Genomic DNA, 112,375 nt, shown 5'->3' on the forward strand with positions numbered 1-112,375 from the left:
GAGACCTCCAGCAGGCTCTTGGTCTCCGCCGCCATAGGGGTGCCCGAGCTGTCGTCGATCTGGCCGCCCGCGCGCTGGGCCATCCAGTCGCAGAACTCGAGCACATTGGTCCAGCGCGCGGCGGCCACGGTCTCGCTGTCCTCGCCGTCGTACAGGTGCTGCTCGTAGCCGATCTCCTTGAGCCACTCGCCCAGGAAGGCGCGCGCGGCCTCGGCGCCGTGCGTGTGGCGGGCGCGGTACTCCAGGTCGTTGATGTAGCGGCCGAACTCGTGCAGGCTTTCGAGCGCGCGCTTGGGTACCGTCGCCGGCAGCATGTTGTTGAACAGCGCGGCGAACATGCTCTGCTTGTGCTGGGTGGCAAACGCACCCAGGGCGCCCAGCGTGGTGTGGCCGATGCCCCGCTTGGGGCTGGTGATGCAGCGCAGGAAGGCCGGGTCGTCGTCGTTGTTGATCCACAGGCGGAACCAGGCGCACAGGTCCTTGATTTCGGCGCGGTCGAAGAAGCTCGTGCCGCCCGACACCTTGTACGGAATGTTCACCTTGCGCAGCGCCTTCTCGAAGGGCTTGGCCTGGTGGTTGGCGCGGTAGAGGATGGCGAAGTTCTTCCAGTCCGGCTGCGGGTTGGCGGCCGCACGCAGGCTCAGGATGCGCGCCACTGCGCGCTCGGCCTCATGCTCCTCGCTGTCGGCGTCGATCACGCGCACCGGCTCGCCCTCGCCCAGCTCGCTGAACAGCGTCTTGGGAAACAGCTTGGGATTGGGGCCGATCACGTTGTTGGCCGCGCGCAGGATGGCGCTGGTGGAGCGGTAGTTCTGCTCCAGCTTGATGACCTGCAGGCTCGGGAAGTCCAGGGGCAGCTTGCGCAGGTTGTCCAGCGTGGCGCCGCGCCAGCCGTAGATGGACTGGTCGTCGTCCCCCACCGCGGTGAAGCGGGCACGCTCGCCCACCAGCAGCTTGAGCAGTTCGTACTGCGTGGCGTTGGTGTCCTGGTATTCGTCGACCAGCACATGGCCGAGCAGGGCCTGCCACTTGGCGCGCACCTCGGGAAAGTCGCGCAAGAGGCGCAGCGGCATGCCGATCAGGTCGTCGAAGTCCACGCTCTGGTAGGCCGCCAGGCGCTCCTCGTAGCGGGCCATGAGCACGGCGATGCTGCGCTCGTTGTCGTCCGCCGCCTCGGCCAACGCCTGTTCGGAGGTCAGCCCCTTGTTCTTCCAGGCGCTGATGGTCCACTGCCACTGGCGCGCCGTGGCCATGTCGACCGTGCCGCCCGCGGCGTCCTTGAGGATGCCGGTCACATCGTCCGAGTCGAGGATGCTGAACTGGGGCTTGAGGCCCAGTACCGACCCGTCCTCGCGCACCATGCGCACCCCCAGGGCATGGAAGGTGCAGATCAGCACGTCCTTGGCACGCCGCCCGATGAGGCTCTTGGCGCGCTCGCGCATTTCGGAGGCCGCCTTGTTGGTGAAGGTGATGGCCGCGATGCGCTTGGGATCCAGCCCGCGCTCGATCATGTGCGCGATCTTCTGCGTGATCACCCGCGTCTTGCCCGAGCCGGCGCCCGCCAGCACGAGGCAGGGCCCCTCGGTGTAGTGGACAGCCTGGAGCTGGGCGAGATTGAGACCGAAAGACATGGGGGAGGCAGCGACCGGGGGAGGGGTGACGCGCATGCGCCGAAGGCGCGCGGCGTGGTTTTCAGCACGGGGGTGGCAGATCATACCTTGGGCACCTGTCGGGGCCCGTTGTGAACAATTGGCCACAGAAAGGTCAACTAGTGTCACAAAACCTGACTGATACGGTTTTGTACTGGTTGCGAATGGAGTGCTCACTTAAACTGACCGGTTGCACCCTGCACTGCGGAGTATTTTGCGTGAAGACCAATCTGAAGGGCGACCTGGCGACCGGCTTGCTGGCCCCTGCATTGCGCGCCCGGTTCTCCGAGCTGTTCGGTGTGGCGGCCCGCAAATCCGTCTTTGCGTGGCGCGAATCGCCACTGGAGCAAGCCCAGGTGGCGGTGCTCGACGTGTCGTCGAACCTGGTGCGCCTGCAGCCCTTGCCGCCCTGCGTGATCTGGGTCGGGCGCGAGCAGCCAGGGGCACACTTTGCAGGCGCTTGGGTGGGGCGCCTGCCGCAGGACTACACCGTGGCCGACCTGATCGACATCCTGGACCGGGCGGCCGTCTTCCTGCTGGACTGGAAAGCCCGCCAGCCTGCTGCGCCAACGGCGGTTGCCGTGGCGGCGCAGCCGCCGGCCGTTCCTCCCGTGGTCCCTGTGTCCACACCGTCGCGCGCATTCGCCCACAGCACCATCCAGCCAACACCGCCTGCGGCGGCGGGCTCGGCCGCCATGGCCGCAGCCCAGGGCAGCCGCTACCGGCTGGGGGCCTGGGTGTTCCTGGGGCCGCCCTTCGACAGCTCCGGCTGCATCAGTGCGCTGGCCCTGTTGGCGCGCCAGCCCGTGACCGCACAGCAACTGCACACCCACAGTGGCCTTGCGCCGTCAGAGCTGGCAGAGCTGCTCAAGGAACTGGCGCGCCGCAAGGTGCTGCAGGTGATCGCGCCCGCGCAGCCGGTGGCGCCCTCGTCGACCGCCGCCGAATCCCGCCGTCCGGCACCCGTGAACAAAGGCCTTGTGCGCCGCCTGTCCCACTGGATCAGTGGGGCCAGCAGGTCATGAAGCACCCCCTGAGTCGCTTCGCGCCTTCACCCCTCTCTCGACTCGCTGCGCGAGTCGGGAGGGGGACGCCCCCAGTGCACGCAAGCGAAGCGCCGCCCACGCGGCTTGGCGGCCCTTGCACTGGGGCACTGGCGTTGGGCGTGCCAGTTGCAGAGATTGCGGCAACACATAGAACCATGGAATACTGAAATGTCCTATTCCGCCGTTTCCCCGATGCCGCGCATCGCCTTCATGGGGCCCATGGGCGTGGGCAAGACCACGGCCATCCGCGCGCTGTGCGGCGACGACATGGTGGCCTCCGACGTGCCCAACCTGGACCGCCAGTCCCACGCCAAGGAGTTCACCACCGTGGGCGCCGAGTTCGGCCAGATCGACCTGGGCGATGGCGAGTTCGTGCAGGTCTGCGGCTGCCCCGGGCAGGACCGCTTCGACTTTCTGCGGCAATGGGTGGTGTCCGCCTCGGTGGGCGTGTTCGTGATGGTCGACGTGAACGCCGCCGATGCCGTGCACGCAGCCGGTGCGCTGCTGGCCGAGGCCGCAGCCGCCGAAACCCCGCCCCTGGCCCTGGTGCTGAGCGCCCGCCCGGCCTCGACCGCAGCCACCCAGGCCTTCGCCGATGGCCTGCAGGCCGCCGGCCATGGCGTGGTGCCCGTGCTCCAGGTCGATGTGCGCAAGCGTGCCGATGTGCTGCAGGCTCTGAGCGTGCTGGTGTCGATGTTGTCCCTTCGCAGCGAATCCCCATGAAAAGCAGTGCCCCCCTGATTTCCGATGCCCTGGCCGAGACGGCCCTGCGTGCCCTCCAGACCCATGCGGCCCCCATCAGCGGCCTGCAACTGGCCTTGCTGGCCACGCCCGACGGATTCGAGATCGCCTGCCTGCGCAACCGCAGCGAGCTGCAGGCCAACCGCCTGTCGGCCATGGCCAGCTCGCTCATGGCCATGGCCCGCGCCGTGGGCCGCGAGATCCAGAGCCCCCAGTGCTAGCGCCTGACCTTCGAGGCCGAGGGCAGCACCGTGGTCTTCCAGTCCATCGATGCGCCCGTGCCCTGCATCCTGTGCCTGGTGCTGGGCAGCGATGCCTTGCTCGGCCGCGCCCTGTGGGCTGCGGGCGAAGTGATGCAAGAGATGTCCCGGGCCTGACGGACGCTCTTGCGGCCGATTTCCGGGGGCGGGCGTTTCATTGGCAGCCTGCGCCCACTCTCCCTTCCAGCCAGTGCGAATGAACCCCAAGGAAACCCAAAAAATGGCGACTCTCAATGAATCCCTGAACCAACTGCAAAGCGTGGAAGGTGCGCTGTGCGCTGCCATCGTCGACAGCAGCAGCGGCATGCTGCTGGGCAGCATCGGCACGGGGGTGGACATGGAACTGGCCGCCGCCGGCAACACCGAGGTGGTGCGTGCCAAGAACAAGACCATGCAGGCGCTGGGCCTGCAGGACACCATCGACGACATCCTGATCACGCTGGGCAAGCAGTACCACATCATCCGTCCCATGGCGTCCAAGGAAGGCATCTTCATCTATGTGGTGCTCGACAAGGCGCGCGCCAACCTCGCCCTGGCCCGCCGCAAGGTGCAGGACGTCGAGAAGCTGATCGAATTCTGACGGCGCACGCCGGCACGCGCCTTCCTGCGGGAAATCCCGCTGTCCCGGGTCTGTTCGCACTTTGATACTGCACGGACCAACGAGACAAGCCCGAAAGGCCGTGCCATGCCGACCAAGAGCCTCGCGCCACCGCGCTCCACCGCAGCCGCGCCGCAACGCGCCGCCTGGGGTGGGGCGCTTTTCCTTTGGTGCACGCTGGCGGCAATGGCCCTGGCCGCGCTGCCGGCCCGCGCGCAGATCGGTGGCACTGCTCCCGTGCGCATCGGCGTGGTGGGGCCGTTCACCGGGGCCTCGGCGGACTTCGGCGTGCCCATGCTCAACGGCATCCGCATGGCGGTGGACGAGATCAATGCCGGCGGTGGCTACCTGGGCCGGCCGCTGGAGCTGGTGGTCAAGGACGATGCCGCCAACCCCGACCAGGGGCGCAAGGTCTCGCAGGACCTGCTGGCCGAGAAGGTCGTCGCCACCATCGGCTTTTGCAACACCGGCGTGGCCATGAAGGCCATCGACCTGTTCCAGGACGCCAGGTCGCCGCTCATCGTGCCCTGCTCGTCGGGCACGGCCGTCACGGCCAAGTACCCGCCGGCCGACAGCTACATCTTCCGCGTGCAGGGGCGCGACGCGCTGCAGGCCCCGTTCATGGTGGAAGACATCGTCAAGCGCGGCTGGGACAAGGTGGCCATCTTCGCCGACAAGACCGGCTACGGCGAAGGCGGCTACAACGACGTGGTGGCGGCGCTGGCCGCCAAGAACCTGAAACCCGTGCACGTGGCGCGCTTCGACCTCGGGGTGAAGGACCTCAGCGCCGAGCTGGCGGCCGCGCGCACGGCGGGTGCCAACGTGGTCTTCAGCTACACCGTGGGGCAGGAGAATGCCGTCATCGCCAATGGCAAGAAGACCCTGGGCTGGAAGGTGCCCCAGGTCGGGCCGTGGACCCTGTCGTTCCCGTACTTCCTCGATGGCGCGCGCGACGCGGCCGAAGGCGCGCTGATGGTGCAGACCTTCATCGCCGAGCCCAGCAACGAGCGCCGCGCCGCATTCCTGTCGAGCTACACGCGCAAGTTCCAGCGCAAGCTGGCCGTGCCCATGGCAGCGGCCAATGCCTACGATGCGACCTATTTGCTGATGTATGCCTTCCTCGGCATCCGCGACGGTAACCTCAACGGCCCGGCGCTCAAGGCGTCGCTGGAGGGCAAGATGAAGACCTACTACGGCGTGGTTGCCACCTACGACAAGCCATTCAGCACAACCGACAAGGACGCCATCACGCGCAACATGCTCGTCATCGGCGCGGTGAAGAACGGTGCCATCACATTCGCCTATCCCGAAGATGCCAAGCGCAACCTGATCATCCAGCGCAAGCAATAACAAATACACAAGCCGCCCTGGGCGCGACCTCGCCACCGGCGATGGCTGCCGCCTGACTCTGCGCTGACGCTGCGGTTCTGCAAGCCCCGGGCCGCCCGACAATAACCCCCGTGCTGTCCGTCCTGCTCGTCACCTTCCCCTTCTTCGCGCTGGTGCTGTGCGGCTATCTGGCCGCCCGGCGGGGCGTGCTGCCGCAACCGGCCATTCCGGGGCTCAACGCCTTCGTGCTGTACTTTGCGCTGCCCTGCATGCTGTACCGCTTTGGCGCCAGCACGCCCATCGCGCAACTGCTCGATCCGGCTGTGGCCGGTGTCTACGCGCTGTGCGCGCTGGTCATGGTGGTGGGCACCGTGGCGTTCACGCGCCGTGGGCGCATCGGCTGGAACGATGCGGCCTTCGGCGCGCTGGTGGCCGCGTTTCCCAACACCGGCTTCATGGGCGTGCCGCTGCTCGTGGCGCTGCTCGGCGCGCAGGCTGCTGGGCCCGCCATCGTGACCATCGCGGTGGACATGCTGGTCACCAGCTCGCTGTGCATCGCCCTGTCGCGCATGGACGGCGCGGGCACGCACGGCGTGGGCGTGGCGCTGCGCAATGCCTTCAAGGGCATGGCCACCAACCCCATGCCCTGGTCCATCGCGCTCGGTGCACTGGCCTCGGCGCTGAGTTTCCAGCTCCCCGGCCCGGTGGACCGCACCGTGGCCATGCTGGCCGATGCCGCCTCGCCCGTCGCGCTGTTCACCATCGGCGCGGTGCTGGCACGCTCGCAGATGAACCAGCACGAACAGGTGCCCACCCGTGAGTACGTGCCGGTGGCACTGGCCAAGCTGCTGGTGCACCCGGTGCTGGTGTGGGCGGCAGGCACGGCGGCCATGGCCGCCGGGGTGCCGCTCACGCCGTTTGCGCTCACCGTACTGGTGCTGGTGGCGGCATTGCCCAGCGCCAGCAATGTCTCGCTGCTGGCCGAGCGCTTCGGCGCCAACAACGGGCGCGTGGCGCGCATCATCCTGGTGTCGACGGCGCTGGCGTTTGTGAGTTTTTCAGGGGCGGTGGCCTTGTTGACCTGAGGTGACCGCAAAGCAAAACAGCCCACCGAAGTGGGCTGTTTTGTTTTGGGTACCAGCGGGATCAGTTGACGAAGGCTTCGCTGTTGTAGATCTGCGGGGCTGGCAGGGCAGCAGGTTTTTGCTGGCTGCGTACGGGGGCATCGCGGCCGAGATTGGGTGCCTGGCTTTCTTTGTTTTCTTGCATCATCACGCGCAACTTTTGCAGGCTTTCCTGGAAAGAACCAGCAAGACGGTCTGCCTCTTCGCGGTTGTTGATTATGTAAGGCGTGATCGTGATGAGCAATTCCGTCTTTTTCTTTGTCGTGCTGGTGCTGCCGAAGAGTCCTCCCAGGATAGGGATGTCCTTCAGCACAGGCACGCCATAGACATCACCGGTATTCTTTTGCTCGATCAAGCCTGCAATCATGATGGTCTTCCCATCTTCAATGGTGGCGTCCGTGGTGACCTTTCGCTTCTGGAAGCTGGGGTAGTCGGCTCCACCGGCCGAGATGTTGCCTCCGATGCTGCTCACCTCTTGAGAAATGCTCAGGCTGATTCGGCCAGTTGACGTGATACTGGGCTTGACTTCCAGCAGGATGCCGGTGGGCCGGTATTGCACCGAATTGGACGTAGAGAATTGGCTGCTGTTGAGCAGGGTGCTGCTCGGCGTGGAAACCGTCTGCGTGACGACGGGAATTTCATCACCGACTTCGATCTTTGCCACCTTGCCATCGCTGGCCAGCACGTGGGGGGTCGAAAGCACATTGACTGTGGTGTCCTGACCCAGCAGGTTCAGCAGTCCGATGACCTGGCCGGCGCTCCCAAAGACAGCGTAGTTCAGGCCGGAGTTTGTCCCTGTGACTGCGGGGGTGATGGCTGTCGCTGCCGCGGTTCTGATAGCGGCCGAAGGTGCGACAGTGCTGTCCAATCCTATGAAGCCCGGCCAGCTTTTGCCACCAGTGCTCAGGGCGGACTTGATCCACCATTCCACGCCATACTTGAGTCCGTCGGTGAGCGCCACCTCTGCCACCATGACCTGCACCATGACCTGACGCGGAGAGGCATCCAGACGTTCCAGCACCTTGCGCACTTGCTGGTAGTCCTGCGGCGATGCGCGAACGATCAGCGTGTTGGTTTCGGTGTCTGCAATCACCTGCACCGAACCACCCAAGCCAGGGGCGGTGCCCGTTGTGCCTTGCGAAGGCGTGTTGCCCCGTTCGATGGTTCGCGCTGCGGAGCTGTTGTTCTGGTTGCTGGCGCCACCAGCGGCAGCACCAGTAAGCCCGGTGCCACTGCCTGTTGCGCCTGAGGCCCCCCCAAAAGCGGTACTGGAGGCTGACGGCAGTCCAGAAGCCCCTGCATTCGCATTGTTCTGCGTCGGTGCCGCCCCTCCAAAGATCTGCGTCACCAGGCTCGCCAGATTGGCCGCATTCCCATTGGCCACCGGGTACACATGCACGAACGAACCCAGCCCATTGCGTGGTTCTGCATCCAGCGTCTTGATCCACTGCTCCGCCGTCTGCAGCAGGGCCGGGTTGGCGGCAGCCACCATCACCGCATTCATGCGCGCCACAGGCAGGAAGTAGGTCTTGTTCGCGTCGGTGCCGGGCCGGTTGAGGATGCCTGAGGTCTTGAAGATGGCGTCCAGTTCCTTGGCCACGTCGGCCGCTTCGCTGTGGGCGAGCGGGAACAGCTTGATCTGCACCTGGCTCACGTAGTCCGAGTCCAGGGTCTTGACCATCTCGACGATCTTCTCGACGTTGGCGGCCTTGTCCACCACGATCAGGTAGCGGTTGGAGGGGTCGTTGGTGATGGCCGCCTGCGCGCCGACAAAACCGCGCAGCGTGTTGGCCAGCTGGTTGGCCTGCACGAACTGCAGCGGAATGATCTGCATCACCGACGAGGCCGGGCCCACGCCCGGGCCGATGCCGCTGTCGCGCACCGCATTGGTGTCGCGCAGCACCTTGTAGATCTTGCCCTGGCGCACGATGGAGATGTTGCTCGCCGCGAGCGCCGTCTCCAGCGTGCTGTAGATGTCGGCCATGCTGATGGCGCCGGTGCTCTTGAGCGTGACGCGGCCCTGCACGGTGGGGTCGATCACATAGTCGAGCTTGAGCACCTCGCCGAGCACGACCTGGATCACCTCGTAGATGTCGGCATTGTCGAACTTGAGCGTCACACCCGGGTTGGGCGTGTTGGACAGCACCGCACCGGGGTTGTTGCCGCCTGCGGACGTGCTTGCTGCCGCAGTGCCGGGCGCCGGCATGGCCATGGGGGCGGGCATGGTGGGCGCCTGTGCTGCACCGGGTGCGGTGGGCGGCGCCTGCGGTGTTGCGGGCGGCGCCACCACCGCGCCACCTGCCTGCGGCGGCTGCATGGTGATGCCGGGCAGGCTGAAGCCGCCGGGCACGGGGGTGCCGCCGCCGCTGGGCACTGCGGGCATGGGCTGGCCCGTGAAGGGGTTGATCGGTGGCTGCTGGGCCATCACCAGGTGCGTTGCCGTCAGCGTGGGCAGGAGCGCAATGCTCACAGCGGTCAGTTTGCGCAGCATGGGAGGAATGGATTTGTTCATTGCAGTCTTCTGAAATTCAGCAGTTCGGCTGGGTTTCGATTTATTTTCGGGCGGCTGCGGCGGGCGCAGCAGGTGCGGCAGCCTCGGGCAGCGGCTTCATGTGCAGGCCGGAGAAGCGGGCCACGATGTGCAGTTGCTGCCCGCCGCGCTGGGTGTCGTCCACCACCTTGATCTCGACCTTGTCCATGACCAGGAGCTTGGGCGATTGCGCCAGGGCGATCTGCAGGCGCGGCAGCTGCTGGGGCACGCCGTTGAAGCGCGCCGTGAGCGACATGCGCGAGACGCTGCCCTTGGGCGCATCCGAGAACTCCGACAGGTCGATGTTGTCGAAGTACAGCCCCTGCAGCAGCTTGGTCACCTGCTGCTGCATGGCGTTGACGGACTCGGTGATGTCGTTGGCCACGAACAGCTGCGCCTCGATGGGGGCGTAGCTGCTGCCCACCTGCTCGCTGTTGGCCTGCACCTTCTTGTCCAGGTCCAGGGTGGTCTGGTTGCTTTCCAGCAGGGTCTGCAGGTCGCTGGCCTGCTCGCGGTGCTCCAGGTAGCCGGTGAGGCGCTGGTCCACCAGGGCGGCAATCAGCAGCAGCACGACGACGGGAAAGGCAAAGTACTTGATGCCGTGGGCGGCATGCACCCGCTTGAGATCGCGCTTCATCATGGTTGGGAGGCTCCCGATGCTGGGGCCTTGGCCGCAGCTGGAACAATGGGTTGGGGCGCTTCCTTGCGCGCCTGCAGGTGGATCTGCGGGGTGCTGGCGGCCAGGTACTCCGGTACGGGAAAGTCGGTCCAGGCGCCAAAGCCTGCCAGCGGCCGCTCCTGCAGCCATTTCACGCTGCCTTCGTTGCCCTGGCCTGCCAGCGCGACGACCCCATTGTCGGAGCTGAAGTACTGCAAGGTGGCGGGTGGCGGCGGGAAATACGCAACCAATTGCGAGAACGGGCCCAGCGCGGACGGTGCCTCGCGGGCCGTATTGACCGCCTGCACGGCGTCGGCCATGCGCAGGGTGCGGTTCTTGAGCAGCTTGGCGGCCTCCACCTTGGGCAGGTCCTTGCGCACGCGGTCGCGGCCCTCCTCGATCTGGCGCTCCAGCCGGCCATCGTGCCAGACCATGAGCGCCAGGCCCGCCAGGCCCACGGCACCCAGCCCCAGGCTGAGCACCTTGAGTGCCTGCACCATGTCGTTGTGCGTGTGGCGCACGATGATGCCGCCCTGGTCCGAGCGCCAGAGCTTTTCGAGCAGGTCGCTGTGCGACGCCGCCGGCAGCACGTGGTGCTGGTAGTCGGCCCAGGTCTGCGGCTCGGCCGGGTAGCCCTTGGGCGTGGTCAGCTGTACCGCGCGGCCAGGGGCCGCATCGGCGGGCGCGCCCAGTGCGGCCAGCTCCACCTGCAGGGTCTGCGCCAGGTGTTCATGGGTATCGGCCGCATCGAGCACGCGGGTGCGCAGCATGGTGCCGTTGGCTGCGTACACATGCAGGTACTGGTCGGAGGCGTCGGCCTCGACCACGGCGCGCAGCGAGGCGGGTTGTTTGGCCGCGATGCGCTGGAACAGCTGTGCGCGGGCGTACAGCTCCACCAGGGCCAGGCGGCAGGCGCTGCTGATGCGCTCGATCTCGGTCACCCAGTCCTTGTGCATCCACATCAGCGAGGCGCCCTCGGCACCGCCGAAGGTGTCTGCCTGCGTGCGCGTGTCGCTGGCCGGGAAGGGCAGCGAAGGCGGGGCACCGGCCCCCTGGGTGTTGGGCGGCACGATGCCCAGGATGTCGCCGGCCAGCACCCAGTGCGCGCGCGTGCCTGGCGGGATCTTCCAGCGCGTCACGCTGTCGGCCAGCTGCTGCTGCAATTGCGATGCGAAGCCGTCTCCCTCGGGCAGGGGCACCACGAGCTCATGCGCGCGCTTCCAGCCCAGCAGCCCGCGGTAGAAATGCAGGATGCACAGGCTGTGCGGTGAGAGGGACAGCACCAACTGGTGCCGCCAGCTGGCTGAGGGGGAGAAATTGCGCATCGGTTGGGTTTTCAATCTGATCGGGATGTTCTTTTCGCGGCAGCCTTCGGGTGTTCGGTCACAAGGGGTTGGTGGTCAGCGGGCACTTACATCGACCACGGAGTCCACCACGCTGAACTTTCCACCCTGCTGCACCAGGGTTGTCACCAGGGCTGCACCGGTGGGCCGGGTGCTGCCCAGGCGCAACCGCGCCGTGACGGCCGTGGGTGGCCCCGCCATGTCGGCCGCGATCAGCCCCGTGCCGGCGGTCCATTGCTGGGCCAGCACTGCCGTGATGGGCGTGCCCGAACGGCGCATGGCGGCCAGGCGCTGCAGATGCTCGTCCGTGGGGTTGCCCAGGGTCCGTAGCAGCACGATGGGGGTGGTGTCCAGCCGCACCTTGCGGTTTCGGGTGCCTACCACCAGCAGGTCCTGCAAACCCAGGGGAACCTGGGTGGTGCCACCCCGCACCAGGGCGCGCGGTATCTCGTTCCAATCGAGCAATTCTCGCATGCTTGAAAATCCGGCCGTTCCGCGCGCGTCCATCACGCGGCTCTTGAACTCCATGGTCAGCAGCGCCAGCTCGCGCGCACGCGCCGGGGCCGTGCCGAGCAGCGCAAACAGCCGCTCCCACTCCTGGGCGGTCAGGTCGTTGGCGTCGGGCAGGCCACTGGCATCCTGCAGCTCGGCCGTGAACGGCTGGCGGCCCAGCGTGGCCTCGTAGCGTGCCGTGGGCGTGGTGCCGGCGGCGGCCGCTGCGGCCACTCCTCGGGCAGAGGGGGCGGTGCCGGGGGCGGTCGCGGGCGGTGCCCCAGGCTCGGGCAGGCGCCACAGCGGCCAGTTGCGGCGCACCTCTTCGGGCAAGGGCGGGTTGGCGCCTGCGACGGCCGAGGCAATGCCCAGCTGCAGCGCGGTGTAGGCCGCGGCAGACTGCAGCACATAGCCTTCCTGCAGTGCCTCCTTCTCGCGGGCCAGCAGCTGTGCATCCAGGCGCAGCGAGACCGAGACGCCCAGCACCACCGTGGTCACCACGGCCATCAGGCCCAGTGCAAACAGCAGGATGTAGCCACGCTCGTGGCCTGCGCCGCGAGGGGGTCGGCGCGGCAATGGGTTGCGGCGGCTCATGGTGCACCCGCCTCGCTGCGGGCCTTGTACACCAGGGCCGGCATGTCGTCGCGCACGCCCGACAGGCCCATGCGCAGCAGGTCGGGCGGCTGGCGCGGCTGCTCCCACTTGGCCAGCCAGGTGGGGATGGGCTTGCCTTCGCGGTTGGGCATGCGCGTCAGGTACGAGAAGGCACACATGCGCAGGCCCGTGGCCAGCACGCTGGTGTCCAGCAGTGTCGGGGCCTGTTGCCGGCTGTTGTTGCTGGCGGCTGCGGCGATGGTCTTGACCCGGTGCACCAGCACCATGGTGTTGCTGCCTTCAGCGGCTTCGCAGGCATATTCCACGCGCGCGATGGCCGGTGCGGCCCCGGGCGTGCCCATCACCGGGTGCAGGGTGTCGAACTCCAGCGTGGTGGCACTGCCCTTGACGGCGATGCCACGGGTGGTCCATTCGTGGCGCAGGACGCGCTCGGCGCCGCGCACTTCTTCGCGCGAGCGGGCGCGGTCGTTGTTGCGGCCATAGAAGTCGAGCGCCGTGGACATGGCCGAGGCGCCGATCACCGCCACCACGGCCGAGATGGCGAGCGCCACCATCAGCTCCAGCAGCGTAAAGCCGGTCTGGGTGCCTGGACGGGAATGGCTGTGCTGGCTTCTCATGGCGCGGGCCGCACGGGGTTCTGAGGCGTTGACGAGGTGGGCGCTGCCGAGCCGCCTGCTGTGCGCTCGCCCGGCGGGGGCGGTGCCAGGCGGTAGCTGTTCAGACGGTAGACCTGCTGGTTGCCCTTGGGGCCCCAGAAGACCTCGACCTCCACCTCTTCGAGCTTTTGCCGGAATGCGGGAATCCGCTCTTGCTGGGCGCGGGTCAACGCCTCGAAGGGGCGCAGGTGGATGCGGTAGCCGAAATCGGTACCGGCGTAGCCCTGGTCCACGGCGTCGTCGGCCACGGCGAAGGTGGGGCTTGCAAGGGCCTCGTCGAGCTTGGCCTGGGCCAGCGCCATGGCGGCGGTGTGGCCGTTGATCTTGTCGTCCAGGCGCGCCGTGCCCGAGATCGCGGTGAACGCGATTGCCAGGCCAAAGCCGATCAGCACCATGGCCACCAGCACCTCCAGCAGCGTGAAACCGTGCTGCTGCAGCAGGGGGCGCGGCCGGGCCGGTAGCGGCTCACTGCTCGGTCGGCGCGGCATCATTTCTTTCAATGCGCCCGCTGATGCGGGCCATGCGGAACTGCTGCTGCACGCCCGAAGGGGTGCGCACAAGGAAGGCGGCCTCCTGTGCCGTGCCATCGGGGTAGAAGAGCAGCTGCAGGGTTTCGTCTTCGGCACGGGTGGCCGTGGACATCGTGCTGGGCCGGGTGCCGGGGCTGGCGACGAAGCGGTAGCTGCCGGGCAGCTCCAGCACATTGCCGGCTGCCGTGGCGATGCGCCCCGAGTCAAAGTACAGCGTGGCCTCGACCGATGCGCCACTGAGCACGGCCCGGTTGCGCAGGCGCTTGAGCTCCTGCTGCGTGCGGTCGAGCCAGCGGCGCTCCTCGGCACGGCCGGCCAGCTGGTCCACCGAGACCATGGCCAGGCCCGTGCCGATGCCTACCAGCACCAGCACCAAGAGCAATTCCAGCAGAGTGAACCCGGCGGTTTTTTTCATGCGCAACCGCACGGAGCCCCAAAGGCTTTATTCCCAGCTGCGGATATCGGCGTCGTCGCCCGTGCCGCCTTCCTTGCCGTCGGCGCCCAGGGACGAGATCTCGTAGTCGCTCTTTTCGCCAGGCGAACGGTAGACATAGCTGTTGCCCCAGGGGTCCTTGTCCACCTTCTTCTTGAGGTAGGGGCCACGCCAGCGGGCGGCCTCGGCCGCGTCGGCCGGCTTTTCCGACAGGGCGGCGATGCCCTGGTCGGTGCCCGGGTAGCGCGACATGTCGAGGCGGTAGGTGTCCATGGCGGCGCCCAGCATCTCGATCTGGGTGCGTGCAGCCTTGACCTTGGAGGCATCGAGCTGGCCGAACAGGCGCGGGCCCACCAGCGAGGCCAGCAGGCCCAGGATGACCATGACGATCAGCAGTTCGATCAGCGTGAAGCCGCCTGCGCGGCGCAGCGCGGGCTTGCGGGAGGGGAGCTTGAAGGGCATATGCATGGGGAAAAACCTACTTACTTACTTGCGTCACTTGTCCATTTACAGGGGCATGTCGTTGATCGAGAAGATGGCGGTCAGCATCGACACCACGATGGTGCCGATCAGCCCGCCCATCAGCAGGATCATCATGGGCTCGAACAGGGCCACCAGGTTGCGCGTGGCTTTCTGGATGTCTTTCTCATACTGGTCGGCCACCTTCACGAGCATGGCATCGAGCGCGCCCGATTCCTCTCCCACCGCAGCCAGTTGGCCCAGCAGGCGGGGAAAGAACGGGTCGGCGCGCACCGGGCCCGACACGCCCTTGCCTTCCTGCACGGCGCGCACCAGCCGGTCCAGCGCCTTGCGCAAGGGGATGTGCTCGGTCAGCTCGCGCACGATGCGCATGCCGGTGAGTATCGGAACCCCGCTGGCCAATAGAGTTCCCCAGGTGCGGCAGACATGCGCCAGCTGGATCTTGAGCAGCAGGGGGCCGAGCACGGGCATGCGCAGCAGCAGCAGTTGCCAGCGCTCGCGCCATTTGTCGTCGCGCAGGGCCATCACGAAGCCGGTGAGGGCCATGGCGATCACCCCCAGGATGTACAGGCCATAGGTCTTGAGGAACTCGCCGGTGCCGATCAGCACGGCCGCCGCCGTGGGCAGCTCCTGGTTCATGTCGGTGAAGATCTGGCCGAACTTGGGCAGCACGAACACCGTGAGCCCGAGCAGCGCGCTGACGCCGAAGAAGAACAGCAGCACCGGGTAAATGGACGAGGTGACCAGGAACGAGCGGAACTCGATGCTGCGCGTGTAGAACTCCACCAGCCGCTGCATCACCACGGGCAGCACGCCGCCTTCCTCGCCGGCGCGCACCATGTTCACGTACAGGCGCGGGAACACCGAGGGGTGGCGCATGAAGGCATCGCCCAGCGAATTGCCCTTTTCCACATCGACCACCACGGCCTGCATCACGCCGCGAAAGAACGGCTGCTCGATGCTGCTCTGGCAGATGTGCAGCGCCCGGTCGAGCGGCAGGCCGGCGTCGAGCAACGTGAGCAACTGCTCGGTCATGGCCAGCACATGCTTGATGCCCACGCGCTTGCTGCCGCCGCCGAGCGAGGCGGTCCAGTTGATGCCGGGCGCTGCGGGCTTCTGGTCGGACGCAGGCGGCAGGTACGGCGCAGGATCCGCAGGCAGTGGGCTGCCGGTGTCGACCGGATTCCCCTGGCTGGCAGTACCTGCAGACCCTGGGCGCGGCCTCACGTCATCTCCTGGCGCGTCACCCGCGCCAACTCTTCGAGCGTGGTCACCCCCGCCAGCACCTTGCTGATGCCGTCGGCGCGCATGGTGCGCACACCCTGCTCGATGGCCTTGCGGCGCACGCCTTCGGCCGGCATCTTCTGGATGATGGCTTCCTTGATCGCCGTGGTCATGGGCAGCATTTCATAGATGCCCGTGCGGCCGATGTAGCCCGACTGGCCGCAGTGGTGGCAGCCCTTGCCGTGGAACAGCTCGGTCACCTGGTGGGCCTCGACGCCCTCTTCGGCCAGGAACAGCAGGTCGGCCGAGGTGGGTGTGGTGCTCTCCTTGCAGTGCGGGCAGATCACGCGCACCAGGCGCTGGGCCACGATGAGCACCACCGAGGAGGCGATCAGGTAGCTCTCCACCCCCATCTCCATGAGCCGGTGCGGGGCGCCGAACGAGTCGTTGGTGTGCAGGGTCGAGAACACCAGGTGGCCCGTGAGGGCGGACTGGATGGAGATCTCGGCCGTCTCGCGGTCGCGGATTTCGCCGACCATGATGATGTCCGGGTCCTGCCGCACGATGGAGCGCAGCGCGCTCGCGAAGGTCAGGTCGATCTGCGACTTGACCTGGATCTGGTTGATGCCGTCGATCTGGTACTCGACCGGGTCTTCCACGGTGATGATCTTGTTGCCCGGCAGGTTCACCTGGCCCAGCGAGGCGTACAGCGTGCTGGTCTTGCCGCTGCCGGTGGGGCCGGTCACGAGGATCATGCCGTGTGGCTGCACGATGGCAGCTTCCAGCATGGCCAGTGCCTCGGCGTTCAGGCCGAGCGAGTCCATGCCCATCATGCCGGGGCCCTGGTCCAGCAGGCGGATGACCATGCTCTCGCCGTACACCGTGGGCACGGTGGAGACGCGCATGTCGATCTGGCGGCCGCCGACTTCCATCTTCATGCGGCCGTCCTGGGGCAGGCGGCGCTCGGCGATGTTCATCTTGGCGCGCAGCTTCAGGTGCGAGATGGACGCCATGTACATGCGCCGGGGCGGCGATTCGGCGTCGAACAGCACGCCGTCGATGCGGTAGCGCACGCGGAACTTCTGCTGGCTGACCTCCAGGTGCAGGTCGGACGCGCGGCTGTCCACCGCGCGCAGCAGCAGCGACTGCACCAGGCGCACCACGGGGGCGTCTTCGGCCAGGGCCTTCAGGGTTTCGAGGTCGTCGTCCTGGTTGTCCGAGCCACCGGCGTTCTCGTCGTCGAAGGCGGCCAGGCTGGCGTTCTCGGGCCGGTAGACCTGGTCCAGGCCCGAATGGATCCACATGCGTGGCGCCAGGTGCAGGCGCGTGGGCACCGAGAAGAACTGCTTCAAGGCATCGAGCGCGGCCAACTGCACAGGCACGCCGGAGGCGATGTGCACCACCTCGTCCGACACCGAGAAGGGCAGCAGCGAGTTCGTGCGCAAAAAGGCCGGCGACAGGCCCTCGATGGGCGCCACGTCCTGCAGCGCATGCGTCATGGTGTTGAGCAGCGGCACCTTCAGGTTGCGCGCGAACTGGGCCAGAAGCTCGGCTTCCTGGTTGCCGGCGTCATCGGTGCCGATGGGGAGACTGCTCATAGTTGCGGTGGGAATGGCCGGTTCGGCGCTGGGGGACTCGGGGGTGGATCGGGATCTGCCAGCGGCCCAAGGCATGTGGCATGGGCGCTGCACGACCCGTCAAACCACTGGCTGGGGGGCGTTCTGGCACCACCCGGCATTGTAGTTTGTTCGCCTTTCCCGGAGCACCCCCCATCCAGGGGGGCTATGCCGGGCCGCGTAACAAAGACGAGTTCTTGTTAATGGGCCGGGTCAGATCGTCAGTGGATCCACATCCACCAGCCAGCGGATCAGCCCCTTGTGGGCCGGATCGCTGCGCGTGGCTTGCAGCACCGGCTGCCAGGTGGCCAGAAAGCGCTGCAGGGCCGCGCGGTTCTCGCTCTCCAGCAGCATCTGGGCGCGCTCCACGTTGGCGATGCGCTGGATGGCCAGGGGCACGGGCGGGTACAGGGTGACATGGTCCACGCCCGGCAGGCCGTGCGCGCGGGCGGCGGCGCTGGCCGCAGTCAGGAAGGCCTGGGCCACTTCCTGGGTGCGGGCGTCGGCCCGCACCAGGGCCTGGTAGGCGAAGGGGGGCATGCCCGCCTCCTGGCGCTCCTGGAGTTGCTGGGCGGCAAAGGCGGGATAGTCATGCGTGCGCAGTGCCTCGAACACGGCATGCGTGGGGTGGAAACTCTGCACCCACATCTCGCAGGGCGCGCCGCCCTGGGCCGCCATGTAGGCCGCGTCTCGCCCCGCCCGCCCGCCGGCCTGCATCAGCAGGGCAAACAGCCGCTCGGCCGAGCGGAAGTCACTGGAGAACAGCGCGCCGTCAGGCTGCACGGCGGCCACCAGGGTGATGCGGCGAAAGTCGTGGCCCTTGGCGATCATCTGCGTGCCCACCAGCACGTCGACCTCGCCCGAATGCACCTGGGCCAGTTGGCTCTCGAGCGCACCCTTGGCCTTGGTGGTGTCGGCGTCGATGCGGGCGATGCGCGCGGGCGATCCATCGGGCCGCAATACCTCGGACAGAAGGTCCGCGAGCTGCTCCTCAAGCTGCTCCGTGCCCCGGCCCATGGACAGGATGTCGGGGCTGCCGCAGGTGGGGCAGTGGCGCGGCACGCGCACGGTGTAGCCGCAGTGGTGGCAGCGCAGGGTGCGGTCGGTCTTGTGGAACACCTGGTGGGCGCTGCAGTGGGGGCAGTCGCTCTTCCAGCCGCAGTCGGCGCAGTGCAGCACGGGGGCGTACCCACGGCGGTTGAGCAGCACCATGCATTGCTCGCCGCGCTGCACGCGCTCGGTGATGGCCGCCAGCAGCGGCGCTGTGAACACGGTGCGCTTGGGCTGCTGGTTCATGTCCACCCGGCGCACGCGCGGCAGTTGCCCGGCGCCGATGCGGCTGGGCATGTGCAGGCGCAGGTAGCGGCCGCCCTCGGGGTCTTCGGGGGTGGGCGGGCGGCTCGCGTGCCAGCTCTCCAGCGAGGGCGTGGCCGAACCCAGCAGCACCTTGGCACCCTGCTCGCGGCCGCGCCACACGGCCAGGTCGCGTGCCGAGTAGCGGGCACCCTCCTGCTGCTTGTAGCTCGGGTCGTGCTCCTCGTCCACCACGATCAGGCGCAGGCCCGGCATGCTGGCGAACACCGCCATGCGCGTGCCCAGCACGATGCGCGCCGCGCCACTGTGCGCGGCCAGCCAGCTCTTGAGGCGCTGCGGGTTGGTCATGCCGCTGTGCAGCGAGACCACGGCCTGGGCACCGAAGCGGGCGGTGAAGCGTTCTTCGAGTTGGGGCGTGAGGTTGATCTCGGGCACCATCACCAGGGCCTGGGCGTTCGGGTCGGCGTCCAGCACTTCCTGCACGCAGCGCAGGTAGACCTCGGTCTTGCCGCTGCCGGTGCTGCCGAACAGCACGAACGGGCCTTTTTCGGCCGCGATCTGCGCGCGCGCGCTTTCCTGCTCGGGCGTCAAGGCCACTGTGGGCAAGGTCTGGCCAGCGTCGCCAGCAGGCGCGGCCGGGCGGCGCAGGCGCCGGGCCAGTTGTTCAGGGCCCAGGTCGCGCAGTTGCGGTGGCAGGGCGGCCAGCGCCACCTCGCCCAGCGCGCGCTGGTAATAGCGTGCAGCGAACCCCACCAGCCGGCGCCAGGACGCATCGAGCGGCGCCACGCCGGCCAGCACCCCGGCGATGGGGCGCATGGTCGCGCCTTCGGGCAGTTCGCCGGTGGCTTCGTCTGCGTCCCAGACCACGCCCAGCACCTCGCGGGTGCCAAAGGGCACCCGCACCAGCGTCCCGGCGGGCAAGGGCTCGGGGCTGGCGTAGCTCAGCAGATCGCCCACGCCGCTGTGCGAGGGAGCATGCAGGGCCACATGGACGATGGTGGTGGGTGGAAGCGGCAAGGTCGGTGGTTCAGGGACAGCCGGGAATCGTACGCCAATCCTCCGGGTGGCTTGCGCGTGCTACTTCATGTGCAGTGGCGGTTTCACCGCTAAGTGGCTGATCGCGCTGCGTTTTTCAAGTCATCCCACAAATCTGTGGATAACTTTGTTGACATCCTGTCCTCACTGCGGCCCAGGCCGCATGGATACTGGGCCTGAACACAATGCCTGTAAATCCAGCAGGGGCAAAAAATCCATATGAATCAACCATCTGAAGTTTTCTGGCGGGTGTTTTTGTGCTAGCCGCAGGTGCCGGATTTTTGCTGCGCCGCATCACGTTCTGTGTGCATAAGTGCAGTGGGCCCGGTTCGTCAAGAGGACATTGGGCGTGCTTTCTGTGCTAGCCGGAAAGAGGGGATATGCACTGATTTCTGCGATGTCGCGCGCAAGTGCTTGATTCGCCACGGGTTTTCCGAGAAGTTCAGAAATTCTGTGGATAACTTTGTTGATATCCCGTGCGCGCAGGCCGCCAGCCCTTGAAAAACCGTGCTTTCGCTAGGTTGCCCGCCAAAAGTGCAATCGCCAGATGCCCATACAAATCAAGCACTTGCGAGGCGGCGAAAAATAAGTGCCTCCGTGGGAGGCGCACGATTGAATTTTTCAAGGAGGCGCTGCCGGTGTGCACAACCCAGGCTATTCCTCGCCTTCGGGCAGCATTTTTGGGGCCTTTTTTCACCCAGATCAGAAGGCCTGCGAAGTACCTGTGGGATTTTTAGGTCCGCGCACCCCGGTGTGCGTGTCGGGACGGGCAGGATCATCCGGGCCGCCGATTCCGCCAGGTGCTGCCAAGTCATCCCAGGATTTTGTGGATAACTTTGTTGACATCCTGTCTCTGGTGCGCCGCAAGCCGCATGGATGCTGGGGTCCAACAGAATGCCTGTCAAAGTGGCAGGGGCAAAAAATCCATATGAATCAATCACCTGAAGATTTTTGTGGGGCTTTCTTGTGCTAGGGCTACGCCAGCGATCTTTGCTGCACCGCATCAAATGTCATGTGCATAAGTACAATTTTCGTGGCCCGTCAAGAGGGGCGCCGACCTGCGCGACCTTGCCGCCGGCGTGGGCCGCATCCACCGATTTCTGTGATTTGTTCCGCAAGTGATTGATCTGTCACGGTTTTTTCATGAAATCCAGAATTTCTGTGGATAACTTTGTTGATATCCCCGGTATGCGGTCTGGCAGCCCCTGAGAAACCGTGCTTTGGGTAGATTGCCCGGCAAAAGAGCAATCGGTGAACCTCCATACAAATCAGGGACTTGCACGCGCACGAAAAAAAAGGCCGTCGCATGGACGGCCCGATGGGTCTATCTTCAAGATGCACCGCTTGTGTGCACAACTGGGTTCCCCCCGGCGCCCAGAGCCGGGGTTCAGCCGCCGGTGCGTTGACTGCGGGAGTATTGGTGCACGGTCTCCACCAGCGCCGCCACATGCTCGGGCGGGGTGAACTGGCTGATGCCATGGCCCAGGTTGAAGATGTGCGTGGGCCCGGTGGTGCTGCGGTCGCTGTGCGGCGTGCCGAAGCTGTCCAGCACCCGGCGCGCCTGGATGGCGATCTGCTCGGGCGGGGCAAACAGCACGTTGGGGTCGATGTTGCCCTGCAAGGCCTTGCCCGGGCCGCCCACGGCACCGCCCACCAGGGTACGCGCGCGCGCCAGGTTCGCGGTCCAGTCCAGGCCCAGCACCTCGCAATCCAGGGGCTTCATGTCCTCCAGCCACAGGGCGCCGCCTTTGGTGAAGACCAGGCGGGGCACGTCGGTATCGTCCACGCCGGTGCGCTTGAGTTGCGCCAGTACGCGTGCCGTATAGGCCAGGCTGAATTCCTGAAAGGCGCCGTCGGCCAGTACGCCGCCCCAGCTGTCGAAGACCATCACCGCCTGGGCGCCCGCGTCGATCTGGGCGTTCAGGTAGGCGGCCACGGCGTCGGCATTGGTGGCCAGGATGCGGTGCATCAGGTCGGGGCGGGCGTACATCAGGCTTTTCACCATGCGGTAGTCGTCGCTGCCCTTGCCTTCGACCATGTAGCAGGCCAGGGTCCAGGGGCTGCCCGAAAAACCGATCAGTGGCACGCGGCCGTTCAGTGCCTTGCGGATGCTGGTGACGGCGTCGAACACATAGCGCAGCTTGTCCATGTCGGGCACGGCCAGCTCGGCCACGGCGGCCTCGTCGCGCACCTGCCTGGCAAAGCGGGGGCCCTCGCCTTCGGCGAACGACAGACCCAGGCCCATGGCGTCGGGCACCGTGAGGATGTCGCTGAACAGGATGGCCGCGTCGAGCGGGAAGCGCTCCAAAGGCTGCAGCGTCACCTCGGTCGCATAGTCCACGTTGGTGGCCAGGCCCATGAAGCTGCCGGCCTTGGCGCGCGTGGCCTTGTACTCGGGCAGGTAGCGGCCGGCCTGGCGCATCAGCCACAGGGGCGTGTAGTCGGTGGCCTGGCGGCGGCAGGCGCGCAGGAAGGTGTCGTTGGAAAGGGGGGCGAAGCTCATGCCCCGATTGTCGCAGGGCGCGGCGCGCAGGGCCCGGGGGCGCCGGTTCTTACTCTTTCGTCAGGATCAACAGGTCCTGGTAGTAGTCGGGCCCCTCGACCGCCCGGCCAGACCAGCCACCCATCTTCATCCAGTCCGTGCGAAAGCCCTGCTGCGCCAGGATCGACTGGATTTCCCCGAGGTCGAACGCGACGGCTTTCTCCGGCACGTCCGCATCGATGACCACGCACCGATCGAGCGCATGGACGAAGTTCAGCGTCGACTGCGCCTGCGCTATGTGCTGGCGCGCGGCTCCATCCAGCAGGAAGAAGGTGGCGAGCGCCTTGCCACCGGGCCTGAGGACGCGGTGCATCTCCTGGACGTAGTTGCGCATTTCCCCATAGGGCAGATGGGTGAACACCGAGGTTGCGATGGCAATGTCGAACACGCCTTCGCCATACGGGAACACATAGTCCTGCGGCTTCAGCCGACCGCCGGGGTTGTAGGAGCTGTTGAACACATCCGACAGCACGAACTGGAACTGGGGGTGCCTCGGGCTGATCTCCCGTGCGCACCACGCGATGGCATCGGGAGTGATGTCGAATCCGCGGTACGCCCCCTGGCTGGACAGGGTGTCGGTCAGGGCAATCGCGATCCTGCCGATGCCGCAGCCGATGTCCAGAACCGAACTCTCCGGTCCCAGGCCACAGTGGGCCGTCAGAAGCCCGTTGACGATGCGGCCGACCTGCTTGAATTGCTCCAGGTCTTCGTGGAGTCCGACCGTGTTCAAAGACTCTTTCGGCAAGGCGTCGTAGAGGTCCATTGCAAGCTGTCTCGCTGGTAAGGTTGAAAAATGGGGTCTTGCACCTCTCCTGTCGGGCCCGCTTGCCGGGTCAGCGTTCGGCAATGTAGTGCGACATGCGGACCACTTCGCCGGGTGCCAGAAAGGTGCGCACCTCGGTCTCCAGCGTCTGGTCGGCCATGGTGGCGCGGGCGCGCTGGTGCAGGTAGTCGGCCCAGGATTCGACGATGAAGCGCTCCACATAGCGCGAAGGGTCGCCCAGGTCCTTGTAGACACGCCAGAAGGTGGCACCGTCGCGCCGGCGCGGGGCCTTCATGCGGCTGATGGTGTCCAGGAAGGCCGTGTCCGAGCCCTCGGCGATGCGGTAGCTCACCTCCACGGCCACCGGTCCGGCCTCGGGCAGGGGCTCGGCCTCGATGAACAGCTCGTCCCAGGGCGTGGCCTGGGTCACCTCGTGCAGGGCGCCCATGCGCAGCGGCATGGGGCGCGCCAGCAACAGGCCGACCCCCATGACGGCGGCTGCGGCAACCAGGGTGGGTGCCAGGCCCACGATGTCCGAGGATGCGCCCCAGAAGGCCGAGCCCATGGCGAAGGCGCCCAGGGCCGCCACCATGTGCATGGCCACCGCGCGCGAGCGCACCCAGGGCGGGGCGCTGGCCTGGGTGGCGGTGTTGAAGGTGGACATGGCCGACATCCAGGCCGCGCCACCGAGCATCATCGCCAGGTAGACCACGATGGCGGTGTGCGAGAACGCGGCCACCAGCATGGCCGCCGCGAACACCACGCAGGCGGCATTGACGATGGCCTCCAGCCCGAAACGCGCCCGCAGCTTGCCGATGACCAGGCCCACGGCCACGGCGCCCGTGCCCAGGCAGCCCATGAGCAGGCCGAAGCCCTGGGCACCTGCGCCCAGCTGGCGCTGGGCGATCACGGGCAAAAGGGCCCACAGGGCCGAACCGGCGGCGCTGAAGGCCATCACGCGCACCAGCTGGGCCAGGATCATGCGCGAATGCCAGGCAAAGCGCAGGCCGCTCAGGGTGCCGCCCCACAGGCGCTCGGCCGGCAGCCGTGTCGGGGCGTGCGGGCGCGGCGGCCAGCGGCGGATGGACTCCCACATCACCACCGTGGTGAGCGCCGCCACGGCGAACACCCAGCCCGCGCCCAACTGGGCGAACACCAGGCCGGCAAGGGTGGGGCCCACGGCGCGCGCCGCGTTGTAGGCGATGCTCACTGCGGTGATGGCCTGCGGCCATTCGTCGCGCGGCACGGGGTCGATGACCGAGGAGTTCCAGGCCGGGGTGAGCACCGCCGTGCAACAGCCGCAGACGAACACCAGGAACAGCACCGAGGCCGGCCCGCCCTTGCCCGCCAGCACCAGCAGGGCCAGCAGGCTGCAGGCGGCGATCTGCGCAATCAGGGCCCCGGAGATCAGCCGGCGCCGGTCCGTGGTGTCGGCCAGCACACCGGCCGGCAGGGCCAGCAGGAACATGGGCATGAACACGGCCGTCTGCACCAGCGCGGCCAGGAAGGACGAGCCCGACAGCTCCACCATCAGCCAGGCGGCCGCCATGGTCTGCATGCCGCTGCCCACGAAGAACACCCCCCCGCAGATCCACAGACCCCGGAATGCAGGTTGGCGCAGCGGACTCCAGAGCGAGGTGGATGAGGACATGGATGGCGCGTGGGAGGGAGGTATCTGTTCAGGAAAGGCGAGGAGCGCCATGCGCCCCGTCGCCACAGGATAGCGGTACTGGCGGCGTTCCGGTACGCCAAAGCCCGTTTTTCCTGTACGGCGGCCAATAAAATGCCGGGCGGGCGACCCGCCAGTGGGGCCGCCGCTATTCGGGACTGCGCCCGCCGCGCAGCCGATAGGTGCGCGGCACGTCGGTGCGGGTGGCCACCAGGGCCTCGGCCTGGCGCTGCATGTGGGCCAGCGTGGCATCGAGCGCCTCGACCGCGCCCGCATCCAGCCCGGCCAGCAGGCCCTGGTTGAGCGCCTTGATCTGCGGGAACAGCGCGTCGTGCACCGCCTGGCCCGCCGGGGTGAGCGAGAGCACGGCCTGGCGCCGGTCGCCCGGCATGGCGTCGCGCGTGATGAGTTTCTTGGCCAGCAGCGAGGTGATGGCGCGCGAGGTGCGCGCACGGTCCAGCCCCAGGCGCAGGGCCAGCTCGGCCGGGGGCATGCCCGGGTGCTCGGCCAGCCACATCAACAGGCCCCACTCGCGCCGCGTGATGCCATAGCCGCCCTCGCACAGGCGCACCACCAGGCTGCCGGCCACGGCCAGCAGGCGGTTCAGGCGGTACATCAGCAGGTGCTGGGCCGCCTCGGGGTCGGCCAGCCGGGGCGGGGTGGCGGGTTCGGGCATCAGGGTATGTCCGGGCATCGGTTGTTTAGATCAATCGATTGTGGGCCTTCTACAGTGCTCCTATCTTCTATTGGAGCATCGCCATGTGGAAACCCCTTGCCTCCGTGTTCACCGCCGTACTGGCGCTGTCCGCCACCCTGGCCCAGGCCCAGGAGGCGCCGCTGCGCATCATCGTCGGCTATGCCCCGGGCGGCTCCAGCGACCGCGTGGCCCGCATCGTGGCCGACAAGCTGCAGGCCAAGCTCGGCTCGCCGGTGATCGTGGAGAACCGCACCGGTGCCGGCGGCCGCCTCTCGGCCCAGGCCGTGAAGAGCGCGCCGGCCAACCAGCCCGCGCTGCTGCTGGCCAACCCGGCGGTGATGCTGGTGGCGCCGCTGGTCTTCCCCGACGCGGGTTATGACGCCGAGCGCGACTTCCGCCCCGTGAGCCATGTCAACAGCTACGAGTTCGGCGTGGCCGTCTCCAGCGCCGTGCCCGTGCGCGAACTGCCCCACCTGATCGCTTGGCTGCGCGCCAACCCCGACAAAGCCAACTTCGGCGTGCCGGCCACCGGCAGCCTGCCACACTTCTTCGGCCTCATGGTGGGCGATGCCGCCAAGGTCAGCGCCGAAGTCATCGGCTACCGCGGCTCGGCCCCCTTGCTCAACGACCTGATCGGCGGCCAGGTGCCCGTGGCCTTCGACACCTTCGACACCCTGCTGCCGCAGCACGAGGCCGGCAAGGTCCGCATCCTGGCCGTCTCCAGCGCCAAGCGCAGCCCGCTCGATGCCAAGATCCCGACCTTCAAGGAAGGCGGCCTGGACCTGGCCGCCACGGGCTGGAACACCTTCTTCGCGCCGATGAGCATGCCCAAGGCCCAGGCCGAGCGCCTGGCCGGTCTGATCCACGAGGTAATGAAGGACCCCGACACGCGCCGCAAGTTCGAAGCCGCCAAGATGGAGCCCGTGGCCAGCAGCATGGCGCAGACCGAGGCCATGCTCAAGGCCTACCGCGCGCAGTGGGCGCCCGTGGTGCAACGCTCCGGCTTCAAGCCCTGATGGCCATGCAGCAGCAACGTCCCAACATCCTCTTCATCGTCGCCGACGACCTGGGCTATGCCGACCTGGGTTGCTACGGTGGGCGCGAAGCCGCGTTTGGCCCGGTCTCGCCCGTGCTCGACGGCCTGGCCGCGCAGGGCCTCAAGCTCACGCAGGGCTATTCCAACTCCCCCGTGTGCTCGCCCACGCGCTTTGCGCTGATGACCGGGCGCTACCAGTACCGTCTGCGCGGCGCGGCCGAGGAGCCCATCAACAGCAAGAGCCGGGGCAGCACCACGCTGGGGCTGCCGCCCTCGCACCCCACGCTGCCCTCGCTGCTGCGCGCGGGCGGCTACCGCACGGCGCTCATGGGCAAGTGGCACCTCGGCTACCCGCCGGCCTTCGGGCCGCTGCAGTCGGGCTACGAGGAGTTCTTCGGGCCCATGTCGGGCGGGGTGGATTACTTCACGCACTGCAGCTCTGCCGGGCAGCACGACCTGTACCTGGGGGAGGAGGAGGCGCAGCAGGACGGCTACCTCACCGACCTGATCACCGAGCATGCGCTCGACTTCGTGGAGCGCATGGCGCCCGGAGCCCAGGCGGGCACGCCGTTCTTCCTGAGCCTGCACTACACGGCGCCGCACTGGCCCTGGGAAACACGCGACGATGCCGCGCTGGCCGAGGAGGTGCGCCAGAACCTGTTCCACCTGCACGGCGGCAACATCGAGACCTACCGCCGCATGATCCACCACATGGACGAGGGCATCGGCCGCATCATGGAATCGCTGGCCCGCCACGGCATCGACCGCGACACGCTGGTGGTCTTCACCAGCGACAACGGCGGCGAGCGCTTCTCGGACAACTGGCCCCTGGTGGGCGGCAAGATGGACCTGACCGAGGGCGGCATCCGCGTGCCGTGGATCGCCCACTGGCCTGCCGTGATCGCCCCGGGCGGCGAGAGCGTGCACAGCTGCATGACCATGGACTGGTCCGCGACGATGCTCGACGCGGCCGGCGTGGCCGCCGATGCGCAGTACCCACTCGACGGCACCTCGCTCATGCCGCTGCTGCGCGACGCCGACTGGGAGTGCGAGCGCCCGCTGTTCTGGCGCATGAACCACCGCGGCCAGCGCGCCATGCGCGAAGGCGAGTGGAAGTACCTGCGCGTGGACGGCAACGACTACCTCTTCAACCTGGCCGACGACGAGCGCGAGCGCGCCAACCGCGCTCAGGTGGACCCCGGGCGCCTGGCCGCGATGCGCGCGGCATGGGAGGTGTGGAACGCCACCATGCCGGCCATCCCGGAGGACGCGACGGTCAGCCTGGGCTATTCAATCAAGGACATGCCGCAACGCTGACGGTGCTTACGTGGTGGTCGCGGCAGCCGGCGCGGCCACATGCTCGCGCCGCTGCACGATCACGAAGCGGTCGGCCACGAAGGCCAGGCTGGTGTAGGTGGCGTTGGCCGCCGGGTTGCCGCCCGTGGCGTGGTAGTCCGAGAACGACGCGGACTGGTTCACGAACACCCCCTGCGTGAGGTTGATGGACAGGGCCACGCGCGTGCGCCGGCCCAGGGCCACGGCAGCATCGATGTAGCTGCGGTCCGTGGAGTACACGCCCAGGGTCAGTGCGCCGTGCGTGCGCAGCGTGGCCTCGGCCACCTGCAGGCTGGCCGCGCCCGAACCGGTGGCCACCAGGTAGGACACGGGGCCGAAGCATTCCTCACCATAGATGGCGCTGTCGGCCTGCTCCAGCGCCACGATCACCGGCGTGTGGATCTGCGCATTCGCGAACTCGGGGTGGGGCAGGGCGCGCGAGGCCAGCACCAGTCGGCCCTGGCCGCTCGCCTTCTGCATGCGCGCCACGGTCTCGGGCGAACCCACGGCGCCCAGCACCGAGGTGGCCACGCGCGGGTTCGAGGCCAGCTCGGTCACGGCAGCGGCCAGGTCCTCGCCCACCTGCTCGAAGCTCTTGTGCCCTTCGTCGGTGGCAATGCCGCCGCGCGGCACCAGGAGGTTCTGCGTGGTCGTGCACATCTGACCGCTGTACAGCGACAGCGTGAACGCCAGGTTGCGCAGCAGGGCCGCGTACTGGTCGGTGGATTCGATGATGACGGTGTTCACTCCGGCCATCTCGGCATACACGCGCGCCTGGCGGGCGTTGTCGATCAGCCAGTGGCCGAACTGGTTGCTGCCCGTGAAGTCGATGCTGGCCACCGCGCTGTGCGTGGCCAGGGCCTGCGTGTCTTCGGCGCGGGGGCTCAGGGCCAGCGTCACGGTGTTCGGGTCCAGCCCCTGCTCGGCCAGCACCTCGCGCAGGATGTTCACCGAGATCGCGGCCGGCAGCACGGCGTTGGGGTGGGGCTTGACGATGACCGGGTTGCCCGTGGCCAGCGCCGCGAACAGGCCGGGGTAGGTGTTCCAGGTCGGAAAGGTGGCGCAGCCGATCACCAGGGCCACGCCGCGGCCCACGATCTCGTAGTGCTTTTGCATCACCAGCGAGGGGTTCTTGCCCTGGGGCTTGTCCCACAGCGCTTCGCCGGGCACGTCGGCCATGGCCTTCCAGGCATAGGCGATGGCTTCGAGCGCCCGGTCCTGTGCATGCGGGCCGCCGGCCTGGAAGGCCATCATCGGGCCCTGGCCGGTGGTCAGCATCACGGCATGCGCGATCTCGTGGCTGCGGCGGTGGATGCGTGTGAGCGCCTCCAGCAGCACGCCCACGCGGCCCTGTGCACCCAGCGCCTGCCAGGCCGGTTCGGCCGCCTGGGCTGCAGCCACCAGCGCGTGCACGTCGCAATCGGGGTAGCGCACGTCCAGCGCCACGCCATAGGGCGATCGCTCCGTGGCCAGCCGGCCCCGCTCGCCGGGTTGCTGCAGCGCAAAGTCCTTGCCCAGCAGGGCATTCACGGCCGCTTGGCCATCGGCCTGGCCGGTCTCGCCGTAGACCTTGGGCGAGGGCGATTCGGGAAAGGGCGTCCAGTGGCCGCGCGTAGCCAGGGCACCGAGGGCTCCATCCAGCAGGGCGCGGTGGGTATCGAACAGGGGCATGTATTTGTCTCCGTTTAGGGTTTGCCCTGAGGGGTTTGACTTGCATCAGGGTTGTGGAAAGTTTATTCTCTACCGAACGGTCGGTCAATAATGTTTGCAATCGATCAAAACGAGTTTTCCCCCACCTTGGCAGGAGCATCCATGTCTGAACCCCTGGTCCTCGTGACGCAGTCGGGCGCCGTGCAAACGCTGGCGCTCAATCGGCCTGCCGCGCTCAACAGCTTCACGGCCGAACTGCATGCGCAGTTGCTGGCCGCGCTGGAGGCCGCCGCTGCCAACGCCGAGGTGCGCTGCGTGGTGCTCACAGGCACGGGCCGCGCCTTCTGCGCGGGGCAGGACCTGGCCGACCCGGCCGTGGCACCGGACCTCACACCCGGTGCGCCCCCCAAGGACCTGGGCGAGGTGATCGACAAGCTCTACGGCCCGCTGTGCCAGCGCATCCGCAGCATGCCCATCCCGGTGATCGCTGCCGTCAACGGCGTGGCTGCCGGTGCCGGCGCGAACCTGGCGCTGGGCTGCGACCTGGTGCTGGCCGCGCGCTCGGCCAGCTTCATCCAGGCCTTCGCCAAGATCGGTCTGGTGCCCGACACCGGCGGCACCTGGCTGCTGCCGCGCCTGGTGGGCCGCGCCCAGGCCCTGGGCCTGGCGCTGCTGGGCGACAAGCTGCCGGCACCCGAGGCCGAGCGCCTGGGCCTGATCTGGCGCTGCGTGGACGACGCGGCCCTGCAGGACGAAGCGCAGGCCCTGGCCCAGCGCCTGGCCGCCATGCCCGTCAAGGCGCTGGTGGCCACGCGCAACGCGATGGACGCTGCGGCGCAGATGGACTTCGGCCAGGCCCTGGCGCACGAGGCTGCACTGCAGCGCACGCTGGGTGCATCCGCCGACTACCGCGAGGGCGTCGAGGCCTTCATCGGCAAGCGCGCCCCCGTGTTCAAAGACCGCTGAGTACCCCATGGATTCCACCACTTCCACGCTCGACCCCCAGGCCATCGCCGAGCATGTGCGCATCGGCATGCTGGCCAACGACCGCGCCACGCGGGGCCTGGGCATCGCCATCACGGCCATCGGCCCGGGGCAGGCCACGCTCGAGATGACGGTGCGTGCCGACATGCTCAACGGCTTCGACATCTGCCACGGCGGCTTCATCACCACGCTGGCCGACTCGGCGTTCGCCTTTTCGTGCAATGCGCGTAACGAGATGACCGTGGCTTCGGGCCTGTCCATCGACTTCCTGGCACCTGCGCGCGAGGGCGACCGCCTCACGGCCGAGGCCCGCGAGGTGTCGCTGGCGGGCCGCACCGGCGTGTACGACGTGAACGTGCACAACCAGCGCGGCGAGGCGATTGCCGTGTTCCGCGGCCGCTCGTACTGCATGAAGGGCAAGCCCACAGTGCCGCTGGATGCCGCCGGCCGCTGACCCCTCATACCTAGATAGACCCACAGGAGACATCCATGGCCGTGCGCCAACCTGCCCCAGGCGACCTGGAGCCCATCGAAACCGCCAGCCGCGATGAAGTCCAGGCGCTGCAGCTGCAGCGCCTGCGCTGGACGCTGCAGCACGCCTACGACAACGTGGCGCACTACAAGCGCTCCTTCGATGCCAAGGGCGTGCATCCGTCCGATCTGAAGCAGCTGTCCGACCTGTCGAAGTTCCCCTTCACCGTGAAGAAGGACCTGCGCGACAACTACCCCTTCGGCATGTTCGCCGTGCCGCGCGAGCAGGTGTCGCGCATCCATGCCTCCTCGGGCACCACGGGCAAGCCCACGGTGGTGGGCTATACGCGCAAGGACATCGACACCTGGGCCGACCTGGTGGCGCGCTCGATCCGCGCCGCGGGCGGGCGGGCCGGCGACCTGATCCACGTGGCCTACGGCTACGGCCTGTTCACGGGCGGGCTGGGCGCGCACTACGGCGCCGAGCGCGCTGGCTGCACGGTGATCCCCATGTCGGGCGGGCAGACCGAAAAGCAGGTGCAGCTGATCCGCGACTTCGCGCCCAGCATCATCATGGTGACGCCCTCGTACATGCAGGTCATCAACGAAGAGTTCGTGCGCCAGGGTCTGGACCCACGCGAGAGCTCGCTGAAGATCGGCATCTTCGGCGCCGAGCCCTGGACCGAGGCCATGCGCCGCGAGATCGAGACCAAGGCCGGCATCGACGCGGTGGACATCTACGGCCTGTCCGAAGTGATGGGCCCGGGCGTGGCCAGCGAGTGCATCGAGAGCAAGGACGGCCCGGTGGTCTGGGAAGACCATTTCTACCCCGAGATCATCGACCCCGAAACCGGCGAGGTGCTGCCCGACGGCCAGGAGGGCGAGCTCGTGTTCACCTCGCTGAGCAAGGAGGCGTTGCCCATGATCCGCTACCGCACGCGCGATCTCACGCGCCTCTTGCCGCCCACCTCGCGCGCCTTCCGGCGCATGGGCAAGATCGTGGGCCGCTCGGACGACATGCTCATCATCCGCGGCGTGAACGTGTTCCCCACGCAGATCGAAGAGATCGTGCTGCAGAACGAGAAGCTTTCGGGCCAGTACCAGATCCTCGTGGCGCGCGACGGCAACCTCGACCAGGTGACCGTGCGCTGCGAGCTGCAGCCCGGCGTGGCCGAGGGCGAGCGCCCCGACCTCACGGGCTGGGTGCAGCACCGCATCAAGACCCTGGTGGGCATCACCTGCCAGGTCGAGGTGCTGGCCACCGATTCCATCGAGCGCACGCTGGTGGGCAAGGCCCGCCGCGTGATCGACCAGCGCCCGCGCTGAGTCTTCCTCCCCTCACGAAAAGGACACCACCATGTACACCCAGGCCATGGACACCATGGGCAAGGAAGGCGGCGACGCCAAGGCCCTGCGCAGCGCCGAAGAGATGCAGCGCCAGGAAGCGTTCGATGCGCGCATCGACGCCGGTGAATTCATCGAGGCCAAGGACTGGATGCCCGACCATTACCGCAAGACGCTGCTGCGCCAGATCAGCCAGCACGCGCACTCGGAGATCGTCGGCATGCTGCCCGAGGGCAACTGGATATCGCGCGCGCCCACGCTCAAGCGCAAGGCCATCCTGCTGGCCAAGGTGCAGGACGAGGGCGGCCACGGCCTGTACCTGTATGCCGCAGCCGAGACCCTGGGCACCTCGCGCGACCAGATGATCGACGCACTGCACACCGGCCGCGCCAAGTACAGCTCCATCTTCAACTACCCCACGCTGACCTGGGCCGACATGGGCACCATCGGCTGGCTGGTCGATGGCGCGGCCATCATGAACCAGGTGCCGATCTGCCGCTGCTCGTATGCGCCGTATGCGCGCGCCATGGTGCGCATCTGCCGCGAGGAGAGCTTCCACCAGCGCCAGGGCTACGACGCGCTGCTGACCATGATGAAGCAGGGTACCGACGCCCAGCGCGCCATGGTGCAGGACGCGGTCAACCGCTGGTGGTGGCCCTCCATCATGATGTTCGGACCGCCGGACGACCAGTCGCCCAACTCCGCCCAGTCCATGCGCTGGGGCATCAAGCGCATCTCCAACGACACCTTGCGCCAGAAGTTCATCGACGCCACGGTCGAGCAGGCCCAGTTGCTCGGCGTCACCCTGCCCGATCCCGACCTGAAGTGGAATGAAGAGCGCCAGGCGCATGACTACGGCGCCATCGACTGGAGCGAGTTCTGGCGCGTGATCGGCGGCGACGGCCCCTGCAACGAAGAGCGCCTGGGCGCCCGCGTCAAGGCCTGGGACGACGGTGCCTGGGTGCGCGAAGCCGCCCTGGCCCATGCCGCCAAGCACGCACCGGTCCGCGCCGCTGCCTGAGCCTTCCCAATTCGAGATACCCCATGACGACCCCCTCCTCCCCCTCCACCCCCGTTGCCGACCCCGCCGTGGCCACCGAATGGCCGCTGTGGGAAGTCTTCGTGCGCAGCAAGGCAGGCCTGGACCACAAGCACTGCGGCAGCCTGCACGCGGCCGACCCGCGCATGGCCATCCAACTGGCGCGCGACGTCTACACCCGCCGGCAGGAAGGCACCAGCGTCTGGGTCGTGCGTTCCGACCAGATCGTGGCCAGCGACCCGGGCGAGAAGTCCATGTACTTCGATCCCGCGCAGGACAAGGTCTACCGCCACCCCACCTTCTACGTGCTGCCCGAGTCCGTGGACCACATGTGAACGCGCCCGCCATGCAAGCCACCAGCATCCACACCAGCCAGGACCCGGCCGTGCAGTACCTGCTGCGCATCGGCGATACCTGCCTCATCCTGGCCCAGCGCCTGTCCGAATGGTGCGGCCACGGCCCCGTGCTCGAAGAAGACATCGCCCTGTCCAACATGGCGCTGGACCTCGTGGGCCAGGCCCGCGCCGTGCTCACGCGGGCCGGCCAGATCGAGGGCCGGGGCCACGACGAAGACCAACTGGCCTTTCTGCGCGACGAGCGCGACTACGTGAACCCGACCCTGGTGGAGCTGCCGCGCGGCGACTTTGCCTTCACCATGGTGCGCAACGCCATGGTCGCCACCCTCATGAAGCTGCTGTGGGAGCGGCTGGCCCGCTCCAGCGACACCGAGCTGGCTGCCATCGCGGGCAAGGCCCTCAAGGAGGCGCGCTACCACCAGCAGCATGCCGCCGACTGGGTGGTGCGCCTGGGCGACGGCACGGCCGAATCGCGCCGCCGCACCGAAGCGGCCTTGAAGGCCCTGTGGCGCTACACGCCCGAGCTGTTCGCTGCCGACGCCGTGGACGAAGCCGCCCACGCCACGGGCCTGGGCCCGCGCTGGGCCGACCTCAAGGACACCTGGACGGACGAGATGGCGCAGATCCTGGCCGCTGCCAGCCTGGCCACGCCCCCGGAGTCGGCGTTCCGCAGCACCGGCAAGCAGGGCGTGCACAGCGAGCACATGGGTTTCATCCTGACCGAGATGCAGTACCTGCAGCGCAGCTTTCCCGGAGGCGTGTGGTGATGATGGCCGAGGCCATTGCCCGCCCGGACACCACCGACGCACGCCTCGCGCGGGCGTGGGAGGTGCTGGCCGGCGTGCCGGACCCCGAGGTGCCCGCAGTCTCCGTGTGCGACCTGGGCATCGTGCGCGATGTGCGCCTGGCGGGTGAGGGCCTGGAGATCGTGCTCACCCCCACCTATTCCGGCTGCCCGGCCACCGAGGTGATCGAGCACGACGTGCTCGCGGCCATCGAGGCGGCGGGCCTGGGCCCGGCCCACGCCACGCTGCAGCGCGCGCCGGCCTGGACCACCGACTGGATCACCGAGCAAGGGCGTGCGCGCCTGCTCGCCTATGGCATCGCGCCGCCCGGCCCGCTGCCGCCGGGCACCGAGGTGCCGCTGCGCTTCATGCCGCGCGCCAACGCGACAGCGCCCGCCCTGGCCTGCCCGCGCTGCGGCAGCCCGCAGACGGAGCGCCTGTCCGCATTCGGCTCCACGGCCTGCAAGGCGCTGTACCGCTGCATGGCTTGCCGCGAGCCCTTCGAGCACTTCAAGCCGCTGTGAAGACCCTTTTCACGCCCCCACACAAGACACCGACATGAGCGTCATCTTCCATCCCCTGCGCGTGCGCGCCATCGAGCCCGACACGGCCGAGGCCGTCATCGTCTCCTTCGACGTGCCGCCCGAACTGCGCGAGGTGTTCGGCTTCACCCAGGGCCAGTACCTCACGCTGCGCACCGACATCGGCGGCCAGGACCTGCGCCGCTCCTACTCCATCTGCGCCGGTGTCGACGACGCCGAGCTGCGCGTGGGCGTGCGCAAGGTCAACGGCGGCGTGTTCTCCAACTGGATCAACGCGCAACTGCAGGTGGGCGACACCCTGCAGGTCATGGCGCCGCAGGGCCGCTTCTTCGTACCGATACAGCCCCAGGCGCAGCGCAATTACCTGGGCATCGCGGGCGGCAGCGGCATCACGCCCATCCTGTCCATCATGAAGACGGTGCTGGCGCGCGAGCCCGGTAGCCGCTTCACGCTGATCTACGGCAACCGCACGCTGCAGTCCACCATGTTCAAGGAGGAGATCGAAGACCTCAAGAACCGCTACCTCACGCGCCTGGTGCTGCACCATGTGTTCTCGGCCGAGCAGACCGACGCGCCGCTGAACATGGGCTTCGTGAACCGCGAGAAGCTCGCCGAGTTCCTCCAGGCCCTGATCCCCGCGCAGAAGATCGACGAGGCCTTCATCTGCGGCCCCTTCCAGATGAACGACGAGGCCGAGGCCGCGCTGCTGGCCGGCGGCGTGCCGGCCGAGCGCATCCACGTGGAGCGCTTCGGCGTGGCGCTGCCCGCAGGAGGGCAGGTCGGTGCCGTGGTGCACGAGGCGCTGCCGGGCGACGCCAAGGCAGCGCGCATCGCCATCGTGCGCGACGGCCTCAGGCGCGAGTTCTCCTTCTCGGGCGAGCAGGCCAGCATCCTCGATGCGGCCTCGGCCGCCGGGCTCGAAGTGCCGTTCTCGTGCACCTCGGGCGTGTGCGGCACCTGCCGCGCCAAGTGCGTGCAGGGCGAGGTGCGCATGGAGCGCAACTTCGCGCTCGACAAGGCCGAGGTGGCGGCCGGCTTCGTGCTCACCTGCCAGTGCCGACCGCTGACCGACAGCGTGGTGCTGTCGTTCGACGAACGTTGATGGACGCGATGCCGGCATCCACCGCTGCACGCGCTGCCGGGTCCCGCAAGGGATTCGGGTACCGTGTGGCCACGGTGCCTGCGCATGCGGCAAGATGGCGGCCCTTCACTACCGGATGCAAAGGAACACTGCCCATGGCCCGAGGACGATCCCCCGGATACGACGACCAGCGCGAAATGATCCTCCGCCATGCCGCCGAGCTGTTTGCCCGCCGCGGCTACCCCGCCACCTCGATGAACGAGGTGGCCGAGGCCTGTGGCCTGTCCAAGCCCACGCTGTACCACTACTTTCGCGACAAGTACAACCTGCTCGTGCACATTGCCGACGGCCATGTCTCGCGCCTGCAGGCGCTGGTGCAAGAGGTGCAGGACAAGCACCTCGAACCCGAGGCGCGGCTGCGCGAGCTGATCCACCGCTTCGTCGAGGAATACGCCGAGGCCCAGCATGCCCACCGCGTGCTGACCGAGGACGTGCGCTTTCTGCAGCCCGAGGACAGCGAACGCATCCTCGGCAAGGAGCGCGCCGTGGTGGCCGTTTTTGCCCAGGCGCTGGCGCAGATGCGCCCCGACACCGATGCCGCGGGCCTGACCAAGGCGCTGACCATGCTGCTGTTCGGCATGATCAACTGGATGTTCACCTGGCTCAAGCCCGATGGCGAACTCGACTACGAGACCATGGCACCCATCGTGGCCGACCTGTTCTTTGGGGGCTTTCCCGCGGTGCGCATGCCCCCGCCACTGGCCGAAAGGCCTCCCCGTCCATGACAATGCGAAGCCACGCTTGCCGTGCACCACACACCGGCCGCGAAGAGCCGGATCCGAGCCAGGGCGCCCCTCAGCGCTGACCTCTTTCTTCCTTTCTTCACAACGATCCACAGGAGACAAAAGCATGAAATTCCGTTTTGCACAACTCGCGCTGGTGGCCGCTGCCGCCGCCATGGCCAGCGGCGCCGCCCTGGCCGACATCACCGTCGGTGTCACGGTGTCGGCCACCGGCCCCGCCGCATCGCTGGGCATCCCCGAGAAGAACACCATCGCCCTGATGCCGCGCACCATCGGCGGCCAGAAGGTCAACTACATCGTGCTCGACGACGCGTCGGACACGACCACGGCCGTGGGCAACACGCGCAAGCTGATCAGCGAAAGCAAGGTCGACATCATCCTCGGGTCGAGCACCACGCCCAACTCGCTGGCCATGATCGACGTGGTCGCCGAGGCGCAGACACCCATGATCTCCATGGCCGCTTCGGCGCGCATCGTCGAGCCCATGGACGCCAAGAAGAAATGGGTCTTCAAGACCCCGCAGAACGACATCATGATGTCGCTGGCCATCGTCGACCACATGGCCAATGCCGGCGTGAAGACCGTGGCCTTCATCGGCTTTGCCGATGCCTACGGCGAAGGCTGGTACCAGGAGTTCGGCAAGGCCGCAGCGATCAAGAAGATCCAGATCGTGGCCAACGAGCGCTATGCGCGCACCGACACCTCGGTGACCGGCCAGACCCTCAAGATGATCTCGGCCAAGCCCGATGCCGTGCTCATCGCCGGCTCCGGCACCCCGGCCGCGCTGCCGCAGAAGGCGCTCAAGGAGCGCGGCTTCGCCGGCAAGGTCTACCAGACCCACGGCGTGGCCAATGCCGACTTCCTGCGCGTGGGCGGCAAGGACGTGGAAGGCACCTTCCTGCCCTCCGGCCCGGTGCTCGTGGCCTCGCAGCTGCCTGCTTCGCACCCGGTGAAGAAGTCGGCCAGCGCCTACGTGGCCGCGTATGAGGCGGCCCACGGCAAGGACAGCGTCTCCACCTTCGGTGCCCACGGCTGGGATGCCGGCGTGCTGATGGCCGCCGCCGTGCCCGTCGCGCTCAAGAAGGCCAAGCCCGGTACCGTCGAGTTCCGCGCCGCCCTGCGCGATGCGCTGGAGCAGATCAAGGAAGTGCCCGGTGCCCACGGCATCTTCAGCATGTCCGAGAACGACCACCTGGGCCTGGACCAGCGCGCCCGCGTGATGGTCAAGATCGAGAACGGCACCTGGAAGTACCAGCCCTGACCGAGCAGAGCGAGGTCTGATGGCGCAGATGCGAGGGCGGCGGGCTGATGAAATGCCTGCTGCCTGCGCAGCCCTGCGGCCTACCTGCCTTCAATAGACAGAAAGCCGAATATGGATTTGCAGATCGCCCTGCTCTTGGGGCAGGACGGCATTGTCAACGGCGCCATCTATGGACTGATGGCGCTGGCGCTGGTGCTGGTTTTTTCCGTGACCCGGGTGATCTTCATCCCCCAGGGCGAGTTCGTGGCCTTCGGGGCGCTGACCATGGCCATGATGCAGGGCGGGCGGATTCCTTCCACGCTCTGGCTGCTGCTGGGCATGGCCGCCGTGGTGCTGGTGGTCGAGGTGGTGCGCTTTCAGCGCGGCAGCCCTGTGAACTGGCCCGCCACCGTCGTATGGTGCCTGGTGCTGCCCCTGGTGGCCGCCGGCCTGATCCTCGGGCTGCGCCCCACCTCGCTGGGCATGCAGGCACTCACCACGCTGATCCTGATCACGCCCATGGGGCCGCTGCTGTACCGCCTGGCGTATCGCCCGCTGGCCGATGCCACGGTGCTCATGCTGCTCATCGTCTCCGTGGCGTTGCATGGCGTGCTGGTAGGCCTGGGCCTGCTGTTCTTCGGTGCCGAAGGCTCGCGCACGCCGCCTTTCTCGGAGGCGCGCTTCGACCTCGGTGGCATCCCGGTCTCGGGCCAGTCGCTGGTGGTGCTGGGCGTCACGCTGGCGCTGGTGATGCTGCTGTTCCTGTTCTTCGGCCGCTCCATGGTGGGCAAGGCGCTGCGCGCCACGGCCCTCAACCGCGTGGGGGCGCGCCTCATGGGCATCCCCACCGAGTTGTCGGGCGACGTGAGCTTTGCCCTGGCCGCGCTGATCGGCGCAGTCTCGGGCCTGCTGATCGCGCCGCTCACCACCGTGTACTACGACACGGGGTTCCTCATCGGCCTCAAGGGCTTCGTCGCGGCCATCGTCGGCGGCCTGGGCAGCTACCCCATGGCGCTGCTCGGCGCGCTGATCGTGGGCCAGCTGGAGGCCTTTGCATCGTTCTGGGCCAGTGCCTACAAGGAGGTTCTCGTGTTCACCCTGATCGTGCCCGTGCTGTGGTGGCGCTCGCTCAACAGCCGCCATGTGGAGGATGAAGAATGAGCACGCCCGTCAAGACTGAGATGGCCGCCGGCGCACCAACTGCAGGCCCATCGCGCGGCATCGTCACGCGCACCCAGTTGACGCTCGCGGCCGTGGCGCTGCTGGCCCTGTGCTGGGGCTTCCTGCCCGACTTCACCGTGGTCGTGCTCAGCTACATCGGCCTGTACGCCATCGTCGCGGCCGGCCTGGTCATGCTCACCGGTGTTGGCGGCATGACCTCGTTCGGCCAGGCGGCCTTCGTGGGCGTCGGCGCCTATGCCACGGCCTGGATCTGCACGGCGCCCGCGTCGGTGCAGGCGCTCTCGGGCATGGTCGGCATGGCCGGTCTGCCCTGGGTGGGCCTGGTGCTCGGCCTTTTGATCACGTTCGCGCTGGCCTGGGGCCTGGGTTCGGTCACGCTCAAGCTGTCGGGCCACTACCTGCCGCTGTGCACCATCGCCTGGGGCCTGTCGCTGTACTACCTGTTCGGCAACATGGAATTCCTCGGCGGGCAGACCGGCATCACCGGCATCCCGCCGCTCATGGTGGCCGGTGTTTCGCTGGCCTCGCCGCGCGCCATCGGCGTGCTGATCTGGGCGGTGCTGCTGGTGTCGCTGTGGCTGCTGCACAACCTGCTCGACTCGCGCGAGGGCCGTGCCATCCGCGCGCTCAAGGGCGGCCGGGTGATGGCCGAGTCCATGGGCGTGGACACGGCGCACTACCGCATCAAGCTCTTCGTGCTGGCGGCGCTGCTGGCCGCCATTTCGGGCTGGCTGTATGCGCATCTGCAGCGCTTCGTGAGCCCCACGCCGTTCAACCTCAACATCGGCATCGAGTATCTGTTCATGGCCGTGGTCGGCGGCGCCGGCCACCTCTGGGGTGCGGTGCTGGGCGCCACGCTCATCACCCTGCTCAAGGAAAAGCTGCAGGACGTGCTGCCCTCGCTGCTGGGCACCAGCGGCAATTTCGAGGTCATCGTCTTCGGCCTGCTCATGGTCTTCGTGCTGCAGCGCTTTGCCGATGGCCTGTGGCCCACCCTCAACCGCCTGGGCGAGCGCTGGCTGCGCCGCGAGGCGCCGCGTGCGGTGCGCGAGGCTGCGCAGCTGGGCCAGCGCACCTTGCCAGCGGCTGGCACGGTGCTGCTGCAGGCGCGCAACGTGACCAAGCGCTTTGGCGGGCTGGTCGCCAACAACAACGTGTCCATGGACGTCAAGGCCGGTGAGGTGCATGCACTGATCGGCCCCAACGGCGCCGGCAAGAGCACCTTTTTCAACATGATCTCGGGCGTGGACGACGCCACCGAGGGCGAGGTGCGCCTGGTGGACCAGGCCATGCTGCGCCGCCCCTCGCGCGCCTTTGCCCGCCTGGGCATGGCGCGCACCTTCCAGCATGTGCGCCTGCTGGGCCAGCGCAGCGTGGTCGAGAACGTGGCCCTGGGTGCGCACCAGCGTGCCCAGCGCGGCTGGCTGGCCTCGATGCTGCGGCTGGATCGCGCCGAAGAGGCGGCCCTGCTGGCCGAGGCGCGCCGCCAGATCGAGCGCTGCGGCCTGGGCGCCCATGCCGATGCGCCCGCTGCCTCGCTGGCCCTGGGGCAGCAGCGCATCGTGGAAATCGCGCGCGCCCTGGCCGGCCAGCCGGCCATCCTGCTGCTCGACGAACCCGCCGCCGGCCTGCGCCACCTGGAAAAGAAGGCCCTGGCCGATCTGCTGCGCCAGTTGCGCGCCGAGGGTTTGGGCATCCTGGTGGTGGAGCACGACATGGAGTTCGTGATGAACCTGGCCGACCGCATCACCGTGCTGGAGTTCGGCACCGTGATTGCCGAGGGCACGCCCGCACAGGTGCAGAGCAACCAGCGCGTGCTCGATGCCTACCTGGGCGGTGCCGATGACGACCTGCCCGCAGCCTCCGAAGGAGCCACCGCATGACCGCCTTGCTGCAACTCCAGGACCTGAGCGTCTCCTATGGCCAGGTGGAAGCCGTCCACCAGGTCCGGCTCGACGTGAACGAGGGCGAGATCGTCACCGTCATCGGCCCCAACGGCGCGGGCAAGACCACCTTGCTGTGCGCGGCCATGGGCCTCTTGCCTGCCACCGGCGCCATCACCCTGGCCGGTGAGCGCATCGCCCCCCCCAGCGTGGAAGCCATGGTGGCGCGCGGCGTGGCCCTGGTGCCCGAAAAGCGCGAGCTCTTCGGCGAGATGTCGGTGGAGGACAACCTGCTCCTGGGCGGCTTCTCGCGCTGGCGCCGTGGCCAGCGCGACCAGGCGCAGCGCATGGACGAGGTGTTCGAGATCTTCCCGCGCCTGCGCGAGCGCCGCCCGCAACTGGCCTCCACGCTCTCGGGCGGCGAGCGGCAGATGCTGGCCATCGGCCGCGCGCTGATGGCCCGCCCGCGCCTGTTGATGCTCGACGAGCCCTCGCTCGGCCTGGCCCCGCTCATCGTGCGCGAGGTGCTGCAGGTGGTGTCCTCGCTGCGGGCGCATGGCGTGTCGGTGCTGCTCGTGGAGCAGAACGCGCGCGCCGCGCTGCGTGTGGCCGACCGGGCCTATGTGCTCGAAATGGGTGCCGTGGCGCTTTCGGGTCCCGCGCAGGACCTGCTCAACGACCGCCGCATCATCGACACCTACCTGGGCATGGGTGGGGCGGCGCACGCCCCGGCCGAGGCCCATTGAGCGTTCACAGGACCGCCGCGTAACGCTGCGGTTTTCCTGTTCCACCCTTCCGCCTGCCCTCCAGGCTGCGGAAGTGGTGTTGCGTTGTGAAGATCCATAAATACGACAGGAGACACAGCATGAAGACAGGCGTTCGGCCGGGGTTGGCGCGCAGGGAGTTTCTGCGCTCGGGTGGGGTGTTGGCCGCAGGCCTTGCGGGCACGGCCTGGGCCCAGGACAGCGCAGGCGTGAGCGACAGCGAGATCCTCATCGGCCAGTCGTGCCAGCTGAGCGGTCCGCTCGCGGCCCTGACCAGTGAGGTGCGCCAGGGCGCCAGCCTCTATTTCGACCACGTCAACGCCTCGGGCGGCGTGCGCGGGCGCAAGATCCGCGTGCTCGCCATCGACGATGCCTACGACCCCAAGAAGGCGGCCGAGAACACGAAGAAGCTGATCGACGAGGACAAGGTGCTCGCGCTGTTCCAGTACGCCGGCACGCCCCCGGCGCTGGCCGCCCTGCCGATCGCCGAGGAGCGCGGCGTGCCCTTCATCGCGCCGTTCACGGGCTCCGACGGACTGCGCCAGGCGGGCAGCCGATACGTGTTCAACATCAAGGCCGGCTATGCAGCCGAGCTCGATGCCACGGTCAGGCAACTGGCCTCGGTGGGCATCGCGCGCATCGCGGCGGTGTACCTCAACAACCCCTTCGGCACGGGCGGGCTGGCCTCGGTCGAGAAATCGGCCAAGAACCACAAGGTGGAACTTGTGGCCCAGGCCCCGCTGGAGGTGGATGGCTCGAAGATGGCGGACGCCGTGGCTGCAGTCGCCAAGGCCACGCCCCAGGCCATCATCGTCATCAGCGCCGGCAAGCCCAGCGTGGACTTTGTCGATGCCTACCTCACGGCCGGCCACCGCACCACGTTCTACATGCTCTCGGTGATCAGCAATGCGCAACTGGTCAAGGCGCTCGGCGAGCGCGCACGCGGCGTGGTGGTCTCGCAGGTCGTGCCCTCGCCGTGGAACCAGAGCATGCCGATCTCGCGCGAGTTCCAGACCCTGGCCAAGGCCAAGGGCATCACCGAGTACACCTTCAGCCAGATGGAGGGCTTCATCTCCGCCCGCTTCCTGGTCGAGGCACTGCAGCGCGCCGGCGCCAAGCCCACGCGCGCAGGGCTCGTGCAGGCCATGGAGTCGATGAAGAGCGTGAACCTGGGCGGCTACCCCGTGGAGCTGTCGGCCACGCAGCACAGCTCGGGCAAATTTGTCGATTTGCTCATGATGGGCCGCAACGGAAGGTTCACGAAGTAAGCAGCGCACCGCCCTGCGCCGCTTCCAGCAGCCGCGTGAGCAGCGGGTGCATGACCTTGCGCGCGTTGTAGATCAGGTGGAACTGCTCCTGCACATCGGGCGTCGTGCCCACCTGCACCAGGCCGTGGGTCGTGAGCAGGTGCGCACCCACCGATACCGGTGCCGGCATCACGCCCATGCCGGTGGCGGCAAAGGTGCTCAAGAGGGCACTGTCCTCGAATTCACCGGCGATGCGTGGGCGGATGCGCTCGCGCTCCAGCCAGTGGTCGATGCGCGCGCGCATGGCCGCATGCTCGGTGGGCAGCAGCACGGGCACCACGGCCAGGCTGTGTGGAAACTGCCGGGCCGCCGCTTCGGCCCACACGGGCGGGGCATACCAGGCCACGGCACTCGTGCCCAGCAACTGGCTGGTGGTCTTGAGGGCCGGGTTCGGCGGTGCTGCGCGGTCGGCCAGCACCGCGTCGAGCTTGTGCAGCGCGAGCTCGCCGAGCAGCGGCTGGAACTCCCCCTCGTGGCACAGCAGGCGCAGGTGCGGCTCGTCGAGCACGGGCGTGAGCAGCCGGTGCATGGCCAGCTTGGCGATGCCGTCGGAGATGCCCAGGTTCAGCCGCAGCGTCTGGCCGCTGGCGGCCTCGCGCACGCGCTGCGTCAACTGCTCGCCCAGCGCGAAGATCTGGTCGGCCTCGTGCAGTGCGGCCACGCCAGCTTCGGTGAGCACCAGGCTGCGCCCCTCGGTGCGCAGCAGGCTGGTGCCCAGGGCCTGCTCCAGCAGGCGCACCTGCGCGCTGATGGTCTGCACAGCCATGTCCAGCCGCTCGGCGGCGCGCGCGATGCCGCCCTCCTTGGCGACCACCCAGAAGTAGTACAGGTGGCGGTAGTTGAAGCTCTGGCTCATGGCGTGCGTGTCCCGACGGTCTGCAGGGGCTTGGGGTGGCGGTTGTTTGGTTCGTAAAAACCAGATGAATGGTACCTAAAAGACAGATTTTAAAGATGAAAGGACATCCCTACAGTGCGGGCTTGCCTCGAATTTCTAAGGAGATCCCTCATGCCCGACACCACTGTCCGCACCCCCGCCACCCCGACCCCGGGCCTGCCACCCCTGCCGCGCTCGCGGCGCTGACGCCGCCGCGCAAAGGAGAACGACATCATGGAAACCATTGGAACCTGGTGGATGTGGGCGGGCTTTGCCGTCTTTGTGGTCGTGGCCATCGGCATCGACCTCTTGGTGATGGAGCGCCAGGGTGCGCACAAGGTCACCACCAAAGAGGCCGTGAAGTGGAGTGTCCTGTGGTTCTCGCTGGCCTTCGTGTTCGTGGCCGGCCTGTGGTGGTACCTGGACGGCAGCCAGGGCCGAGAGGTGGCCAACACCGTGTCGATGCAGTTCATCACCGGCTACCTGGTGGAAAAGAGCCTGTCGATCGACAACATCTTCGTCTTCCTGATGCTGTTCAGCTACTTCGCCGTACCGCCCCAGCACCAGAAGCGCGCGCTGATCATCGGCATCATCGGCGCCATCGTGCTGCGCACCTTGCTGATCCTGGCAGGCGCCTGGCTGCTGGCCTCGTTCCACTGGCTGCTCTACGTGTTCGGCGCCTTCCTGGTGTTCACGGGTGCCAAGATGTGGTTCGCTGCCGGCCAGGAGCCCGACATCGCGACCAACCCGGTGCTGCGCTTCCTGCGCAAGCGCATCCGCATCGCCGATGTGTTCGACGGCGAGAAGCTGACCACCACCATCAACGGCGTCAAGCACTACACGCCGCTGTTCGTGGTGCTCATCCTGATCGGCACCACGGACATCATCTTCGCGGTGGACAGCATTCCGGCCATCTTCGCCATCACCAGCGACCCGTTCATCGTGCTCACGGCCAACATCTTCGCCATCCTGGGCCTGCGTGCGCTTTACTTCCTGCTGGCCGACCTGGCCGACCGATTCCACTTGCTCGCGTATGGTCTGGCGCTGGTGCTGGTGTTCATCGGTGGCAAGATGCTGCTGATCGACCTGGTGAAGATCCCGATCGGCTACGCCCTGCTGGTCACGGCCGGGCTGATCGCCGGCTCCATCATCCTGTCGCTGCGCACCTCGGCGGCAGCGGCCCCCGGCGAGCCGACTGCGCTGCCACCCAAGACCTGAAGGAGCCTGCCTTGGACATGTTCGATTCTGTGATGATCACCATGGGCGTGGCCCTGGCGGGAACGGCCCTTCTGGCCCTGCGCATGGTGGGCCGCAGCCGGCGCAAGCTGCGCCAGGGTGCTCCCCGGGCGACGCGCTGATGCAGATGCTGTGCACCCTGCGGCGCTGGCTGCGCCGGCTCGAACCCCGCGTGCGCGACCAGTTGGCCGGCACAATGCTGGCCCGCGCCGTGCCCTGGATGGAGCAGCGCGCGCTGTTCCGCTTCCAGCGCGAGCCGCTGGCGCGCGGGGTGGCGGCCGGCATGTTCTGCGGGTTGATTCCGGGGCCGCTGCAACTGCTGGGCACGGTGGGGGCCTGTGGCTGGCTGCGCGGCAACGTGGTCGCCGGTGGCATCACCACCTTCTATACCAACCCCCTCACCACCGTGCCGCTCTACGTGCTGGCCTTCCAGATGGGATCGCTGGTGCTGCCGGGCGAGCAGACCATGCCCGCTTGGAACGCCTCCGGCCCGGCCGGAGTGTTCAGCGTGGAGGCCCTGGCCACCTGGATGCAGGCGCTGGGCACGCCGCTGCTCGTGGGCCTGCCCGTGCTGGGCCTGGTCCTGGCGGTGCTGGGCTATGGCCTGGTGCAGGCCTTGTGGCTGGCGCCGGCCGTGCAGCGCGGGCGCCGCTGGCAGCGGGCGCGGGCGCTGCGCGGCCAGGCCTGACGGGCGGTGCCCGTTCAATCGAGCTTGACGCCCACCTTGGTGATCACGCGGCCCCACTTCTCGCGCTCGGCGCGCGCATAGCTGCCCATCTGCGCTGGCGTGCCGGGCAGGGGCTCCACCCCCAGGGCCTGCAGGCGCGCGCGGGTGCGCGTGTCGGCCAGGGCGGTCTGCAGCGCCTTGCTGAACTGGGCCACGGCCTCGGGCGAGGTGCCCGTGGGGGCCACCAGCCCCTGCCATGCAAACCCCTCGAAGCCCTGCAGCCCCTGTTCCTGCATCGTCGGTACGTCGGGCATGGTGCCCACGCGCTGCGGGCTGGCCACGCCGATGGCGCGTACCTTGTTGGCGGCGAGGAAGGGGTAGACCGTGGCGCTGTCGATCCACATCGCGGGCACCTGGCCGCCGATCACGTCCTGGATGGCCGGGGCCGCGCCGCGGTAGGGCACATGGGTGAGCTTGAGCCCGCTCTGCTCGCGGAACAGCTCGCCCACCAGGTGGTGCGGGCTGCCCGGCCCGGCCGATGCCCAGTTCACGCCATCGGCGTTGCCCTTGGCCCAAGCCATGAATTCCTTGAGGTTCTTGGCGGGCACGTTGTTCGAGACCACGAGGAACATCGGAAAACGCACCAAGAGGCCCACGGGCTGGAAATCCTTCTCGGCGTTGTAGCTCAGCTTGCTGAAGAGAAAGGGGTTGGCCGCCAGCGTGGCGAAGTCAGCCGAGAAGACCAGGTTGCCGAAATCCTTGTGGCGCGCCGCATAGTCGGCAGCGATGTTGGTGCCGGCACCGGGCTTGTTGTTGATGATGATGGGGCGGGCGAGGCTGGCTCCCATGGATTCGGCGATGGTGCGCGCCACGATGTCCGAGCCCCCGCCGGCCGCATAGCCGACCACCCATTCCAGGGGCTTGCTCTGGTCCTGTGCGTGCAGGGGCAGGGCGAGGGGCGTGAGTGCCAGGCCCGCGAGGGTGGCGAGGAAATGTTTGCGCAGCATGGTGGTTTTGTCTCCGGTGGTCAAAGAATGGATGGGGGTGGCTCGGGCACGGCGCTGCCGCAGGCCCCGTCTGTGCGGGGCTTGCGCGGCGGCGTCTGGTGGTGGGGCGGTGGGCGGCGTCAGGCCGCAGCGTGTATCGGGGGGACCGGTGTCATGGGCGCGATGTCCGCGTTGCCGGCGGGCACCGTGCTGCCGCGCGCCAGCTGCAGCGCATGCAGCAGCGTGGCCTGGTCGCCGATGTGGTTGGCCAGCAGCAGGATGAGGCGGGCGTTCATCGCATGGCTCTCGGGCGGTGTGAGGCCGTTGTGGCTGGCGATCAGGGCCTCGTAGAAATCGTCGCAGGCCTGCAGGTGGGGCTGGGTATCGAGCATGCTCAGGGCTCCTTCGTCAGGCGGTTGCGAGGTCGGCAGGGGCGACTGCCGCAGGCTGGTGGCTGGCCGTCGCCGTGGCCAGCGCTGCGCGCACGGCGCCTTCGCTCAGGCTGCGCCAGCGCGCGCACACATGCTGGTCGGGTCGCACCAGGTAGGCCGTGCCGGGCTGTGCATCCAGGCGCCGGGCCAGCAGGCCCTGGGTGTCCTGCAGGTCGTGGCCCACCTGCAGCAGCTTCACCTGGGGCAGGGTGGCTGCCCAGGCCGGCGCGGTGCCGAACACCAGCAGCGTGAAGTCTGGCCCCAGCGTACGCAGCAGCCAGGCACTCTGGCCACCGTACCCCACGGGCGCGTCGAGCAGCACGGCGCCCGGCACCTGGGTGCCGGCGAATGTGTCGCCGTCCGGGGTGTTCAGCGGCGAGCCATGCAGTGTGGCCGGCACCGACAGGCGCCCGCTGTTGACGATGCGGCGCGCAAATGGGTGCTCGCGCGCCAGCTCCAGCGCGGCATCGCGGAACAGGCGGCTGATCTCGCTCTTGGGCGTGATGAAGTCGGTGGCGCGGGTCGAGTTGGCAATGTTCTCGTCGGCCGCGTACTCGCGCTCGGGGCCATAGGTGGCCAGCAGTTCTTCGCCGGCACGGCCGCGCAGCACCCAGTCGAGTTTCCAGGCCAGGTTTTCGGCGTCCTGCACGCCGCTGTTGGCGCCACGTGCGCCGAAGGGCGACACGCCATGCGCGCTGTCGCCCGCAAACACCACGCGGCCATGCACGAAGCGGTCCATGCGCAGGCAGGCAAAGGTGTAAACGCTGGCCCATTCAAGCTCGAACTGCGCATCCGGCCCGAGCAGCGCGCGCACGCGCGGCAGGATGTTCTCAGGCTTTTTCTCCTCCTCGGGGTCGGCATTCCAGCCCAGCTGGAAGTCGATGCGCCAGACATTGTCGGGCTGGCTGTGCAGCAGCACGCTCTGGTTGGGGTGGAAGGGCGGGTCGAACCAGAACCAGCGCTCCGTCGGGAAGTCGGCGCTGCTGGCCATCTTCACGTCGGCGATCAAAAAGCGGTCCTGGAAGATGCGGCCCTTGCTCTCCAGGCCCATCATCTGGCGCAGCGGCGAGCGCGAGCCATCGCAGGCGGCGACCCATTGCGCGTCGATCCGGTAGGCGCCCTCAGGGGTCTCGATGGTGAGCAATGCACCGCCATCGTGCGGCGCAATGCCTCCCACCTTGTTGTGCCAGCGCAGCTCGATGTTGGGCAACTGCAGCGCCCGCTCCACGAGGTAGGCCTCGGCGTAGTACTGCTGCAGGTTGATGAAGGCCGGGCGCTCATGGCCGTCCTCGGGCAGCAGGTTGAACTCGTACAGCGGCGCGCCGTGGAAGAACACCTTGCCCACGTTCCACGACACGCCCTTGTCCACCATGCGCTGGCCCACGCCCAGGCGGTCCCAGATCTCCAGGGTGCGCTTGGCAAAGCAGATGGCGCGCGAGCCGGTGGACAGCCTGCAGTCGTTGTCCAGCACCACCACACGCTGGCCGCGCTGGGCCAGGTCGATGGCCAGGGACAGGCCCACAGGCCCGGCACCCACCACCACGACGGGGTGCTGGACGGGTGCCGGGGCATCCTGGTCGGGGGAGCGCCGGTAGGCGAATTCGATGGCCTGTACCTGGGCGCCGGTGCCGTCGAATGCGGGTGGTGCGGACGCTGTTGTTGTCATGTTTGTCTCCTCCGTGGCCACTCAGCCTTCGAGTGATTTCCACATCTGGATGTCCCGCTCGGCCGTCCAGATGCGCGGGTCCGGGTACTGCGTGGCTTCGTCATAGGCCCGCGTCACGTCGAACGGCATGCAGTGGTTGAAGATCACCCAGTGGCCGTATTGGGGTTGCAGTTTGGCGAAGGTGGCTTCGTAGACCTTGCGCAGGTCTTCGCCCTTGGCCGCGCTGGCCTTGACGCTTTCGTACAGGTCGCTGATGAAGGCGCGCGTGCCGGCCAGGCCGGCCTGCACCTGCTCGGGCGTCTGCAGCGCCGCGCCGCGCCCGGGCACCAGCTTCTCGGGCTTCAGGGCCGCCAGGTTATCGAGGGTCTGCGGCCAGTCCTGGAAGTAGGCATCGCCCGCATACGGCGTGGCGTCGAACTCCACCAGGTCGCCGCTGAACAGAATCTTCTCCGCCGGCAGCCAGGCCACGGTATCGCCCTTGGTGTGGCCGCGGCCCAACTGCAGGATCTGCACTTCGAGCGTGCCCAGCCACAGGGTCATCTTCTTGTTGAAGGTCATGGTCGGCCAGGTCAGACCGTCGGGCACGCTTTCCACGTTCTGGAACAGGCGCGGGAAGCGGCCGATCTCGCTGTCCTTGTCGAACTGGCCGCGCTCGACGATCAGGTCGCGCGTGTCTTCGCTGGCAATGATGTGCTCGGCCCCGTAGGCGCTGGCGCCGAGCACGCGCACCGCGTGGTAGTGGGACAGCAGCACGTACTTGATGGGCTTGTCGGTGACTTCGCGGATGCGGCGGATCACGTCCTGGGCCATGACGGGGGTGGCCTGGGTGTCGATGACCATCACGGCGTCGTCGCCGATGATGATGCCGGTGTTGGGGTCGCCCTCGGCGGTGTAGGCGTAGGCGTGCTCGGACAGCTTGTCGAAGCTGACTTTCTTGACTTCCAGGTCGGCGGCGGAGGCGAAGGTCTTGGTGGTCATGGGGCGGCTACCGGTTGATTTGGTTTAGTGGAATGAATTCATCTAAACGGAATGTTTTGATCATAGGCAATAAATTCGTCAATGTCTAATTCATTTGTTTAAGTGGAAACCCCAAGGCGATCGGGATCACGCCGGGCTCGGTGGACAATGGCGCCATGGACGACCTTTCCCGCGACCTTTCCCCCGCCGACGACGAAGACAGCCCGCGCGCGCCGCGCGGCATCCAGAGCGTGGAGGTGGGCGGGCAACTGCTCAAGGTGCTGGCCCGCACCGGTCGCCGCATGGCACTCAAGGACCTGGCGCGTGCCGCCGACATGACGCCCGCCAAGGCCCACCCCTACCTCGTGAGCTTCGGCAAGCTGGGCCTGATCGAGCAGGACGCTGTGAGTGGCCACTATGGCCTGGGGCCGCTGGCCATGCAACTGGGCCTGATCAGCCTGCAGCAGGTAGACCCGGTGCGGCTGGCGATCGCCGAGCTGCCGGCCCTGGCCCAGCGCATCGGCTACACCGTGTCGGCTTCGGTCTGGGGCGACAGCGGGCCGACCATCATCCGCGTCGAAGAGGGGCCTACGGCCGTCTATGTGGCCATGCGCCATGGCACGACGGCGTCGGTGCGGCACACCGCCACGGGCAAGGTGTTCGCGGCCTTCGGCCCGCGCGAGCGCACCGAAGCCGCCCTGGCCGCCGATGGCCATGCCGGGGCGCTCGACGACCCGGCCTTTGCCGCGGAACTGGACGCCGTGCGCTCCCACCAAGTGGCCGAGGTTACCGACCAGTTGCTGCCCGGCATCAGCGCCCTGGCCACGCCGGTGTTCGACGGCTTTGGCCAGCTCGTGCTGTGCCTGGCCGTGATCGGCCCGAGCGCCACCTTGCGCACCGGGCCGGACAGTGCCGCAGCGGGCCATCTGCGTGACACGGCGCGCAGCCTGTCGCAGCGGCTCGGGGCCGCGCAGGGCAACAGCTGAGCTGCCTTGCCTCAGCCGCGCAGGGTCCGGGCTTTGATGCGGCTTAGGGCCACGGGTGTCACGCGCACGTAGCTGGCGATGTCGCGCTGGCGCAGCTGGGCGGCGATCTGCGGGTGCTCCCGCAGAAAGCGCAAATAGCGTTCTTCCGGCGACAGGGTCAGGAGCTCCATCTCGCGCTGCTCCTTGCGCTGGCCATAGAGGCGGTAGGCATTTCCCAGCGCACGCTGCCACTCCATGTGGCGTGCTGCGAGGCCTTCGAGCACGGCATGGTCGATCTGGTCGACGGTGCAGGGCCCCCCCTCGGCCATGGCGGCATAGCTGGTCACGCCGCCAGCTTGCAAGGCGGTGAGGCTGGCGAAGCACATCCCCGCTGGCACGAAGCCTTTGACCCAGACATCGCCCGCGGCGGTCTCGTAGACCATCTTGACCAGGCCCTGGTTCACCACGAAAACACGGGCTTGCACCTCGCCTGCATGGAACAGCATCTCCCCGGCATGCAATTGCCGCGGGATCGCGGCCTTTTCCAGGGTCTGCCATTCGGGCAGTGCAGACCCTGCCAATTGTTCGAACGCATCGCGGGTGGAAAAAAGTGAAGACAAGACAGGGCTCCGTTAACCCAGGTTATCGCAGGAAGGTGATGGCATCGGCAGACTGCAGCCATTGTGATCCACAGGAGATTCTTCATGCAGCGGCTTTTGCTTCCCCCCGTCGTCTGGCTCGCATCGGTCGGGCTCATGGTGATTTTGCAGCGCCTCTGGCCGGTAGGGCGCCTGCCTGCCGGCGCGGCCTTCAGCGCCATGGTGGGCGGTGCCGTGCTGGGGGTACTCGGGATCGGCATCGCGCACTGGCATGCGCAGCTGTTTCGCCGTATCGGTACCAATATCAACACCTTTGGAGAACCCGGCAAGCTCACCACCGCAGGGCTGTTCGCCCACACCCGCAATCCCATGTACCTGGGCATGCTGGTGGCCCTGGCGGGCGCAGCCATGGCTTTGGGCGCGCTGTCTCCATGGCTGGTGGTGCTCGTGTTCTTCCTGCTCCTGCAGATCTGGTACATCCCGGTGGAGGAACGGGCCATGGCGGCCCGGTTCGGCAGCCAGTATGCGGACTACTGCCGCCATGTGCGGCGCTGGTTGTGATCGGCGTTCTGCGGGCTGCTGTCAGGCCCGAGCCAGCGCCTGGTCGATATCCCAGAGGATGTCGTCCAGGTCCTCGATGCCCACCGACAGCCGAACCATGTCGGCGCTCACGCCCGCGCGGGCCAGCTCTTCGTCGCTGAGCTGCCTGTGCGTGGTCGATGCCGGGTGGATCACCAGCGTCTTGGCGTCGCCGATATTGGCCAGATGGCTCAGGAACTCGCAGGCGTCGATGAACTTTTCGCCCGCCGCGGCACCTCCCTTCACACCGAAGGTCAGGATGCCCGAGGCGCCGGGCGTGCCGTCCACCGTGCGGAACTGCTTTTGCGCCAGCGCGTAATACGGTGAATCGGCCAGGCCCGGGTAGTTGACCCAGGCCACCTTGGCATGGCCCTGCAGGAACTTCGCCACCGCCAGGGTGTTGCGGCAGTGCTCGCGCATGCGCAGGTGCAGCGTTTCAGCGCCCTGCAGCAGCTGCCAGGCGTTCATGGGCGAGAGCACGCCGCCGAAGGTGCGGTTGATCTCCATGCGCGCCTTCATGGTGTAGCCGAAGTCGCCGAAGGTCTCGTAGAACTTCACGCCGTGGTAGGCCCGGCTGGGCTCGACCATCTCGGGGAACTTGCCGTTGTCCCACGGGAATTTTCCGCCCTCGACCACCACGCCACCCATGGTCGTGCCGTGGCCGCCGATGTACTTGGTGGCGCTGTGCACCACGATGTCGGCGCCAAAGGCCAGCGGGTTGCACAGGTAGGGGCTGGCCACTGTGTTGTCGATGACCAGCGGCACGCCGTGGGCGTGCGCCACCTCGGCCACGGCCGCGATGTCGAGCACGTTCACGAGCGGGTTGCCGATGGTCTCGCCGTACACGGCGCGGGTGGTGGGGCGCATGGCGCGCGCGAAGTTCTCGGGGTCGGCCGGGTCCACGAAGCTGGTCTCGATGCCAAGGCGCGCAAATCCCACGCCGAGCTGCCCCACCGTGCCGCCATAGAGCGTGCTGGCCGCCACGATGTGGTCGCCCGTCTTGAGGATGGCCAGCAGCGCCGCCATCTGCGCGGCCATGCCGCTGGCGCAGGCCAGAGCCGCGCGGCCGTTCTCCAGGCTGGCGATGCGCTCCTCGAACACGGCTACCGTGGGGTTGCTGATGCGGCTGTAGACGTTGCCGAAGGTCTGCAGGTTGAAGAGGCTGCTGGCGTGCTCGGCGCTGTCGAAGACGAAGCTCGTCGTCTGGTGGATGGGCGTGGCGCGCGCGCCGGTCACCGGGTCGGGGATGGCGCCCGCGTGGATGGCGCGCGTGCCGAAGCCGTAGTCTCTGTCCTTTTCCATGGGGATGTCTCTCCTCTTTTGGTCTTCTTGTTCAATAGGGCAGTTGCTGCGGGCGCTTGGCCGAGATCACGCGTGTGTTCACGCCGGCCCAGTTGAGCCCGCCGAACAGGCGCGCATGCTCGATCTTCACGCAGCGGTCCATCACCACCGCCAGGCCCGCAGCGCGCGCACGCGCTGCTGCGTCTTCGTTCACGACACCGAGCTGCAGCCACAGGCACTGCGCGCCGATGGCAATGGCTTCCTCGGCCAGCGGCGGGATGTCCTCGCTCTTGCGAAAGCAGTCCACCATGTCGATGCGGTGGTCGGCCGCCGCGGCGGTGATGCTGGGGTAGCAGCGCTCGCCCAGGATCTCGCTCGCCATGGGGTTCACCGGCACGATGCGGTAGCCATGGGCCTGCATGTACTTGGCCGCAAAGAAACTGGGCCTGTGCCATTGCGGCGACAGGCCCACGACCGCGATGGTGCGGCAGGTTCCGAGGATGTGGCGCAGTTCGCTGATGGTGCTCATGCCACCAGTGTAGGGCGCAGCCGGTCAGGCCGGGTCTTTGTACTTGATGCTGCAGCCGTAAGGACGGGTTGTCGAGGCCGTCAGCGGCTTGCCCGCCAGCGCCTCTGCCAGCCCGGCCTTCACGTAGTTGGTGGCGCGCGGGATGTCCTCGGCCTTGGCCGAGGCGATGCTGTCGATGCCGCCGGCATAGATCAGCTGGCCCTGCGGGTTCACGATGTACATGTGCGGCGTGGTGCGCGCGCCGTAGGCGCGGCCGGCCGTGCCCTCCTCGTCCATGAGGATGGCGCTGGGCACGGACTGGCGCTCCTTGAGCCAACTGGTCAGCTTGGCGGGCTCCAGGTAGTCGCCGCTGGCCTTCTCGGTGGAGTTGACCGCGAGCCAGACCACGCCCTTGGCCGCCGCGTCCTTCTGCGTCGTGGGCATGTTGCCGCTGTCGTAGTGCTTGCGCACGAAGGGGCAGCCGGGGTTGGTCCATTCGAGCACCACATGCTTGCCCTTGAAGTCCGACAGGCGCACGGTCTTGCCCGTGGTGTCCTTCAGGGTGATCTCGGGGGCCGGCTGGCCCACGGTGGCGACAGCCTGCGCACCGGCGGCGGCCAGCAGCAGCGGAAGGGCAAAGAGGGTACGTCGAAGCAGCATGGATGAAAGATCTCCAGGTGGGGGACGGTGGTGGGGCAGTATGGGTGATGCGGCCCCGGATTTCCAGGCGGAGCCCCTGCCGACCGGCTGGTCTTACAGCGCCGCCACCGCGGCGCGCAGTTCCGCTTCGCCCAGGATCTCGGAAAACACCACGGGCGCCTTGCCCGGGGCATGCAGCACATACACCGGCACGCCGCTGCGGCCCAACTGGGCCAGTGCGGCGGTGATGGCCGGGTCGCGGCGCGTCCAGTCGGCGCGCAGCAGGGCCACGTTCTTGGCGCTGAAGTCGGCCTGTACGTCGGCGTTGGCCAGGGTGGTCTTCTTGTTGTACTGGCAGGTCACGCACCAGGCAGCGGTGAAGTCCACGAACACCGGGCGGCCGCTGGCCACGAGCTGCTCGGCCGCGCCCGGGGTCCAGGCCTGCCACTGCGGGCCGGTGGCGCTGGTCGTGGCAGTGGACATGGGCGCCGCCGCCACGTTGGTGATGTGGGGCGCGAAGGTCCAGGCCAGCAGCGCCAGCGCCAGGACGGAGACCGGGGCCATGAAGCGGCGCGCGGTGCCCGCGAGCGACAGCGCCCAGGCCACCATGCCCAGCGCCACCAGCAGGATCAGCAGCGCGCCCGCGCCGTCGATGCCGCTTTGCTGGCCCAGTACCCAGACCAGCCAGACCACGGTGGCCAGCATGGGGAAGGCCATGAATTTGCGCAGCGTGTCCATCCAGGCGCCCGGGCGCGGCAGCGCGCGCGCCACGGCCGGCACGAAGGCGGCGGCCAGGTAAGGCAGGGCCAGGCCCAGGCCCAGCGCCGCGAACACGGCCAGCGCCTGCGGCCCCGGCAGCGTGGCCGTGAGGCCCAGCGAGGCGCCCATGAATGGCGCGGTGCAGGGCGAAGCCACGGCCACGGCGAGCACGCCCGTGAGGAAGGAATCGGCCACCGGGTGGCGCGCCTGCAGGCTGGCCACCGAGGAGGGCAGGAAATGCCCGAACTCGAACACCCCCGCCAGGTTCAGCGCGATCAGCGTGAACAGCGCGGCCAGCCCCGCCACCACGGCCGGCGACTGCAGCTGGAAGCCCCAGCCGATGGCCTCGCCCGCCGCGCGCAGGCCCAGCATCAGCGCGCCCAGCGCCAGGAAGGACAGCACCACGCCCGCGGTGTAGGCGATGCCGCTGAGCCGGTGCGCGCGCCGGTCCTGCGCATGCTGGGCGAAGCCCACGACCTTGATGGCCAGCACCGGGAAGACGCAGGGCATGAGGTTCAGGATCAGCCCGCCGAGCAATGCGCCCAGCAGTGCCGCCAGCAGCGTGAGTGGCGGGGCCGACGAGGTGGAAGCGGGGACACCCGCCACATTGGCCTTGAGCGCGGCCTCCAGCGCGGGCGACACGGTGGCCGCTGCGGCCACGGTGGGCCAGGCGCCCAGCACCTTCAGCTCGGCCCGGTAGCCCTGGCCGTCGGCGGCCAGCACCACGGGCATCGGGTCAGGGCTGTTGCTGCGCTGGGCCGACAGCGGCACCTCGGCGGTCCAGACGGCGCCCTTCCAGGCCTGGGTCCAGGCGGCGGCGTTCTCGATCACCTCGGGCGTCTCGGGGAACAGCTCCAGCGCCTTGCCGCGCAGCGCCTCGGGCAGGCCCTGCACGCTCAGCTGCAGGGTGCTGCCTTCTATGCGGGCGTGGCTCTCCTGGCCCGGTGTACCGCTTGCGATGGGCCGGGGCTGGGCCGCCAGGGCGGCGTCGAACGCAGCACCATGCATGGCCGTGGTGCTGCGTGCCGGAATGGTCAGCGTGAAGTCGCCCTCTTCAGGGATGCATTCCTTGCGGCACACCAGCCAGGTGGCGCGCAGGCGCACCGTGGCATCGTTCGACAGCGCCTGGGGCGCGAAGGTGCTGGCCACCGTGACCGGCACGGGCAGCAGCACCGTGTCCTCGTAGCCATAGTTGGCCAGGGTGCCGATGGGGATCTTTTTCGGCAGCGGCCAGGCGATCTCGCCCGCATCCAGCCCGGCCGGCAGGGTCCAGGCCATCTCGATGGGCAGGCCGGAGTCGCCGGGGTTTTTCCAGTAGGTGTGCCACTCGGGCTGGTGCGTGATCTGCAGGCCCAGCCACAGCGGCTGGCCCGGTTCGATCCCCTGCGGCGCATGGGCGATCAGTTCGGCACGCACATGCGGTGTGGTCACCACCGCACCGGTGGCGCCCCCGGCCTTGGAGGCCAATTGGGCCCAGGCGCCGGCCCCGGCGAGCAGGAATGCTATGAAAAGAATAGCTCTGGCAAAAAAGGGCAGCGGGCGTTGGGGCATGTTGCAAGGTGTGAGCACCGGGGCGGCGATTGGTTCCGGCGGACCTTCATTGTGTCGCCAGGCTCAATTGCGCCTGCGGAGACCATTTGTCGGGCTGGGTCCCCGTGCGCGGCGCCGCCAGGAACAGCCGCTCCACCGGCAGCTTCTGCGCCAGCAGGTAGCTGCGCACCGCCTGTCCGCGCTGGGTGGCCAGTTCCTGCGCCTGGGTCTCGGTGGCGGGCTGGTTGGCCAGCAGCAGGGCTTCCATCTCGGCCGGGGTCAGCTCGCGCGCCAGGCCCACCAGGTTGCGCGGCTTGGGGATGTCGGCGCGGCGGTACACCTCCTTGAGCAGGGCGGGGTACTCGGCGGCCTGCACGGGTGCCGTGTCGGCCGGGCTGGCGCGGCGCTTTTCGGCCAGCACCAGTTGCTGCAGGTGCTCGCGCTGCAGGCCTTCGCGCTCGGCCTGCAGGCTGGCCTGGCCGGTCACGGTGATGCGCAGGTTGGGGCGGTCGGTCAGTGCCTTGACGACCTTGGCCAGGTTCTGCTGCGCCTCGGGGCTCAGGCTGGCGCTGCCCGGGGCGAAGGGCACGCTGCTCAGCTCGTCGCCGCCGCCCAGGGCACTGGCCAGCAGGCTGAAGGGCGAGGTCAGGGCCTTGCCGATCAGGTTGACGATGATCTTCCAGATCACCGGGCCCACGCGGAACTCGGGGTCGTTGAGCGAGCCGCTGAGAGGCAGGTCCAGGTCGATCACGCCATTGCGGTCGGCCAGCAGCGCCACGGCCAGCTTCACGGGCAGGCTGTTGGGCGCACCGGCCACGGGTTCGCCAAAGGTCAGCTGGTTGAGCACCAGCCGGTTGCTGGCCGTGAGCTGGCCGCTCGGGAGCACCTTGTAGGCCACGTCCACGCTGAGCTTGCCGCGCTCGATACCATGCCCGGCATATTTCACGGCATAGGGCGACAGCGGTGGCAGCTCCAGGTCGCGCACCTTGCCCGCGATGTCCAGCGCGAGCGGCTTGGCCAGCGGGTTGAGCTTGCCGGTGATCTCCAGCGACGCCGTGCCCTCGGCCTTGCCGCGCAGCTCCAGGTCGGCCAGCACCGGCTCGCCGCCGGGTGCGGTGGTGGAAAAGGCGCTGAGCTTGCCCGTGAGTTCCGACAGGTCGGCCGAGTAGTTGGGCTTGATGAAGAAGTCCGAGAACAGCACCTTGCCATTGACCAGGCTCACCGGGCCGAACTGCACCACCGGTGCCAGCGGGTCGGCCGGCGCTGCCGCCACGGCGGCGGACGCTGCGGACGCAGCAGGCGCCGTCGCGGGTGGCACCGACCTGGCGGCGCTGGCGGCGTTGGCCGCCTGGGCCTCCGCCGGGGTCTTGGCGATGTCGCCCAGGTTGATGCGGCCGGCCTCGTTGATGGCGATGCGTGCGAAGAAGTCGGCCAGGCTGGTCTCCCTGACCGACAGGCGCGGGGCCGTGCCGGGGGCGGTGGCCAGCTCCACGCCGCGCAGGTTCAGGCTCTTCCAGGCCAGCAGTTCCTCGCCCACCTGGGCCTCGGTCTTGGGGGTGGAGGCCGAGGTGCTGTTGGCCTGCAGGTCGTCCACGGCGGCGTCGCCCGACAGGCGCAGGCTGGCGCCCTTGTCGCCCTGCGAGAAGGCCACCTGGCCCTTGAATCCCACGTCGGCGCGCAGCAATTCGATCGCCAACTGGCTGGCCAGGTAGCCGTCGAGCGCGTGCAGCGGCAGGCGCGTGGCATCCAGACGCCCCTGCGTGGCCAGTGGCTGCAAGGCCAGTGTGCCCTGGTAGTCGAGCTTGCCAGGCGTGCCCTTGCCCGCGGCCACCTGGGTAGAAATCTTGAGCGCTTCGGGCTTGCTGCCGTCGGTGGCGAGGTTCTTGGCGCTGATGCCCAGGGCCGACAGCTCCAGCGCCACGGGGCGGGCCTGGGCGTTGTCGGCCAGCGCAATGGCACCGCCCTGCAGGCTGAAATCCGCCACGCGCAGCACCCACGGCGCGGCGGCGGAGGCATTCGGTGCCGGGGCGGTTTCTTCTGCCGGGGGCGTGGTGGCCGGCGCCTTCATCCAGCGCTCGAACATCCAGCGCCCGTCCGCGCTGCGGTCCGCCGTGGCCTTGGGCTGGGTCAGGGCCAGGCTCTCCAGCGTGGCGGTGCGGGTGTCCAGCGGCACCTGCAGCCCCTTGACTTCCAGCCGGGCCAGGCTGGCCAGCACGGTCTTGCCCTGGCGCAGGGCCAGTTGCTCCAGCACCAGCGGGCCGGCGGTGAGGGTGATGCCGGTGGGCGCCGCAACACCGGGCTTTGCGGACGAGGCATCGGGCGCTGCCCACTGCACCCCGATGTCGCCGGTGAGCTGGCCCGACACGGCGGGCTCCAGCACCTGCGCCAGGTAGGGGGCGGCCACCTGCAGCGCCAGGGCGGTCACAGTCGCCTGCACCTGCGCCTTCTGGTCGGTGGCCTCGCCCTTGAAGCCCAGGCTGCCGTCCTGCAGCTTGAAGCCGCCCTCGAAGGCCACGGGGTGGGCCCAGGGCAGGGCCAGGTCCCGGGCGTCGAGCGTGAAATCGCGCGCTTCCAGTGCGGCGGCTGGGCGGGTGGTCTGGTCGCCCCAACGCAGCGTGCCGCCGCGCACCAGGGTGTGGGCGACCTCGACCGTCCAGGGTCTGGCGGCAGCAGGCTTGCCCGCACTGGAAGAGGCTGGGCGCGAGGCGGCACTGGCTGCAGGCGCAGCCGCTGCAGCGGGGCTGTCGGGCGCCAGTTGCGCCAGGTTGATCTGCCCGTCGGCATTGCGCCTGGCGTTGAGCACCGGGGCCGTGAGCTCCACCTGCGACAGGCGCACCACCTGGTCGAGCGGGCGCACGTCGGCCAGGTCGATCTTCAGGCGCTCGTAGCTCAACAGGTCCTGCCCCTGGCGGTCCGCCAGGCGTACGTCGCGCGCCTGCACGCTGCCGGTGAGCTTCACGGCCATCTTCGGGGCCTGCTCGAAGGCCACCTTCAGGTCCACATCCAGCGTGGCGCCCTGCACCTTCACGGGCAGGCTGGCGGGCAGGTAGGCCAGGTAGGGGGCCAGGTCCACGCCGTCCCAGCGCACGCTGGCGTCGGTCTTGCCGGTCTGGGCAAAGGGCGTGCCCTGGGCCGAGGAGTCGAAGCGGCTGCCGTTGAGGACGAAGGCCAGCTGCGGCTCCACCTTCACCTCGCGCTGCGAGGGCAGGGTGCTGATGAAGGGCACCTTGAGCGCCAGGTCGCGCAGGCTGTGCTGTTTGCCCACGCTGCGGTCGTCGTAGTCGATGCTGCCGCCGATGAGCGCCAGGTTGTACAGCGCCAGGCGGGCGGGGCCGGTGTCGGGCTTGGGTTCGGCGGGCGGTGCGGTGACCTTGGCGATGATGTCGTCCACGTCGTAGCGGCCCCCGCCCAGGTGGGCGATGTGCAGCACGGGTGACTCCACGGTGAACTCGTCCACCACCGGCGCCAGGCGCAGCAGCGATTGCAGTTCGCCATCCACATGCACGCGGGCAATGCTGAGCTGGGGCCTGTCGCTGCCCTCGGCACCGGCCACCGCGATGTCGCGCAGCGTGAGTTCCAGCGACCAGGGCTTGAAATCGATGGCGCCCACCGTCACCGCCCGGCCCAGTTGCGCGCTGGCCGCACGCTGCAGCGGTCCCTTGAGCAGGGGCGGCACGGCCAGCCAGGCCAGCAGCCACAGGGCCAGCAAGGACGTCAGGGCCATGGCGGCACGGCGCGCCCAGCGGTGCTGGCGCAGGGCTGCCAGGGAGGGGCGGGTCAGGGAAAGGCGTTCGGGAAGAGGCATGGAGGCAGCGGAAAACGTCGGGCGGTCAGGGCCATGCCGCGAACGGGCGGCAGGCCGCCCAAGGTACCACCGCGCGGGGCTGAGCGGTGTATCCAGCGGTATGGTTGAGGTTTGTTGACGTTCAGGCGGCGAAGCCCAGCACCACGCGGCGGGTGGTGGCGCTCTTCTTCTCGATCTTGGTGACCACGATGGCGCCGATCTCCGCAGTATTGGCCACGTGCGTGCCGCCGCAGGGCTGCAGGTCGATCAGCGGGGCACCGCCCTCGCCGCCGATGCGGATGGTGCGGATGCGCCCTGAACCGCGCGGCGGTTGCACGCTCATGCTCTTGACCAGGGCCGGGTTGGCGTCGAGCTCCTGGTCGCTGATCGAGGCCACCGTCAGGGGATGGGCCGCCGCGACCAGGGCTGCGATGCCGGCCGTCAGCGCATCCTTGTCGAGCGGGTCGGTCATCGAGAAATCCAGGCGCGCGTACTCGGGCGTGATGGAGCAGCCGTTGACCAACTGCGGCACCAGATGGCACAGCAGGTGGGTAGTGGTGTGCAGGCGCATCAGGCGATGCCGGCGCTCCCAGTCGATGCGGGCCGTCACGGGCGTGCCGGTGATGAGCGCGGCCAGCTGCGCTTCCTGGCCCGGGGCGGGCACATGCACGATGTCGGCGGTGGGCTGGCCTTCGGCGTCCTTGCCCTTGCGCGTGTCGGCCATGGCGATGGCCGTGCCATCGGCCAGCAGCAGGTGGCCGCTGTCGCCGGCCTGGCCGCCGCCCAGGGGGTAGAACACCGTGCGGTCGAGCACGATTCCGGCGTCGGTGATGGCGGTGATGTGGGCGCTGCATTCGCGCAGGTAGCCGTCTTCTCGGAACAGATCGTGGGTCATCCCTGGATGGTAGCGGCAGCGCCGTGCGGCTGCAGGGCGATACCATCGGCACACCATGAAACGCCGCACCGCCCTGATCGCCGCCCCCCTGGTCCTGGTCCCCGCCGTCGGCTGGGCCGATGAGCCCAAGGTCGCCGACCTGTCCGGCGCGCTGCGCTGGCTGGACAAGCTGGAGGCCACCCCCCAGGCCCGCACCACGGGCGCCTGGCCGCTGGTGGCTGTGCTTGAGCACCTGTCGCAGAGCATTGAGATGAGCATCGACGGGTTCCCCAAGGAAAACAGCGCCCTGTTCCAGCGAACGCTGGGTGCCGCCGCGTTCGGCTTCTTCGGCTGGCGCGGGCGCATGTCGCATGGCCTGGCCGAGCCCATTCCCGCGGCGCCAGCGCTCACCATGTCGGGCGACTGGAAGCCAGCCGCCCAGCGCCTGCGGGCTGCCATCGCGCGCTTCAACGCCCACTCGGGGGCACTGCGTCCGCACTTTGCCTATGGCGCGCTGGACAAAGCCGAGTTCGCACGGGCCCACACCTTTCACATCGCGAACCACCAGGACGAGATCGTTCTCGCCTGAGACCGCTACCATGGCGGGCATGACGCAGCCACCGATGCCTCCCTCTTCCCCACCCGCCGCCACGCCCCCGCGCTGGTGGGCCGATCTCGGCACGCGCGACTTCGCACAGCGCAAGGCCTCGGGCCTGGCCGAGCAGACGGTCGCCGTGCTGCCCGTAGCGGCCATCGAGCAGCATGGGCCGCACCTGCCGCTGTCGGTCGACGCCACGCTGCTGCAGGGCGTGATCGACGCGGCGCTGCCGCTGTTGCCGGCCGACCTGCCGGTGCTCTTTTTGCCGCCGCAGAACGTGGGCCTGAGCCCGGAGCACATCCGCTACCCTGGCACGCTCACGCTGTCGCCGGCCACCATCATCGCGCTGTGGACCGAGCTGGGTGAGTGCGTGGCACGCGCCGGTGTGAAGAAGCTGCTGCTGTTCAACGGCCATGGCGGCCAGGTCAGCGTGATGGACATCGTGGCGCGCGAGCTGCGCACGCGCTGCGACCTGCTGGTCTACAGCGCCAGCTGGTTCAGCCTGCCCCTGCCCGATGCGGTGGCCGGCCAGTTCAGTGCGCAGGAGCACCGCTTCGGCATCCATGCGGGCGAGATCGAGACCTCGATGATGCTGCATCTGGCGCCAGCCACCGTGCACATGGCGCATGCGCAGGACTTTCGCTCCACCTCGCAGGACCGCTCGGAGCATTACGCCATCCTGGGCAACGGCAAGAGCGCCAAGCTCGGCTGGCAGATGCAGGACTACCACCCGGCCGGTGCCGTGGGCAATGCCGCAGCCGCCAGCGCCGACAAAGGCCGTACCGTGGTGGAGGCGGCGGCCACCCAACTGGTGGCACTGCTGCAGGAAATGGCGGCATTGCCGCTGAGCACCTTGCGTGACCAGCCCGATTGTTGAGGCCGGTCGCCACGCTTTGCACGGCCTTTGCGCTCATTGAATGACCATGATCAGACCTGCCACGTTCCCCGGCGATCTTCCTGAAGTCATCGCGATTTTTCGCGAGTACGTCAAAAGCCCGGTGGCCAATCTCGTTTTTCAGGACTACGAGCAGGAGTTCGCGCAACTGCCGGGAAAGTACGCCGAGCCCGACGGGTGCATTCTTCTGGCCGTCATCGAGGGCCAAGTGGTGGGGTGTGCCGCCCTGCGCCGGGTCGATGCCAGCGCCTGCGAACTCAAGCGCGTGTACGTGCGGCCCCAAGCCCGCGGGATGGCGCTGGGCCGGCAACTGGTGCAGCAGATGGTGCATGCCGCCCGGGACGCAGGCTATCGGCGCATGTGCCTGGATGTGCTGGCGGAATTCGTCGCGGCCCAGAGGCTCTATGAATCGCTGGGGTTTGTGCCTGCGCAGGCCGTGAGCTTCAACCCGGTTCCTGGAACCCGCTTTCTAGCGCTCGACCTGTAGCCGTGCCACTCTGCGGGCCTGCCGGTGGTCAGGCATGGGTGAGCCAGCCGGCATGCTCCAGCGCATGCAGGTGCGGCAGGGTGTTGAAGGTCTGCAGCATCAGGCGCTTGGGGCTGATGCTGAACTCCGTCACCGCGCTGTTGCGGATGCGCATGTTCAGCGCGATCGTCACCTCGGGCGCGGTGCCCAGCACCTGGCCCACGGCGGTCGAAATCGGGCCGCCGCTGCTGACCAGCAGCACGTTGTGCCCGACATGGTGCTGGCGCACGTGGTCGAGCGCGGCGCGCACGCCTGCGCTGAACTCGTTCCACGTCGGCATGCCCTGCGGGCTGATGACCCCCGCCATCCACTGCGCGAGCGCATCGCACAGCAGGCGAAAGTGGTGGCGGTACAGCTCGGGCGTATCGGGACTGGGCAGCGGCTGCGGGTGGATGGCGGTGATCAGCGCATGGCTGTCGTACTCGTTGAGGCCGGGCATCTGCAGCACTTCGGGGGTGACCTGCAGGCCCTCGGCAATGCCTTCGAGCGTCTGCGTATGGCGGCGCAGCGTGCCGGTGATCACGGCATCGAATACCACGCCGTGCTCGCGCCAGTGTTCGCCCAGGCGCACCGCCTGCTCACGCCCGCGCGCGCTCAGTTGGTCGTAGTCGTCTGCGCCAAACGAGGCCTGGCCGTGGCGCACGAGGTAAAGGGTTCCCATGCGCCGGATTGTGGGCAGGGGCGGGCCTGGACGTTTGTCGCCCAAGCGACCGGAACCACGCAGCCAGTAGCCTCGGGGACAGGCTCCGCCGCCCGGTCAGCCCGCCAGAACGCGGCTGAACACCGGCGCGTCGACGTTGCCGCCCGTCAGCGCCAGGCCCACCGCGAGGCCGCGCAGCGTGTCGCGCTCCTGCAGTGCAGCGGCCAGGGCGGCGGCACCCGCGCCCTCGGCCACGTTGTGCGTATCGGTGTAGATCGCATGCATGGCGGCGGCCACTTCGGCATCCGTCACCTGCACGATGTGGTCGATGTGCGGCGCAAGCACGGCCAGCGCATCCGCATCGGCCACGCGGCAGGCCATGCCGTCGGCGAGTTCGGTGGTCACGGGTGCCTCGACCACGCGGCCCGCCGCCAGCGAGTCGGCATAGGTGGTGGCATGGGCACTCACCACCCCGACGATGCGCACGCCGTGTCCCAGCGCCAGCTTGGCCGCGATGGCCGAGCACGCACCCGAGCCCTGGCCGATGGGCACATAGGCCACGCCCAGTTGCGGCACCGCACGCAGGAACTCCCACCAGTAGGTGCTCACGCCGCGCAGCAGGTCGGCGTGGAAGCTTGGCACCATGTGCGCGCCGCGCTCGGCGGCCAGCTGCATGGCATGCTCGCGCGCTTCCTGGAAGTCGCTGCCGTGCTCGACCAGCGTGACGCCCAATGCGCGCATGGCGGCGTTCTTCTCGACCGAGTTGCCCCGGGGCACGACGATGGTGCAGGCCACGCCGTGGCGCCGCGCGGCCCAGCCCATGCTCTGGCCATGGTTGCCGCGCGTGGCGCTGACCACCTCGCGCGGCAACGCGCCGCGTTGGGCCAACTGGTCGAAATAGGTGAGCCCGCCGCGGATCTTGAACGCACCGACCGGCGTATGGTTCTCGTGCTTGAGCCAGCAGTCCGTGCCCAGGCGTTCGCTGAGCAGGGCCCAGCGGTACTGTGGCGTGGGTGCAAATTCGCGGTAGACGACCTCGGCGGCAGCCTCGATCTCGGTCAGGCCCGGCAGCCAGGGGAGGGTGGTGGCAGGCAGGGCGCTCATGCGGCAGGCCTCTTTTCGGTCAGCAGGCGTACGGCCAGCAGGCCGAGCACGGTGCCCATCACGTAGCGCTGGGCACGCATCCAGGCCTGGCTGCGGTTCATGAACAGCGCCACGCGTGCCGCGAACAGCACCAGCAGCGCATTCACCAGCCCGCTGATGCTGATCTGCACGGCGCCCAGGGTCAGGCTCTGCAGCAGCCACTGGCCACGCTCGGGGTGCAGGAACTGCGGAAAGAACGACAGGTAGAACATGGCCACCTTGGGGTTGAGCAGGTTGGTCATGAAGCCCATGACAAACAGCTTGCGCGGCGTGTCGTGCGGCAGGTTGCGGGCTTCGAACGGCGCCGCGCCGCCGGGCTTCACGGCCTGCCAGGCCAGCCACAGCAGGTAGGCGGCGCCCGCGATGCGGATCGCGTCGAAGGCCATGGGCACGGCGGCCAGCAGGGCCGTGAGGCCGAGCGACGCCGCGAGCAAATGAACGCCAAAGCCCGCCAGCACCCCGGCCAGCGACAGCAGGCCGGCGCGCGGGCCCTGCGTGAGGCTGCGCGAGATGCAATAGACCATGTTGGGCCCGGGCGTGAGCACGAGCAGCAGCGCGGCGAGCGCAAAGAGCATCAGTTCCTGGGGTGCGAGCATGGCGGGTTACTCTGTTGAAGATTGCAAGGCCAGCGCGCCGCGTGGGGTGAGCAGCTGGGCATGGAGTTGCGGCGCAGGGCCTTCCGTGGGCAGGGCCACTTCGCGCAGGCCTGCGGCATCACAGGCCGCACGCAGCGCGCGCGTGTCGGGGTGCTGCAGCGCCAAGGACTGCAGTTGCACGCCGCTGGCGGGCAGGTGATCGCAGGGGTGCACGGCACCCCACTCGATCAGCGTGGGCAGGCAGCCGTCCCACAGGCGCTGGCCGTCGGGCCGCACGGTGATCTGCCACTGCAGCAAGCCCTGTGGCGTGGGGCGGCTGGCGGTGATGGCGCGGCCCCGGTCCACGCCCAGGGTGGCGAGCCCAGCCAGGCTGGCCGCCACGTCGGGCACCGAGGCCACCCAGTGGATCAGTTGCGGGCCGTGCCCGGCCACCTGCCGCTGCAGCGCAACGTCGTCCATGTCGAACCAGCGCCGGTCGCTGTCAGGGATGCTCTTGCTGCCCTGCGGGTTGATTGCGATGATCTCCAGGTAGGCGCGCGGATGGGTCGGGCTGGAGACGTTGAGCAAGCGGTTGTGCGTGCCCATCAGCGGGTGCTCGCCGCCCGCGGCGGGGGTGACGCCGAGTGTGCGCTCGCACCACTGCACGCCCGTGGCCAGGTCGCTGGCCAGCACCACCAGGTGGTCGACACAGGCTGCGGTCTGCGCCGTCACAGCAGCACCTCGCCCTGCACGCAGGTGACCGAATGGCCGCCGATCCAGATCTCGCTGCCTTCCTGGTCCACGTGCACGCGGCCGGCGCGCGCCAGGGCCGTGCCCTGGCTGGCCACATAGTGCGCAGGGGCCAGGCCTGCGCCGATGAGCCATTGGGCCAGGGCCGCGTTCAGGCTGCCGGTCACCGGGTCTTCGGCCAGGCCGTTGTTGCCCGGGAAGAAGGCGCGCACCTCGAAGGCGATGTCCTCGCGGGCGGTGGCGGCACCGATCACGCCCACCTTGCCGCGCGGGCCCACCACGCCGATGTCGAGGCCCGCCAGGATGGCGGCGTCGGGCCGCAGTGCCAGCACCTGCTCGGCCGATTGGAGCATCACGCCGCGCCACTTGGGGCCGTTGTCGCACCAGGCGTGGTGCAGGATGTCCGCACGCTCCACGCCCAGGCCGCGCGCGATCAGCGCCACGTCGGCCTCGTCCAGCGGGCCGCTTTGCAGGCGGGGCGGGGCGGCAAAGGCCAGGCGTGTGCCGTCCTGGCGCAGGGGCACCAGGCCGGCGCCGCATTCCTGCACCACGCGGCCCGGCGTCTGCGGCCTGCCGCCCGCGCCCAGCCAGGCGTGGCAACTGCCCAGTGTGGGGTGGCCGGCAAAGGGCAGCTCGCGCCCGGGGCAGAAGATGCGCACGCGGTAGTCGGCGCCTGCCGCCCGGCCCTCGGGCGTGGGCGGCAGCAGAAAGGTGGCCTCGGACAGGTTGGTCCAGTGGGTGAACTCCTGCATGGCCTCGGTGGTGATGCCTTCGCCATCGAGCACCACGGCCAGCGGGTTGCCGCGGTAGGCCTCGGCGGTGAAGACGTCGACTTGCTGGAAGGGGCGCAGTTTCATGGGGGAGCCTGTCTGGTAGGTGGAGGGTTGAACAAGAAAATGCTTTCGGTGGCGCGGCCACGCCAGGGGGCTGGCCTGGGCCAGGTTCAATGTGCCGGCGGGCGGTTCAGCCGCTGGCGCGGATGGGGGGCAAGGGCGGCTTCAGAGCAGCACCGTCCCTTCGATGCAGGTGACGGAGCGCCCGCCCACCCACACCTGGTGCTCGTCATGGCGGATGTGCACCCGCCCTGCGCGGCCCAGGCATTCGCCCTGGGCCACCTGGTAGTGGTGTGGTGCCAGGCCTTCGGCGATCAGCCATTCGGCCAGGCTGGCGTTGAGGCTGCCGGTGACCGGATCTTCGCGGTTGCCCATGGGGGCGGCAAAGGCGCGCACCACCACACCCGGACGGCTGGTGTCGCTGGCATGCGGGCCTACATGCACCACCCCGACCGACTGGCCCAGGTCCATCAGGCGCGCGTGGTCGGGCTGCAGGCCGAGCACGGTGTCGGCGCTGTCGAGCAGCATGCCCAGCCACACCGGGCCGTTGTCGAGCAGCTGCGTGCCCAGGATCTGCGCCGGGCGCACCCCGAGGGCGCTGGCGATCAGCGGCACCAGCGCCGGGCTGGGGGCACTGCGCTTGAGAGGGGGGGCGGCAAAGGCCAGGGTGTGGTCTTCGCGCCGGATGCGCACCAGGCCGAGGGCGCATTCCTGCACCACCAGGCCTTCCTGGCGCGGTGCGTTGCCGGCCTGCAGCCAGGCGTGGCAGGTGCCCAGCGTGGGGTGCCCGGCAAACGGCAGCTCGCCCTGGGGGCTGAAGATGCGCAGGCGGTAGTCGGCCCCGCCCGCACGGCCGGCTTCGGTGGGCGGCAGCAGAAAGGTGGTTTCCGACAGGTTCATCCACGCGGCAAAGCGACGCATGTCCGCATCGCTCAGGTCCTCGGCCTCCAGCACCACGGCCACGGGGTTGCCGTCGCCGGGGTGGTCGCTGAACACGTCGATCTGCTTGAAGGGGCGTGGCTGCATGGTGCGGTCTTGCGGGCGGATGGTCCCGTCAGGATAACGCCTGGTCGAGCACGCCGCGCGCACCCGTGCGCGAAACCACCGCCTGGTACCAGCGGTCCAGGTGCGGCCGGGCCGTCCTCTCCTGGGGCAGCCCCCACCAGCGGTGGATTTCGCAGCCCACCGGGATGTCGGCCATGGTGAAGCGCTCTCCGGCCAGGAAGGGCTGGCGCGCCAGGTGCGCGTCCAGCAGGTCCAGCAGCGGCTCGGTGGCCGCCACCGACGCGGCGATCAGCGCATCATTGCGTTGCGCGGCGGGGGTGCGTATCCATTGGATGAAGGCATCGCGCCCCGCCGGGTTCAGCGTGGTCTGCTGCCAGTCCATCCACTGTTCGGCCGCGAAGCGCGTGGCGAGGTCCTCGGGGTAGAGCTCGCCCGGCGCATGCCGGGCGCACAGGTAGCGCACGATGGGGTTCGACTCCCACAGCACGACGCCCGTGTCCTCGTCCTCGATCAGCGGCACCAGGCCATTGGGGTTCAGGGACAGGTAGTGCGCCTCGCGCACGATGCCGAACTGCCCCCCGGCATCGGTGCGCTGCAGGCTGATGCCGAGCTCCTGCGCGGCCCACACGACCTTGCGCACGTTGATCGACGACAGCCGTCCCCACAGGCGCAGCATGCGGCTCAGCCCTTGGCCTTGTGGTCGCGGATGGCGGCCGCCAGCGCGGCGATGCCGGTGGCGATCTGCTCGGCCGTGGAGGTCACGAACGACAGGCGCAGCGTGCGGTGGTCGGCATCGTCGGCATAGAAGGCGGCGCCGGGCACGAAGGCCACGTTGCGCTCCACAGCCTTGGGCAGCAGTTCGATGGCGCTCATGCCTTCGGGCAGGCGCACCCACAGGAACATGCCGCCGTCCGGCTTGTTCCACTCGACGGACAGGCCCTGCATCTCCTTGTCCAGCGCGGTCAGCATCGCATCCCGCTGCTGCTTGTAAAGCGCGCGGATGGTGGGCACATGCCGCTCCAGGAAGCCGCCCTTCATCACCTCGGCCACCATGCGCTGGTTGTAGCCGGGGGTGTGCAGGTCGGCTGCCTGCTTGGCCTGCAGCAGCTTGGGGTAGACGGCCTTGGGCGCCACCAGGTAACCCAGGCGCAGGCCCGGGGCCAGCACCTTGGAGAACGAGCCCATGTAGATGCAGCCGTCGGGGTTGCGCGCGGTCAGCGGTGCGGGCGGCGGGCCGTCGAACCACAGGTCGCCATAGGGGTTGTCCTCCACCAGCGGCAGATTCAGCTCGGCGGCCTTGGCCACCAGCTCGGCGCGGCGCGCATCGCTCATGGTGCGGCCCGTGGGGTTCTGGAAGTTGGGCAGCACGTACAGGAAGCGCGCCTTGTCCGCGCCCGTGCCGACCTTGGCCACCAGGTCATCGATGCGCACACCCTGCTCGTCGCTGGCCACCGCCACCACCTTGGGCTCCATGGGCGTGAAGGCCTGGATGGCACCCAGGTAGGTCGGCGTTTCCACCAGCACGCGGCTGTCGGTGTCGATCAGCACCTTGGCGATCAGGTCCAGCCCCTGCTGCGAGCCGGTGGTGATCAGCACCTGCTCCGGGTCCACATCCCAGGGCAGGAAGGCGGCGATGGCTTCGCGCAACGGGGCAAAGCCCTCGCTCGATGCGTACTGCAGTGCCGAAGGGCCGTCGTTGGCCAGCACGGCGGCCGAGGCGGCCGCGAAGGCTTCGACCGGGAAGGTCTTGGGCGAGGGCAGGCCGCCGGCCAGGCTGATGATGCCGGGCTTTTCCGTGACCTTGAGGATCTCGCGGATGACCGAGGGGTTCATGCGCTCGGCGCGGCGCGCCAGGGTCCAGGGGCTGGTGTGGGGAAGGTCGTTCAGTTTCACTCTCGGTCTCCTGCGGTGGTCCTAAGAACCTGTTGCAAAGTCATCAGAAAAAAGGGCATTTCACGGCGCCCGGGTGCCTTCAGTCCACGATGAACAGCGTGGCGCCCAAGGGGGCGGTGGAGCGGTGCGGTTCTGCATTGTCCGCCACCTGGTAGCTCATCCCAGGAGTAAGGATGAACTGGCGGCCGTCCTGCAGCTCGGTGTGCAGCTCGCCCGCCAGGCACAGCAGCACGTGGCCCTTGGTGCACCAGTGGTCCGACACGTAGCCGGGGGTGTACTCCACCTTGCGCACGCGCAACTCGCCGTACTGCAGCGTCTGCCAGAAGGCCTGGCCGGCCTGGGCGCTTTTTTCGACGCGCTCGACCTGGCTCCAGTCGGTGGCGGCGAAGGGGATGTCGTTCATCTGCATGGGGCTCAGTCCTTCACGGGTGCGAGGGGGCCGGGCGGTGTTGCGGGTGCGTGCGGGGCAGCCTGGTGCACGGGCATGCGCTTGCCCACGAACACCGTGGCGATCACGGCCAGGGCGAACCCCGCCGTGGCCAGGTCCAGGCGCTCACCCACCAGCGGCACCGCGAACAGCAGGCTCAGAAACGGCTGGATCAGCTGGATCTGGCTGACCCGCACGGCACCCAGGGCCAGTGCGCGGTACCAGGCGAAAAAGCCGATCCACATCGAGAACAGCGCCACATAGGCAAAGCCCAGCCAGCCCATGGTGCTGATGGCGGACGGCACGGCCGGTGCAAACCACCAGGTCACGGGCAGGGTCAGCGGCAGGGCGCAGGCCAGCACCCAGCAGATCACCTGCTCGGCCCCCAGGCTGGGCGTGAGCCGCGCGCCACCGATGTAGCCCAGGGCGCCGGTGGTCATGGCGATGATCAGGTAGATGTTGGCTGCGCCCAGGTAGAAGCCGCCGGCGCGCCAGGCCATGAACGCCAGCACCAGGCCGCTGCCCAGCACCGCGCAGGCCCAGAAGCCGGCCGATGGGCGCTGCCGGTACCACAGGGCGCCGATCACGGCCGTGGACAGCGGCAGCAGCGCGGTGACCACGGCCCCGTGGGTGCTGGGCACATGGCGCAGCGCCAGCGCGAGGAACAGCGGAAAGCCGACGATCACGCCGAAGGCCGTGACGCCCAGCACGGGCCATTGCGCTCGCACCGGCACCCGCAGGCGCCCCTGGGCGTGCTGCCAGCCCAGGTAGGCCAGCGACAGCAGCCCGGCCACGGCGGCCCGCCCGAAGGTGACGAACCAGGGCGACAGCTGCGGCGCATCGACCGGCCCGACCGCCAGGCGCGTCATCGGCAGCGTGGCGGCGAACAGGGTGACACCCACCATGCCCCAGACCAGGGCTTCGCGTTCCTGTGCGCGGTTCATGCTCATAGCGTCACCATCCAGGCGGCCGTCGCCACCAGCACGAGGGCCAGCGCGCGGTTGAACCAGAGCAGGCGGGTGCCCTGCGCCAGCCACTGGCGCAGCAGCGAGCCGACGAGGGCATAGACGAAATTGCTCGTGAAGGCGAACACCATCATCACCCCGCAGATGATGGCCAGGCGCTCGGCGGGGTTGGCCGAGGGCTGGCCCGCGGCGTTGACCACCCAGCCCGCGCTGAGCGTGAGCGCCAGCATCCAGGCCTTGATGTTCACGAACTGCAGGCCCACGCCCTGCCAGAAGGTGACGGACAGGCGGGAGCTGTCCACGTCCGAGAGCTGGCCGGCGCGGCTGAGCTTCCAGGCCAGCCAGAGCATGTAGGCCACGCCCAGCAGGGTCACGGCCATGCGCAGGGCCGGCACGCCGGTGATCAGGGCGCCCAGGCCCAGGCCGCTCACCAGCATCAGCAAGGTCCAGCCCGTGGGCACGGCCAGGCAGAAGTGGAGTGCTCGGCGCAGCCCCAGATTGGCTGCGAGCGCGGTGGACAGGGTGGTGTTGGGCCCCGGCGAAAAGCTCATCGCGGTGCAGAAGACCAGCAGGGCAGTGAGTTCGGCGGCGGTCATGGGTGGGGGTTTTGAAATCGTGGGCTTGTCAGCGTCTGGCCTTCACTGTAATCTTCTGTACCAATACACAACCAGTACAGTACGGCAGCGCAGTTATTGATCTGTATTGGTTGTCATGGCAGTACACACGCGCTCCCGAGGACTCCTGCATGCTGATGAAGACCCCCACCCAATCGCTCACCGAGCAGCTCTCGGCGCGTTTTGGCGAGCGCATCCGCAACCGGCTGCTCGCGCCGGGCGCGCGCCTGCCCTCGGTGCGCCAGTGTGCGCTGCAGCACAGCGTAAGTCCGTCGACCGTGGTGGCGGCCTACGACCAGTTGCTGGCGCAGGGCCTGGTCGAGGCGCGCAAGAACCGAGGCTTCTTCGTGCGCGAGGTGGCCCCCGTGGGCGCCGAGGCCCCGGAGGCGGTGGACGTGGCGGCCATGGAGGCGGCGGGCGGCAACTGGACCACGGCCCACTGGTTCGCGGCGCGCGGGGCCGGGCGTGGTTCGCCGCCGGTGAACGCCACGGCGCTGATCCGCGGCATGTTCCACAAGATCAGCGACAAACCCCAGCCCGGCATGGGTGTGCTGCCGCCGCAGTGGCTCGAGTCCACCTTCATGCCCGCAGCGGTGCGCAAGGTCACCAGCACCCGGGCGCTGCAGGAATACTCGCTGCAGTACGGCGAGCCGCTGGGCGACAGCGGGCTGCGCCGTCTGCTGGTCAAGAAGCTGGCCCAACTGAGCGTGCACACCGCGCCCGAGAACATCATCACCACCGTGGGTGCCACGCATGCGCTTGACATCGTGAGCCGCACGCTGCTGCGCCCGGGCGACCCGGTGATGGTGGAGGAACCCGGCTGGGCCGTGGAGTTCGCGCGCCTGGCCGCGTTGGGCATGCACATCCTGCCAGTGCCGCGCCGCGCCGACGGGCCCGACCTGGAAGTGATGGCGCGCTACTGCGAGGTGCACAAGCCCAAGCTCTACGTGAGCGTGAGCGTGTTCCACAACCCCACGGGCTACTGCCTGTCGCCGGGCAGCGCGCACCGCATCCTGCAGCTGGCCAACCAGCACAATTTCCACATCGTCGAAGACGATACCTACAGCCACATCGCGCCCGAGCATGCCACGCGCCTGACGGCGCTCGACGGCCTGCAGCGCACCATCTACGTGAGCGGCTTTGCCAAGATCCTCGCGCCCAACTGGCGCATCGGCTTCCTGGCCGCGCCGCCGGCCCTGGTCGAGCAACTGCTGGACACCAAGCTGCTGGCCACGCTGACCACGCCCGCGTTGCTCGAAAAAGCGCTGGCGCTGTGCATCGAGCAGGGCCAGTTGCGCCGCCATGCCGAGCGCATCCGCACCCGGCTCGATGCCGCGCGCTCGCGCAGCGTCAAGCTGGCGCTCAGTGCGGGCTGCAGCTTCGCGGCCGACCCGGTGGGACTGTTCGGCTGGGTGGACACGGGGGTGGACACCGATGCACTCTCGCAGCGCATGCTCGATGAGGGCTATCTGCTGGCCCCGGGTGCATTGTTCCATGCCGAGCGCAAGCCCAGCACGCTCATGCGCATCAACTTCGCGACCACGCAGGACGCCACGTTCTGGCGTACCTTCGAGCGCATCGTCCGGCAAAGCCGCTGACCCTGCGGGCGCCGTCACACCGGCTGCCTACAATGGCCTTTTGATCCGATCGCAAGGGAACCATGGACCTACAAGGGCGCTGGGCCGCAATGACCGATGGCCTGCAGTCCATGGTGCAGTTCTTTCCCGGCGGGCACGAAGGCCTGCTGACCGCCATCTCCGTCACCTGGAGCCTGTACATCGCCGTGCTGGCGGTCTGGATCGTGCTGCAAAAGCGCGCGCCGGTGTCCACGCTCAGCTGGATCCTGTCGATGGCGCTGCTGCCCTTCGTGGGCTATGTGATCTATTACTTTTTCGGCCCGCAGCGGCTGCGCAAGCAGCGCATCAAGCGCATGCGCAGCCAGTCGGCGCTGTATGCGAATGCCGAATTTGCCAGCCTGCGCGATGTCGCCGCCACTGCGCCGCAGGCGCTGCGCCAGCTCGTGCTGCTGGGCGAAGCCAGCTGCGACCTGCGCGTGTCCACCGCCGCGCAGGTGGACCTGCTGGTCGATGGGGCAGCGACCTACGACGCCATCTTCGATGCCATCCGCGCGGCGCGCCACCATGTGCACCTGGAGTACTACATCTACGAGCCCGATGGCATCGGCGCGGCGCTGCGCGACCTGCTGGTGGACAGGGCGCGCCAGGGCGTGATCGTGCGGCTGTTGCTCGACGCCCTGGGCTCCAAGCGCCTGGGTCGGAGCTTTCTCGCCCCCTTGCTGCAAGCCGGTGTGCAGGTGGCCTTCTTCCATGCCTCGCGCATCGGCCGGCGTGTGCGGCCGGTGATCAACTTCCGCAACCACCGCAAGATCGTGGTCTGCGATGGCGTGGTCGGCTTCACGGGCGGCATCAACATCACCGACGAGGAAGACCAGCGCGCGCGGCGCGATGCCTACCACGACGTGCACCTGCGCATCGAGGGCGGCGCCGTGCGCCTGCTGCAGATGACCTTCATGGAGGACTGGGTGTACACCACCGGCGAGGGGCCCGATGCCGTGGCGCGCGAGAGCCGCCACCTGCTGCCCGCCACCGGGCCGGGTGACCATCCGGTGCAGATCCTCACCTCGGGCCCCGACAATGCCAACGAGGCCATCCACCGCATGCACGTGGCGGCCATCCACATGGCGGTGGACCGGGTGTGGCTCACCACGCCGTACTTCGTGCCCGGCGAGCCCGCGCTCATGGCGCTGACCAGCGCAGCATTGCGCGGGGTGGATGTGCGCCTGCTGGTGCCGCGGCGCAGCGATTCCCTGGTGGTCAGCGCGGCGGCGCGCTCCTACTTCGATGAACTGATCGCCGCCGGCGTCAAGGTCTGGGAATACACGGCCGGCATGCTGCACTCCAAGACCATGCTGGTGGACGACAACTGCGCCTTCATCGGCACGGCCAATTTCGACAACCGCAGCTTCCGGCTCAACTTCGAAGTCTGCGCCGTGGTCTACGGGCCGGCGCTGGCCCTGCCGCTGGCAAGGCAGTTCGAGGCCGACCTGCGGAGCTCCAGCGCCGTGAACGCACGCCGCCGCCAGGCCTTCGTGCAGCGCCTGGGTGATGCCACGGCCCGGCTGTTCTCGCCGTTGCTATAGCCCCGCAGGGCTGCTAGGAGGCTGTCGGACTTGGAGCGTCGAAAGCGAAAATCGGCCCCAGCGAGGACAGTTTTTGCCGGATTTGCAGCCCCATAGCCAGGCTATGGGGCAAGAAGACGGTGAAAAATGGACCGCTGCGGCCGATTTGCAGCCGACGATTTCCAAGTCCGACAGCCTCCTAGCGCTGTACCTCGATGTCGGCGAGCACGCGCAGCAGGCCGCGGTTGACCTCTTCGAGGTCCATTTCCTGCGTCTCGCACAGTTGGCGGATGGCGCTCGCGTCGCCGCTCTCCAGCGCGCAGGACATCTGCAGGCTGGCGGCATAGGGCCCGGTGCGCAGCACGGTGGCGTCGTAGATGCGCTCGGACAGCGGGATGCGGTGCAGGATGGTGCCCAGGGGCTCCTGCAGCAGATCGTCGATCTGCGACAGCAGCCCGCACAGGTAGATCTCGCGGCGCAGGTCGTTCTCCACACCGGCGTTGAGCAACTGCGTCATGAGCTTGGCGCGCAGCACCATGGACTCGCGCACTGGCAGCATGTTGGGGTCGGTGTTGGCGTGGGGCAGCTGGTCGGACAGCCAGCGCTTGATGGAGCCATAGCCCATCATCACCAGCCCCCGGCGCAGCGAGTCGATGCCGGTGCGCAGGCCCAGCGCCGCCGAGTTGGTGTAGACCATGAAGCGGTAGGCCAGCAGCGGGTCCTCGCCCATGATGTCCTCGAAGGTCTCGAGCGACTGCTCGGCGTCGATGGCCTTTTGCAGCTTGGCGATCACCGCGTGCGAAGGCTGCTGCGGCGTGTGCCGCAGGGTGTAGAGCACGTCTTCCGTGGGCCAGCCGGCCAGGGCCAGGGCGTTGTGCTTGTCCAGGCAGTGTTCCATCAGGGCGCGGCTGGGAATGTTCTCGTACATCTGCCCGGCCAGGATGGGGCTCACGGCGCGGGCAGGCGCCTTGGCCGCCGGGCTGCCGGGCCGCGGGTTGGCCTGCAGGGCGGCCACCGCGTCGGCCGGGGTCAGGCTCAGCAGGCTGTTGTCGAAGCACTGCGCCACGGCCGGCTCGGGCAGCTTGCCGATGTCGCCGCGCCACACCAGCTTCAGGCCGCGCTGGTGCGCGGCTTTCACCAGGGCATAGATGCCCGAATCCTGCAGCCAGTCGCCACGCACCTCGATCCACGGGGCGCCCCGGGGCGCATGCTCGAGCATGTCGGCCAGCACCTGGTGGGTCTGGGGCGACAGCAGCAGCGGTGGCGAGCTGGCGGACCACAGCTCCTGCAGCGTGCGCAGCAGGTGGCCGGTATCGACCACGGCGGTGGGGGATTCGTTCTGGACGTAGAGCTGGATGGCAGCGAGTTTGCGGGCGCGGTTCCACAGGGGGCGGTACCCCAGGAACAGGCTGCCGAGGACGGATTGGACCATGGGCTCTCAGGCGTTGTCGCGTTGGGGGCCGTCCCCAGCTAGGGAGTGCGGCTCAGGGCAGGCCCGCTTTAACTGATGAAATTGAACAGGGACAGCTTCTGGACCTGGGCATAGGACTTGAGTGCTGCCTCATAGCCCACCTGCTGGTTCTGGAAGTCTGAAATGCCCTTGATCATATCCAGATCCTCGGCCCGCGAGCGGTCGCCCTCGAGCTGGATCGAGCGCTTTTCCTGGTCGCCCGTGATGCGGTCGGCACGGTTGAGCAACTCGCCTGCATAGCTGCGCATGTTGCTCATGCGTTCGAGGCCGATGTCCACGTTGGTCAGTGCCTGCCCCACGGCCTGGGTGGCCGCGTTGCTGTTGGTGGCGCCGCGGATGTCGCGGATCGCGCTGTCCAGGGTGCTGAACACACTGGCCGTGGGCTGCAGGGTGATGGCGTCCCCGTTCGCCGGTGCGCCGGTGATGTCGAAGGTCAGCCCCGGAACGCCGGTCACCGAAATGGTCACCGGCTTGTCCGTCGGGTAGTCGGGCACCACCACGGGTGCGGACACCACGCCAGTGGTGGTGTTGGTGATGGTGTAGGTGGCGGTGCTGGTACCGATGGTGGCACCAGGCCCCACGGCGCTGAAGCTGATCGAGTAGTTGTCACCCGTCACCAGGCTCAGGTCCACGGGCTTGACGCCTGTGGTCGTCAGTTGCTGGTTGTTGTTGACGGTCGCCGGGTTCACCTGCACGTTGTAGGCGCCATCGCGCTGGGGCTGGAACATGAAGGTGAACTCGCCATCCAGGGTGTTGGGAATCGACGTGCCGGTGCTGCCCGATTGGCCGGGCAGTCCATCGAACAGGTAGTCCGGCGAGGTCGACTGCGGGCCCAGGAAGGGGGCCAGCGCGCTGCCCAGCGCACCCAGCAGCGGGATGCCGTTGGTGTCCTTGCGGTTGGCCACCGTCTGCAACTGCTCGCGCAGGCTCTGCAACTGGTTGGCGATGGTGGCGCGGTCGTTGCTGGTCAGGGTCGCACTGCCGGCATTGACCATCAGTTCGCGGGCGTTCTGCACCAGATCGATGGCGTCGCCCAGCGCGGATTCGGCCTGGGCGACGGCGTTGCGCTGGGTTTCCAGGGCGCGCTGCTCGGTCTGGATGCGGGTGAGGCGGGTGAGCGCACGTTCGGCCTGTGCGGCAGAGACCGGGTCGTCGCTGGCGCGCACCACGCGCTTGCCCGAGGTCAGGTTCTCCTGCAGGTTGGACAGGTTGGTCTGGCGCGCGCCCAGGTTGCGCAGCGCGTTGTCGTACATGTTGGCGGTGCCAAGCCGGTAGAGGGTGTTGCTCATGTCGTACTCCTGGACCAGTCCCCAAGGGGGATCATCTTAGTTTTCCACATCGCTGCGCGCCACCCACGGCCTGCACAGCCGGCGCGGCCAGTGCCCCCGCGCAAAGGCCAAGGCGCGAAGCGACTCAGGGGGGTCATCGTGTCAACCCTTGGATCAGCGTGTCGAAGACGCTTTGTGCAATCTGCAGCATTTTGGCGGATGCCTGGTAGGCCTGCTGGTACTGGATCAACTTGGCCGCTTCTTCATCAAGGTTGACGCCCGATACCGCCGTGCGGTCGCGCTCCAGGTTGCCCGCGATGGTGGTGGACAGTTCGGCGGCGAAGGTGGCGCTCTGCGTGCGCGTGCCCACCTGGGCCATCAGGCCGGCATAGCCATCGGCGAGCGTGGATTCGTCGAACATCTTCACGTCGCGCAGGTTCATCAGCGCGGTGGCATTGCCGGCATTGCGCGTGTAGGTGTCGCCGTACTGGGGGTCCAGCGCGTTGCCGACCCGCACGGTATCGCCGGTCTTGGGCGTGCCCTGCAGCTTGATTTCCCAGCCATCGATGGTGATCGTGGAGCCAGAGGTATAGGCCAGGCCCGCCGTGCCCGATGGGGGCGTGGTCGATCCCGTCACCGCATAGGTGGTGGGCGGCCCGGCCGTGAAGGTCAGCGTCACGCCGCCCGGGATGGGCGGGGCCACCAGGGTGTCCGTGGCCTTAAGGCCGGACAGTTGCAGCGTGCCGCCGTTGGTGGTGCCCATGGCCGCGTTGATCGGGTTGGCCGCGGCCAGATCGCGCGGTGAATACACCAGGGCATTGATGTTGGCCCCCGCCGTGTTGAACGGCTGGAACAGCATGCGGTCGCCCGGCACACCGGGCGTCGTGAGGTTGAAGGTCAGCCCGTCGATGTCCAGGGTGGCCAGGTTGGCCGCGTCGGTGAAGGGCGTGGCCTTGCCGTCGGACAGGCGCACCACCTGCCCGGCCGTGCCGGTGGTGAAGCGGATCTCGTAGTCGGAGGCTGCGAACTTGGTCGGGTCGCTGAAGGTCACGGTGCCCACGCCAGCCCCGTTGGTCAGACCCGGCATGCTGGTGGGGATGCTGAACAGGTCCTTGCCCACCTGGCCGTCCAGCGTGAGGCCGAGCTTGTGCTGCTCGTTCATGGTCATGCCGATGGCCATGGCCATGCGCCCGAGCAGGTTGCGGCTTTCCGACAGGTCGGTGTTGTTGAAGCGCAGCAGCCCCGAGACCGATCCGCCGCCCAGCGTGTTCTCGTCCACCTCGATGGCCGGTGACCCCGGGCGGTTGAAGAACAGCTTGAGCTGGCCGCTGCCGGGGAACTGCGTGGCGTCGTCCACGGACACCTGCGACGGCGTGGTGCCCAGCACCAGGGGCTGGCTGCCGCCCACGAAAAGCCCGACCGTGCCGTCGTCCGCAGGGATCTGCGTGGTCTGCACGTACTGGTTCATTTCGCGGATCAACTGGTCGCGGTTGTCCAGCAGGTCGTTGGGCGTCTGGCCATTGCCCTTGGCGCGCGCGATCTGCTCGTTCACGGCGGCGATCTGGCCCGCCAGGCTGTTGATGGCGGTGATGCTGCTTTGCAACTGCTCCTTCACCGTGTACTCGATCTCATCGACGCGTTCGGCCGCAGAGCGCATGCGCGAGGCGGTTTCGTCCATGCGCGTGAGTGCCAGCGTGCGGGCCGTGATGTCGGTCGGGGCGCTCACCACGTCCGAGAAGGCGTTCATCATGTCGTTGATGGCCGCGCCCAGGCCTGTGGCGCCGCCGCTGAACACGTCCTGCAGCTGGCGCAGGCGTTCGGCGCGCACGATGTCGCCCGCCTGCACGGAGCCGGCCGTGGCCGACTGGCGCGTGAGCAGTTCGCTCTGGTTGCGCAGGATGGTCTGCACGTCCACACCCTGGCCGATGTAGCCGCCACCGGTGAACTGGCCCTGCACGGTCTGCAGCACCACGGTCTGGCGCGAATAGCCCGGCGTGTTGACGTTGGCGATGTTGTTGCCGGCGGTCTGCAGGGCCACCTGGTTGGCGAGCAGGGCGCGGGCGCCGACGTTGAGCAGACTCATGGCTTACCTCGTGTTCTCAAGCCTGCGCACGCTGCTGCTGCTGCGCACGCTGCACGCTGTTGATGGCGCCGCTGAGCTTCCTGGCGTACTCGGGGTCGGTGGCATAGCCTGCCTTCTGCAATGCGGAGGCATAGGCCATGGCCGAGCCGGACTGGGCCACGGACTCCGCCTTTTCGTAGCGTGGGCTTTCCTTGATGAGGCGTGCGTAGTCGCGAAACGAATCCTCGTACGAGTCGTAAGCCCGGAACTTGGCCACCACCTTGCGCGGCGTGCCGTTGATGTACTCCGTGGTCGTGATCTCGGCGACCTTGCCGGTCCAGCCCTTGCCGGCCTTGATGCCGAACAGGTTGAAGGAGTTGCTGCCGTCGGCGTTCTTGATCTCGCTCTTGCCCCAGCCGGTCTCATGGCCGGCCTGGCCGAGCATGAAGATCGCGGGGATGCCACTTTCCTGCGCCACCTTCTCGGCCGTGCCGCTCAGGTGCTGCACGAAGCCGTCGCGGCCCTTGGGGGCCTGGCCCACGGCCTCGGTGCTGGCGGGGGTGGCGCTCACCTTGGCCGCTGCCGGACGCTGGATCTGCGACAGGCTCATGGTGGAGGGCACGGAAAAGGACGGATCCGGTCCGCCCATCTGGCGCGAGAGCTGGCGTGCGATCGCTTCGGACAGGCCGCCGGACTGGCCGGCCATCTGCACCGACAGCTGCTGGTCGAGCAGGTCGGTGCCCAGGTCGCCCTGGGCGCCGTCCATGAGGCCGGATTTCATGGTCGCCTCGCGCATGCTCTTGATCAGCTCGCGCATGAACAGCGATTCGAACTGCTTGGCCGCCTCCTTGGTGGCCTGGGGGTTGTTGTTGCCGGCCTCGTACTTGAGCGCATTCAGCGAGCGAACGTCGGCCGCCAGCGCATTGGACGTGCTGGTGGTGGAGGACGAAGGCAGCGTGAGGGCCATGGTCAGATCACTTCAAGCTCGGCATTCAGCGCTCCGGCGGCCTTGATGGCCTGCAGGATGGCCAGCAGGTCGCCGGGCGTGGCGCCCAGGGAGTTGAGTGCACGCACCACGTCGGCCAGTTGGGGCGAAGGCGGCATCTGGATGATGTTGCCCGGCTCCTGGTTGATCTTGATGTCGCTTTGCTGCGCGACCACGGTCTGGCCCTGCGACAGCGGGTTGGGCTGGCTGATGACGGGCCGCGAACTGATGGTGATGGACAGGTTGCCGTGGGCGATAGCGCAGGATCCCAATGTCACGGCCTGGTTGAGCACGATGGAGCCGGTGCGGGCGTTGATCACCACCTTGGCGGCGGGTGCGGACATCTCGAACGGCAGCTCTTCCAGGTCGGCGATGAAGCCCACGCGGGCACCCGGGTCGCTGGGCGCGCGCACCTGCACCGTGCGGCCGTCGAGCGCCGTGGCCAGGCCATTGCCCAGGCGGCTGTTGATGACCTGGGCCACGCGGCGGGCGGTCTGGAAATCCGAGGCATTGAGGCCCAGGCTGATGGTGTCCCCCTCATTGAGGGGCGTGGGAACGGAGCGCTCAACCTGGGCGCCCAGGGGGATGCGGCCAGCGGCCAGGTGGTTGATCTGCACCTTGCTGCCGCCGGACGAGGCGCCGGCGCCGCCCACCACCAGGTTGCCCTGGGCCAGGGCGTAGATTTCGCCGTCGGCGCCACGCAGGGGGGTGACCATCAGCAGACCGCCCTTGAGCGACTTGGAGTTGCCCATGGAGGAGACGTTGACGTCAATCTGCTGGCCGGGCTGGGCGAAGGCGGGCAACTGGGCCGTGACGATCACGGCGGCCACGTTCTTGAGCTGCAGCTGCGAGGCCGAGCCGGGGGGCAGGCTGATGCCCATCTGCTGCAGGTAGTTGGACATGGCCTGCGTGGTGTAGGGCATCTGCGTGGTCTGGTCGCCGGTGCCGTCCAGGCCCACCACCAGGCCATAGCCGGTCAACTGGTTGCTGCGCACGCCCTGCACCGCCGCGATTTCCTTGATGCGCAGCGCATGGGCCGGCCAGGCGGCGCACACCAGGGCGACGGCCATGGCCATCAGCCACAGTCTGCGCAAGGGGCGTGCCGTGAAGGGGGAGGGCAAGGCTTTCATGGGCTTCATTGTGGGCTGTCGCCGCACAAGGGAATGTCCAAAAAGAGGTGAATTCACCCGCCTTTTGGCGAAGGCCTTGTTACAAAGGCAGGTCTGCAGCGTGAACGCGGCGCATGGCCGTCCCTGCCCGCCTCCAGCGCTGCCCGCGATGTCAGTCGCAGCTGTTGTTGATGATGCCCTTCCAGGGCTTGCGCAGCATGAATGGCACGGTGTCCCAGGCGCTCCAGGTGCGCGGATCGTCGAAATTCACCGTAGCGGCCGGCGCAATGATGGCGGTGAGCAGCCAGACACCGGAATCGAGCCCATGCACCGTGAGGTTACCGCCCAGGATCACCTCGGTCTGCGCGCCTCCCAGGTTGTCCCCGACGGCCGTGTAGGTGTCGATGGCCTGGATGTTGCCGGATGCGGGGTACACCTTGAAGATCGCACCGGCGGTCATCAGCGGGTTGCGCACCAGGGGGAAGAACAAGCCGCCATCGCGGTGGAAGACCACGTACACGTTCTGCAGTGTGCTCGGGGTGGAGCCCACCGCAGGCTTGCCGGCGTCGTACTTGAGGGTGAAGGCCAGTTGGTCCAGTGCGGTGGTGTCGCAGGGCGAGAACTTGATGCCTGCGGGCAGGGTCTTGTTCTTGGAGACGGCCTCGGCAGCCGACCCTTTGGGCAACCCCACGGTCAATGCCACGGAGTAGGCATAAGTGGTGGGCTGCGCCTGGGCGGCTGGCGAGAATGCAGCGGCCAGGGCCAGGAAGCCGCATGCCAGGGAGCTGCGAAAAAAAGACATCGTGAACCTCGATCTGAATGCACAAGGGGCGCCGCGCTGGCGGCCTGGTCTGCGGCCAATCCGCAGGCGCCCGGTCACATTTTGTATCAGAACGGTGTCACGGTGTTGAAGAAGCGGCCCAGCCAGCCGGTCACCTGGGCTTCGCCCTGGGCGCCGCGGCCGCGCGATTCCACGCGCACGTTGGCGACCTGGGTGGAGGCCACGATGGAGCCCGGTTGCAGTGCGCGCGGATCCACCGTGCCGGAGAAGCGCAGCACGTCCACGTTCTGGTTCACGCCGATCTGCTTTTCACCGGCCACGACCAGGTGGCCGTTGGGCAGCACGTCGATGACGGTGGCCGTGATAGAGCCCTGGAAGGTGTTGGCGCTTTCCGTGCCGCCCTTGCCTTCGAAGGCATTTTCGGAGTTGGCGCCCACGCCCAGCTTGTCGGTGAACTTCTGGCCGGTGAATGGCAGCGCCGTCACGCCACTGCTGACCTTGGAGGTGCGGTCCACGGTGGAGGAGGACTTCTGGCTGGCCGTCACGTTCTCCACGATCTGGATGGTGACGTTGTCGCCCACCAGGCGCGCGCGCCGGTCCTCGAACGAAGGGCGGTAGCTGGCGCTGTGGAACAGGCCGCCGGTGACCGGTGGCGGTGTGCGCGGTGCCATGGTCAGCGGGGGGGGCGCGGTGGGCAGGATGTCCACCGGCGGAGGCGGGGACATGCTGGCGCAGCCTGCGCTCAGCAAGGCGGCGGCGAGCGCCGGCAATGCAACAATGCGGCTGCGGGCAGCCTGGCCGATGGCGTGGAGGAATGTCATGGCGAAGGTCCTGGCGGAATGGCTGGTGGCCTTGTTACATCTGGCTGAGCTTGGCCAGCATCTGGTCCGAAGTCTGGATGGCCTTGGAATTCATCTCGTAGGCGCGCTGGGTCTGGATCATGGTCACCAGCTCCTGCACCACGTTCACGTTGGAGGTTTCGAGGTAGCCCTGCAAGACCGTGCCCAGACCGTTGGTGCCGGGCGTGCCCTGCTGGGGCTGGCCCGAGGCGGCGGTCTCGATGAACAGGTTCTGCCCGCGCGGCTCCAGGCCGCCCGGGTTCACGAAGGTGGACATGGCGAGGTTGCCCAGGGGCTGCGGTGCGGTGTTGCCCGGGACCGTCGCGGACACGGCGCCTTCGGCGCTGATGGTCACGCTGGTGGCGTTCGGCGGCACGGTGATGCCGTTGGCGATCGGCAGGCCGCTGGAGTTCACCAGGCGGCCCTGCGAGTCGAGCTGGAACGAGCCGTCGCGGGTGTAGCCGATGGTGCCGTCCGGCTGCGTGACCTCGAAAAAGCCATTGCCCTTGATGGCCACGTCCAGGTTGTTGTTGGACTGCTGCATGCTGCCCTGCATGAAGTTGCGGGCTGTGGCCACGGTGCGCACACCCAGGCCCAGGTGCAGGCCGGTGGGCAACTGGTTCTGCTCGGTGGTCTGGGCACCCACCTGGCGCAGGTTCTGGTAGATCAGGTCCTCGAACACCGCATTGGCGCGCTTGTAGCCGGTGGTGGACACATTGGCCAGGTTGTGGGAGATGACGTCCAACTGGGTCTGCTGGGCTTCCATGCCGGTCTTGGCGATCCACAGGGAGTTGATCATGGCGTTTTCCTAAGGGCTGGGGGGGTCAGCCGTTGATGCTCAGCAACTGGCTGGCGGCCTTGTCATTGGTCTCGGCGGTCTGCAGCATCTTGATCTGCTGCTCGAACTGGCGCGAGGCGGCGATCATGCCGACCATGGTTTCCACGGCATTCACGTTGGAGCCTTCGATCGCCCCCGCCAGCAGGCGTGCGTTGGCGTCGTTGGGGATCGGATCGCCCGAGGTGGTGCGGAACAGCCCGTCGTCGCCGCGCCTGAGCGGGTCTTCGGGTGTGGGCGTGGCCAGCTTCAGGCGGCCGATGGCGGCTGCGGGCTGGCCCGCCGTCTTGGCGGTGATGGTGCCGTCCGAGCCCAGGGAGACTTCCGAGCCGGGTGGCACGTCGATGGGGCCGCCGCCGTCCGACAGCACGGGCAGGCCGGTGTTGGTGAGCAGGGCGCCGGTGGGCGAAACCTCCAGGCCACCGTTGCGGGTATAGGCTTCCACGCCATCGAGGCCCTGCACGGCGAACCAGGATTGGCCGATGGGCATGGCATCGAGGGCGCGGCCCGTGCGCTGCACGGGGCCGGGCGTGTCCACATGGCCCGAGGTGGCCTCCAGCGCAAACACGCGCGTGGTGGAGCCATCGCCCTGCAGCGGGACGGAGCGGAAGGTGGACATCTCCGCACGAAAGCCGTTGGTGGACGCATTGGCCAGGTTGTTGGCCAGCACCGACTGCCGGTGGGCGGCGGCGCTGGCCCCTGTCATGGAGGTGTAGATGATGCGGTCCATGGCGGCTTCCGGTCAGGGGGTCAGGGGCGGGTCAGCGCAGGTTCACCAGGGTGGACATCACCTGGTCTTGTGTCTTGATGGTCTGCGCATTGGCCTGGTAGGTGCGCTGCGCGGTCATCATGTTCACGAGCTCGGCCGTGAGGTCCACGTTGGAGTCTTCCAGCGCGCCCGAGCGCAGCGCGCCGAAGTTGCCATCGGTGGCGGTGCCCATGACGGGCTGGCCCGATTCGAAGGTGGCTACCCAGTTGTTGCCGCCCACCGAGGCCAGGCCCTGCGTGTTGCGGAAGCTCGACAGCGCGATCTGGCCTTCGGCCCGCGTGACGCCGTTGGAGTAGCGCGTCATGATCATGCCGTTGTTCTCGACATTGATGCCCGTCAGGTCGCCAGCGGTGTAGCCGTCCTGCGAGAGGTCGGAGACCGAGAACTTGCGGCCGAACTGCGTCACGTTGTCCAGGTTCACCTCGACGTCGTAGGCGGGCAGGTTGTTCGGGTTGGGCGGGGTGGGGTTGACGTTCAGCGTCAGCGCAAAGCCGGTGGCCGGTGGCGTGGCGGCCGGGCCGGTGATCACGCCGTTGTTGTCGAAGGTGATCTGGCCGATGGCCGTGGCCACCACGGGCGGCACGGCCGTGGGGTCGTCGAGGGCGTCGTACACGTCCCAGGTATTGTCCGTGGCGGTCTTCTGGAAGTACAGGTTGACCGGCTTGGCCACGCCCTGGCTGTCGAACACGTTGATCGAGGTGCCGTAGGTGGCGCGCGGCGTGGCGGGCACGGGCGGCGTGGCGGCCGGGTCGCCGGCGGCATCGGTGGCACGCGCATCCAGGTTGAAGGCGGCGTCGATCCGGGTGGTCTGCCTGGCGGGGATGGGCTCCGAGGTGGGGAAGACCATGGGGATCGGGTCGGTGCCTGTGCGCAGGCCCGTGGTGGGGTCGATGGGGTAGCCCATGACCTTGGCGTTGTCATTGGTCACCATGTTGCCTTCCTTGTCCAGCTTGAAGTTGCCGGCGCGGGAGTAGGCGGCGGAGCCATCGGGCAGTTGCAGCGTGAAGAACCCGTTGCCGTTGATCGCCACGTCCAGGCTGTTGCCGGTGATGGTCAGGTTGCCCTGCGTGAACTGTTGGGCCACGGCGGCCGTCTCCACCCCGATGCCGGCATTGGTGCCGCCGGCCGAGCCGATGGCATTGGCCACCATTTCCGCGAATTCGGCGCGCGATGCCTTGAAGCCCACGGTGTTGGAGTTGGCGATGTTGTGGCCGATGACGTCCAGGTTCTTGCTGGCGGCGTTCAGGCCGGAGAGGCCTTGCTGGAAACCCATGGTGTTCTCCTTGGAGGGGCGTATGCGGGGGATCGGGGGAGGGGCAGCCGGGGTCCGTCGTCAGACAATGGACTTGATCTGGCTGTAGTTGATGTTCTTGCCGTTGGCCAGCGTGAGCACGAGCTGGCCATCGGTGGCACCCGCCGCCGTGACCTTGGACTGGGTGAGCCCCGTGTATTCGAGCGTGGTGGCGCCGTTGACGGCCTTGACGCGGAACTGCAGGCCTTCGGTGGAGCCCTTGTAGCCGCTGGCGTCCCATTCGAAGTTGTGGCGGCCCATGTCCTTGGGGCCCAGGTCCACGGTGTCGACCACCTGGCCGCCGGGCGTCACGATTTCCACCTCCACTTTGGTGGCTGGATAGGCGATCTCGAAGCCGGCCTTGCCCACGTTGTCGGCAACGGTGATGCCCGAACCCTCGGTCAGCACATTGCGCCCGACCAGGGTCGTGCCCTGCATGACCTGCAGCGAGTTGAACTGGGCGGCCATGCTGGCCATGGTGGTATTGAGCTGCTGGATGCCGGTGACCGTGTTGATCTGCGCGATCTGCGAGGTCATCTGGGCGTTGTCCAGCGGGTTCATCGGGTCCTGGTTGTTGAGCTGCGCAACGAGCAGCTTGAGGAACCGGTCCTGGGACGCGGCGGGGTCGTTGGCCGCCGTCGCCTTGGCGTTGGCGGTGTCGGCGGTCGTGGCGGCATTGGTGGCGCTGAGGATCATGGCGAGGGTCTCCCGGGGTTACTGGCCCATCTGCAGGGTCTTGAGCAGAAGTGACTTGGCCGTGTTCATCACCTCGACGTTGTTCTGGTACGAGCGCGACGCTGAAATCATGTTCACCATCTCCTCGACGGCGTTGACGTTGGAATGGGTCACATAGCCCTGCTCGTCGGCGGAGGGGTGGCTGGGGTTGTGGATCTTGCGGCCGGGCACATTGCTTTCGGTGATGGCGCTCACGCGCACGCCGTCCGAACCCTGTTCGCCCATGTTGGTGGTGCGAAAGACCACCTGGCGGGCCTGGTAGGCCTTGCCGTCGGGGCCGGCCACCGCATCGACGTTGGCCAGGTTGCTGGCCACGACGTTCAGGCGCTGGGACTGCGCGCTGATGGCGCTGCCCGAGACGTTGAAGATGGAGAACATGGACATGGTGGAGTGCCTCTTGGGTGGCTATGGGGCTTACTGGCCCTGGATGGCGCTGAGCATGGTCTTGGCGTTGCCGTTGATGAAGCGCAGCGTGGCCTCGTAGCGCACGGCGTTGTCCACGAAGGCGGCGCGTTCGCGGTCCAGGTCCACCGAGTTGTTGTCCAGGCTGGGCTGGGTCTGCAGGGAATAGGCCAGCTTGCCCTTGCTCCCCAGCTCGGCCGAAGAGCCCGGATCCGCAGAGGAGGCGATGATGTGCCGTGGATCGGTGCCGATGGTGACCGTGGGCCGCTCGCTGGTGTAGCCGGAGCCGCCCACGGTGGTGGTGGACAGGCGGCGTGGCGATTCGGTGAACGAGGAGCGCTCGCCCGTGGCGTTGCTCAGCGCGTCGGAGAACTTGAAGTCGCGTGCGACGTAGCCGGGGGTGTCGGCATTGGCGATGTTGCTGGCGATGGCACGCTGGCGCTCGGCACGCAGTATCAGTGCGTTGCCGTGGAAGTCCAGCCGGTTGGTCATCTTGTCAAGCATGTCTGCCTCACGTCCAGGTTGCGAAAGCGCCAGCAAAAATGGTTTTCTGGCGTGGCTCGATTATGAAAACCGCCCGGATTTTCTAAAGCGCGAAGAGCCCGCGTTTGCCGCCGCAGTTCGGGGTTTCGCTCAGTGCCACAAGGCCTACAGTGGTGGTCGTGAAATGGCCCTTGCACCGTGTCGCAGGGCCGCATTGACGTACCAGGAGGCGCCCCATGGCATCCACATTTCCATCCCTGTCCACCGCCGGCCGTGCAGCACTGGCCGCGCTGGCCTGCGTATCTGCGGCCGGCCTGGCCCAGGCCCAGGCCGTGGCCGACCCCGCAGCGGACCTGCCCGCCCTGACCCAGCGCTGGCTGGACGACGCCATCACGCGCAACCAGCCTGCGGGCCTGCCGCTGCGCATGGAGGTGAGCATTGGTGCGCTGGACACCCGGCTGCGCCTGGCGCCCTGTGCCCGCGTCGAGCCCTATCTGCCGGCGGGATCGCGCTTGTGGGGCCGCACCCGGCTGGGCCTGCGCTGCGTGGAGGGGCAGACCGCCTGGAATGTGTTCCTGCCCATCACGGTCAAGGCCTGGGGGCCCGCATGGGTGCTGACGGGCAACGTGGCGTCCGGTGCGGTGCTGAGCGCCAACGACGCCACCGAAGCCGAAGTGGACTGGGCGGCCGATGCAGCCCCGGTCGTGGCCAATCCCGACCAGTGGGTCGGCCAGATCGCTTCGCGCCCCCTGGTGGCGGGGCAGGCCCTGCGCCAGCCGATGGTGCGGGCACCGAACCTCTTCAAGGCCGGCGCCCAGGTGCGGGTGGTGGCACAAGGGCCGGGTTATGCGGTAACCTCGGCAGGGCAGGCACTCACCGCAGGGGCCGTGGGCCAGACTGTGCGAGTGCGCATGGACAATGGCCGCACAATATCTGGTATTGTGGGTGAAAATGGAACGGTTGACGTTACCCTTTGATTCATCCCCCTGCATAAACAGCTAAAGTCCAGCGCCGAAGGGTCGAAAACATTGCTACGAGCTCCGTGTCATCGGAGTGCTGGAGAAGGCGATGAAGATAGGTCAACAACCGGAACTTCCGGGCGCACTGGCGCAAACGGGGCAGGCCAAGCAGGCCAAGGCCCCCGCTGCAGCCCCTGCGACACCCGAGGGAGTGGCCAAAGGCAGCACGGCAGCCCAGGCTGCTGGCGTGCCTGTGACGGTTTCCACGGCTGCCCGTGCCCTGGACCCCGCCGGCCGCGCGGCCAGCGATTTCGACACCAAGAAGGTGGCCGCAGTGCGCGCCGCCATCGAAAAGGGTACGTTCACGGTCAGCGCCGGCGCGATTGCTGACAAGCTGCTGGCCAACGCCCAAGAGATTTTTTCCCGTTCGCGCGGCTAGCGTGACCGCTGTCTTCCCGGCGTCACCGGCCCGCATCCACCAGGACCGCCCGTGACCACGCCTTTGGAAGACGCCCTGCAGGCCGTTGAGCAGCACATCGAAATGGTGTCTGCCGCCCTGCTCAAGGCCGATGCCCCCACCCTCGAACAAGCAAGCACCGGGCTGCGCGACGCCGCAGCCCGTTTTTCGTATGCGCTGGACCTGTCGCGCCAGCAGGTGAGCAGCATCACCCCCACCCTCAAGGCCCGCATGGATGCCATCGCCGCCACCCTGGTGGTGCACCGCGAAAGCCTGGCCCGCCTGGCCGCCATCACCGACCGCCAGACCGCCGTCCTCGTCCCCTCCCAGGACAGCTCGGCCAACGCCACCTACGGCAACGGCCTGGGCGGCAAGCAACAAGCCGCCGGCATCGCCAAGATCTACCGCTCGGCAGGCTGAACGGCGCGCGCTGCGGGCGCAGTGTGAGGTCACAATTTTCCGTGGTATTGGTCCATAGCCCCTGTGCTCCGTGGCGCGCGAGCGCCAGGATCAGGCCGTGGATAGCGCGCTGCCCCATACCAGGGCAGCCGTGCAAGGGCCGCCCCGCCGCACTGGCTGCGTCCCCCTTCCCGAATTACGCAGTAATTCGAGAGAAGGGGTGAAGGCGCGTCAGCGCCTCAGGGGGATGTACCAGGGCCTGTTCACACTGATTTCGCGACCCCGAAATCAGTGTGAACAGGCCCTAGTGACTGCGCATCTTCGCCCGCAATCGGGCGATCGACTGGCTGTGCAGCTGGCAGACGCGGGATTCGGTGACCCCGAGCACGGCCGCGATCTCCTTGAGATTCATGTCGTGCTCGTAGTACATGCCCATGATGTGCTGCTCGCGCTCGGGCAGCGATTCGATGGCCGTGACCAGGGCCGAGCGCAGGCGGTGGTCGCGCAGCATCTCGAGCGGATTGGCCGTCTCGTCGCCCACATGGCGGTCGAGGAAACCATCGTCCTCGTCATTGCCGTGGGTCATGTCCTCCAGGTACACGAGCTGCGTGCCCCGCACCCGTCCCAGCAGGTTCTGGTACTCGGGAAGGGGCATGCCCATCTCGGTGGCGATCTCCGATTCGAGCGGACTGCGACCCAGGCGCTGCTCCAGCCGGTTGACGGCCTGCTCGATGTCCTTCTGGCTCTTGCGCGAGCTGCGCGACATCCAGTCCCCCTCGCGCAGCTCATCGAGCATGGCGCCGCGGATGCGCTGGGTGGCAAAGGTCTCGAACTGCACGCCCTGGGCGGCTTCGTAGCGCGAGAGGGCTTCCGCCAGGCCCATCATGCCGACCTGGATCAGGTCGTCGAGCTCCACATTGGGAGGCAGCTTGGCGATCATGTGGTGCGCGATCCGCCGTACCAGGGGCACGTGCTGGCGAATCATCGCATCACGGTCAAGCTGGCCTTTGGCGGTGTACATCAGATCAGTGGCTCCGAACGAGGTGTGCAGCTGCCGGCGTACCGGCGAAATTGCTGGATGCAATTGCAGCGGCAGCTGCCATCGTTCCATTGATGGTGCCCGCGTTTTCCAGCAGTTGCAAGGCCAGGCGCTGCAGGTCCTGGGGATTCTGGGTGGAGACGGCGGTAGTGTGCACCTGACCGCCCAGGTGGCGCTCGGCGCAGTCCTGCAATGTCTGCAATGCTGCAAGGGTCTTGCGGCGCTCGGCCGCACCCGACCCGCGCACCAAGGCCGCCACGGTGCAGGAAAGGCCCGTGTGCTGGGCCATCTGCTTCAAGCTTTTGTACGTTGTGAGCACGCCTGCGGCGCCGCCCTCCATCACCATCAGCGGTGTGGTCCGGGTGTGGGTGAGCAACTGGCCCAGCAGAGGGGGCGGGGCGTGCAGCACCAGGATGCTGTAGGCGCGCACGTAGGGCTGGATGTCCTGCAGCGGCGAGACATGGGCCGGGCGGTCGGCCCGGGTGATCTGCCACAGACCCCGTGCAGCGGGGATCACCGCCAGGGAGGAGGCCGCGGCGCCCTGGTCCATGCCGTCGTGCCAGGGTGCCCGGCGCAGCAGATGGTACAGGCCAGGGGAATCGTCGGTCTCGTAGCCGGTGGCGTCGAGCACCACCACCGGGTAGCCCATCCGCTGCAGGCTGGCGCAGACCTGCCACAGGGTCTCCAGGCCGCTGCCGGCCTGTTCCTGGCTGGCCACGGCCAGCACGCGCAATTCGGTTTGCGGGGTGAAGCTTTGCAGCCCCGCAGCCTGGTGAAAGCCGGTATCAAGCATCGACCAACCCCCTGTCGGTTGCCATTTCGGGAGAGTGCGAGAAGAAGAAATTCAGGTCGCTGGCCTTGGGGTCGAACGGTGACTTGACCGGCGCACGCATCGAGGTGCCGATGAGCTGGTGGGCGTCGGCGGCTTCCCAGTCCTCGGGCACGCGCTGGCCGTTGGTCACACCGCGCAGCACCATCTGGTGGCGGATCAGCGCGTCGATGGAGGGGCCGAGCTTCACGGCTTCGTCCACCTTGGACAGGATGGCCTGCTGCGAGCCATTGGTCTTGAACGAGGTCAGCACGTCGTCCAGGGTGTCGCCATGGCAGCCGGCGTTGAGCACCAGCAGGCGGTTGACATGGGGCAGGTCAAGCACGTCGAGCATGTCGCGCTTGCGCGGGTCGCGCGGGGCGACGCCGGTGGTGTCGATCAGGACCATCTTCTTGCCGCTGAGCAGGCCCAGCAGGTCCTGCAGCGCCGCACGGTCATGGGCCAGGTGGGCCACGATGCCCAGCATGCGGCCATAGGTGCGCAGCTGTTCGTGGGCGCCCACGCGGTAGGTGTCCAGGGTGATCAGGCCCACGCTGCCGGGGCCGTGGATGCGCGCGCACAGGGCCGCCAGCTTGGCGGTGGTGGTGGTCTTGCCGACGCCGGTGGAGCCCACCATGGCGAAGATGCCTCCCTGCTCGTACAGGGGAGGCGCGCCTGCATCGGTCTTGAGGTTGCGCTCCAGCACGTCCATGAGCCAGCGCACGGACTCGCCGGCCGACAGGTCCTCGGGCAAGCGCTCGAGCACGGCGCGCGCCAGGGCGGGCGAGTAGCCGGCCCGGATCATCTTGAGCATCAGGTTCGACTGGATCGGATTCTGGCGCGCCTGGCCCAGCCAGGCCAGCGTGTTGAAGCGGTCCTCGATCAACTCCTTCATCGAGTGCAGCTCGTTCATCAGGTTCTGCTGGTTGTTCACCTGTGCATTCGAGAGCGAGGGTGCGTCCTGGCGCTGCTGCCTGCGGGGTGCGGGCTCCGGCAGGTCCATGGGAATCGAGCGCAGCGGGTTGTGGCGCGCCACCTGGGCCGCAGGTCGCTCGCGGGCCAGTTCGGCAGCGCGGTCGCGGCTGCGCTCCATCATGGGAACCGGGTCGGAGGGGCCGCTGATGGCCTCATGGCGGCGGCGCAGCATGCGCTCGCGCACATAGTCCTGGAAGGACAGGGTGCTCATGGCCAACTGCTCGGTGTCTTCCTCCACCGGGTTGCGCTGGGCCGCGGCCGCAGGCTGCGCTGCGCGGGGCTGCTGTTGCTGCATCTGCTGGCGCTGGCTGGCCTGTGCCAGGGGCGAGGGGGCGCTCAACTGCCTGGCCGCAGCGGCGCTGTCCAGCGACGAGAGCGTGTCCTCGGCCGTGGCCATCACTTCCACGCCGTTGGCGGTCGGGCGGTTGGACAGGATCAGCGTACCCTCGCCAAAGGCCATGCGCGCTTTGGCCAGTGCTTCACGGGACGTGGCAGCGTGAAAGCGTTTGATGTTCATGATGCACCTTTGAGGATGGGCCCAATACGGATGGTGTGGGTCTCGGGAATTTCACTGTGGGCAAGGACCTGCAGGCGGGGTGCCACGCGGCGCACCAGGCGGGAGATCGCATTGCGGATCTGGTCGGGAACGAGCAGGCAGGCGGGCAGGCCCATTTCTTCCTGCCGCAGGGCCACTTCAGCGGCCTTCTGGGTCAGGATGTCGGCCACGCCGGGGTCCAGTGCCGGGCTGGCGGTGTTGCCCAGGGCCTGCACGAGCAGGCGCTCCAGACCGGGTTCGATGGCGATGACGTTGAGTTCGCGTGTCGGGCCGTAGATCTGTTGCACGATGGCCGGCGACAGGGCGATGCGCACGCGGCGCGCCAGTTCCACCGGGTCGGAGATGCCGCCGGCATGCTCGGCCAGGGTTTCGATGATGGTGCGGATATCGCGGATGTGCACAGACTCTTCCAGCAGCAGCTGGAGGACTTTCTGGAACGTGGCGATGGAGACCATTTTCGGGACGACTTCTTCGATGAGCTTGGGGGCCAGTTTGGCGACGTGTTCCACGAGTTGCTGCGTTTCCGTGCGGCTCAGCAACTTGGCTGCCTGCACTTGCATCAAGTGTGACAAATGCGTCGCCATCACGGTTTCCGAATCAACGACCGTAAAGCCGGCCATTTGCGCCGCTTCCTTCTGCCGGTCGTCGATCCAGTGTGCTGGCAGGCCGAAAGCGGGGTCGGTGGTCGGGGTGCCGATCAGCGGCGTGGTGATGCCGCCGGGGTTGATGGCCAGGAACATGCCGGGGAAGGCTTCGCCTTCGCCGACCACCACGCCGCGCAGGGTGATGCGGTAGCCGCTGGGCTTGAGCTCCAGGTTGTCGCGCACGTGCACGGCAGGGGGCAAAAAGCCCACTTCCTGCGCGAACTTGCGGCGCACGCCCTTGATGCGGGTCAGCAGGTCGCCCTGGCGGCTCTTGTCGACCAGGGTGATCAGGCGGTAGCCCAGTTCCAGGCCGAGCAGGTCCACGGGCTGCAGGTCGTCCCAGGTGGCTTCGCCGTCGGTGGCCACGGGCGGGGGCGGTGCCACTTCCTCGGGCACCTGCTGGCGGCGGTACAGGGACCAGGCCCAGTACCCGAGCAGGGCGCCGGTGATCAGGAACACCAGGTGCGGCATGCCGGGGATGACTCCGAGCAGGATCAGGATGCCGGCGGTGACGCCCAGCACGCGCGGCGACATGAACAGCTGCTGCACGATCTGGCGGCCCATGTCCTGTTCCTTGCCCACGCGCGAGATCACCATGGCAGCGGCCACCGAGATCAGGAGCCCGGGGATCTGGGCGACCAGGGCATCACCGATGGCCAGCAGGATGTAGCTGTCGGCGGCCTGCTTGGCCGTGAGGTCGTGCTGCAGCACGCCGATGGCGAAGCCGCCGATGATGTTGATCAAGAGGATCAGGATGCCGGCGACGGCATCGCCGCGCACGAACTTGGAGGCGCCGTCCATGGAGCCGAAGAAATTGGCTTCCTCGCCCACTTCGGCGCGGCGGCGCTTGGCTTCCTTCTCGTCGATCAGGCCGGCGTTGAGGTCGGCGTCCACCGCCATCTGCTTGCCGGGCATGGCATCCAGCGTGAAGCGGGCCGACACTTCGGCAATGCGCTCGGCCCCCTTGGTGATCACGACGAAGTTGATCACCACCAGGATCGCGAACACGATCAGGCCGACGGCGAAGTTGCCGCCGATCAGGAAGTGGCCGAAGGCCTCGATCACGGCACCGGCGGCACCGGGTCCGGTGTGGCCTTCGAGCAACACGACGCGGGTGGATGCCACGTTCAGCGACAGGCGCATCAGCGTGGTGAGCAGCAGCACCGAGGGAAAGGCGGCAAAGTCCAGCGGCCGGATCATGTAGGCCGAGACCATCATCACCATCAGCGCCACGGCGATGTTCAGCGTGAAGAAGGTGTCCAGCAGCCACGGCGGGATGGGCAGCACCATCAGGGCCAGGATGGCCACCACCAGCAACGGCGCCGACATGCCCTGGAAGGCCGATGTGTTCTTGCCAGCCCACAGCCGAAGGGAATTCATGGAATTGTTCATGGGGCGGTGCCTTGCACGGTGGACGACGTCTTGTTCAGCGGATCGAGCTCAGGGGGAACGTAGGGTTCGACCAGTTCATCGGGCATCTGCCCTTCGCCGCGCAGCGCGGCCTTGAGGCGGTAGACATAGGCCAGCACCTGCGCCACGGCGGCATACAGCGTGGCCGGGATGGCCTGGTCGATCTCGGCGTGTGCGTACAGGGCGCGCGCCAGCATGGGCGACTGCAGCACGGGCACATCGTGGGCGCGGGCCAGGTCGCGGATGCGCATGGCGGTGAGGTCGGTGCCGCGCGAGATCACCTGCGGCGCGGCCATGGTCTTGTCGTCGTACTTCAGCGCCACGGCATAGTGGGTGGGGTTCATCACCACGAAGTCCGCCTTGGGCACGGCGGCCACGCTGGCGCCGTCGGCCATCTCGCGCTGTTTCTGGCGAATGCGGCCCTTGGTGTGCGGGTCGCCATCGGATTCCTTGTGCTCCTGCTTGACTTCCTCGTGCGACATCTTCAGGCGCGCCTTGAAGAAGTACGCCTGCAGCGGCACGTCGATCAGCGCCGCCATGAAGACCACCAGCAGCATCAGGCTGACGCCGGAGACCAGCCATTCGGACATTTGGCGGATCGCCATGGGCGAGGGCTGCAGCACCAGCATGGCCACGCGCTCGATGCTGCCGGCCATGTAGTGCCAGGCCACGGCGGAGATGATGGCCGTCATCAGGATCATCTTGGCCACGTTGGCCATCTGCTGCTTGGCAAACAGGTTCGCCACCCCGGACAGCGGGTTCAGGCGGTTGAACTGGGGGCTGATGGGCTTCATGCTGAAGATCCAGCCGCCGGCGCCGATGGCGCTGAGCAGCGCGGCGCCGCTGGTGAGCAGGGCAAACAGGGTGCTGGCGATCAGGCCCACGATGACCATGGTGCGCAGGCGGTCCAGCATGGTGGCGGGTGCCATCACGGTGCGGGCGTCGAACACCAGCTGGTGGCCCATGGCCTGCTGCAGGTGCTCCATGAGTGTCGGGGCCAGAACCAGCATGGCGCCGCCACCCGCACCCAGAATGGCCAGGTGGGACAGATCGCGCGAGCGCGCACCCTGCCCGTCCGTGCGTGCTTTTTGCAGCTTTCGCTCGGACGCCGGTAGGCTTTTTTCTTGGCTGGATTCCATGATGGCGTGACAACTTGTGTCCTGCCATTGTCGTGAGCGACCCGGAAATCTAAAGACGGATAAAGGGCGGCTGCAGGCCCCTTTTCCCTAGGAGGCTGCCGGACTTGGAGCGTCGAAAGCGAAAATCGGTCTCAGCGAGGGCTTTTTTTGCCGGATTTGCAGCGCCATAGCCAGGCTATGGGGCAAAAAGGCGGTGAAAAATGGGCCGCTGCGGCCGATTTGCAGCCGACGATTTCCAAGTCCGACAGCCTCCTGGTACCTTGTCATTGCCGCACAGCGCGGAGCGCGCGGGCATCGGCTGGCGTCGCTGCGCCGGGCCGGTTGGAAGGATGCCGGGTCAGAAGCCCAGGCTGGCCAGCAGGTCGTCCACCTGGGACTGGTCGGTCACGATGTCGGGGGTGTTGTCCGGGTCCACCACGGGGCCGGCGAGGTGCTCGCGCGGTGGCTCCACCAAGGCGGCGGGCACGTTGGCAGTGGGCGGGGCGGTCTGGATCAGCAACTGCACCAGCTGCTCTTCGATGGTGGCGGCCAGGTTGACCACCCGGGCGATCACCTGGCCCGTGAGGTCGTGGAAATCCTGCGCCATCATGATTTCGGTCAGGTGCGTATCCGCTTCCATGGTGACGCGTTCCACGTCGGTCAGGAAGTTCATGATCTCGCCCTTGGCCACGGCGGCCACCGGGTCTTTCACCAGCGAGGCGACCACGCGGCGCGTCTCGGCGGCGATGAAGTCGTGCTGTGCCTTGGCCTGCTCGACCCGGTTGAGCACCTTTTCGGCCGCCTCGCCCGTGAGGCGGGCTATGTAGGACAGGCGACTCTGGGCGTCCGGCAGCTCGCCCATGGAGCCGCGCAGCTTGTCGGCATAGCCCAGTTCGTTGAGCGAATCATGCAGCTGGCGGGTCAGCAGACCGATCTTGTGGTGAACGTCGGCCGTGGGTTCACCCTGGGGGGCGTCTGGTGTTTCCATGGCGTCACATTCCCATTTTCTTGAGGATCAGCAGGACCTTTTCCTCCAGCGTGGCCTTGGTGAAAGGCTTGACGATGTACCCGGCAGCACCGCCCTGGGCGGCCGCAACGATGTCTTCCTTGCGGGCTTCGGCGGTCACCATCAGCACCGGAAGGTGCTTGAGCTTGTCGTCTTTCTTGATTTCCGCCAGAAGCTGGAAACCGTTCATGTTGGGCATGTTGATGTCCGTCACCACGAAATCAAACTTGCTGTTGCGCAGTTTGTTCAGCGCGGCGACGCCGTCCTCGGCCTCGTCCGCATCGGCAAATCCGCTCTCCTTGAGCAGATTGCGGACGATGCGCCGCATGGTGGAGAAGTCGTCAACGATCAAGAAGCGAAGGGCTGTGGTCACGTGGGACCCTTTCGGTCGAAATAGGCTGGTTGTATTGTCAAGTGTGGCAGGTTTGGTGACAAGTCGTAACGATCACCCGCCAGGCGTTGGATTTTCGCGCTTTTCCGTCGGCAGCTCTGCTGGAGCGCTTGCCGCCGCAGGAGTCCCCTTGCCCATGAGGCGTTCTTCGGCCTCTCGGGTCAGCACCGTGATGGTAATACGGCGATTGGCGGGTGCGCGTGGATTCGTGGGTTCGAGCAGATCGCTGGCGGCAAGGCCCACCACGCGGCCCAGCTTGGCGTCGGGCATGCCGGCAGACACCAGCTCGCGGCGCGAGGCATTGGCCCGGTCGGCCGACAATTCCCAATTGCTGTAGCCGCGCTCGCTGTTGCCATAGGGAACGGCATCGGTGTGGCCGGCCAGGCTGATGCGGTTTTCCACCCCGCCCAGCGCGGCGCCGATCTCGCGCAGGATATCGCGCATATAGGGTTTCACCAGCGCGCTGCCGCTGTCGAACATGGGGCGGTTCTGGTCGTCCACGATCTGGATCTGCAGCCCGTCGGGCGTGACATCGATGCGGATCTGCGACTTGTACTCGTTCAGGCGCGGGTTCTCGGTGATCAGGGCATCGATCTTGGCCTGCAGTGCCTTGATGCGCTCCTGGTCCTGCTTGGCGCGCTCGGCGCGTGCGTTGTCGATGCTGGCCTTGCGGTTGTTGTCGGGTTCGGAGTCGGAGCGGCGCACCTGGCCGTGCACCTTGGACAGGTCATTGCCTCCGCCCGGGATCACGCTGGAGCTGTTGCCCGCGCCGTCTCCGCCGGTCATGGCCACCTTGAGCGGAGAGCTGAAGTACGCGGAAATCCCCTGCAGCTCCCCCTTGGCGGTGGAGCCCAGCAGCCACATCAGCAGGAAGAAGGCCATCATCGCCGTCACGAAGTCGGCATAGGCGATCTTCCAGGCGCCGCCATGGACGGCATGGCCGCCCTTCTTGACGCGCTTGATGATGATCGGCTGGAGCTTCTTTTCTGCCATGGTAGTGTGGGCTTACTTCTTGCCCTTCACGTGTCCTTCAAGTTCCGCGAAGGTCGGTCTGTCGGTGGAGAACAACACCTTGCGGCCAAATTCGATGGCCGTGGCAGGGTTGTAGCCCTGCATGCTGGCCAGCAGGGTGGACTTGATGCACAGGAATTCCTTGGCGGCATCTTCGGTCTTCTGTTCCATCAGGCCGCCCAGGGGCTCCACGAAGCCATAGGCCAGCAAGATCCCCAGGAAGGTGCCCACCAGCGCCGAGGCGATCATGCCGCCCAGCACCGACGGGGGTTGCCCCACCGAGCCCATGGTGTTCACCACCCCCAGCACGGCGGCCACGATGCCGAAGGCGGGCAGGGCACCGGCCAGCCGGGCAATGGCCGCGACCGGGGCATGGGCCTCCTGGTGGTGGGTGTCGATCTCGTTGTCCATCAGGGCCTCGATCTCGTGCGAGTTGAGGTTGCCCGAGACCATCATGCGCAGGTAGTCGGTGGTGAACTCGATCACATGGTGGTCGCTGCCCACCGTGGGGTACTTCTTGAAGATCTCCGACTCATGGGGGGCTTCCACATCCTTTTCGATGGCCATCAGGCCTTCCTTGCGGGCCTTTTGCAGGATGTCGTACAGCATGGCCAGCAGCTCCATGTAGCGCGCCTTGGTGTACTTGGAGCCCTTGAGGGCGGCCGGAACGGCCTTGAGCGTGGCCTTGAGCACCTTGGGCTGGTTGTTCACCACGAAGGCGCCCATGGCGCTGCCGCCAATGGTGATGAGCTCGAAAGGCAATGCTTTCAAGATCACCTGGATGTTCCCGCCGTGCACGATGTACACACCGAAGATACAGACCATGCTGACGACGTAGCCAATGATGACGAACATGCTGATTCAGTTTGTTTTGGCGGGCGCCAGGCAGGGCTGGGCGGTTGCGGTGGAGACACGGCGCCGGGCCGTATCGCTGGTTTTACTGTATCTGATTGTGCGCGAACCAGTCCTGCGAGCAAGCGGGAAAGCGCCTGTCACTTCGCTCGGTTGGGCGGGTTGCGTGGTTTTTCCGTCGGTTTTCCCGATTTCGGAAACGCCCGCAGTGTTTATGCTGCGCAATAGTAGGGCTTTAGGACGCCAGATTTGGCAAGACCCCATGGACACAGGTGATCTATATATGAAGACAGGCCGGTTTGAGGATGCCCGCACAGCAGGGGCGTGTCACCCATGAAAGCCGTGTTGCTGGCCGGTGGCCTGGGCACCCGCATTTCCGAAGAGTCGCACCTGCGCCCCAAGCCCATGATCGAGATCGGCGGGCGCCCCATCCTGTGGCACATCATGAAGACCTATGCCGCCCATGGGGTCAATGAATTCATCATCTGCCTGGGCTACAAGGGCTACATCATCAAGGAGTATTTCGCCAACTACTTCCTGCACATGTCGGATGTGACCTTCGACATGGCTGAGAACCGCATGGAGGTGCACCACCGCCATGCCGAGCCCTGGCGCGTGACGCTGGTGGACACCGGCGAGTCCACGCTGACCGGGGGGCGCCTCAAGCGCGTGCGCGAGTACCTGCCGCAGGGAGAACCCTTTTGCTTCACCTACGGCGATGGGGTCGCCGACCTGGATATGGCCGCGCAGTTCGCCTTCCATGCCGCCCATGGCAAGCTGGCCACGGTGACCGCGGTGCTGCCGCCCGGCCGCTACGGCGCGCTGGTGCGTGACGGCGATGGCAAGGGGGAGGGCGTGCGCGGCTTTGTCGAAAAGCCACGCGGCGACGGCGGCTGGATCAATGGCGGGTTCTTCGTGCTGTCGCCCGAGGTGCTCGACCGCATCGAAGGCGATGCCACCCCCTGGGAAGCGCAACCCATGGAAAGCCTGGCGCGCGATGGCGAGCTGATGGCGTTTGAACACCACGGTTTCTGGCAGCCCATGGACACGCTGCGCGAGAAGAACCTGCTCGAAGAACTCTGGCAGAGCGGCCGGGCCCCCTGGAAGTGCTGGTGAGCATGGCATTGCCCGATCCCCACTTCTGGCGTGGCAAGCGCGTGCTGCTCACGGGGCACACGGGCTTCAAGGGCAGCTGGCTGGCCCTGTGGCTGCAGCGCCTGGGAGCCCAGGTCACCGGCATGGCCCTGCCGCCGGCCACCGAGCCCAGCCTGTTTGCACTGGCCGGTGTGGCGCAGGGCATGGACAGCCATGTCGGTGATGTGCGCGATGCGGGTGCCACGGCGGCCCTCGTCCAGACAGCCCGCCCGGACATCGTGCTGCACCTGGCGGCACAGGCCCTGGTGCGACCGAGCTACGCCGCACCGCTGGACACCTATGCCACCAACGTCATGGGCACGGCCCACGTGCTCGATGCCCTGCGCGGCCTGGCCGGCGTGCGCGTGGCGCTGGTGGTGACCACCGACAAGGTCTACCGCAACCGCGAATGGGTGTACCCCTACCGCGAAGACGATGCGCTCGGAGGGCACGACCCCTACAGCGCCAGCAAGGCCGCGGCCGAGATCGTGACGGCGAGCTACCGCGATGCCTTCCTGTCCGCGCAGGGGGTGGCCGTGGCCACCGCCCGCGCCGGCAACGTGATCGGGGGCGGCGACTGGGCGCCGGAGCGCCTTTTGCCCGACGCTGCTGCCGCCTGGTCTGCCGGCCAGACCCTGGTGCTGCGCAACCCCCACGCCACCCGGCCCTGGCAGCATGTGCTGGAGCCGCTGGCCGCCTACCTGCGCCTGGCCCAGGTGCTGTGGGAGCAGCCCGCGAGCGCGGGTGCCTACAACTTCGGCCCGGCACCGCAGGAGGCGGCCACCGTCGGGCGGGTCATCGAGCTGGCAGGGGCTGCCTACCCCGCCGCCGCCGTGCTCTACCAGAGCGATGCCAGAAACCCCCACGAGGCGGGCCTGCTGGCCCTGGATACGGCCCGCGCGCGCAATCTGCTGGGCATCACCCCCTGCTGGCCGCTGGCCGAGGCCGTGGGCCGCACCATGGCCTGGTACCGTGGCTACCACGCAGGCGCCGATGCGCGCGCCTTGTGCCTGTCCGACCTGGACGCCTACGAGCAGGCGTGCGCCGCCGTGCCGGGGGCGGCCCCGTGAGCCGCTTCACCCTGGATCCCACGCCGCTGGCGGGCCTGGTGACCGTGCAGCGCCAGCCGCTCGTGGACAGCCGGGGCTTCCTGGCGCGCATGTTCTGCGCGCAAGACCTGGCGCCTGCGGGCTGGACCTGGCCGATCGCGCAGATCAACCATACCCTGACGGCCCAGCGCGGCACGGTGCGGGGCTTGCACTTTCAGCATCCTCCGGCGGCCGAGGCCAAGCTGGTGAGCTGCCTGCGCGGTGCGGTGTGGGACGTGGCAGTGGACCTCAGGGCCGGCTCGCCGACCTTTCTGCAATGGTTCGGCACCGAGCTGTCGGCGGCCAACCACCGGGCCCTGCTCATCCCGCCCGGCTTTGCCCATGGTTTCCAGGCCCTGTCCGACGGCTGCGAGATGCTCTACCTGCACTCCGCCCCCCATGCGCCCGCCTCGGAAGGCGGGCTCGATGCGCTCGACCCCCGCCTGGCCATTGCCTGGCCCTTGCCCGTGGCCGAGCGGTCACCGCGCGATGCCGAACATCCCCTGCTGGCCCCCGGTTTCACCGGGTTGCCGCTGTCCTGACCGAGTTCTGTCCATGCAATGCCGCCACTGCGCCGCCCCCGTGACCCTGCCCATGGCAGACCTGGGCACGGCACCGCCTTCCAATGCCTACCTGCGCGAGCCCGCGCTGCATGCCCCCGAGCGCTGGTACCCGCTCCGGGTCCTGGTGTGCGAGAACTGCTGGCTGGTGCAGACCGAAGACTTTGCGGCCGCCGATGCGCTGTTCGATGCCGACTACGCGTATTTCAGCTCGTTCTCCAGCAGCTGGCTGGCCCATGCCAAGGCCTATGTGCAGGAGATGGCAGAGCGCCTGTCGCTGGGTGCCCACAGCCATGTGGTGGAGGTGGCCGCGAACGATGGTTATCTGCTGCAGTACGTGGCCGGGCGCGGCATCCCCTGCCTGGGCGTGGAGCCAACGGCCAGCACGGCCGCGGCGGCCCGGGCGCGCGGCATCGAGGTCGTGGAGCAGTTCTTCGGCGTCAAGCTCGCCCGTGAGCTGGTGGCCCAGGGACGCGCCGCCGATCTCACGGTGGCCAACAATGTGCTGGCCCACGTGCCCGACATCAACGACTTCGTCGCAGGTTTTGCCGTATTGCTCAAGCCGCAGGGCGTGGCCACCTTCGAGTTTCCGCACCTGCTGCAACTGGTGCAGCAGTGCCAGTTCGACACCCTGTACCACGAGCATTTCTCCTACCTCTCGCTCACGGCAGTGCAGCGCATCTTTGCCGCCAACGGCCTTGTGGTGACCGACGTGCAGGAGCTGCCCACCCACGGCGGCAGCCTGCGCGTGTTCGCCCAGCGCAGCGATGCCGCGCCCGTGGTACATGGCCGGGTGGGCGAGCTGCTGGCCCGGGAAGCGGCGGCCGGTGTGTCGTCGGCGGCGTTCTACGGCGGCCTGCAAGGCGAGGCACTGCGCATCAAGCGCGAGTTGCTGGCCTTTCTGCTCGACTGCCATGTGCGCGGCCTTCAGGTGGGCGCCTATGGCGCGGCGGCCAAGGGCAACACCCTGCTCAACTTTGCCGGCGTGCGGGCCGACCTGCTGCCCTATGTGGTGGACCGCAACCCTGCCAAGCAGGGGCAGTACCTGCCCGGCAGCCGCATCCCGGTGGTCGATGAGGCGCACCTGCGCGCGCACCGCCCCGACCGCGTGCTGATCCTGCCGTGGAACCTGCGTGAGGAGGTGACGGCGCAACTGGACTATGTACGTGCCTGGGGTGGGCAGTTTGCCGTTGCGGTCCCCCGGTTGGAGGTGTTTGCGTGATCGACATCCATCCCTCGGCGAAAGTCTCGCACCTGGCCGACATCGAAGACTCGGTGCGTGGCACCCGCATCGTGATCGGGGCGCACTCGGTGATCGACAGCTTCGTCAAGGTCAAGCCCGCAGGAGGCGTTGGCGATCTCGTTGTGGGCGAGCATGTGGTCATCAACGCCGGCTGTGTTTTTTACACGGGCAACGGCATACGCATGGGTAACCATGTCGCCATTGCGGCCAACTGCACCTTTGCACCGGTGAACCACGCCTATGCCGAGCGAGACCGGCTCATTCGCGAGCAGGGCTTTCAACCCAGCAAGGGAGGCATCACGATCGAGGACGACGTGTGGATTGGTGCCAACTGCGTGCTATTGGACGGGGCTGTGCTGCGCCAGGGCTGCGTGGTCGGGGCCGGCTCCGTCGTCCGGGGGGAGTTGCGCGCCTACACCGTGTACGCCGGGCACCCGCTGCGGGCCGTGGGGGCGCGCACGTGACGCCCTTCACCGTGCTGGGGGCGTCGGGCTATATCGGCAGCCGGCTGGTCGCACACCTGCAGGGTCAGGGCCACACCGTCTTGGCGCCGGCACGGGACAACGCCGGTTTATTCAGCCAACCGCTGGGCCATGTCCTGTACTGCGTGGGCCTCACGGCGGATTTCCGCTCGCGCCCCTTCGACACCGTAGAGGCCCATGTCGGGTTGCTGGCCGAGGTGCTGCGGCGGGCGCAGTTCGATTCGCTGCTGTACCTGTCATCCACGCGGGTCTACATGGGGGCGGCAAGCACCGATGAGGAGGCCCCCCTGAGCGTGGTGCCAGGCGATCCATCCTATCTGTACAACCTGTCCAAGCTGGCCGGCGAGTCCCTGTGCCATGCCAGTGGACGGTCCGGCGTGCGCGTGGCGCGCCTGTCCAACGTGGTCGGGCCCGGGATGGATGCGCAGGCAGGCAATCTGGTGGCAGATCTGGTGCACCAGGCGCAACAGGGTGCCATGCTGCTGCGCAGCCACCCGGAGAGCGCCAAGGATTACATTCATATCGACGATGTGGTCCACTGGCTGCCGCGCATTGCGCTGGGCGGGCGGTCCGTGACCTACAACGTGGCCAGTGGTCGGCAAACCACCCATGGTCAGTGGCTCCAATGGCTGAGCGAACACTACGCAAGCTCCTTCGAGGTGCAGGAGGGGGCCCCTTTGCAGCGGTTTGCGCCCATCAGTGTGGCGCGCCTGCAGGCGGAGTTTGGGGTGATGGCCCGACCCGTCTGGGGTGACGGGCGTTGGCGCTGGCCTGTGCAGACCCAAACAGCAGGAAGGTATCCATGAAAAATCATTTGAGTACGGCCTTTTTTGGGCTCAGTGACATGCCGGGCTTCATCCAGGGCATCCAGCAGTCCATCAACGGCATCAGTGGCCAGAGCGGAATCTACGCGGGCGACAATCTTTTCACCTACCACCGCAATCTGGGCTTTCTGGAAGACGAGCCCTTGATGCGGGCGTTTGAAGCCCATGCGAGCACCGATATCGAAAAGGCGGTTCTCTGGCGCATCTCCACCGTGCTGTGGGGGGTGCGCAATGGCCTGCGCCTGGAGGGCGACTTTGTGGAATGCGCCTGTTACAAGGGCACCACAGCCCGCATCGTGTGCGATGCGGTGGATTTCGCCAGCCGACCGGACCGCCACTATTACCTGTACGACCTGTTCGACCACGACCCTTCGTTGCCCCACCATGCGATGCCTGAGCACAGCAAGCAGCTGTATGCGCAGGTGAAGGAGCGCTTTTCTGGATTCGACAATGTCACCGTCACCCAGGGCAAGGTGCCCGAGGTGCTGGCGGAGGTCGCCCCGCAGAAGATCGCCTTCATGCATCTGGACATGAACAATGCCGATGCGGAGGTGGGTGCCCTGGAGGTTCTTTTTGAACGCATGGTTCCGGGTGCCGTCCTGATTCTGGACGACTACGGTTGGTTGGCCTACCGTGCGCAGAAGCTGGCCGAAGACCCCTGGTTTGCCAAGTACGGTTACCGTGTGCTCGAAATGCCCACGGGCCAAGGTTTGTTGATCAAGTAAGGCAATGCCCATGACCCCTTTGGAACAATTCAACCAGGAGCGACAGGCCCGCCTGCAGGCCTACGACTCGGATGTCGCTTTCAAGGCGCTGTCGCAGCAATGGCTGCAGGCTTCCATGCAGCGGCAGTACGTGTACAACTTCGACTGGATGGGGCGCCCCATCATCCAGTACCCGCAGGACATGGTGGCCATGCAGGAACTGGTGTGGCGCGTGCGACCGGACCTCATCATCGAGACCGGCATCGCCCACGGCGGCTCGCTGGTGCTCAGTGCCTCGCTGCTGGCCCTGTTGGACATGAGCGATGCCATCGAGGCGGGTACCACGCTGGATCCGCGTGTTTCGCACCGCAAGGTGCTGGGTGTCGACATCGACATCCGGGCCCACAACCGCGCGGCCATCGAGGCGCATCCCATGGCCAGCCGCATCGCGATGGTCCAGGGCTCTGCCATTGCACCCGAAGTGGTGGAGCAGGTGCGTGACTTTGCCAGGGGCTACCAGCGGGTCATGGTGTGCCTTGACTCCATGCACACGCATGAGCATGTGCTGGGCGAGCTCGACGCCTATGCGCCGCTGGTGAGCCCCGGCAGCTACTGCGTTGTGTTCGATACCTTTGTCGAGGACATGCCGCCGCGCTTCTTTGCCGACCGGCCCTGGGATGTGGGCAACAACCCCAAGACGGCGGTGCGCCAATGGCTGGCCGGGCATGCGGAGTTCGAGGTCGACACCGACATGGAGCAGCGCCTGCAGGTGACCGTGGCTCCGCAGGGTTTCCTGCGCCGCAAAGCCTGAGAGGCTGAGAGTCTTTCGTCCATGCCCGCCGTGCACGCCAAAACACCCCGGCTCGTCGAAAGCAAATGCTCGCCATAGCCCGCGCTATGGCTGTGCTTTGCGCCTAGATCCAGTGCGTTCTGGCGCGCCCCTCGGACACGGCCAAAAAACTCCCAGCCTTTGAGCCCGCAGCGCCCCTCAGATCGTGAGGGGCTCCATGCCCATCGCCTGGGTGGCGTGCCGCAGGTAGGTCACTGCGAACTCGGTGTGGCCATGCGCATGCTCCACCTCGGCCAGGCATGCGAGAGCCACGGGGTCGTGCGGTACGGCGTTGAGCACGACTTCCGCCAATTGGGTCACCGCAATCCAGTGGCGGTCCGTGATCTGGGTGCTGTCGGCATTTGCAGGCGCATGCTGCGCTGCGTCCTTGGCCTTTTCCACCAGTTTCTGCAGACGTTGGTGTGCTTCGGCCAGCATGATCCGCTGGCCGGGTTTCAGTCCGACACCGGGCGAAGGAGGCTGCGTCCACTCCTGCGGCAAATCGGGCAACCAACCCTGAATGGCCTGCATTTGCGCTTCTTCATCGCCGGGATGTGCGGCGCGGGCCAGCCACTGCAGCCACATGGCGCGCAGGCCTTCCCCAAAATGGTGGTTGAAGATGTCCTCGCGCATGAGGACCGAGCCCTCCACCTCGCTGCGCAGCCCCAGACGCAGGGCGTTCAGTGCCTCCACATCGGCGGCCAGGCCGCGCGCAATGCGCACGTACTCCTCGGGCGTCTCCGCCAGCCATTCAGTGCGCCCGAGGTAGGTGAGCAGGCCCACGCCCATGCGGCTCTTGAAACTGTGACCCACCATGGAGACGATGGGCAACCCCATCCAGAGCACGTCGAAGGTGGTGGTGCCACCGGTCAGTGGAAAGGGGTCCAGCGCAATGTCGATGCGGTGGTAGGTCAGGTACTGGTTGTCGCCGTTGAGCGCAACCAGCTCCAGCCGCTGGGGGTCAAGCCCCAGGCTCCGGCAGCGCTCCTGGTAGGCGCTGGCGAATTCGGGCTGGTCAAGGTTCTTGCCTTCGATGAGCAGCCGTGAGCCTGGCACGGCTTTCAGGATCTGGCCCCACAGGGCCAGCACCTCGTCTGTGAGTTTGCCCAGGTTGTTGCAGGAACCAAAGGTGATGAAGCCGTTTTTCAGTGCCGGCGTTGGGCGTACCCCATAGCGTGGCTGATAGCGCCACAGCGGATTGCGGCTCATTGGCCGGTAGCAGGCAAACAGGGTGGGCAGGCGGTACAGTTGTTCCGTGTACTGCGCCTGCGCATCCGAGGGGTCGGTGACCTCGTCGGTGAACTTGTAGTCCACGGCCTGCAGCCCGGTGGTGGCCGGAAACCCCAGCCACGACACCTGCACCGGGGCCGTCTTGCGGGCCAGGGTGAGCAAGCCGTTGTAGCCGGTGTGGCCGGCCAGATCAATCAGGATGTCGATGCCCTGGGCGCGAATGGCCTGTGCCTGCTGCTCGGCACTGAGGTTTGCCAGGCGCACGAAGTGATCGACATGATGCTGTACCCGTGCCGTGACATGGTCGTCGCGCGGAAACAGGTAGAAAGCAAACACTTCGAACTGCCGCCGGTCCAGCTGGGCCAGCAGCCCTTCCACGAAGTACATGACGGAATGCACCCGGAAGTCGGGGGACAGAAATCCGATGCGCAATTTGCGCCAGGGATCACCCCGGTGGGCGGCAAAGCTCGGCCATTGGGGTTGGAGGGGGGGCTCGAAGACGGCTGCGTAGTCCAGGGCCGCGCGGGACAGGCTGGCGGCATCTGCGCTGGGGTCGGCGAGCATGAAGAGCAGCCGATTGGTGTGGTTGGATGGTTCCGTGGGTGTCAGGGCAATGGCGTCCAGGCAGTCCTGCACCGCTTCGCTGACCTGTCCCAGCTCACGCCGGTGGATGGCTTTTTGGGTGAGGGCCGCAGATCGCCCCGGGATGTCGGTGGCCAGGTCGGCGGCCATTTCTGCCGCCCGCAGGCCCTTTTCGTGCTGCGTGATCAGGTAGCAGCATTGCGAGAGCTTGAGCCAGCAAATGGCTTTGTCAGGCCTCAGTTCGCAGACTTTCTCAAGAATGGGAAGCGCTTGCGCATTGCGCGCGTGGTTGAGGAGGACATTGCCGTAGTTGATCAGGAGTTCGGCGTCCTGTGGCCACAGCTGCGTACCGCGGCGGTAGGTTTCTATCGATTCGTCGGTCTTGCCAAGGCAGTCGAGCGCGTAGCCCAGCAGCCGAGTGGCATGCAGGTCGCGCGAGTTCTTGCGCAGCCCCTGTTTGCACAGCCGCGCCAGCAAGTCCCAATCCCTGGCCTCCAGGGCCGCATTGAGTCGGCCATCCATCGGCGCTTTGTTTCTGCCGTGCACTTGTGCGTCCTTCGCGATCTGTGTGGCGGGCAGCTCCCCTGCCACGGGCGTGCGGCGAGGCGGCCGGGTGTACCACCGATGATGGTGGCTATTATTACTGCAGCAGCTTCAGAACGCCCTGGGGAATCTGGTTGGCCTGGGCCACCATCGCCGTGCCGGCCTGCTGCAGGATCTGCGAGCGCGACAGGTTGGCCGTTTCCGCCGCAAAGTCAGCGTCCAGGATGCGGGAGCGCGATGCCGACAGATTTTCAGACGTGATGTTCAGGGCCGAGATCGCCGTCTCGAAGCGGGCTTGCAGGGCGCCCAGCTTGGCGCGCTCGCCGTTGATGTAGGCCAGGGCCGAATCCACGGTCTTGAGGGCTTCGGTCGCCTTCTTGAAGGTGGTCACATCGAGGTTGGCCACCTCCTGCAGGTCCGAGGCGCTGTTGGCCGGCGTGGCCGTGTCGAACGCATTCGTGGTCGTGGCATTGGTGGAGAAGGATTTTTCCGAGTCCAGCACCACGTATCCACTGACGGTGGAGCTGTCTGCGCCCGAAGCGGCAGCCAGCGTATCCGCGCCACCGGCGGCGGTTCCATCTGCCTGCAGCTTTTGGATGGTGACGGCCCCGGCATTCGCGCCGGAGGTGGCGCCCTTGTAGATGCCGATATCCTGGCCTGTCGCATTCGTGAGCACGATCCCGGTGCTCGTGGAGTTCAGCGACGCAGTCACCCCCGTCTTGGCAGATTGTTCGTTGATCGCAGAAATGGCATTGGACAGGCCATCCGACGTGTTGATCGCGGAGATGTTGAACGAGACCGACTGCCCGAGCGCAGGGGCGGTGGGGTTGTTTTCCGAGCGCAGCTCGAAGGTGTAGGAGCCTGCCGAGGTGAAGGACAGGTCCACCTCGGTGCGTGCAGAGGCGGTCACGCCGGTGTTCGCGGTCTGCAGGTTGATGTTGTCGGCCATCGCCTTGGAGGTGTCGTTGGCGTTGATGGTGATGTTGCGGGAACCCAGAGACCCGTTCACCGCCAGCGTACCAGCGGTCACGCCATTGGTACCCCACGAGGTGGCGCTGGCGCCGCTGCCCGATCCATTGGCCGAGGTATTCTGGTTGTTGCCGTACACAGTGGTGCGCAGGTTGGCCGTGGCGGCAACAATGGTCTGGTTGGCGTTGGCGCCGACCTGGAACTGCTGCGTACCAAACGTGCCGTTGAGCAGCTTGGCGCCGTTGAACTCGGTCGTCTGGGAAATCCGGTCCAGTTCAGCGACCAATTGGCCCACTTCCTGGTTCAGGGCCTGGCGGTCGCTGGGGCTGTTGGAGGCGTTGGCCGACTGCACGGCGAGCTCACGCACACGCTGCAGAATGTCGCCGGCGGCCTTCATGGCCCCTTCCGTCACCTGTGCCAGGGAGATACCATCGTTGGCATTGCGCGCTGCCTGGTTCAAGCCCCGGATCTGGCTGGTGAAACGCTCGGAAATGGCCAGGCCAGCGGCGTCGTCCTTGGCGCTGTTGATGCGCAGGCCCGACGACAGGCGCTGGATGGAGGTGTTGAGCGAGGTTTGACTCATGCCCAGGTTGCGCTGGGCCGTCAACGAAGCGACGTTGGTGTTGATCGTGGCTGCCATGGAATGCTCCTTGAGGCTTGAGTGGACATTTGTGCCTGAGGGGGACTACCACCGTCCGGCAGGCGATACGGGAACGATGAGGAATTGTGGACAGGGAGCCCCCCTGGCGTTGGCCCGATAAAGAGCGGAAAAGCCTGCCAACTTGCACTTTTGGGCCTAAAGTTTCCCCAGCCGGCGTCGAAAAGACTCACAACGGAAGGCGAATGCGCTCTCCGCCGTTCACCAGAAGGCCATGTCGGCACTGTGGACCGTATAGCCGGGTGCCTTGCCTGGCACCAGGTTGGCGGCAACGCCATTTCAGTCAGTTCTTTTCAGGAGATTTGCCATGGCATCCACCATCAACACCAACGTCGCCTCCTTGACGGCCCAGCGCAACCTGGGCATGAGCCAGACTTCGCTCAACACATCCATCCAGCGCCTGTCGTCGGGCCTGCGCATCAACAGCGCCAAGGACGACGCCGCTGGCCTGGCCATTTCCGAGCGCTTCACCAGCCAGATCCGCGGCCTGAACCAAGCGGTTCGCAATGCGAACGACGGTATCTCCCTGGCGCAAACGGCTGAAGGTGCGTTGAAGGCCTCCGGCGACATCCTGCAGCGTGTGCGTGAACTGGCCGTGCAGTCGGCCAACGCCTCCAACAGCGCCGGCGACCGCCAGGCCCTGCAACAGGAAGTGGGTCAACTGGTCAGCGAACTGGACCGTATTTCGCAAACCACCGAGTTCAACGGCGCCAAGCTCCTCAATGGCTCGTTTGGCACGCAGCAGTTCCAGGTCGGTGCCAACGCCAACCAGACCATTGTTGCCGCCACGGCCAACCTGCGCACGAGCGTGTATGGCAACAACCAGAACACTTCGGCCAATGGCTCTGGCAGCGGCGCCAGCGCCACCGGCTGGGGTACCAATGGCGTGACCGCCGGTACGCTGGCAGTGAACGGCGCCTTGGGTTCCCGTAACATCACCATTGCCGCCAATGACACGGCCAAGGCGATGGCTGACAACATCAACCTGCAGACCGGCAACACCGGCGTGACCGCTTCGGCCCGCACCGAAGTGCAGTTGAGCTTCGAATCGGTGGGTTCCTACACCTTCGAACTGCGCTCGGACAATGTCCCCACCTCGCCCGCACTCGGTCAGTCCGTCTCGTTCAACGTGACCTCTCTCACCACGGCGGATGGCCTGTCGAACGCCGTCTCGTCCATCAACGAGCAGTCGTCCAAGACCGGTGTGACGGCGTCGCTCAACTCCACCAACAATGGCATCATCCTGACCAGCGCCACGGGGCAGGACATCACGCTGGCCAAGGGCGCCGCTTCCGGTGCGAACGCGGGCGCGGTGAACATCCAGAAGCTGCAGGCGGACGGCACAACCATCGGTGCCGCCGACACCCTGGCTGCCGCATCGGGTGCCGAC

Annotated in this window: 109 protein-coding genes (2 of these 109 only partly in view); 45 read left to right on the forward strand and 64 right to left on the reverse strand. The window is 67.6% G+C overall.

Annotated elements, in window-relative coordinates; translation table 11 throughout:
* Positions 1–1,631, reverse strand: the 5' portion of a protein-coding gene (locus tag U5N23_RS02790; RefSeq protein WP_322591330.1) for an ATP-dependent helicase. Its footprint begins 442 nt before the window's first position; the window shows 1,631 of its 2,073 coding nt (coding positions 1–1,631); it begins with the start codon at positions 1,629–1,631; the stop codon falls past the left edge of the window.
* A gap of 236 nt (positions 1,632–1,867) precedes the next feature.
* Between U5N23_RS02790 and U5N23_RS02795 the strand changes: the two genes are divergently transcribed.
* The 7 genes from U5N23_RS02795 to U5N23_RS02825 all read left to right on the forward strand — a co-directional run bounded on the left by U5N23_RS02795 (position 1,868) and on the right by U5N23_RS02825 (position 6,708).
* Entirely contained in the window at positions 1,868–2,674 is an 807-nt protein-coding gene (locus U5N23_RS02795) for a hypothetical protein (RefSeq protein WP_322591331.1), read from the forward strand.
* Positions 2,675–2,863: 189 nt separating this feature from the next.
* The gene (locus tag U5N23_RS02800) at positions 2,864–3,418 is read left to right on the forward strand and encodes a GTP-binding protein (protein WP_322591332.1); all 555 of its coding nucleotides are present in this window, start codon (positions 2,864–2,866) and stop codon (positions 3,416–3,418) included.
* Positions 3,415–3,657, forward strand: a complete 243-nt coding sequence (locus U5N23_RS02805; protein ID WP_322591333.1) for a roadblock/LC7 domain-containing protein — start codon at positions 3,415–3,417, stop codon at positions 3,655–3,657. The genes U5N23_RS02800 and U5N23_RS02805 overlap by 4 nt, the downstream gene beginning before the upstream one ends.
* Before the next feature lie 30 nt (positions 3,658–3,687).
* On the forward strand, positions 3,688–3,813 hold the full coding sequence (locus U5N23_RS02810) for a hypothetical protein (protein ID WP_322591334.1): 126 nt from the start codon (positions 3,688–3,690) through the stop codon (positions 3,811–3,813).
* Positions 3,814–3,916: 103 nt separating this feature from the next.
* Positions 3,917–4,276, forward strand: a complete 360-nt coding sequence (locus U5N23_RS02815) for a hypothetical protein (protein ID WP_322591335.1) — start codon at positions 3,917–3,919, stop codon at positions 4,274–4,276.
* A gap of 105 nt (positions 4,277–4,381) precedes the next feature.
* Positions 4,382–5,644 (forward strand): ABC transporter substrate-binding protein, encoded by a 1,263-nt coding sequence (locus U5N23_RS02820; RefSeq protein WP_416208562.1) that lies wholly within the window; start codon positions 4,382–4,384, stop codon positions 5,642–5,644.
* A 110-nt stretch (positions 5,645–5,754) separates the two neighbouring features.
* Entirely contained in the window at positions 5,755–6,708 is a 954-nt protein-coding gene (locus tag U5N23_RS02825) for an AEC family transporter (protein ID WP_322591336.1), read from the forward strand.
* 61 nt (positions 6,709–6,769) lie between these two features.
* On the opposite strand, the gene gspD is transcribed toward U5N23_RS02825, so the two are convergent.
* The 15 genes from gspD to U5N23_RS02900 form a co-directional block, all read right to left on the reverse strand.
* Complete coding sequence (gene gspD / locus U5N23_RS02830; protein ID WP_322591337.1) at positions 6,770–9,097, reverse strand: type II secretion system secretin GspD; 2,328 nt, start codon at positions 9,095–9,097, stop codon at positions 6,770–6,772.
* 202 nt (positions 9,098–9,299) lie between these two features.
* On the reverse strand, positions 9,300–9,917 hold the full coding sequence (locus U5N23_RS02835; RefSeq protein ID WP_322591338.1) for a hypothetical protein: 618 nt from the start codon (positions 9,915–9,917) through the stop codon (positions 9,300–9,302).
* Entirely contained in the window at positions 9,914–11,260 is a 1,347-nt protein-coding gene (locus U5N23_RS02840) for a hypothetical protein (protein ID WP_322591339.1), read from the reverse strand. Before U5N23_RS02840 ends, U5N23_RS02835 begins: the two co-directional genes overlap by 4 nt.
* A 75-nt stretch (positions 11,261–11,335) precedes the next feature.
* Positions 11,336–12,364 carry a hypothetical protein gene (locus tag U5N23_RS02845; protein WP_322591340.1) on the reverse strand — a complete coding sequence of 343 codons (1,029 nt, stop codon included), beginning with the start codon at positions 12,362–12,364 and terminating at the stop codon, positions 11,336–11,338.
* Positions 12,361–13,002 carry a prepilin-type N-terminal cleavage/methylation domain-containing protein gene (locus tag U5N23_RS02850; RefSeq protein ID WP_322591341.1) on the reverse strand — a complete coding sequence of 214 codons (642 nt, stop codon included), beginning with the start codon at positions 13,000–13,002 and terminating at the stop codon, positions 12,361–12,363. The genes U5N23_RS02845 and U5N23_RS02850 overlap by 4 nt, the downstream gene beginning before the upstream one ends.
* Positions 12,999–13,529: a type II secretion system protein gene (locus U5N23_RS02855; RefSeq protein WP_322591342.1), complete on the reverse strand. Its 531-nt coding sequence runs from the start codon at positions 13,527–13,529 to the stop codon at positions 12,999–13,001. Before U5N23_RS02855 ends, U5N23_RS02850 begins: the two co-directional genes overlap by 4 nt.
* The gene (locus U5N23_RS02860; RefSeq protein ID WP_322591343.1) at positions 13,507–13,986 is read right to left on the reverse strand and encodes a prepilin-type N-terminal cleavage/methylation domain-containing protein; all 480 of its coding nucleotides are present in this window, start codon (positions 13,984–13,986) and stop codon (positions 13,507–13,509) included. Before U5N23_RS02860 ends, U5N23_RS02855 begins: the two co-directional genes overlap by 23 nt.
* Positions 13,987–14,013: 27 nt before the next feature.
* Positions 14,014–14,472, reverse strand: a complete 459-nt coding sequence (gene gspG / locus U5N23_RS02865) for a type II secretion system major pseudopilin GspG (protein ID WP_322591344.1) — start codon at positions 14,470–14,472, stop codon at positions 14,014–14,016.
* Between the two features lie 39 nt (positions 14,473–14,511).
* On the reverse strand, positions 14,512–15,711 hold the full coding sequence (locus U5N23_RS02870) for a type II secretion system F family protein (protein ID WP_322591345.1): 1,200 nt from the start codon (positions 15,709–15,711) through the stop codon (positions 14,512–14,514).
* Positions 15,708–17,306, reverse strand: a complete 1,599-nt coding sequence (locus U5N23_RS02875; protein ID WP_322591346.1) for a GspE/PulE family protein — start codon at positions 17,304–17,306, stop codon at positions 15,708–15,710. Before U5N23_RS02875 ends, U5N23_RS02870 begins: the two co-directional genes overlap by 4 nt.
* Positions 17,307–17,537: 231 nt before the next feature.
* Positions 17,538–19,655: a replication restart helicase PriA gene (priA, locus tag U5N23_RS02880; protein ID WP_322591347.1), complete on the reverse strand. Its 2,118-nt coding sequence runs from the start codon at positions 19,653–19,655 to the stop codon at positions 17,538–17,540.
* Between the two features lie 1,405 nt (positions 19,656–21,060).
* The gene (gene hemE, locus U5N23_RS02885; RefSeq protein ID WP_322591348.1) at positions 21,061–22,176 is read right to left on the reverse strand and encodes a uroporphyrinogen decarboxylase; all 1,116 of its coding nucleotides are present in this window, start codon (positions 22,174–22,176) and stop codon (positions 21,061–21,063) included.
* A 49-nt stretch (positions 22,177–22,225) separates the two neighbouring features.
* Positions 22,226–22,978, reverse strand: coding sequence for a class I SAM-dependent methyltransferase (locus U5N23_RS02890; protein WP_322591349.1), 753 nt, complete (start codon positions 22,976–22,978; stop codon positions 22,226–22,228).
* A 70-nt stretch (positions 22,979–23,048) separates the two neighbouring features.
* Positions 23,049–24,629, reverse strand: a complete 1,581-nt coding sequence (locus tag U5N23_RS02895; RefSeq protein WP_322591350.1) for an MFS transporter — start codon at positions 24,627–24,629, stop codon at positions 23,049–23,051.
* A 166-nt stretch (positions 24,630–24,795) separates the two neighbouring features.
* Positions 24,796–25,323: a MarR family transcriptional regulator gene (locus U5N23_RS02900; RefSeq protein ID WP_322591351.1), complete on the reverse strand. Its 528-nt coding sequence runs from the start codon at positions 25,321–25,323 to the stop codon at positions 24,796–24,798.
* A gap of 83 nt (positions 25,324–25,406) precedes the next feature.
* Here U5N23_RS02900 and U5N23_RS02905 point away from each other — a divergent pair, with 83 nt between their 5' ends.
* Together U5N23_RS02905 and U5N23_RS02910 are read left to right on the forward strand one after the other, a co-directional pair.
* A complete protein-coding gene (locus tag U5N23_RS02905; RefSeq protein WP_322591352.1) occupies positions 25,407–26,360 on the forward strand; it encodes a tripartite tricarboxylate transporter substrate-binding protein in 954 nt (317 codons plus the stop codon).
* A gap of 5 nt (positions 26,361–26,365) precedes the next feature.
* Entirely contained in the window at positions 26,366–27,697 is a 1,332-nt protein-coding gene (locus U5N23_RS02910) for a sulfatase (protein ID WP_322591353.1), read from the forward strand.
* 6 nt (positions 27,698–27,703) lie between these two features.
* Here U5N23_RS02910 and paaN read toward each other — a convergent pair whose 3' ends face one another.
* Positions 27,704–29,386, reverse strand: a complete 1,683-nt coding sequence (gene paaN / locus U5N23_RS02915) for a phenylacetic acid degradation protein PaaN (RefSeq protein WP_322591354.1) — start codon at positions 29,384–29,386, stop codon at positions 27,704–27,706.
* Positions 29,387–29,527: 141 nt separating this feature from the next.
* Here paaN and U5N23_RS02920 point away from each other — a divergent pair, with 141 nt between their 5' ends.
* The 14 genes from U5N23_RS02920 (at position 29,528) to U5N23_RS02985 (ending at position 43,107) form a co-directional block, all read left to right on the forward strand.
* Complete coding sequence (locus U5N23_RS02920) at positions 29,528–30,331, forward strand: enoyl-CoA hydratase-related protein (protein WP_322591355.1); 804 nt, start codon at positions 29,528–29,530, stop codon at positions 30,329–30,331.
* 7 nt (positions 30,332–30,338) lie between these two features.
* A complete protein-coding gene (gene paaI, locus U5N23_RS02925; RefSeq protein WP_322591356.1) occupies positions 30,339–30,803 on the forward strand; it encodes a hydroxyphenylacetyl-CoA thioesterase PaaI in 465 nt (154 codons plus the stop codon).
* A gap of 35 nt (positions 30,804–30,838) precedes the next feature.
* Positions 30,839–32,146 (forward strand): phenylacetate--CoA ligase PaaK, encoded by a 1,308-nt coding sequence (paaK, locus tag U5N23_RS02930; protein WP_322591357.1) that lies wholly within the window; start codon positions 30,839–30,841, stop codon positions 32,144–32,146.
* Positions 32,147–32,177: 31 nt separating this feature from the next.
* A complete protein-coding gene (paaA, locus tag U5N23_RS02935; RefSeq protein ID WP_322591358.1) occupies positions 32,178–33,185 on the forward strand; it encodes a 1,2-phenylacetyl-CoA epoxidase subunit PaaA in 1,008 nt (335 codons plus the stop codon).
* Positions 33,186–33,208: 23 nt separating this feature from the next.
* A complete protein-coding gene (gene paaB, locus U5N23_RS02940) occupies positions 33,209–33,538 on the forward strand; it encodes a 1,2-phenylacetyl-CoA epoxidase subunit PaaB (RefSeq protein ID WP_322591359.1) in 330 nt (109 codons plus the stop codon).
* An 11-nt stretch (positions 33,539–33,549) separates the two neighbouring features.
* A complete protein-coding gene (gene paaC, locus U5N23_RS02945; protein WP_322591360.1) occupies positions 33,550–34,326 on the forward strand; it encodes a 1,2-phenylacetyl-CoA epoxidase subunit PaaC in 777 nt (258 codons plus the stop codon).
* Entirely contained in the window at positions 34,326–34,868 is a 543-nt protein-coding gene (paaD, locus tag U5N23_RS02950; protein WP_322591501.1) for a 1,2-phenylacetyl-CoA epoxidase subunit PaaD, read from the forward strand. The genes paaC and paaD overlap by 1 nt, the downstream gene beginning before the upstream one ends.
* 34 nt (positions 34,869–34,902) lie before the next feature.
* A complete protein-coding gene (gene paaE, locus U5N23_RS02955) occupies positions 34,903–35,988 on the forward strand; it encodes a 1,2-phenylacetyl-CoA epoxidase subunit PaaE (RefSeq protein WP_322591361.1) in 1,086 nt (361 codons plus the stop codon).
* Between the two features lie 134 nt (positions 35,989–36,122).
* A complete protein-coding gene (locus U5N23_RS02960) occupies positions 36,123–36,752 on the forward strand; it encodes a TetR/AcrR family transcriptional regulator (protein ID WP_322591362.1) in 630 nt (209 codons plus the stop codon).
* Between the two features lie 124 nt (positions 36,753–36,876).
* Positions 36,877–38,031 carry an ABC transporter substrate-binding protein gene (locus U5N23_RS02965; RefSeq protein WP_322591363.1) on the forward strand — a complete coding sequence of 385 codons (1,155 nt, stop codon included), beginning with the start codon at positions 36,877–36,879 and terminating at the stop codon, positions 38,029–38,031.
* A gap of 111 nt (positions 38,032–38,142) precedes the next feature.
* Positions 38,143–39,171, forward strand: a complete 1,029-nt coding sequence (locus U5N23_RS02970) for a branched-chain amino acid ABC transporter permease (protein ID WP_322591364.1) — start codon at positions 38,143–38,145, stop codon at positions 39,169–39,171.
* Positions 39,168–41,075: a branched-chain amino acid ABC transporter ATP-binding protein/permease gene (locus U5N23_RS02975; RefSeq protein ID WP_322591365.1), complete on the forward strand. Its 1,908-nt coding sequence runs from the start codon at positions 39,168–39,170 to the stop codon at positions 41,073–41,075. The genes U5N23_RS02970 and U5N23_RS02975 overlap by 4 nt, the downstream gene beginning before the upstream one ends.
* A complete protein-coding gene (locus tag U5N23_RS02980; protein WP_322591366.1) occupies positions 41,072–41,821 on the forward strand; it encodes an ABC transporter ATP-binding protein in 750 nt (249 codons plus the stop codon). The genes U5N23_RS02975 and U5N23_RS02980 overlap by 4 nt, the downstream gene beginning before the upstream one ends.
* 119 nt (positions 41,822–41,940) lie before the next feature.
* Complete coding sequence (locus U5N23_RS02985) at positions 41,941–43,107, forward strand: ABC transporter substrate-binding protein (protein WP_322591367.1); 1,167 nt, start codon at positions 41,941–41,943, stop codon at positions 43,105–43,107.
* Here U5N23_RS02985 and U5N23_RS02990 read toward each other — a convergent pair.
* Positions 43,097–44,002 (reverse strand): LysR family transcriptional regulator, encoded by a 906-nt coding sequence (locus tag U5N23_RS02990; protein WP_322591368.1) that lies wholly within the window; start codon positions 44,000–44,002, stop codon positions 43,097–43,099. The two genes, U5N23_RS02985 and U5N23_RS02990, sit on opposite strands and share 11 nt — an antisense overlap.
* A gap of 252 nt (positions 44,003–44,254) precedes the next feature.
* Between U5N23_RS02990 and U5N23_RS02995 the strand changes: the two genes are divergently transcribed.
* Genes U5N23_RS02995 through U5N23_RS03005 form a run of 3 tightly spaced genes read left to right on the forward strand, consistent with a single transcriptional unit; the run spans position 44,255 to position 45,944 of the window.
* A complete protein-coding gene (locus U5N23_RS02995) occupies positions 44,255–45,238 on the forward strand; it encodes a TerC family protein (RefSeq protein ID WP_322591369.1) in 984 nt (327 codons plus the stop codon).
* 17 nt (positions 45,239–45,255) lie between these two features.
* On the forward strand, positions 45,256–45,378 hold the full coding sequence (locus U5N23_RS03000) for a hypothetical protein (protein ID WP_322591370.1): 123 nt from the start codon (positions 45,256–45,258) through the stop codon (positions 45,376–45,378).
* Complete coding sequence (locus U5N23_RS03005) at positions 45,378–45,944, forward strand: DUF2062 domain-containing protein (RefSeq protein WP_322591371.1); 567 nt, start codon at positions 45,378–45,380, stop codon at positions 45,942–45,944. Before U5N23_RS03000 ends, U5N23_RS03005 begins: the two co-directional genes overlap by 1 nt.
* A 14-nt stretch (positions 45,945–45,958) precedes the next feature.
* On the opposite strand, the gene U5N23_RS03010 is transcribed toward U5N23_RS03005, so the two are convergent.
* From U5N23_RS03010 to U5N23_RS03025, 4 genes are all read right to left on the reverse strand, one after another.
* Positions 45,959–46,930, reverse strand: coding sequence for a tripartite tricarboxylate transporter substrate binding protein (locus tag U5N23_RS03010; RefSeq protein ID WP_322591372.1), 972 nt, complete (start codon positions 46,928–46,930; stop codon positions 45,959–45,961).
* Positions 46,931–47,049: 119 nt separating this feature from the next.
* A complete protein-coding gene (locus tag U5N23_RS03015) occupies positions 47,050–47,301 on the reverse strand; it encodes a DUF2783 domain-containing protein (RefSeq protein WP_322591373.1) in 252 nt (83 codons plus the stop codon).
* A 16-nt stretch (positions 47,302–47,317) separates the two neighbouring features.
* Positions 47,318–49,006 carry an FAD-dependent oxidoreductase gene (locus U5N23_RS03020; RefSeq protein WP_322591374.1) on the reverse strand — a complete coding sequence of 563 codons (1,689 nt, stop codon included), beginning with the start codon at positions 49,004–49,006 and terminating at the stop codon, positions 47,318–47,320.
* Positions 49,007–49,027: 21 nt separating this feature from the next.
* On the reverse strand, positions 49,028–49,984 hold the full coding sequence (locus tag U5N23_RS03025; protein WP_322591375.1) for an MBL fold metallo-hydrolase: 957 nt from the start codon (positions 49,982–49,984) through the stop codon (positions 49,028–49,030).
* 155 nt (positions 49,985–50,139) lie between these two features.
* Between U5N23_RS03025 and U5N23_RS03030 the strand changes: the two genes are divergently transcribed.
* Positions 50,140–50,949, forward strand: coding sequence for an IclR family transcriptional regulator (locus U5N23_RS03030; RefSeq protein ID WP_322591376.1), 810 nt, complete (start codon positions 50,140–50,142; stop codon positions 50,947–50,949).
* An 11-nt stretch (positions 50,950–50,960) separates the two neighbouring features.
* Here U5N23_RS03030 and U5N23_RS03035 read toward each other — a convergent pair whose 3' ends face one another.
* Complete coding sequence (locus U5N23_RS03035) at positions 50,961–51,548, reverse strand: Crp/Fnr family transcriptional regulator (RefSeq protein ID WP_322591377.1); 588 nt, start codon at positions 51,546–51,548, stop codon at positions 50,961–50,963.
* An 84-nt stretch (positions 51,549–51,632) separates the two neighbouring features.
* Here U5N23_RS03035 and U5N23_RS03040 point away from each other — a divergent pair, with 84 nt between their 5' ends.
* Positions 51,633–52,088 carry an isoprenylcysteine carboxylmethyltransferase family protein gene (locus tag U5N23_RS03040; RefSeq protein ID WP_322591378.1) on the forward strand — a complete coding sequence of 152 codons (456 nt, stop codon included), beginning with the start codon at positions 51,633–51,635 and terminating at the stop codon, positions 52,086–52,088.
* 21 nt (positions 52,089–52,109) lie between these two features.
* Here U5N23_RS03040 and U5N23_RS03045 read toward each other — a convergent pair whose 3' ends face one another.
* From U5N23_RS03045 to U5N23_RS03070, 6 genes are all read right to left on the reverse strand, one after another.
* A complete protein-coding gene (locus U5N23_RS03045; protein WP_322591379.1) occupies positions 52,110–53,408 on the reverse strand; it encodes an O-acetylhomoserine aminocarboxypropyltransferase/cysteine synthase family protein in 1,299 nt (432 codons plus the stop codon).
* A gap of 31 nt (positions 53,409–53,439) precedes the next feature.
* Positions 53,440–53,916 (reverse strand): CoA-binding protein, encoded by a 477-nt coding sequence (locus tag U5N23_RS03050; RefSeq protein ID WP_322591380.1) that lies wholly within the window; start codon positions 53,914–53,916, stop codon positions 53,440–53,442.
* A gap of 24 nt (positions 53,917–53,940) precedes the next feature.
* Positions 53,941–54,555, reverse strand: a complete 615-nt coding sequence (locus U5N23_RS03055; protein WP_322591381.1) for a thioredoxin family protein — start codon at positions 54,553–54,555, stop codon at positions 53,941–53,943.
* 93 nt (positions 54,556–54,648) lie between these two features.
* Positions 54,649–56,844, reverse strand: a complete 2,196-nt coding sequence (locus U5N23_RS03060) for a protein-disulfide reductase DsbD family protein (protein ID WP_416208563.1) — start codon at positions 56,842–56,844, stop codon at positions 54,649–54,651.
* A 46-nt stretch (positions 56,845–56,890) separates the two neighbouring features.
* Positions 56,891–60,628, reverse strand: a complete 3,738-nt coding sequence (locus tag U5N23_RS03065) for a DUF748 domain-containing protein (protein WP_322591382.1) — start codon at positions 60,626–60,628, stop codon at positions 56,891–56,893.
* Positions 60,629–60,749: 121 nt separating this feature from the next.
* Complete coding sequence (locus U5N23_RS03070; RefSeq protein WP_322591383.1) at positions 60,750–61,502, reverse strand: alanyl-tRNA editing protein; 753 nt, start codon at positions 61,500–61,502, stop codon at positions 60,750–60,752.
* Between the two features lie 55 nt (positions 61,503–61,557).
* Here U5N23_RS03070 and U5N23_RS03075 point away from each other — a divergent pair, with 55 nt between their 5' ends.
* From U5N23_RS03075 to U5N23_RS03085, 3 genes are read left to right on the forward strand one after another with little or no spacing between them, the layout of a single operon-like run.
* Positions 61,558–62,070 (forward strand): DUF1569 domain-containing protein, encoded by a 513-nt coding sequence (locus U5N23_RS03075; RefSeq protein ID WP_322591384.1) that lies wholly within the window; start codon positions 61,558–61,560, stop codon positions 62,068–62,070.
* 34 nt (positions 62,071–62,104) lie between these two features.
* Complete coding sequence (locus U5N23_RS03080) at positions 62,105–62,956, forward strand: creatininase family protein (protein WP_322591385.1); 852 nt, start codon at positions 62,105–62,107, stop codon at positions 62,954–62,956.
* A gap of 40 nt (positions 62,957–62,996) precedes the next feature.
* Positions 62,997–63,461, forward strand: a complete 465-nt coding sequence (locus tag U5N23_RS03085) for a GNAT family N-acetyltransferase (protein ID WP_322591386.1) — start codon at positions 62,997–62,999, stop codon at positions 63,459–63,461.
* A gap of 28 nt (positions 63,462–63,489) precedes the next feature.
* On the opposite strand, the gene U5N23_RS03090 is transcribed toward U5N23_RS03085, so the two are convergent.
* The 11 genes from U5N23_RS03090 to U5N23_RS03140 form a co-directional block, all read right to left on the reverse strand.
* Entirely contained in the window at positions 63,490–64,161 is a 672-nt protein-coding gene (locus U5N23_RS03090) for a histidine phosphatase family protein (RefSeq protein ID WP_322591387.1), read from the reverse strand.
* Between the two features lie 96 nt (positions 64,162–64,257).
* On the reverse strand, positions 64,258–65,244 hold the full coding sequence (locus U5N23_RS03095; RefSeq protein WP_322591388.1) for a threonine dehydratase: 987 nt from the start codon (positions 65,242–65,244) through the stop codon (positions 64,258–64,260).
* Positions 65,241–65,879: a LysE family translocator gene (locus tag U5N23_RS03100; RefSeq protein ID WP_322591389.1), complete on the reverse strand. Its 639-nt coding sequence runs from the start codon at positions 65,877–65,879 to the stop codon at positions 65,241–65,243. Before U5N23_RS03100 ends, U5N23_RS03095 begins: the two co-directional genes overlap by 4 nt.
* 6 nt (positions 65,880–65,885) lie before the next feature.
* The gene (locus U5N23_RS03105) at positions 65,886–66,590 is read right to left on the reverse strand and encodes a VOC family protein (RefSeq protein ID WP_322591390.1); all 705 of its coding nucleotides are present in this window, start codon (positions 66,588–66,590) and stop codon (positions 65,886–65,888) included.
* Positions 66,587–67,465 (reverse strand): PhzF family phenazine biosynthesis protein, encoded by an 879-nt coding sequence (locus U5N23_RS03110; RefSeq protein WP_322591391.1) that lies wholly within the window; start codon positions 67,463–67,465, stop codon positions 66,587–66,589. Before U5N23_RS03110 ends, U5N23_RS03105 begins: the two co-directional genes overlap by 4 nt.
* Before the next feature lie 141 nt (positions 67,466–67,606).
* Positions 67,607–68,467: a PhzF family phenazine biosynthesis protein gene (locus tag U5N23_RS03115; RefSeq protein ID WP_322591392.1), complete on the reverse strand. Its 861-nt coding sequence runs from the start codon at positions 68,465–68,467 to the stop codon at positions 67,607–67,609.
* A gap of 28 nt (positions 68,468–68,495) precedes the next feature.
* Positions 68,496–69,122, reverse strand: coding sequence for a glutathione S-transferase (locus tag U5N23_RS03120; protein ID WP_322591393.1), 627 nt, complete (start codon positions 69,120–69,122; stop codon positions 68,496–68,498).
* Between the two features lie 5 nt (positions 69,123–69,127).
* Positions 69,128–70,339: a PLP-dependent aminotransferase family protein gene (locus tag U5N23_RS03125; protein WP_322591394.1), complete on the reverse strand. Its 1,212-nt coding sequence runs from the start codon at positions 70,337–70,339 to the stop codon at positions 69,128–69,130.
* 79 nt (positions 70,340–70,418) lie between these two features.
* A complete protein-coding gene (locus U5N23_RS03130; RefSeq protein WP_322591395.1) occupies positions 70,419–70,748 on the reverse strand; it encodes a DHCW motif cupin fold protein in 330 nt (109 codons plus the stop codon).
* Positions 70,749–70,753: 5 nt separating this feature from the next.
* Positions 70,754–71,710: a DMT family transporter gene (locus U5N23_RS03135; protein WP_322591503.1), complete on the reverse strand. Its 957-nt coding sequence runs from the start codon at positions 71,708–71,710 to the stop codon at positions 70,754–70,756.
* A 2-nt stretch (positions 71,711–71,712) separates the two neighbouring features.
* Complete coding sequence (locus tag U5N23_RS03140) at positions 71,713–72,327, reverse strand: LysE family translocator (protein WP_322591396.1); 615 nt, start codon at positions 72,325–72,327, stop codon at positions 71,713–71,715.
* Between the two features lie 149 nt (positions 72,328–72,476).
* Here U5N23_RS03140 and U5N23_RS03145 point away from each other — a divergent pair, with 149 nt between their 5' ends.
* Together U5N23_RS03145 and cls are read left to right on the forward strand one after the other, a co-directional pair.
* Complete coding sequence (locus U5N23_RS03145) at positions 72,477–73,943, forward strand: PLP-dependent aminotransferase family protein (protein WP_322591397.1); 1,467 nt, start codon at positions 72,477–72,479, stop codon at positions 73,941–73,943.
* Between the two features lie 110 nt (positions 73,944–74,053).
* On the forward strand, positions 74,054–75,505 hold the full coding sequence (gene cls / locus U5N23_RS03150) for a cardiolipin synthase (RefSeq protein ID WP_322591504.1): 1,452 nt from the start codon (positions 74,054–74,056) through the stop codon (positions 75,503–75,505).
* A gap of 178 nt (positions 75,506–75,683) precedes the next feature.
* On the opposite strand, the gene U5N23_RS03155 is transcribed toward cls, so the two are convergent.
* The 13 genes from U5N23_RS03155 to U5N23_RS03215 form a co-directional block, all read right to left on the reverse strand.
* Complete coding sequence (locus tag U5N23_RS03155; RefSeq protein WP_322591398.1) at positions 75,684–76,916, reverse strand: HDOD domain-containing protein; 1,233 nt, start codon at positions 76,914–76,916, stop codon at positions 75,684–75,686.
* A gap of 68 nt (positions 76,917–76,984) precedes the next feature.
* Positions 76,985–78,244, reverse strand: a complete 1,260-nt coding sequence (gene flgL / locus U5N23_RS03160) for a flagellar hook-associated protein FlgL (protein ID WP_322591399.1) — start codon at positions 78,242–78,244, stop codon at positions 76,985–76,987.
* A 133-nt stretch (positions 78,245–78,377) separates the two neighbouring features.
* Entirely contained in the window at positions 78,378–80,306 is a 1,929-nt protein-coding gene (gene flgK / locus U5N23_RS03165; protein ID WP_322591400.1) for a flagellar hook-associated protein FlgK, read from the reverse strand.
* A 16-nt stretch (positions 80,307–80,322) separates the two neighbouring features.
* Positions 80,323–81,252 (reverse strand): flagellar assembly peptidoglycan hydrolase FlgJ, encoded by a 930-nt coding sequence (gene flgJ, locus U5N23_RS03170; protein WP_322591401.1) that lies wholly within the window; start codon positions 81,250–81,252, stop codon positions 80,323–80,325.
* A gap of 2 nt (positions 81,253–81,254) precedes the next feature.
* Positions 81,255–82,409: a flagellar basal body P-ring protein FlgI gene (locus tag U5N23_RS03175; RefSeq protein WP_416208564.1), complete on the reverse strand. Its 1,155-nt coding sequence runs from the start codon at positions 82,407–82,409 to the stop codon at positions 81,255–81,257.
* A 142-nt stretch (positions 82,410–82,551) separates the two neighbouring features.
* Complete coding sequence (locus U5N23_RS03180; RefSeq protein ID WP_322591403.1) at positions 82,552–83,181, reverse strand: hypothetical protein; 630 nt, start codon at positions 83,179–83,181, stop codon at positions 82,552–82,554.
* 86 nt (positions 83,182–83,267) lie between these two features.
* Positions 83,268–83,981, reverse strand: coding sequence for a flagellar basal body L-ring protein FlgH (locus U5N23_RS03185; RefSeq protein ID WP_322591404.1), 714 nt, complete (start codon positions 83,979–83,981; stop codon positions 83,268–83,270).
* Between the two features lie 34 nt (positions 83,982–84,015).
* Complete coding sequence (flgG, locus tag U5N23_RS03190; protein WP_322591405.1) at positions 84,016–84,798, reverse strand: flagellar basal-body rod protein FlgG; 783 nt, start codon at positions 84,796–84,798, stop codon at positions 84,016–84,018.
* A 25-nt stretch (positions 84,799–84,823) separates the two neighbouring features.
* Positions 84,824–85,564 carry a flagellar basal body rod protein FlgF gene (locus U5N23_RS03195; RefSeq protein WP_322591406.1) on the reverse strand — a complete coding sequence of 247 codons (741 nt, stop codon included), beginning with the start codon at positions 85,562–85,564 and terminating at the stop codon, positions 84,824–84,826.
* A 31-nt stretch (positions 85,565–85,595) separates the two neighbouring features.
* Complete coding sequence (flgE, locus tag U5N23_RS03200; protein ID WP_322591407.1) at positions 85,596–86,876, reverse strand: flagellar hook protein FlgE; 1,281 nt, start codon at positions 86,874–86,876, stop codon at positions 85,596–85,598.
* A gap of 60 nt (positions 86,877–86,936) precedes the next feature.
* Positions 86,937–87,590, reverse strand: coding sequence for a flagellar hook assembly protein FlgD (locus U5N23_RS03205; protein ID WP_322591408.1), 654 nt, complete (start codon positions 87,588–87,590; stop codon positions 86,937–86,939).
* Between the two features lie 18 nt (positions 87,591–87,608).
* Positions 87,609–88,013, reverse strand: coding sequence for a flagellar basal body rod protein FlgC (gene flgC / locus U5N23_RS03210; protein WP_322591409.1), 405 nt, complete (start codon positions 88,011–88,013; stop codon positions 87,609–87,611).
* A 30-nt stretch (positions 88,014–88,043) separates the two neighbouring features.
* Positions 88,044–88,535: a flagellar basal body rod protein FlgB gene (locus U5N23_RS03215; protein ID WP_322591410.1), complete on the reverse strand. Its 492-nt coding sequence runs from the start codon at positions 88,533–88,535 to the stop codon at positions 88,044–88,046.
* A gap of 215 nt (positions 88,536–88,750) precedes the next feature.
* On the opposite strand from U5N23_RS03215, the gene flgA reads away from it, so the two are divergent.
* From flgA to U5N23_RS03230, 3 genes are all read left to right on the forward strand, one after another.
* The gene (gene flgA, locus U5N23_RS03220; RefSeq protein ID WP_322591411.1) at positions 88,751–89,491 is read left to right on the forward strand and encodes a flagellar basal body P-ring formation chaperone FlgA; all 741 of its coding nucleotides are present in this window, start codon (positions 88,751–88,753) and stop codon (positions 89,489–89,491) included.
* Positions 89,492–89,582: 91 nt separating this feature from the next.
* On the forward strand, positions 89,583–89,912 hold the full coding sequence (gene flgM / locus U5N23_RS03225) for a flagellar biosynthesis anti-sigma factor FlgM (RefSeq protein WP_322591412.1): 330 nt from the start codon (positions 89,583–89,585) through the stop codon (positions 89,910–89,912).
* A 51-nt stretch (positions 89,913–89,963) separates the two neighbouring features.
* On the forward strand, positions 89,964–90,350 hold the full coding sequence (locus tag U5N23_RS03230; protein WP_322591413.1) for a hypothetical protein: 387 nt from the start codon (positions 89,964–89,966) through the stop codon (positions 90,348–90,350).
* A 283-nt stretch (positions 90,351–90,633) separates the two neighbouring features.
* Here the strand turns inward: U5N23_RS03230 and U5N23_RS03235 are convergent, their stop codons facing one another.
* The 9 genes from U5N23_RS03235 to motA all read right to left on the reverse strand — a co-directional run bounded on the left by U5N23_RS03235 (position 90,634) and on the right by motA (position 100,142).
* Positions 90,634–91,350, reverse strand: a complete 717-nt coding sequence (locus U5N23_RS03235; protein WP_322591414.1) for an RNA polymerase sigma factor FliA — start codon at positions 91,348–91,350, stop codon at positions 90,634–90,636.
* 4 nt (positions 91,351–91,354) lie between these two features.
* Positions 91,355–92,161 carry a hypothetical protein gene (locus U5N23_RS03240; RefSeq protein WP_322591415.1) on the reverse strand — a complete coding sequence of 269 codons (807 nt, stop codon included), beginning with the start codon at positions 92,159–92,161 and terminating at the stop codon, positions 91,355–91,357.
* Positions 92,154–93,668: a flagellar biosynthesis protein FlhF gene (gene flhF, locus U5N23_RS03245; protein ID WP_322591416.1), complete on the reverse strand. Its 1,515-nt coding sequence runs from the start codon at positions 93,666–93,668 to the stop codon at positions 92,154–92,156. The genes U5N23_RS03240 and flhF overlap by 8 nt, the downstream gene beginning before the upstream one ends.
* Positions 93,665–95,743, reverse strand: a complete 2,079-nt coding sequence (flhA, locus tag U5N23_RS03250; protein WP_322591417.1) for a flagellar biosynthesis protein FlhA — start codon at positions 95,741–95,743, stop codon at positions 93,665–93,667. Before flhA ends, flhF begins: the two co-directional genes overlap by 4 nt.
* Entirely contained in the window at positions 95,740–96,900 is a 1,161-nt protein-coding gene (locus tag U5N23_RS03255; protein ID WP_322591418.1) for an EscU/YscU/HrcU family type III secretion system export apparatus switch protein, read from the reverse strand. The genes flhA and U5N23_RS03255 overlap by 4 nt, the downstream gene beginning before the upstream one ends.
* A gap of 337 nt (positions 96,901–97,237) precedes the next feature.
* Positions 97,238–97,867 (reverse strand): protein phosphatase CheZ, encoded by a 630-nt coding sequence (locus U5N23_RS03260; protein ID WP_322591419.1) that lies wholly within the window; start codon positions 97,865–97,867, stop codon positions 97,238–97,240.
* A gap of 4 nt (positions 97,868–97,871) precedes the next feature.
* A complete protein-coding gene (gene cheY, locus U5N23_RS03265; RefSeq protein ID WP_007852233.1) occupies positions 97,872–98,258 on the reverse strand; it encodes a chemotaxis response regulator CheY in 387 nt (128 codons plus the stop codon).
* Positions 98,259–98,330: 72 nt separating this feature from the next.
* Entirely contained in the window at positions 98,331–99,269 is a 939-nt protein-coding gene (gene motB, locus U5N23_RS03270) for a flagellar motor protein MotB (RefSeq protein ID WP_322591420.1), read from the reverse strand.
* Positions 99,270–99,281: 12 nt separating this feature from the next.
* Positions 99,282–100,142 carry a flagellar motor stator protein MotA gene (gene motA, locus U5N23_RS03275; protein ID WP_057204096.1) on the reverse strand — a complete coding sequence of 287 codons (861 nt, stop codon included), beginning with the start codon at positions 100,140–100,142 and terminating at the stop codon, positions 99,282–99,284.
* 330 nt (positions 100,143–100,472) lie between these two features.
* Here motA and rfbF point away from each other — a divergent pair, with 330 nt between their 5' ends.
* Genes rfbF through U5N23_RS03315 form a run of 8 tightly spaced genes read left to right on the forward strand, consistent with a single transcriptional unit; the run spans position 100,473 to position 106,985 of the window.
* On the forward strand, positions 100,473–101,255 hold the full coding sequence (gene rfbF, locus U5N23_RS03280; RefSeq protein ID WP_322591421.1) for a glucose-1-phosphate cytidylyltransferase: 783 nt from the start codon (positions 100,473–100,475) through the stop codon (positions 101,253–101,255).
* Between the two features lie 2 nt (positions 101,256–101,257).
* Positions 101,258–102,343, forward strand: coding sequence for a CDP-glucose 4,6-dehydratase (gene rfbG, locus U5N23_RS03285; protein WP_322591422.1), 1,086 nt, complete (start codon positions 101,258–101,260; stop codon positions 102,341–102,343).
* Complete coding sequence (locus U5N23_RS03290; protein ID WP_322591423.1) at positions 102,340–102,903, forward strand: dTDP-4-dehydrorhamnose 3,5-epimerase family protein; 564 nt, start codon at positions 102,340–102,342, stop codon at positions 102,901–102,903. Before rfbG ends, U5N23_RS03290 begins: the two co-directional genes overlap by 4 nt.
* A 13-nt stretch (positions 102,904–102,916) precedes the next feature.
* Entirely contained in the window at positions 102,917–104,143 is a 1,227-nt protein-coding gene (locus U5N23_RS03295; protein ID WP_322591424.1) for a class I SAM-dependent methyltransferase, read from the forward strand.
* Complete coding sequence (locus tag U5N23_RS03300) at positions 104,140–104,628, forward strand: acyltransferase (protein ID WP_322591425.1); 489 nt, start codon at positions 104,140–104,142, stop codon at positions 104,626–104,628. The genes U5N23_RS03295 and U5N23_RS03300 overlap by 4 nt, the downstream gene beginning before the upstream one ends.
* A complete protein-coding gene (locus U5N23_RS03305; RefSeq protein WP_322591426.1) occupies positions 104,625–105,452 on the forward strand; it encodes an NAD-dependent epimerase/dehydratase family protein in 828 nt (275 codons plus the stop codon). Before U5N23_RS03300 ends, U5N23_RS03305 begins: the two co-directional genes overlap by 4 nt.
* Positions 105,449–106,195 (forward strand): class I SAM-dependent methyltransferase, encoded by a 747-nt coding sequence (locus tag U5N23_RS03310; protein ID WP_322591427.1) that lies wholly within the window; start codon positions 105,449–105,451, stop codon positions 106,193–106,195. Before U5N23_RS03305 ends, U5N23_RS03310 begins: the two co-directional genes overlap by 4 nt.
* A gap of 10 nt (positions 106,196–106,205) precedes the next feature.
* A complete protein-coding gene (locus tag U5N23_RS03315) occupies positions 106,206–106,985 on the forward strand; it encodes a cephalosporin hydroxylase family protein (RefSeq protein ID WP_322591428.1) in 780 nt (259 codons plus the stop codon).
* Positions 106,986–107,162: 177 nt separating this feature from the next.
* Here U5N23_RS03315 and U5N23_RS03320 read toward each other — a convergent pair whose 3' ends face one another.
* Positions 107,163–109,337: an acetylglucosamine transferase gene (locus U5N23_RS03320; RefSeq protein WP_322591429.1), complete on the reverse strand. Its 2,175-nt coding sequence runs from the start codon at positions 109,335–109,337 to the stop codon at positions 107,163–107,165.
* A 118-nt stretch (positions 109,338–109,455) separates the two neighbouring features.
* Positions 109,456–110,967, reverse strand: coding sequence for a flagellin (locus tag U5N23_RS03325; RefSeq protein WP_322591430.1), 1,512 nt, complete (start codon positions 110,965–110,967; stop codon positions 109,456–109,458).
* A 325-nt stretch (positions 110,968–111,292) separates the two neighbouring features.
* Between U5N23_RS03325 and U5N23_RS03330 the strand changes: the two genes are divergently transcribed.
* Positions 111,293–112,375, forward strand: the 5' portion of a protein-coding gene (locus U5N23_RS03330) for a flagellin (protein WP_322591431.1). It continues 429 nt past the right edge of the window; the window shows 1,083 of its 1,512 coding nt (coding positions 1–1,083); it begins with the start codon at positions 111,293–111,295; its stop codon lies beyond the right edge, outside the window.

Source organism: Acidovorax sp. (genome assembly GCF_034519795.1).
GTDB lineage: Bacteria > Pseudomonadota > Gammaproteobacteria > Burkholderiales > Burkholderiaceae_C > Acidovorax.

Bases quoted from the DNA above. Each gene is read 5' to 3' on its own strand.
- U5N23_RS03135 (WP_322591503.1), bottom strand. From the start codon at position 71,710: ATGAACCGCGCACAGGAACGCGAAGCCCTGGTCTGGGGCATGGTGGGT.
- U5N23_RS02965 (WP_322591363.1), top strand. From the start codon at position 36,877: ATGAAATTCCGTTTTGCACAACTCGCGCTGGTGGCCGCTGCCGCCGCC.
- paaC (WP_322591360.1), top strand. From the start codon at position 33,550: ATGCAAGCCACCAGCATCCACACCAGCCAGGACCCGGCCGTGCAGTAC.
- U5N23_RS03325 (WP_322591430.1), bottom strand. From the start codon at position 110,967: ATGGCAGCCACGATCAACACCAACGTCGCTTCGTTGACGGCCCAGCGC.
- U5N23_RS03080 (WP_322591385.1), top strand. From the start codon at position 62,105: ATGCCTCCCTCTTCCCCACCCGCCGCCACGCCCCCGCGCTGGTGGGCC.
- rfbG (WP_322591422.1), top strand. From the start codon at position 101,258: ATGGCATTGCCCGATCCCCACTTCTGGCGTGGCAAGCGCGTGCTGCTC.
- U5N23_RS02900 (WP_322591351.1), bottom strand. From the start codon at position 25,323: ATGCCCGAACCCGCCACCCCGCCCCGGCTGGCCGACCCCGAGGCGGCC.
- U5N23_RS02875 (WP_322591346.1), bottom strand. From the start codon at position 17,306: ATGAGCAGTCTCCCCATCGGCACCGATGACGCCGGCAACCAGGAAGCC.
- U5N23_RS03010 (WP_322591372.1), bottom strand. From the start codon at position 46,930: ATGCTGCGCAAACATTTCCTCGCCACCCTCGCGGGCCTGGCACTCACG.
- U5N23_RS03065 (WP_322591382.1), bottom strand. From the start codon at position 60,628: ATGCCTCTTCCCGAACGCCTTTCCCTGACCCGCCCCTCCCTGGCAGCC.
- U5N23_RS02960 (WP_322591362.1), top strand. From the start codon at position 36,123: ATGGCCCGAGGACGATCCCCCGGATACGACGACCAGCGCGAAATGATC.
- U5N23_RS02985 (WP_322591367.1), top strand. From the start codon at position 41,941: ATGAAGACAGGCGTTCGGCCGGGGTTGGCGCGCAGGGAGTTTCTGCGC.
- U5N23_RS03315 (WP_322591428.1), top strand. From the start codon at position 106,206: ATGACCCCTTTGGAACAATTCAACCAGGAGCGACAGGCCCGCCTGCAG.
- U5N23_RS03085 (WP_322591386.1), top strand. From the start codon at position 62,997: ATGACCATGATCAGACCTGCCACGTTCCCCGGCGATCTTCCTGAAGTC.
- U5N23_RS02980 (WP_322591366.1), top strand. From the start codon at position 41,072: ATGACCGCCTTGCTGCAACTCCAGGACCTGAGCGTCTCCTATGGCCAG.
- U5N23_RS03050 (WP_322591380.1), bottom strand. From the start codon at position 53,916: ATGAGCACCATCAGCGAACTGCGCCACATCCTCGGAACCTGCCGCACC.
- U5N23_RS02860 (WP_322591343.1), bottom strand. From the start codon at position 13,986: ATGAAAAAAACCGCCGGGTTCACTCTGCTGGAATTGCTCTTGGTGCTG.
- paaI (WP_322591356.1), top strand. From the start codon at position 30,339: ATGGATTCCACCACTTCCACGCTCGACCCCCAGGCCATCGCCGAGCAT.
- U5N23_RS03115 (WP_322591392.1), bottom strand. From the start codon at position 68,467: ATGCAGCCACGCCCCTTCAAGCAGATCGACGTGTTCAGCGACCACCCC.
- U5N23_RS03120 (WP_322591393.1), bottom strand. From the start codon at position 69,122: ATGCTGCGCCTGTGGGGACGGCTGTCGTCGATCAACGTGCGCAAGGTC.
- U5N23_RS03000 (WP_322591370.1), top strand. From the start codon at position 45,256: ATGTTCGATTCTGTGATGATCACCATGGGCGTGGCCCTGGCGGGAACG.
- U5N23_RS02890 (WP_322591349.1), bottom strand. From the start codon at position 22,978: ATGGACCTCTACGACGCCTTGCCGAAAGAGTCTTTGAACACGGTCGGA.
- U5N23_RS02975 (WP_322591365.1), top strand. From the start codon at position 39,168: ATGAGCACGCCCGTCAAGACTGAGATGGCCGCCGGCGCACCAACTGCA.
- U5N23_RS03240 (WP_322591415.1), bottom strand. From the start codon at position 92,161: ATGCTTGATACCGGCTTTCACCAGGCTGCGGGGCTGCAAAGCTTCACC.
- flhF (WP_322591416.1), bottom strand. From the start codon at position 93,668: ATGAACATCAAACGCTTTCACGCTGCCACGTCCCGTGAAGCACTGGCC.
- U5N23_RS02805 (WP_322591333.1), top strand. From the start codon at position 3,415: ATGAAAAGCAGTGCCCCCCTGATTTCCGATGCCCTGGCCGAGACGGCC.
- U5N23_RS03215 (WP_322591410.1), bottom strand. From the start codon at position 88,535: ATGCTTGACAAGATGACCAACCGGCTGGACTTCCACGGCAACGCACTG.
- motB (WP_322591420.1), bottom strand. From the start codon at position 99,269: ATGGCAGAAAAGAAGCTCCAGCCGATCATCATCAAGCGCGTCAAGAAG.
- paaD (WP_322591501.1), top strand. From the start codon at position 34,326: ATGATGGCCGAGGCCATTGCCCGCCCGGACACCACCGACGCACGCCTC.
- U5N23_RS03195 (WP_322591406.1), bottom strand. From the start codon at position 85,564: ATGGACCGCATCATCTACACCTCCATGACAGGGGCCAGCGCCGCCGCC.
- paaE (WP_322591361.1), top strand. From the start codon at position 34,903: ATGAGCGTCATCTTCCATCCCCTGCGCGTGCGCGCCATCGAGCCCGAC.
- U5N23_RS02800 (WP_322591332.1), top strand. From the start codon at position 2,864: ATGTCCTATTCCGCCGTTTCCCCGATGCCGCGCATCGCCTTCATGGGG.
- U5N23_RS03260 (WP_322591419.1), bottom strand. From the start codon at position 97,867: ATGGAAACACCAGACGCCCCCCAGGGTGAACCCACGGCCGACGTTCAC.
- paaA (WP_322591358.1), top strand. From the start codon at position 32,178: ATGTACACCCAGGCCATGGACACCATGGGCAAGGAAGGCGGCGACGCC.
- U5N23_RS02820 (WP_416208562.1), top strand. From the start codon at position 4,382: ATGCCGACCAAGAGCCTCGCGCCACCGCGCTCCACCGCAGCCGCGCCG.
- flgC (WP_322591409.1), bottom strand. From the start codon at position 88,013: ATGTCCATGTTCTCCATCTTCAACGTCTCGGGCAGCGCCATCAGCGCG.
- U5N23_RS02920 (WP_322591355.1), top strand. From the start codon at position 29,528: ATGTCTGAACCCCTGGTCCTCGTGACGCAGTCGGGCGCCGTGCAAACG.
- U5N23_RS03090 (WP_322591387.1), bottom strand. From the start codon at position 64,161: ATGGGAACCCTTTACCTCGTGCGCCACGGCCAGGCCTCGTTTGGCGCA.
- U5N23_RS03045 (WP_322591379.1), bottom strand. From the start codon at position 53,408: ATGGAAAAGGACAGAGACTACGGCTTCGGCACGCGCGCCATCCACGCG.
- U5N23_RS03075 (WP_322591384.1), top strand. From the start codon at position 61,558: ATGAAACGCCGCACCGCCCTGATCGCCGCCCCCCTGGTCCTGGTCCCC.
- U5N23_RS02970 (WP_322591364.1), top strand. From the start codon at position 38,143: ATGGATTTGCAGATCGCCCTGCTCTTGGGGCAGGACGGCATTGTCAAC.
- flgG (WP_322591405.1), bottom strand. From the start codon at position 84,798: ATGATCAACTCCCTGTGGATCGCCAAGACCGGCATGGAAGCCCAGCAG.
- U5N23_RS03180 (WP_322591403.1), bottom strand. From the start codon at position 83,181: ATGTCTTTTTTTCGCAGCTCCCTGGCATGCGGCTTCCTGGCCCTGGCC.
- U5N23_RS02835 (WP_322591338.1), bottom strand. From the start codon at position 9,917: ATGATGAAGCGCGATCTCAAGCGGGTGCATGCCGCCCACGGCATCAAG.
- U5N23_RS03055 (WP_322591381.1), bottom strand. From the start codon at position 54,555: ATGCTGCTTCGACGTACCCTCTTTGCCCTTCCGCTGCTGCTGGCCGCC.
- flgE (WP_322591407.1), bottom strand. From the start codon at position 86,876: ATGGGTTTCCAGCAAGGCCTCTCCGGCCTGAACGCCGCCAGCAAGAAC.
- U5N23_RS03145 (WP_322591397.1), top strand. From the start codon at position 72,477: ATGCTGATGAAGACCCCCACCCAATCGCTCACCGAGCAGCTCTCGGCG.
- hemE (WP_322591348.1), bottom strand. From the start codon at position 22,176: ATGAGCTTCGCCCCCCTTTCCAACGACACCTTCCTGCGCGCCTGCCGC.
- U5N23_RS03155 (WP_322591398.1), bottom strand. From the start codon at position 76,916: ATGGTCCAATCCGTCCTCGGCAGCCTGTTCCTGGGGTACCGCCCCCTG.
- U5N23_RS03100 (WP_322591389.1), bottom strand. From the start codon at position 65,879: ATGCTCGCACCCCAGGAACTGATGCTCTTTGCGCTCGCCGCGCTGCTG.
- U5N23_RS03295 (WP_322591424.1), top strand. From the start codon at position 102,917: ATGCAATGCCGCCACTGCGCCGCCCCCGTGACCCTGCCCATGGCAGAC.
- paaN (WP_322591354.1), bottom strand. From the start codon at position 29,386: ATGCCCCTGTTCGATACCCACCGCGCCCTGCTGGATGGAGCCCTCGGT.
- U5N23_RS02845 (WP_322591340.1), bottom strand. From the start codon at position 12,364: ATGAGCCGCCGCAACCCATTGCCGCGCCGACCCCCTCGCGGCGCAGGC.
- paaB (WP_322591359.1), top strand. From the start codon at position 33,209: ATGACGACCCCCTCCTCCCCCTCCACCCCCGTTGCCGACCCCGCCGTG.
- U5N23_RS03205 (WP_322591408.1), bottom strand. From the start codon at position 87,590: ATGATCCTCAGCGCCACCAATGCCGCCACGACCGCCGACACCGCCAAC.
- U5N23_RS03255 (WP_322591418.1), bottom strand. From the start codon at position 96,900: ATGGAATCCAGCCAAGAAAAAAGCCTACCGGCGTCCGAGCGAAAGCTG.
- U5N23_RS03130 (WP_322591395.1), bottom strand. From the start codon at position 70,748: ATGCAGATGAACGACATCCCCTTCGCCGCCACCGACTGGAGCCAGGTC.
- U5N23_RS02840 (WP_322591339.1), bottom strand. From the start codon at position 11,260: ATGCGCAATTTCTCCCCCTCAGCCAGCTGGCGGCACCAGTTGGTGCTG.
- flhA (WP_322591417.1), bottom strand. From the start codon at position 95,743: ATGAACAATTCCATGAATTCCCTTCGGCTGTGGGCTGGCAAGAACACA.
- U5N23_RS03175 (WP_416208564.1), bottom strand. From the start codon at position 82,409: ATGAAGCCCATGAAAGCCTTGCCCTCCCCCTTCACGGCACGCCCCTTG.
- U5N23_RS03005 (WP_322591371.1), top strand. From the start codon at position 45,378: ATGCAGATGCTGTGCACCCTGCGGCGCTGGCTGCGCCGGCTCGAACCC.
- U5N23_RS02990 (WP_322591368.1), bottom strand. From the start codon at position 44,002: ATGAGCCAGAGCTTCAACTACCGCCACCTGTACTACTTCTGGGTGGTC.
- U5N23_RS02995 (WP_322591369.1), top strand. From the start codon at position 44,255: ATGGAAACCATTGGAACCTGGTGGATGTGGGCGGGCTTTGCCGTCTTT.
- U5N23_RS02815 (WP_322591335.1), top strand. From the start codon at position 3,917: ATGGCGACTCTCAATGAATCCCTGAACCAACTGCAAAGCGTGGAAGGT.
- U5N23_RS03030 (WP_322591376.1), top strand. From the start codon at position 50,140: ATGGACGACCTTTCCCGCGACCTTTCCCCCGCCGACGACGAAGACAGC.
- motA (WP_057204096.1), bottom strand. From the start codon at position 100,142: ATGTTCGTCATCATTGGCTACGTCGTCAGCATGGTCTGTATCTTCGGT.
- U5N23_RS03140 (WP_322591396.1), bottom strand. From the start codon at position 72,327: ATGACCGCCGCCGAACTCACTGCCCTGCTGGTCTTCTGCACCGCGATG.
- flgA (WP_322591411.1), top strand. From the start codon at position 88,751: ATGGCATCCACATTTCCATCCCTGTCCACCGCCGGCCGTGCAGCACTG.
- U5N23_RS03070 (WP_322591383.1), bottom strand. From the start codon at position 61,502: ATGACCCACGATCTGTTCCGAGAAGACGGCTACCTGCGCGAATGCAGC.
- U5N23_RS03110 (WP_322591391.1), bottom strand. From the start codon at position 67,465: ATGAAACTGCGCCCCTTCCAGCAAGTCGACGTCTTCACCGCCGAGGCC.
- U5N23_RS03020 (WP_322591374.1), bottom strand. From the start codon at position 49,006: ATGACAACAACAGCGTCCGCACCACCCGCATTCGACGGCACCGGCGCC.
- flgJ (WP_322591401.1), bottom strand. From the start codon at position 81,252: ATGGCCCTCACGCTGCCTTCGTCCTCCACCACCAGCACGTCCAATGCG.
- U5N23_RS02905 (WP_322591352.1), top strand. From the start codon at position 25,407: ATGTGGAAACCCCTTGCCTCCGTGTTCACCGCCGTACTGGCGCTGTCC.
- U5N23_RS03310 (WP_322591427.1), top strand. From the start codon at position 105,449: ATGAAAAATCATTTGAGTACGGCCTTTTTTGGGCTCAGTGACATGCCG.
- rfbF (WP_322591421.1), top strand. From the start codon at position 100,473: ATGAAAGCCGTGTTGCTGGCCGGTGGCCTGGGCACCCGCATTTCCGAA.
- flgK (WP_322591400.1), bottom strand. From the start codon at position 80,306: ATGAGTCTGCTCAACGTCGGCGCCCGCGCCCTGCTCGCCAACCAGGTG.
- paaK (WP_322591357.1), top strand. From the start codon at position 30,839: ATGGCCGTGCGCCAACCTGCCCCAGGCGACCTGGAGCCCATCGAAACC.
- U5N23_RS03235 (WP_322591414.1), bottom strand. From the start codon at position 91,350: ATGTACACCGCCAAAGGCCAGCTTGACCGTGATGCGATGATTCGCCAG.
- U5N23_RS03060 (WP_416208563.1), bottom strand. From the start codon at position 56,844: ATGCCCCAACGCCCGCTGCCCTTTTTTGCCAGAGCTATTCTTTTCATA.
- U5N23_RS03015 (WP_322591373.1), bottom strand. From the start codon at position 47,301: ATGCTCGATACCCAGCCCCACCTGCAGGCCTGCGACGATTTCTACGAG.
- U5N23_RS03040 (WP_322591378.1), top strand. From the start codon at position 51,633: ATGCAGCGGCTTTTGCTTCCCCCCGTCGTCTGGCTCGCATCGGTCGGG.
- cls (WP_322591504.1), top strand. From the start codon at position 74,054: ATGGTGCAGTTCTTTCCCGGCGGGCACGAAGGCCTGCTGACCGCCATC.
- U5N23_RS03025 (WP_322591375.1), bottom strand. From the start codon at position 49,984: ATGACCACCAAGACCTTCGCCTCCGCCGCCGACCTGGAAGTCAAGAAA.
- U5N23_RS03320 (WP_322591429.1), bottom strand. From the start codon at position 109,337: ATGGATGGCCGACTCAATGCGGCCCTGGAGGCCAGGGATTGGGACTTG.
- U5N23_RS03095 (WP_322591388.1), bottom strand. From the start codon at position 65,244: ATGAGCGCCCTGCCTGCCACCACCCTCCCCTGGCTGCCGGGCCTGACC.
- flgM (WP_322591412.1), top strand. From the start codon at position 89,583: ATGAAGATAGGTCAACAACCGGAACTTCCGGGCGCACTGGCGCAAACG.
- flgL (WP_322591399.1), bottom strand. From the start codon at position 78,244: ATGAGCAACACCCTCTACCGGCTTGGCACCGCCAACATGTACGACAAC.
- U5N23_RS02910 (WP_322591353.1), top strand. From the start codon at position 26,366: ATGCAGCAGCAACGTCCCAACATCCTCTTCATCGTCGCCGACGACCTG.
- U5N23_RS03185 (WP_322591404.1), bottom strand. From the start codon at position 83,981: ATGACATTCCTCCACGCCATCGGCCAGGCTGCCCGCAGCCGCATTGTT.
- U5N23_RS02855 (WP_322591342.1), bottom strand. From the start codon at position 13,529: ATGCCGCGCCGACCGAGCAGTGAGCCGCTACCGGCCCGGCCGCGCCCC.
- U5N23_RS02895 (WP_322591350.1), bottom strand. From the start codon at position 24,629: ATGTCCTCATCCACCTCGCTCTGGAGTCCGCTGCGCCAACCTGCATTC.
- gspG (WP_322591344.1), bottom strand. From the start codon at position 14,472: ATGCATATGCCCTTCAAGCTCCCCTCCCGCAAGCCCGCGCTGCGCCGC.
- U5N23_RS02850 (WP_322591341.1), bottom strand. From the start codon at position 13,002: ATGAGAAGCCAGCACAGCCATTCCCGTCCAGGCACCCAGACCGGCTTT.